This window comes from Streptomyces krungchingensis, from assembly GCF_054729265.1.
In genome coordinates this window covers 1,588,395-1,702,780 of the sequence record NZ_JBPUKY010000001.1, presented here as the reverse complement: position 1 = coordinate 1,702,780, position 114,386 = coordinate 1,588,395, and the positions used below count along the sequence as shown (strand labels likewise).

The window sequence follows — 114,386 nt, the reverse complement described above, 5'->3', positions numbered from 1 at the left end:
CCATGCCTCGAACATCCCGCGTGCTCGGCCTGGTCTCCGCAGCGATACTCCTCGCTGGTGGCGGGTTCGGCGTAGGACGACTCACAGCCCCCGACCATGACTCCGTCGCCCGGGACTGCGCCGACTCCCGCGAGCTCTACCGGAAGAACGTGGATGCCATCACTCCAGATCAGGAAGTGGCCGAGAAGCGGACCTATGGCCGCATCCTCGCCAACACGATCTTGCAGAACCCTGGATGCTTCAGCACCGGCGACCGAGCAGCGGCACAGACCATGCTCGACACGATCGACCAAGGCGTGCGGGAAGAAGGACTCAACGACCTCAAGGAGTGCGTTGAAGACGCCACCGACGAGTACCCATGGAGCAACTGCTGACGGTTGAACGCCTTCCGCCGACTACGTGGACGACGTCCTGAAGCTCCAGCCGAGCGAGTAAATCGCGGTGACCGCCCTGATTGAGGACCGTCGAGCCACACTCAGCGTGGTACCCGCACCGACCGCCGAGGCCCAGCGGCGCTACCAGCGAGTCGGGCAGCCCACAACTGTGGGCGAGCCTGCCTGGGGCCGCGCCACTATGGCCATCGGCCCGTGCCTGGACGCCGTGGTCAACCTGATCATCAGCGTCCGGGCTATGACACACGGCCCAACGTCCTGACCTCTCGAACTGACCATGAGTGCGGGTAGGTAATCAGCGTGCGGCCGCCACCATCGACCAGCCCGGCATCGTCGAATACAACCTCCGAAACTCGGGGCCACCACCGAAAGCCCGCGCCGATGGCGTTGGCTGACACCGTCGGTGTGGCTAGTCAAGAATCCGGGGGCTGGCGCCGTAGCGCCGCGGGAACGCCACTACGGCGTTCAGAATGTTGAACAGACGACGGCTGGTTGTGGGCGTCAGCGTTTGATGCGGCTGCGCATGGCGAGGACGGCCAACGCGAGCAGGACGGGCTCGGTGAAGCGGCTGATCATCTCGGTATACGTGCCGACGGTGGTGAGGTCCTGGCCGCTGGAGCGGAACACGACACTGTTCAGCACCACCTGCACGGTCTTGTCGAAGCGTTCCTCGTTGAACCGGTCGCCGAAAGGGAGCGTGAGTTCGGGATCCGACTTGCCCACGATCAGCGACACGCGCCCCCCGCTAGCCGGGACCGTGCCGGTCGCGGTCTGCTTCGGCGCCGAGGTGGGCAGGCCCCAGCCCATCATCAGCACGATGGTGACCGCAATAGCCGCCAGCAGCCAACCCAGGGCGCGCGAGGCACGCAGCCCGTACCCGGACAGCAACCAGTACCCCCACAACAGGCCCCGCTCGCCGGGCGGGGTTCCTTCGTGGTCGTGGCGGCGCATTTCCATCTCGCCGTAGTAGAAATCGGCAGCGCCGGGCTCGTTCTTGCCATCCTCGAATGCCTTGCGCAACTGCCGGTACAGTGCCGCCACGTCTTCTGGGTCCGGCGTCCTGTTGGGGTCGGGATGATGTGGGCCAGCACGCCAATCCCGGGGCCAGAGCGAACGTGTGTCTGTCTGTCGGCGCCAGTGGTGCTCTTCGGCCAGCGTACGTCGTCGGCTGTACCGGAGGGGCCATCGGTGGTAGAGGCGGACGCCGTTGGGAGGTTGGCTGAAGGTAATGCGCCCCTCCAGACGAAGTTGGTCGAGGTGGAAGGCACCAGAGAATAGGCAGTCACTCAGGTCGGTGTCGGTCAGCATCAGATGTGCGGCGTCCACCCCACGAACCGAGACCACCCGCACCCCCTGCCTGTGGCCCGCCAGCAGGCTCTCCGGCACCGCCATTGCGGTAACGGTGTCAGTGGTGGTGAAAGGGGCGGGGTGGGCGGTCACCGCCACGGGGAACGACAGCACCGCGTGGCTGAGGTCCACGGTCGCGTAGCGTAGGCGAAGGGTCGTCGTAGATTCCCACCGAGTCCTCTCGCAGAGCACCTCTTGCGCAGCTATCTCCAGCGTGACAGGCGCCTCGAACACCGCACCGGACAGATCAACCGCCCTCGCACACACCATGGGCCCGAACTGCGGCATCGCCGCAAACCGTCCCCTGACGAACCTGGCGTTGCCGCAAAACTGCGCTCCCAAGAACTCGACATCACTCGAGAACCGAGCCCCGTCGAACCGGGCCTCGCTGGCGAACTGCACCCCACCGAACCCGGCGTCGTCGGCGAACTGCACTCCCAAGAACTCGGCATCACCGGAGAACTGCGCGTGGTCGAACTTGGCATCACCGGAGAACTTTGCCCGGCCGAACCGGGCGGTGCCAGCGAACTGCACGCCGCCGAATCCGGCACTGGAGAACGTCGCCCCGCCGAACCGGGCACCATCGAAGAACTGCGCGTGGTCGAACCTGGCGTGATAGGAGAACTGCGCCCCTTCGAACCAAGCGTCTCCGGAGAACTGCGCCCCGTCGAACCGGGCCTCGCCAGCGAACTGCGACAAGCCGAACCCGGCCTGTCTGGAGAACGTTGCCCCGCCAAACAGGGCGTCTCCGGAGAACTGCACCGCCACGAACCCGGCGCTGCCAGAGAACCGCGCTCCGCCAAAGCCGGCGTCTCCGGAGAACTGAGCCCGGTCGAAGTCGGCGTCGCTAGAGAACTGCGCCCCCAAGAACCCGGCATCGCCAGTGAACTGCGCTCCGCCAAACTTAGCGTCTTCGAAGAACTGCGCTCCGTCGAACTGGATCTCGCTGGCGAACTGCACCGCGCCGAAACCGGCCTGTCCGGAGAACCTTGCCCCGCCGAACCTGGCGTGACCGGAAAACTGGACCTCGTCGAACCGGGCCGCGCCGGCGAACTGCACCCCGCCGAACCAGGCGTCGTCGGCGAACTGAGCATGGCCGAAACTGGCGTCGCTGAGGAACTGCACTCCTCCGAACCGGGCGGTGCCGGAAAACTGCGCCCCGCCGAGTTGGGCGTCGCCAATGTGGGGCTTTCCGGTGGTGGGGTCACGGAGCGCGTTGAGGAGGTCGGTAAGGATGCCTTCGGTGATGGGCGTACCGCGGTGGTCGATGTCGGCGCCGGGGGCCAGGCCAGCGACGTAGGCGTTGCGGTCGGTTTCGCTCAGGTGGGCCAGGCATGCAGTGTGGCCGGGGACGTGGATGCCTTGGCAGCCGACGGGGTCGGTGGCGGGGTCGGCTCCGTGTCCGCAGTGCGGCCAGGAAGGCGCAGGTGGTGGGTGGGCCGGTGGCGTACTCATGGCCGGGGGACTCCGGGGACTGCCGTGCCAGAAGGGGGCGCTGCGCAGTAATGACTCATGGCTAGGTTCACGTAGTCCCCCCTCCCGCAGACGTGTTGGCTACACAAGTGTCCTGCAGTCTGCCCGACTTGGCGGACACGCACAGCGTGCATCGTGCCTCCGACCTCCGCACCAACGACAGCAGTTGACACCGCCGGTTCGGCGGACCCGTACGAACGCGGACCCGCCCCGGTACCGTTATGGCAGCACCACCCGTGAGTTCAGCTTCGCGCCCCCTTCGGAAAACTCGAACCCACAGCCTTTTGTACTCCCGGAGCGGGCGACTCACGCACCGGCCTCTTGCTCGTCGGGGCGTTCGACGTCCTCGTCGAGCGCGCGCGAGACTGCCCACCTAGTGATCGCCCAGGCAGTCCCTATTCCGCGAGCAGCTCGCCGTCTGTTCCTCTGTGCTCGGTGGCGGCATTGATGCCCGTCAGGACGTATTGGCCCTTGTCGGGGATGCGTGTGGTGTGGTCCTTGCCGTCCACACTCCAGTGCACGGTGAGACTCCAGTCGCACTGGTGCGAGGAGGCGTCGACAGTGATGCTGAAGTACTCCGGCTGCTCGGATCGTTTCACCGTGAACTGGGGGGCTTCGAGCCTGTTGCCGTTCTCGTCATGGAAGACAACCTCGGGGGATTCCGCATCGGCCTGCACGAATGCCTCCCTCACGGTGAGCATGTGCCCGGCCGACTCGTTATCGCGGACATGAACGCCCACGGTGCTGTGGCGACAGACCGTGTGGGCATTCAGCCGCTTGATGATCACGGTGTTGTCGGACTTGGCGCGAAGATCGAGGGCGAGGGTCTGGGACACCGGTGTACCCCCCGCCTGTCGCGCCCAACGGTTAAGCGTGTCGTCTCCGCCCTGCGCAGGCGGCGGTGCTAGGTCGGCGAACGTCTTTCCCTGGAAGACCCATCCACTCTCACTGCTCGCGGACGGCTCGTCATAGTCGATGATCAGCCCGTGTTCTTCTCGGCCGGCAAGGTTCTGAACCACGTGGACCAGGGACGGCCCAAGCCATTGGGTCACGGTGAACACCGTGACCCCGGCGACTACTGAGATGACCAGGCCTTTGATGCTGGCTGACTGACGCTGCCACCACAGTCTGGCCTTTGCGCGGAGACCGGTGCAGTGCGGAGAGTCCGAAGGCGTTTCCGCGGGATCCTCCTGAGTCATGAGGCCACGCTAGAGCGCGGACCCCGGGCGATCGACGCTCGACACAACAGCCCACCCACATGGCGGCCTCTCTCGCCCGTCCGTCCCTTTTGCCGCCGTAGCCGGGGCCAGCGCAGTGCGCGCGGCAGCGCTGAGCACTCTGCGAGCGGCTCAGGGTTCCCGGGCTGCCGTCAGCGATACGGCAGGCCTGGGGCTCGATGGCGTGGCGTTGGAGACGGAGTCGGACGGGGGCGTAGACGCCAGCGGTGATGCCGAAGTGGGCGTGTCCGAGGAGCTTCTCCCGTTCGGGGTCCTCCCTCGGGCGCTGCCCCCGCCGGCCTCCTGGTGGCTGAGGGTCGGGCTCATTGGACGGGCTGTGCACGACGACCGCCATCGGCAAGCCTGGGTGCACCCGAGTCGTCCTGTCTGCGGCGCAGCGGCCGAGGACGGCTCCGTGCATGCGCGGGGCCGGTTTCTCGATGGGCCTCGGTCGGATCTTCCGGGGGTTGTGCCCCTCCGGGACCTGTGGGTTGGGTTTTGCCGGTGGGGTTAGGGGGTGCGACCGATGTGGATGATGACGATGGTGATGGTGGTGTCGGTGATTTCGTACATCACGCGGTAGCGGCCTACGTGCATGCGGCGTAGATCGGGGGAGCCGTAGGCGGTGCTGCCGTCGGGGCGGGGGTTGTCGGCGAGCAGGTCGACGGCGTCCATAAGGTGGCGCAGTCCGTCGGGGTCGTCTTTGAGGAACCGGGCGGCCGTGTTGATGGCGGCCTCGTCCCAGGTGATCTTGTAGGTCAAGAAGTCGGCCCCAGCCCGAGGCGGGTACGTACGTCGTCATGTGGGGTGGTGGAGGTGTGGCCTTCGGCCTGCCGAATCCGGTATTGGGCCAGGGCGAGGGCGTCCTCCAGGTCGGCGAGCTCCTGGGGGTTGATCAGTACGGCAGCCGGCTCTCCGTGATCGGTGATGGTGATGCGTTCGCGGGCGTGTGAGGCCCGGCGTACCAGTGAACCGAAGCGGGCCCGCGCTTCCGTGATCGGTAGCGTTTCACTCATGTACAGAACTGTACACTTTCTGATGAGGGTCGGGAGGGGCTGTCCTCTGAGGGATCGGGCCTAGCTGGCCCAGCCGGGCAAGAATGGCTCGTGCCGTGCGTGAACGAAGAGGGTCAGTGTCATCTCGCTGCGCGCACGGGCGCCAAGCGAATTCTGCTCCAGCCAGCCAGCCAGCCAGCCAGCGCAGAAGCTCGAAGGATGCCGACTGAGCTGCACCAGATGCAGCTGGGTCGGTCCTGCCCTGAGGTGATCACGCCTGGCCGGACTCTGTAGGCATGCACGCATCGCCTTCAGCGCCGTCCCTCCTGCGCGACGAGATCCCATAGCTCGCGGAGACCGCCACCCAGATCGCCACCACCGCATGGGCCGACCGCGACCTGGTCAGCGTCGGCGACCACAACGCCGACGGCGAACCCGACCTGCTCTACCGCTCCACCTCCTCCGGAAACCTCTACCTGCGCTACGGCATCGCCGACAGCAACGGCGGATCCACCATCGCCTCACTCTCCACCGCAGCAGGCTCCCTCACCGGAACGGACAAGACCTACGCCACCGGCTGGACCCAGGCCAACATGCCGCTGCCCCTGCTGTATGGCACCCCCGACGTCAGCAACGACAACATCCCCGACATCTGGACCTCACCAGCAACGGCAGCATCAAGTTCTACGCAGGCGGAGCCAACACCCTCGGCGCCGGCATCGAAGTCATCAGCGCCCCCAGCGGATGGCAGAGCAAGCTTGCGTTCGGATAAGCCGCGCATCTCAAGCAATCAAGTTAACCAGCGACGGCCTTCGTCCAGTCCGCGGCACCGGCAGGCGAGCCGGTGCCGCGCTGGGCGGAGCTGATCAATTTCCCGGCATGGACGAGCAGGCACGGCGGGCCCCGGCTGCCGTCGCCGCAGGCGGGCGGCAGCCGGTCAAGTACGAGCCGGCACCGTAGCCGAACGTCTCCCGCGGCGAGGGGGCCGTCGTCCACGAGATGCCGAAGAAGAAGTGCGCCGTGAAGGCAGCGGTGACGAAGCAGCCCACGCAGACGGCAGCCGCCAGGAAGACGACGGCCAGGAAGCCGGCAAGACAGCGGTCGCGCGCGGCCTCGTCGAAGTGCGAAGTGGGGCACGGACTGGATGATGGGGCTGGTGGGCCTCCGTTCCGTGATTCCCCCGAGCGGGGACGGAGGCTCACTCTCGGCACAACCCCTGCGGGATGGCTGGCCATGGGGTATTGCGTCGTGCGGCGGCTGCGTCGGCTGCGGCGGCAGGTCCCCATCAGGCTGCTCATGCGGTCTCGGTGCGTTCATCGCGTTGGTGGCGGCGACGCTCTCTCCCCGGACCGGCGCTTTTATGCCTTTGCCGGCCCCGCGTCTGTGTCTGCCGTACGTGCGCTGTTCTGGTGGTTCTCGGCCCGGGCTTCGTCTGGTGTCGGCGCGGGGGTGCGAAGGGTGCGTACCTGTGGGGAGAGCAGGGCCGCTGCGGTGGCCAGGACGATGAGGGCAGCACAGCCTGCCAGGGTCTGGCTGGTGCCGGCGGCGGTGGCGATCGGGCCGGCGGTGAGCAGACCGAGGGGAGCGAAGGCCAGGGAGCCGAACCAGTCGTAGGAGCTGACGCGGGACAGAGCCTCCTCGGGGACCTCGCGCTGGATGGTGGTGGTCCACAGGACACCGAAGATGTCGCTGGCCACGCCGGCGCCGAACATGGCCACGGCGATCAGCCAGACGGGTGCTGCGGCGCTGAGCAGGGCGATTGGTGCGGCAGCCGGAAAGGTGCAGAGCACAGCCACCAGAAGGGGACGCTCTACCCGAACCCGAGCGGCGAGACCGGCACCGGCGATGGTGCCTACCGCTTGCGCAGCCACGATCACCGACCACGCCCGCGCTCCGCCCAGATGCTGCTCGGCCGTCAGCGGGCCCAGGACTCCCACGTTTGCGTTGAGCGCGGCCACCACCACCGCATACTGGGCCACCACAGCCCACAGCCATTGCCGGGAGGCGAACTCCCGCCACCCTTCACGCAGATCGTCCCAGCCCGACGCCTTCTTACGCGGCCGCCCGACAACCTTCAACCGGGCCGTCAAGGCCGCACTGACAAGGAACGAACCTGCGTTGAGTGCGAGGGCCCAGCCGGCACCGATCCATGCCACGGTCACTCCGGACAAGGCGAGCCCCAGCAGCATGGAACTGTTGGTGCCCACCCGCAACAGGCCGTTGGCCCGCTGCAAACGGTCCCTCGCCACGACGAGCGGCACCAGGCCGTCCATCGCCGGCGCGAACAACGCTGTGGCCGTTCCGGCCGCCACCGCCAGCAGGCACATGGCCACCAGCGGCGCGTGAGCAGTCAGCACCATCGCAGCCAGCCCCGCATACGCGAGGGTTCCCAGCACATCAGCCACGACCATCAACCGCGCACGCGACAGACGATCCGCGATCACCCCACCCACCAGGATGAACACCAACTGCGGCAACGCCTGACACGCCACTACCAGCGACAGCCGGCCCGCACCGGCCCCCGGCAGCGCCAGCACCGCGAACGCCAACGCCACCCGAGCAAACCCGTTACCCAGAACCGAGATGATCCGAGCCCCTGCAAGCAACGCGAACTGCTGGTCACGCCACAACGATGCCCCACCCGAAACAGTTGTCACGGCCACGCACCCTAGGGCACCCACGTCCGTCCACAGCCCGAACCAGCCAACCCAAGCGCTCCATACACGGCAGGATCGCCGGCCGTGCTTCGAGTTGGAGTGTCCTTCCCCGCGGGGTCGGTGACCCTGGTGGCGCTGACATCTTGTCTGGCGTTCCCGTGGCGCCTTCCTCGGGGCCGCAGCGTGTGGTCCGGGTTTTGCAGGGATTGACATTGACGGTGGCCCAGACGTCGCTGCCCACCGAGTGTTTGCGGTTGCAAGAGCTTCGCTTCCGCTGATCGCCAGTGGGAACCGGCCAGTTCTTGTGGAGGGCCATTGCCCTTTGCCTGACTCGCTGATCGGATCAAGCGCGCTTGTCCCCGAGGCAGGCAGCGTAACCGGAGAAAGTCTTGTGGCAGATATGCCTCCAGAAGACTCCGATCAGAGGAGATGGATTGAGGCCCAGACATGTGTTCACCACCCTGGCAGCACTGACGCTCCTGACCGCCCTGAGCGGTGAGATGACCGCCACGGCTGAAACAGGCAAGTCCACAGCATCCACTGCAGCGTTAGACGCCAGAATGCATGGTGTTGATGCCGCACAGCGCGTCGGTGCTGTGGACCCCTCTGGGCGGCTCATGCCGAATGAAACAGCCGGATCCGACCGACCTGACAGCAGACCGGACCCAGATGCAGTGCGGCCCGAGCAGCGCTGTTCCGTCCCCAGTGGCGACGGCAAATACGCATGCATTGAACCAGCCCCCGGACGCAAACTGCCCGCAGCGACTCTGACGTCGGCGCGATCCGCGAATGCCGGCGTCACTCCGCCAGAGTGGTGTCCAGTAGGAGGGGGTGAACGTGAAGCAACACGTACTCAGGTGTGCCAGACGTTCACCTTCGTCTATTCGACCTACGTCACCGTGGACGGCGTACGGACGAAGAACGGTGAAGCTAACGTTGCCTTCATCAGCTACAGCTACGGCGACACGGGCCTGGGCACCATAGGGCACCAGCTTGAGACGTATGTGTCGGACGGCTGGGGTGAAGCGCTCAAGGCCAAGCTTTCGGCTGCTGCCACCGCGTCCGATGCCTGCACACTGGAAAGCTCCACCTATCCAGCGGGCACCTTGACCTTGCGGACCTGGGTGACTGGCGAGGCGTTCTTCGACACCACTGCCACCAACCCCGGAGACAAAGGCACCTGTTCCACATACTGGACCCCGACGTTCACCAACCGCCCTTACAACATCGTCAGGACCCGGTACGGATTCGAGGACTTCCGCTGCGACAACGCGACGGTCGGCAGGAGCGGAGTCGGCTGTGTCATCCCCTGGTACGCCTCGGAACTCCTCTACAGCAAGACGTCCTACCCAGACCTGGCCTCCCACGTGGCACGCGCCCAGGCGTCCGGACTGCCCGGCGCGTCTTTCGCGAGCCCGCTGACCAGGACAGAGGATGCCACCGTCATTGACACCAATCGCCGCCTGGCGTGCGGAGATGCTCCCAGCATCTCGGGTATGAGCTGTGACGAGTACCCGATCGCACGTTCCAGGGAAGGGCTGAGCTCCGGTGGAACGCGACGGACCTTCGACGGCTGCCAGATGACAGGCGTGCCCTCGGGGACCGGCCCGAAGGGCGTCAGCGCCTGCATGATCACAGCTACCGAGAACAACGCACAGGGAGGCTTGAACACTCAGTTCTTCCGCGCCGAGCGTGTCCTTGACGGAGACCCATTCCGAGTCACTGTGTCCTGACCGCCCCTCGCGGGTGCCGCAGGAGACTGCCGGCACCCGCACACGGCACGGCCGAGGTCCACTGGCCAGCTCATCCCGCACTCCGGGCTTGCGGCCATGAAACTCTGGCCCCGGAGCAAGAACATAAGGAGCCAGGAGGATCCGATGACGACCCAGCACAACGTGTATGTCCCCGAGGGCACGTTCGGTGTCCTCGACTCCGGCGAGATCCCCGTCCAAACGGCCGACTGGGCAAACGGGCTTGCAGCGCCCATGTCCGAGGGAGCGCTCATCGTCACCGGCATCCACACGGGACACATCCGCCTCGCAGCCCAAGCTCTCACGTGCCCACCCGCCCCCCTGTCGGACGACACCTGGGAAGAGGTCGTGGAAGTGAGCGTGCACGCCTCCACGGACCGGCTGCAGATCGAGTCACTGGAACAGGGCCCGGTCCAGGGACTGCCCTCCCTCAGCCCCGCTGGCCCAGGCTGGTACCGCCTGCGCGTACACGCTAAAGGACGCAATGTGCTCTCAGACCAGGTGAGCACCGAACCTGTCGAGGACTATCTGGTCATCACCTGGCCCGCACCCGCGACCGACGCGGTTGTACTGCGCTCGAGTGCACGCATCGAGCAAGCCCTCACCCAGGCACACGGCACGCCCAAGACGTCAGCACCAATGCCGGCCAGGACTGAGGAGCAGGAAGCCCTGCGCCAGCGCCTGCAGAGGAAGTAGGACCGCGTACGGTCAAGTCTGTCCTTCGGACAGCCCGCGGTGCTGGCACCGGAGATCGGGGGATGGTTCCTCGCCTCAGTGTCCTGATGCCGGAGCCCATCAATCGGCGGTGACGGGTGGCCTCCTGAGGGCGGAGCAGGCACCCAAGGCACGCGAACGCCTCTGGCCGGGTGGTCCGGCCCGAGCCGACCGGCGATCCCGGCGCCCGGTCCCTGACTTTCGCTGCGGTCGCCCGCGTCCGGGGCCGCTTCGGCATCCCTGTGGAGGTCATCGCACCGCGACCGTCTGAGCGACAGCTCGCGAGCGGGTCGCCCCACCCTCACCCGTAGTCATCCGGTCTTCGTTGCTCCCGGTGCCCGCGTTCTCTCGCGCCGGAAGCGGGCGGGTGTCGTGCCGAGATGGGCCCGGAAGGCCCGTGAGAACGCGGACTCGGAGGAGTAGCCGATCTGGCCGGCGACGGTCGCGACGGTTGCGTCGGTGGTGGTGAGCAGTTCCGCTGCTGTCATCAGCCGTGCCCGGGTAAGGAAGGCGCCCACGGTTGTCCCCGTGTCCCGGGTGAAGTGGCGCAGGAAGGTGGCACGGGACATGGCGGCTGCGCGGCTGAGCCGTTCGATCGTCCAGTCGGCCCCTGGGTCGTTCAGCATGCCCTCGACGGCCGACGCGATGCGGCCGTCGGCCGCCGCGGTCCACAGGGTGGTCCGCGTGGTGTCGCCCCGCGAGGTGCGCAGCACCATCGCCAACAGCACGGTGCACAGAGCAGAGAGGATCGCCGCGGTGCCCTCGCCCTCGCGTCGTGCCTCCCCGCGCATCAGGGCGCTCAGCATGCGCAGCACCTCGTCGCTCTCGGCCGACTGCCCGAAGGAGACATGCACCGGGTCGGGCAGGCTTGCGAACAGCAGCGAGCCCGTACCGGCGTCAAAGGTGTAGTGCCCGCAGAACAGGTCGATGACGGGCTTGCCGCCGTGTTCGCTGCGCGTGGTCACGAACACGTCGCCGGCGGTCTCCGTCGTCCCCGTCGGGCCGGCTTCGCCGTCAGTGATCACCCGGTGCGGAGCGCCGCTCGGGATCATCACCACGTCTCCGGGGTGCAGGTCGAGCAGGACCGTGCCCACCTGCAGTCGGCATGCACCGTCCAGCAGCACGTGGAAGGGTGCCTCCAGCTCGCCGTATGCCGGCACGTCCATCCTGGTACCGGCTCCGAGAAGGCAGCGCTTGTCGAGGCCGGCCTCGAGGCGGGCCATGCGCAGCAGTCGGCTGACGGAGTCCATGATGAGACTTTCGGGCAGGAAAGCGAGACGATCAAGTCTAGTTGTGTCAGTGGCCGCGCCACACACTGGAGACATGGAGATCACCACAGCGCTCACCGCGGATATTCTGGTCATCGGCTTCGGCAAGGGCGGCAAGACTGCCGCTCGCGTTCTCGCCGACGCCGGCCGCCGAGTGGTCTTGATCGAGCAGTCCGAGAACATGTACGGCGGGACCTGCCCGAACGTCGGCTGTGTACCGACCAAAATGCTCGTCCACTACGCGAACACCAAGCGCCTCAAGGACGACGCGCAGGAGTTCTTCGCCCACTCAATCGCCGGCGTCCGCGCGCTGACCAGTGCCTTCCGCGCCGGCAACTTCGATGCGCTGAACGGCAAGGACACCGCGACGGTCATCACCGGCACAGCCCGGTTCGTCGATCCGCACACCGTCGCCGTCGGGGAGGGACCGGACCTCATCACCGTCACCGCCCCCACGATCCTGGTCAACACCGGGTCCGAGCCGGTGATCCCCCCGATTCCCGGCCTCGCGAGCAGCTCCCACCTTGTCTCCAGCACGGAGCTCACCCGCACACAGAACCTTCCCGAGCGGCTCGTCGTCCTGGGAGGCGGATACCTCGGCCTGGAGTTCGCGGGCATCTACCGGCACTTCGGTACCGAAGTCACGGTCCTCGAAGCCGCCGACCGGCTCCTGCCGCGGGAGGACGAGGACATCGCCCAGTCCGTCGAAGAGATCCTCACCGGCGATGGCATCCGCGTCATAACCGGTGCAAAGGTCACCGAGGTGCGCCACAGCGGTGCCGTCTCGAGGGTCGTGTACGAGAAGGACGGGCGGGCACACACCGTCGAGGCTTCCGCGCTGCTGCCCGCCACCGGGCGGCGACCGGTTACGGACCGCCTGCGGCTCGACGCCGCCGGCGTCCGGACCGCGCCGAACGGTGCGATCGAGGTGGACGAGTACTTGCGCAGCAGCCAACCGCACGTCTACGCACTCGGCGACGTTAACGGCGGCGAGCAGTTCACCTACATCTCCCTGGACGACGCGCGCATCGTCCTGGACCAGCTCCTGGGGGAGGGCAAGCGCACCACGGGCGACCGCAGGGCAGTGCCCCACACCCTGTTCATCACACCCCCGCTCGCCACCGTGGGACTGACCGAGAGTCAGGCGCGGGCGCAAGGGCTCAGCATCAAGGTCTCGCGGGAGAAGGTCGCAGACATCGTGGCCATGCCCCGCGCCTACACCGTCGAGGAGACCCGCGGCGTTATGAAGTTCATCGTGGACGCGGACACCGACCTGATTCTCGGGGCCGCTCTGCTCAGCATCGACGCGCAAGAGATCATCAATACCGTCGCGCTGGCCATGCGGCACAACATCACGGCCACGCAACTCCGCGACTCGATCTACACCCACCCGAGCTCGACCGAAGCCCTCAACGAGGTCTTCGACAAGGTCCTTTCCTGAACCTGGCCAGCAGCGCACACGATGGGCATCTACCCAGGCACGGCGTGCAACTAGGCCCAGGTCGCATGCCTCAACGCCCTTGACGTGGCATCGACGGAAGCCCGCGTCGGAGCGGGATGCAACTGCCGTCCAGCCATGAGACAAATAGGACGGGCCCAAAGAACGACGGGAACCCGTGGGTACGTCGAGGAAAGGCCCAAGCCGATGAGAGAGGGTTCAGAACGAGGGGGAAAGCCATCGCCCTCACTCTGTGGCCGGGGCCAGTCGCCGTTCGCGATCTACGACGTGGACGCCGACGACGCCGAATGCCAGGCGCAGCCCGCACCATCTCAATCACCCACCTACTCGCACACCGGGCACCTGGGCGCTCCTGACCGTTGTCCGGCTAAGCCCCCCGTGCGAACGAAGGCGTGCCTCAAGCCGCGGGCGCTGAACGAGGTCGACCAGCCGTCCCGCCTTCCAGAAGAGAAAAGAACCATGCAGCAGAAGAACAGACCTTTCGAACTTGCCGGTGTCCAGATGCGCGCGCGTGAACTTGCTGACGGCGTATACGCAGTCATGGCGACAGACGTCGACGACACCGACCACACCGCGACCAACGCCGGCTTCATCGTGGGTGATTCGGGAGTGCTGGTCGTCGAATCGCTGAGCAACGGCCGTTTGGCATCCCAGGTCATCGGTGAGGTGCGCAAAGTGACCGCGCTGCCCATTCGGTTCTTGGTCAACACCAGTTTCCACGGCGATCATTGCTTCGGAAATTTCGCCTTTCCGTCGCAGACGGTGATCATTCACCATGAGGCGACCAAGCGTGTGATCGACGAGCGCTTCGAGCAGGACCGCGCCTTCATGATCGACTTGCTCGGCGCGGACGCTGGCATCGAGGAGGCGGTAGCCCGCTCAGCGGACGTTACGGTCTCCGGGTCGTGCTCCCTGGATCTGAGGGGCAAGCATGTAGACATCGAGCACATCGGCTACGCCCAGACCGACGGCGACCTGGTCGTCCGCGTGCGCGAAGACAACATCGTCTTCGTCGGGAACATGCTGCAGGCGCCGCCCCCGGCATTCCCGTGGCTGTTGGAGGGGCGGGCCGACGAGGCGCTCGTCACCTACCGGCGCCTGCACGACATCCTTGACGATGACACCCTGATCGTGCCGGGCCACGGCCGGACCATGCGCCGTGCAGACATCCTGCACTCGATCATCTACCTCGAGAAGCTGACCAGCCTGGCACGGGACGCCCGGGACAAGGGACTGTCAGCCGCTCAGGTCCGCGAAGCGCTCGCGATGAAGGAATACGGCGACTACAGCATGTACGAATTCATCCACTTCCAGGTCAACATCCCCGCAGTGCTGAACGCGGAATGAGCAGCGTGCGCACAACCGCGGCACTGAGGCTTCTCCAACCCGCCGGCGGGGCACGGAGGTCGGCGTGACATAGCAACGAAGCTCTCGGTAGAGAATGGGGTGCTGGCGGAGCTCGCAAGCGGGAGCCATAGCGGGTGTAGGCACGGTCCTGTTCAGTGCGAGACTCACGACCCGGCTGTGCAGCCTGCAGACCCTTGTGCGCACCTGCGTTGACGAACTCGGCAGCGCGCCGGAATGCCGGGTTCCAGAAGCGTGTCCGCCAGCTCACCACGGACAACCGCACCCTCGACGAACGACTCAAGGCCGCCCGCTCGGACCTGCGTTTCCAGGATCGGCGCGTTGCTGACCTCGAAGCCCGCATCAAATGCACCGGCCCCGAGCTCCTGACTCCCTGCTTCCTCTCACTTCGCAGCCCACCAGGGGGAGTCTCGAGTCTGGCCCGGCGGATCCGCATCGAGAGCGGTCCCGCTACCCCCGGCGCGAAGGCCGGGTAGCGGCCAGCAGATTCCGGATGTTGGTGACGTCCTGGCCAGTGCGCTCGGCGATACGGGCCGCAGGCTCCGCAGCCCGAGGCGCGGCAACAATTGCCGCGGTCAGGCCACGGCGGGCCGCATGCACTGCCTCTTGCACGGTGTGCAGTGCCGCGACCGCCGCCTCCAGCGTGTTCTCCTCGCTCGTCATACCGGTCATCGTGCCAACGGGTGCTGCAGGCCGGTACGGTGGGAGAGATCCAGTAACGGCTGGGGGGCGGCGGCATGGCAGACGAGACGCTGGTGACGGTGGTGGGCAGCCTGACCGCCGATCCGGAACTGCGGCACACAGCGGCCGGTTTGCCCGTCGGTGGGTTCACGATCGCGTCCCCCCTAGTCTTCTGAGTCAGGAATTCTGTTCAGATGTGTAGGCTGGCGGGGTGGCGCGTACTGGGCGGCCGAAGGCCGAGTTAGTTCTGTCGGATGAGGAACGGGCTGCGCTGGAGGGCTGGGTGCGGCGCCGTTCTACGCCGCAGGCGTGGGCTCTGCGGTGCCGCATCATCCTTGCGTGCGCGAGTGGGGTGTCCAACAAGGACGTGGCCGCCCAACTCGGCTCAACACCACACGCGGTGGGCCGCTGGCGGGCACGGTTCGTCGAGCACCGGATTGCCGGCCTGGGCGACATGCCGCGTTCGGGCGGTCCCAGAACGGTCACCGACGAACAGGTCGCCGCGGTGGTCACCAAGACGCTGGAGAGCACGCCCAAGAACGCAACTCACTGGTCGACGAGGGCCATGGCCAAGGATATGGGCCTGTCACAGTCGACCGTGTCGCGGATCTGGCGGGCGTTCGGCCTCCAACCGCACCGCTCGCAGACGTTCAAGTTGTCGACGGACCCGTACTTCGTCGACAAGGTGCACGACGTGGTAGGCCTCTATATGGATCCGCCCGAGCGGGCGCTGGTGTTCTGCGTGGACGAGAAATCGCAGATCCAGGCACTGGACCGGTCGCAGCCGGTGCTGCCGATGATGCCCGGGATTCCCCAGCGTGTGACCCATGACTACGTGCGGGCAGGCACCACCACGTTGTTTGCGGCACTCGAGGTAGCCAGCGGCAAAGTGATCGGTTCCCTGCACCGCCGGCACCGGGCCGAGGAATTCAAGAAGTTCCTCATCAGGCTCGACCAGGAGGTCCCGCCAGGTCTGGATATCCATCTGGTGCTGGACAACTACGCCACCCACAAGACCCCGGCAATCAAGACCTGGCTGCTGGCCCACCCTCGCTTCCACCTGCACTTCACACCCACCGGGTCGTCCTGGCTGAACCTGGTGGAGCGGTGGTTCGCCGAGCTGACGAACAAACAGATACGACGAGGCGTCCACAAGACCGTCCAAGCCCTGGAGAAGGACATCCGTACCTGGATCGCCACATGGAACACCGACCCGAAGCCCTACATCTGGACCAAGAGCGCAGACGAGATCCTCGAACGCCTCGCCAGTTATCTGAACAGAATTCCTGACTCAGGAGACTAGGGTGTTCGACCCCGACCGCAACGAATTCATCGACGGCGATCCGCTCTTCTTCCGCTGCTCGCTATGGCGACAAGCGGGTGAAAATGCCGCGCAGTCGCTCACTCGTGGCCTGAGGATCATCATCACCGGAAAGCTGCGGCAGCGCACTTTAGACGACAAGGACGGCCAGCGTCGCACCATGATGGAGATCGACGCCGAAGACGTCGCTGTCTTCCTCACCTACGCGCGAGCGCAATTCACCAAGACCTGCCGGCAAGGCATGCCGTCCCAGGGCGGGCCCGCGCCGACACCTGATCTGACACAACCGTCGTCCCCGGCGCCTGCTGAGTCGCATCCGTTCTGACCAGCCCGGGGGATGGTTCAGCCCCAGAACGCGTGACGCGGATCGTCCAGCACGGCTAGGGCCTCGTCCTGTGACGGGACTCCCGGCAGGTGATCACACGGATACCAACGGCCGTGATGGTCCGCCCCGCCCAGGAGCCACCCCTCATCGGCGCCTTCCGTCGTCGTCGACCCACTCGACACCATGGCGGCCGCCACCGTCGGCACCATGATCCGAGACGGCTACGGCGGCCCGGACACCTGCCACGCCCTGTACTGCGCCTTGCCGCGCGCCGAGTTCACCGGCATGTCGATCCTCCTCACCGAGTTTGAAGACCGGTACCCGCCTGGCGTGATCACCGTCGACATCAACTCTCCCGGCATGCTCGGTTTCCACTAAGAGTCATCACGTAGTTCTGGTGTGATGTCCGTCCGGTTCCCGTGTGGGGATGGCGCGTCTGGGTGGCGCGTTCTCCGCGTGGCGGCTGTTCCGACGTGGGACTTGTGCCGCTTGGTTGCGGGTCGGGTCTCATTCGGGGTGGGCCGGTACCGGGGTGGTGTGTTTCGTCGAGCAGAAGCCCTGGGCCCAGGCGTGTCCTGGGGGCGGGCACCGCGCTGCGGTTGACTCGACAGGGCTTCTTGCAGCCCTGCGTCGAAGAGGATCTGGGTGTTGCGTGCCCGGACGGTGTCCACGCGCAGCAAGCAACGCCGAAGCTACGTGCCGCCACCGACAACGCCCGGCGACCGCCGACGTACTGCGCGGCTCTGCGCTCGTCGGCACGCGCCTGCGTCTCGTCCACTGCACCTCCACCGACCTTCGATCGTGGACGGGGTTGACCGGCCCGCAAATGCAGCATCTATAGGCATCAGGCGGATTTGTGGCGGGCGCCGCCCTCGACGTGGATCGTTTCGCCGGAGACAAAACCCGCACGGAGGAGCCACATCACCGTGTCGACGACGTCGTCGGTCTCGCCGTGGCGTCCGACGAAGGTCTTGGCCGCGCTCTTGCTCAACAGGCCGGCCTTGTTGTCACCGAGGCGATCCCATGCGCCCGAGTCCACGACACCGGGCGAGACGGCGTTGACCCGTACCGGCGCAAGATCCGCCGCCAGGTGGCGCGCGGCGTACTCGACCGCACCGTTCGTGACCCCCTTGACGAGTGATCCCGGCCCAGGGCGCCAGCCGACGACACCAGAGAACAGCACCATCGACCCCGTCGGCCGCAGTACCGACGCGAAGTGCTTGGCGACCAGCATCGGGCCGACCACCTTTGCCGTGAACGCGGCCAGCAGCTTGTCGCGATCCAGCTCGGTCGCGCGAACATCGTGCGGCGCCGAACCGGTCGTCACGATGTGGTCGATTCCGTCCTTCAGTTGCTCCGCCGCTGCCGCGAGCGTCGACTCGTCCTGCAGATCAACCCGCACCGCGGTGGCACCGATCTCGCGCGCCAGGACGTCGGCCGCAGCCAGATCGCGGGCACCGACAACAACGTCGTAACCGTCCTTCACCGCACGCCTCGCGACGGCCGCGCCGAGCGCCCGTGCACCGCCGATGACCAGGACCCGCTCCATGTGTCTCACTCCCTCTCGTAGGATCGGAAGCAACGGTATGAATTTGATACCGGTATCTTCAACGGAACTGGGAGCAGCGATGGGCAAGGCGTACAACGTGATGGCCGCGACCTGCCCGAGCCGTACGGTGCTGCACCGTATTGGCGCCCGCTGGACGGTGTTCGTCGTCAACGCCCTCGACGACGGACCTCGCCGCTTCACCGAACTGAAGCGGCACATCCAGGGCATCACCCCGAAGGTCCTGACCGAAACCCTGCGCTCCCTGGAAGCCGACGGCTTGATCAGCCGCCACGAGTACGACGAGAACCCGCTCCGAGTCGAGTACGCCCTGACATCGCTGGGCCGCTCTCTGCTCATCCCACTGCGCGCTGTACGACTCTGGGCCGAAGAGCATGTCCCGGACATCGAGGCGGCCGGAGCCCGCCAGCCGATCTGCTGACCCATGAGTTGACTGCCACCGTCCAGGTTGTGGTCCTCCTCACCCACGGGCTGCCGGCAATGCCGCACCGCCTCACGAAGCTGCGGCCACAGGTCGTGCCGATGAGCGCGCAAAGGCTCACTTGACGACCACAGCGTTGATCGGTTGCATCCCCGTCTCGACCTTCCGTACGGTCTGATGGCGCCCGCCACCCTCACTTGAGGCTGCACCATGACCGTGCAACTGGATGGGGTGCGCGCTCAGATCAGTGGCAGGATGCACGATCTCGATCCGCCCGTCCGGCGCAGCGTCCGCAGCCGGCTCGACCAAAACGGGCGCGGTCGACCTCCGAGCCGGAGGCGGGGGCGTGAGTCTGCTGCGGCTGGTGTGGCGGCTCTCCAGGGAAGCGCACTGCCCGGTGCTGCAGATCGCTTCCTACCGCAGCCGGTTACTCGCCTCCATATCGCGTGACCACCCAACTCATCCTGCGTGCGGTCTGATAGGGCAGAGAACCTGCACGGTGAGCTGGAGCGTCGTGGCCCGTCAATGAGTCTACGGGTGCACCGTGTCGGCAAAGAGTCCCGCGGTCGTGCCTGCGAATGTGAGACGGCCATCCGAGCTGTAGGCGCGGGAGCACACGAGGCTGTTCGTCCGCATCATCGTTACTGGCATGCCGGTGGTTGGGTCCCAGACCCGTACGGTCTTGTGGTAGCCGCCTGCGGCGAGACGGGTGCCGTCGGGACTGAAGGCCACCGCGGACACGGACCGCTGTGGCCGGTCGAACATGCGGGCCTACCAGTTCGGCCGGCACAGAGCCCAGTCAACAGCGCGTAGCCCGTCAGACCGGGAACGGAACTGGCCGAGCAACGCGAGATCCTGCAGTTGGCCCCGGCGTGGGCAAGCCTGCGCTGCCAGATCGTCACATATACCGCGCCTCTTCCAAGTTCGCCCGCACCAGTGCGATGGTCGGATGGCCCGGACTGAGTACCCGCTCGCAGTCCTGCAGGGTGCGTTCGAGCAGGGGGATCGCACGGAACAGATCCCCCGACGCCGCATACGCGGTGGCGAGGTTGTTTCGTGAGGTCAGAGTGTCCGGGTGGTCCCTGCCCAGCACCCGTTCCCGCTCCCGCAGGGTGTACTCGTGCAAGGGGATCGCCCGGCCCAGATCGCCCGCAGCCTCGTACACACCAGCCAGGTTGCTGCACGAGGTCAGCGTGTCGGGGTGGTCCCTGCCCAGCACCCGCTGGCTGTCCTGCAGGGTGCGCTCGTACAGCGGGATTGCCCGGCCCATATCGCCCGCAGCCTCGTACGCGTACGCGAGGTTGTTGCGCGATGCCCGTACGTCGGGGTGGTCTCCGCCTAGCACTCGCTCCCGCTCCCGCAGGGTGTACTCGTGCAAGGGGATCGCCCGCCTCAGATCCCCCGCCGCCTCGTACGCGCTGGCGAGGTTATAGCTCGAGGCCAGCGTGGCAGGGTGGTTAGCACCCAGTACGCGCTCCCGCTCCCGTAGGCTCAGCTCGTACAGCGGGATCGCCCGGCCCAGGTCCCCCAATGTCTCGTACGCATAGGCGAGGTTGCTGCGGGAAGTCGGTGTGTCGGGGTGATCCCTGCCCAGCACCCGTTCCCGCTCCCGCAAGTTGTACTCGTGCAACGAGATCGACCGCCTCAGATCCCCGGCCGCCTCGTACGTACTGGCGAGGTTGTTGCGCGAGGTCAGCGTGTCGGGGTGGTCCCTGCCCAGTACGCGCTCTCTGTCTTGCAGGATGTCTTCGAGCAGAGGAATCGCCCGGCCCAGGTCCCCCGCCGCCTGGTACGCGGTGGCGAGGTTGTTTCGGGAAGTCAGCGTGTCGGGGTGGTCTCTGCCCAGCACCCGTTCCCGCTCCTGCAGGGTGTACTCGTGCAAGGGGATCGCCCGCCTCAGATCCCCCGCCGCGTCGTACGCGCCAGCCAGGTTGTTGCGCAAGGTCAGCGTGTCGGGGTGGTCCCTGCCCAGTACACGCTCGCAGTCTTGCAGGATGCCTTCGAGCAGAGGAATCGCCCGGCCCAGGTCCCCCGCCGCCTGGTACGCGGTGGCGAGGTTGTTTCGGGAAGTCAGCGTGTCGGGGTGGTCCCTGCCCAGCACCCGTTCCTGCTCCCGCAGGGTGTACTCGTGCAACGGGATCGCCCGCCTCAGGTCCCCCGCCTCCTTATACGCAACGGCCAGGTTGTTGCGCGAGGTCAGCGTGTTGGGGTGGTCCCTGCCCAGCACCCGCTCGCTGTCCTGCAGGGTGCGTTCGTACAGCGGGATCGCCCGGCCCAGATCGCCCGCCGCCTCATATGCATATGCGAGGTTGCTGAGCCAGGTCAGCGTGTCGGGGTGATCTGCGCCCAGCACCCGCGTTTGGGTATTTAGGGCGCGTTGAAGGGCATGGATGGCGGGGGCGAGTGCTCCTTGACCCGTTCGGTAGGCGGCGGCGCGGTAGAGGATGCGGGCGGTTTGGATGGTGTCGCGGTCAGGGATGTGGTGGTGAGCGATGGCGTCGGCGTGCGGGAGAAGTGCAGCGCAACGGGGCCAAGTCTCGGGTTGGTCGATGCCTCCGGCGGGGAAGGAGTCCGAGAGGCAGGCTGTGGCCTGGTCTCGGGCGTGATCGACGGCTATGGGCTGGCGGTGGGGATCGTTTGGGTCCGGGGTGCGAGCGAGGGCCTGGACAAGGCGGTGGACGGTTAGCGTCGCGTCGTGGTTGTCGGTGATCATGTTGTAGGCAGTGAGCTTGCCGATCGCGGTGGCGAGCTGGGGTGGTTGGGCGAGGCTGTGGAGCAGGTCTCGGGGAATGTTGTCGGGGGCGTACCAGGCCAGAATCCGCAAGAGGTCGCCGGCGAGGGGGGTCTCGTCCAGGCGGTTCAGGGTGAGGTGCCAGATCCGGGCGATGGTGCGTTCGGAGTCGCTGCCCGTGGCGCTGGCGGCGAACATCGTGGCGGGCCACTGGGCCAGCATGTCCAGGTAGTCGAGAGGGTCTGTGCCAGTCTCGGCGCAGTACGCGGCGGCCTGTTCAATCGCCAGGGCCAGGTGCCCGAGTTCCTCGCATACGGCATCGGTGCCGGCGGTGTTCCGCGGGCCGTGGTGGCTGAGGATGCGAGTAAATAGGTCGACTGCTTCGGCCGGGTTGAATACGCCGAGGCGTGTGGCGGTGGCTTCGTGGTGCCAGCCGGTCGCGCGGCGGGTGGTGATCAGGAGTCGGCCGCCCGGCACCCGATCCAAGAGCGGGCGGATGTGCCGAGGGTCCTCGACGTTATCCAGCACGAGCAGCCAATCGTGATGGCCGGCGAGCCAGGCCACCGCGCGTTCGGTCTGCAATTCAGCGGGCAATCCGACCAGGCCGGGCTGCAGGGCCTGCGCCAAGGCAGCTAGTCCCGCGTCGATTGCGGCCGTGTCGTCGGCGGTGACCCACCACCGAATCTTCTCGTGCCGTCGGGCCGCCCAGTGCGCGGCGAGTGCCGACTTACCGACCCCGCCCAGCCCGTGCACGGCGTGCACGATGGCCTCCGCAGGGCGGGCGAACACCTTCTCCAGTGCGAGGAGTTCGTTGCTGCGGCCAACGAATGTTCCGGTCCCGATGTTCGACACCCCACGCGTCGCAGCGGCGTCCGGAATCGGTGCGTACGCCTCCGGCGGGAGCACGAATGCCTGCTCCGCCCTGACGTATTGCGTCGACGAGGCGATCACGCTGCCGCCAGCGACGATCGCGCCGTCGGTCCCGTGAAGTCCGACAGGTGTCGTCGGCCGCGCCGGCACCAGTTCCCCGGTCATGGCCGGTATTCGGTGTGAGAGTCGGTGACATCCTCACCTGCGACAATGGCCCCGTCGCTGCCCGCCATCCCAGACGTGCCGCCTGGCGCTGGCGCTGCGGGGGCAGGGGGTGGTGTCGACCCGGTGTATTGGGTTGAGGAGCCGGTCACGTTTCCCCGTGCCACGATCGCTCCCCGCACGCCGATCACCGGCTCCGCCGGCCCGGGCGGCGGAACGGGGACGGGGCCAGGGGTCGGCGTGCGCAACTGCCACAGAGACACGCCCAACGCGGCGACCCCGGCCACCGACCCAGCGACGCCCCAGCTCTGATCCGATCCTTCTGGATGCGCGACCGTGACCCACGCCAACAGCCCCACCGCCGTACTGACTCCTAGCAGGGCAAGCCCCCACCACCACACCCGCCGCCAGCTCGTCATGCTCCATGGTCGCCCCGAAGGCATGGTCAAGTCTGCCCATCCGCAAACCGGGCCCTTCGCTCGACGACACTGAGTGCGCGTCGACCACCCGGCCACTAGACCAGGTCACGTCCGCACCAGCCGCCAGCCGATCCAGTCGTGCTGATCCGACCTTCTCAACTTCGGCAGCAGGTTGGACCCGAGTGTGGAGGCCAGTCCTTCTTCGCCATGGCGACAAGGTACTTGGTGGACCGCTGCGTCTCTCACCTGCTCTGACGGTCTGCAGGCCTCTGAGCTTGTCCGCCAGTCTCGGAGATCTCTCCCCCCAGCGGCGACGTCTCAGTGACCTCCGGTCACATGACGTATCTGCCGCTTTGACCGCAGGGCCTGCCCTTCGGCCCGTCACTCGGACTGGTGCTCCGGTCCGCCGAAGTCCGGGCTGGTGAAGTCTGGACTGGAGAACCTCGGGCGGGGTCCTGTCGACGGTCCGCTGTCGGGGCTGGTGAACCCCGGCCGGTTGTACCCGAGGTGCGGGATGCGGCTCGGCGTCGGGGTCTGGCGGCCTAGCGCGGCGGAGCCGGGATCGGCGAGGGCCTCCCGGAGGAACGGCAGGACGCCCCGTTCTAGAAGTGCATCACGCCAGACTTCCCTGGCCCGGTCCACTTGTTCGTGCAGTTCGCCGCGGGCCTCGTCCGGTGGTGCGGACGAACTGCTGTGCAGTGCCGTCAGCACCAGGCCGCCCGCGGCGACCAGAAGCGCGGCCGCCGTGACCGCAGCGAAGACCCACCCCGCGGTCAGCAGCGTCCTGGCGAACGCACGCTCGGGATCGAGCATCTTCAGGACGTACCCGACAAGCAGGAAGATCGCAGCGACGGTGCCGGAGAGGATGGGGGCGAGCACGGCGAAGACAGCGAACGCTCCGGCACCGGCTACGGACGACTCTGTCACTTCCGGCGTACCCGGTGTGCGCGCCCCAACCACCCGCGGTACCTCTGGGCGTACATGCAGGCCGAGTAGCGTCGCCAGCAACCGGCGGCCGTAGGACATCTTGGCCCAACGCTGCGGAGCGACTCCGTGGCTGATCCGGCGGCCACCCGGTTGACCGGCACCGAGGACGGCGGCGCCGAACCGATGACCCAGACCAGCCGGGGCATGCTCACCGGTCGCTGCCGGGCGGGTACCAGAGCCGGGCAATGGGGACCGGGCGGACCCCGAGCTCGAAGACGAGTACACCGCCTCTGAAGCCTCGTACCTGCGCGCCGGGTTGCGCAGTTCCTCACGGGCCTTTACATAGTTCTGGTACTCGGTCGCCGCGGCCGCCGTGATGAGCGCGGTGGCGTTGAGTGCCATGGTGCGCAGTTGTTCGGGGTTGAGCCGCTGGCCGACAGCGGCGAGTTCCGGGCGGTGTGGTGCGGAGCGCAGCGCCTCATCGAGGATCCGCTCGTATTCCTGGCGGTCCTCGCTCAGCAGGTGCTGCGGAACGCTGTTCACAGCCCCTCCTCCCCGAACGCCGGTCCTTGCCGCCATCGTGGCGCGTCGCGGCCATCGGAGCTAGATCCCGTTCCATCGGGAGGGTCTGCAGGGAAGGGAACGTTCTCGGAACGCGGGGGATCGGGCTGCCGTGTTCGGTCCGCGGGGAACTCGGCGGGGGCGGGTTCCGGGATGCGAGTGTCCGCAGCGGCAGCGGCAGCAGCAGCGGCGGCAGCGGGCGGCCCCGAAGGTGTCGGCCGTGCGGGGGGCAGCGTGTTATCGGCAGGGGCGGAATGCTGGACCGAGGTCACGGAGGACGAGTCCGGCGCCGGTTGCGGTTCCGTTCGAGGCATCGGAGTGGACGGAGCTACGGCAACTGCTGCACCCGGTGCTTCCACGGTGCCGGAGACGTCTGCACCACGCTGAGCACCGGCTGTCGAAGGCACCTCGACCTCCGCCACCCCAGCCGGCTGCTGTCCGTCCGTCACTGCCTCGTTCACCGACTGGATGCGGCCCAGTGCGGCGAGCAGCATGGGCGCCGACATTCCAACGACGACAGCGGCGTATTCACCTTCGATCTGTCCCGTTGAACCGAACAGCACCGCAGCCCCGGCACCCATCACGCCGTGCACGACGGCCGCGGCGATATCAACGGCGGGGTCGATGTACGCCGGGAACCTTGGGGCATCGCCCCGCGCCAGGCCTACCGCGGTCAACTGCCGATGGGCTCGGCGATCGGTCTGCCAGGACACGAACCGGGCGTACATGTCCAGGGCACCACGCAGCAGACCACCCGCTGCCCCCAACAGGATCAACGTCGCGACGGCCACGGTCTCCCCCGAGTGACGACGCTGACGCCTGGCTGCGAGTTTCCGGACACCCGACGAGCGTAGGGCCGCGCGTACGCTACTGGGAAGGGCACAGGGTGGCGCAGAGATCGGTCAACTGCCCATCCCGCACACTTATTTGCCCTCAATGTCAGCGCGAGGCGCATCCCGAATGCAGCCCGCGAAGCGCTCCGCCGACAGCACGTCAAGCGTGCTCAGAGGAGACACGAGGAGCTGGACCACGCCCGGCCAGTCGCCATGGCGAGACACGCGTACGTTCAGCCGGATGTCGGGCTGACGGTGGGTGCATGCCTGCAGCCCAGCGGTAAGCACGTCGCGGGCCTCGCTGCGGGAGATGGGGCGTCGCCGGGCGCCGGGCATGTGGCAGTCGCCGGCGTGGAGCTGGACCGGAGGCTTGCCGGACCCGATGCCGAGCTCGACGATCCACTCGGGGGGCGGCGGCCGGTGCTGGCGGCCGCGTTCTTCTTCGGCCTCCCGCGTGCGCAGCGCCGTGATCTTGGCGTCGATGCGCTGTACCTAGAGCAGATGCCAGGTGCACAAGGTGGCCAGGTGTTCCAGGTCCGGCGGCAAATCATCGAACATATTTTTGATTTTATGCCCGCGGTCACTCGCCTCGCTCTCGCGTGTTCGATTTTATGTTCGATATCGTGGGGGTGGAGGTGAGCGTGGCATGAGTACGTGGTCGACGAGGAACCGGCAGGGCGTAGTGATGCATGTGCGCTGCCCGGACCGGCTGCCGGAGCACATGTACCGGCAGGTGCTGGAGCAGCTGGCGGAGCTCTCGCCGGTGGTGCAGGCGCTGCCGCCCACGGCGGCCCTGGTGGACCTGCGCGGTTCGCTGCGCTACCACGGCGTCGACGGCCGGCGCCTGGGGGAGGTGCTGCGGGTGCGGACGATCGCCCGGCTCGGTGTCGACGTCCGGGTCGGCATCGGCCCGAGCATCACGGTCGCCGCGACCGCCTCCGCCCAGGTGACACGACCCGGAGGCGTGCTCGCGATCGACGCCGACCAGGCCACCGGTTGGCTCGCCTCTCTGCCGGTGGAGGCCCTGCACGGCATCGGCCCCCGCCAGGCAGCCGTCCTGACCGACTACGGCATCCACTCGGTCGGCCTGCTCGCCACGATCCCGCCCGCCACCACACAACGCCTGCTCGGCGGGAAAGCCGGACGGCTCGCCACCGACCGGGCCCGCGGCATCGACCCCCGCGCCGTCGTCCCGCGCGCCCTGCCCTCGAGCGCGACCGTGCGCTGCTCGTTCGACCGCCACACTCTGGACGGCGCCATGGTGCGATCAGCCCTGCTGGACCTGGTGATGCAACTCGGCACACAGCTGCGCGGCCGCGCCCAGGCCGCCCGCGCGCTCACCTTGACCCTCAAGTTCGCCGGGGGAAGCAGCTGGGAGAAGACCCGCCGCCTGCGCGAGCCGTCCGCACACGACGACGACCTGCGCCACCTCGCCTACCAGCTGATCGACGCCGCTGGCCTGCAGCGCGGCCGCCTGACCGGACTCGCCCTGAAAGCCGAGGACCTGGCCGACGCCGACCAGGTCGCCGAACAGATCAGCCTCGACACCGCCCGCGAAGCCCGCCTCGTCGCCGAGACCGCCATCGACCGGGTCCGCGACAAGTTCGGCCCCCGTGTCATCGGACCCGCCGCCGTCTACCGGCGCGCCTCCTGAACGTGAGCGATCCCCAACCCTCTGGCAGAGAGGCGTGGCCCATGCTGCTCGAACCGCCCGGGCTCATCCCCGCCCACCAGCTGCCGCACTGGCACTATGTGCAAGCCGTCGACGAGGCCCTCACCGCTCGCGGCATCCCGCCCGGAGCGTGCGCGCCGACCGCACCCGCCGCGAGCTGGGGGAGACCATGTACATGGTCTTCAGCTGGGACGTCAGCCGGACGGCCGGTCACGCCGGTGTACGCCTGCACTGGGGCGAGGAAACCGGCTGGTCCTGTGCCCACACCGGCGCCAACCCGCGTATCCGCACGCCCCGTCGCCCTGTCGCTGCTCTGCGCCGCGTCTTTGCGCAGCCCGATGACGTCGCCACCGTGGCAGAGCAGCTGGTGTGACACGGTGGCGCTGCTACGGGTGACTTCAGCGCAGAGTGGGAGCAGGCCAGCTCGATGTGGGGCGTGGTCGACGCCTGGCGCCGCCGCGCAGCCCCCCCGTAGAGCGAGTGAGGCCGAACGGGGCATGTCCTCATGGGCAGGCGATTGACCCGCAAGAACCCCAGGGCCGGCGGGTGGTCGAAGAAGCCCCAGGCCACTCAGACTTGATGCCATACGAGCGTATAGCGCCAGAACAACCGCCGCCGCAGCCGTGCGCCGGGGAGGAGGGGCCCGGTTTCACGGACGATGTCGTCAAAGGTCATGTCTGCTGCGCGAGTAGGGGCCGTCATGGATGCGGGCCGCGGTGAGGAGCGGCCTTTGTTCTTCAGCCAGCCCATAGCGGCGTTGGCTGGAATGGCGAGGGCTCCGAGCAGATGGTCCGCAGATGTCTGGGGGCGGGACAGGCCGACGATCACCAAGGTCCCTCCCGGCGCCAGATGACTGCGGAAACAGGCGAGTGCCTGGGCGAACGGGAGATGATGGACCGTGGCGACACACGTGATGACGTCGTAGGAGCCGGCAGGGAACTCGGCTACCGCATCCGCGACGGTGAAGGTCACAGGAAGCGATGCAGGAGTCAGCTTCTGAGCCTGGACCGTGATCACCGGATCGGCATCGACTGCCGTCACGGCAACGGCACGTCGGGCCAAGAGCCTTGCAAGGTCACCGCTGCCGGAGCCGATGTCCACAGCGCGATCGATGCGTTTCGGCAGCTGCCGCAAGATCCAACGATGGTAGTGGGCGTTGTGATCCCAGGGATAGGCGGCATTGAACCGCTCAAGAGCCCGCAGGATACGCGGCGAAAGGATCTTCATCCCCTCAGCCCATCAAGTCCTGGCAGCACGCACACACCGTTCCGGAACAGATCAACCGCCGCACCCGAGCCCGTGCCGAACACGCAGAAGCGGGCTGACCAACCGCTCCACCGCCTGGCCGGCAACCGCTGAAGGCCGGCCAGGCCGACGTCATCCGAGCGGGACAGGCCCTCCACCCCGGGGACCAGCGTCCAGATGAGCTGCGATGCGCGCAATCGTCTGGGCGTTGTCCTCGAACAGATGCGCCTGCATGCCCGCCGCCTGAGCAGCCTCAACATTTACTGCGAGATCGTCGATGAACAGACAGCTCTCCGGCCGCACCTCCAGGCTGGCGCATACGGTCTCGAAGGCACGCGGGTCCGGCTTCTCGATGCCGATCTCGTGCGAGTACACGATTTGCTCGACCAGTTCGTCGAAGTGATACAGCGCGGTCTCCCGTTCCCGGGCGCCGACGAAGCTGTTGCTCAGGATGCCCAGCCTGCAGCTTCCTCGCAGCCCACGCACGTAAGCGATGAGTTCCTCGTTCGGCTTTCCCAGGTATTCCGCCCAGAGATCAGCCATGAAGGCTTCAATCTGGGGCGCGTCGAGCCTCAAGCGTGCTGCCACCTGCTCGTGAACCTCTCGTTCACTGATGCTCCCGAGGCTCCCGGCTTGCCACACGTCGCGCAGCCGCTCATGCACAGTGCCGAGCGGCAACTCCAGCCGCTCTTCCCATCGCTGCACGCAGCCGGTTTCCGGCGTGATCTCCAGCACGCCACCGATATCGAGAATGACGCAGGTCGCCGTCACTCGAACTCCCCCTCTTCGTCCAGCCCGGCTGGCGAGCGCACACCGCTCGCTCGTGTGATCTACGGAGACACTGTCGCCCTTCCCTCTGGGGCAAGGTCAAGCGATCTTGAAACCTTGTAGGAGCCCTGTTGCGAGCCGCCGACACAGCTCGGCTGCATCGGCAGGTGCCTTCGAAACTCGTGACGAACCGCGGAGTCCTCGGCCGGACGATGACGTCAGAACTCGGGCTCTGGCTCAAGTTCTGTGGTCCGTGACTGTGGGTTACCTGTTAGATCTCGAAAAGAACTTCTTCTTGTGGTGGGTTCGGAGGATCGAGAACATCGCGGAGGCGCGTGATGTCCTGGCGCCATTTCGGCCCCTTCGTGGCCTCGCCCCACAGCTCGGCGAGTTCAGACAGCTCAGCAACCGCTTGGTCCAGGGCGTCGATGGCGAGTGCTCGAAGGTCTTCGGACAACTGCGGCAGCGGCTCCGATGGGCCGTAGTTCGAGCACGCGGGCTCGCCGTCAGGGTGCTGGGCGACCACCAGGGCTGCTGCGGCAACCGCTCGCTCGGCATCGGAAGTGTTCAGGTAGTCGGCGGTGTCGGCGGCACGTTTGAGGACTCTCCGGATCATGGGCTCGCGTTCTCCCATGGTCGCGTCATCCAAGTCGGCGGCGGTGTCGTTGTCGAAGGGGCCGATGTCCCAGGTGCCCATATCTCTCCTCGCGCGGTCGTCTGGAGATCGTCGCACTGGCCACCGACAATGAGGTCAGGAGGCAAGCAGCACCCGCTTGCGCAGGAGCTGGAATCCCGCGCGGCCGAACATCTGGCGCTTCAGCATCTTGATCCGGTTGACATGGCCTTCGACCGCGCCTGAGTTCCAGGGCAGGGTGAGTCCGGCGATGACGGCATCAAGATCGCGGTCGATGCCTGCGGCGAGGGTGTGGAGGCTCGGGAGGTCGTCCTGCCGGACGGCGTCGAGCCAGTCGGGGAGGCGCTGGCCCTGGCGTTCGGTGAGCATGGCCGCGAAGGACCGGACATGGCGGGTGAGGGCGTTCAGTTCCGGACAGTTGCTCCGGACCGTCTTGAGCTGGAGCTGTTCGGATTCGGCGAGGGTATCGGGGTGCCGAAGGACCCATCCGGCAACAGTGCGTGGTGAGGGCGGCCGGGCGGTCACCTGCCGTGGTGAGGTGCGCTTTTTTCTCAGATGGGCACGGACGCGCTGGTAGCTGCCCTTGTAGCCGAGTGGCAAGATCTCCTCCCACAGCTTCCACGCGTTGGTGAAGCCTTCGTTCCAGCGGTCGTCCAGGTAAGGCTTGTAGTCGTCGAGGACCGAGGGCCGGTTCTGCCACTGGCCGGTGAACAGATCCTCCGGCTTCGGGGCATCGGAGAACCGTTTGACGGTGTGCCAGGCGGCTACGCGACGGCAGCCGAACAGGGACACATGCCGCCTGCGCGAATGGACGGAACAAGTCCGGCCGCGGATAACCAACCTGTAAGCCGGCGTAGCAGAGACGGACATCGGTCGGGTCCTGAGCGGCCAACTACCGCTGAGTGAACTGATCAACCGGCCTAGCAGGTGCGGGGTGCAGGTACCTGGTGCCGTTCTGTGGCTTGGGTAAGTGCGCGGCGATGGATGCCCAGAACAGGGATGCACCAAGACTCAACCACTGCTTGCTTTCCCGTGTCGCAATGAGGGCACATTCCGAGACCGAGGGCACGCTCCACCGGTGCGATGAGCATCGGCGCGGCCCGGCCGGTCTGCCAACGAGCGAGTGGTCATATTTCGGTCCTGGATCGCCAGGTGACGGCTGCACAGCATCACGAGTCCCTGCACCGCGGCGCCATAGGCAAGCTCGGGCCGACCTTGCCTCAGGCGCCCGGGCGGGCGGACGGCATTTGATGCGTTCGCGGACGACAGGGACGGTCCGCTGCACCCGTCTGCGGCCATGAAGCGTCGGACGGATCGCTGACGTGGACCGCGTGTCCGTCGGGTCGGACCATGCCCTGCACGGTTCGCCCCGACGGGGTGGTGTTATGAGGTGAGGTGGTCCAGGAGCCAGGTGGTGATGGCCCGGAGGGTGCCGGAGGCGACACCGCGGAGGGCGGCGCCGGCCAGGGGAGCAGCCAGCCGGACGGATCGTCGCCGTCGCCCACGCGATCCCACCGGTGGACTGGCTGAGAGCGATGGAGTCGGGCTTGGGCCGGCAGACGTGCCTCATGCTGTCGAGGGCGCTCGTCGAACTGGAGGCGGTCTCCGTCGCCGACAGCGCCCGGGGCCAGGGGCTGGGGCACCACCTCGTCGACGAACTGGTCCGCTCGTACACCCGCCAGGGCTATGAGGCGATGCTGGGTGGTATTCATACCCACAAGCCCTATCTGGCGCCGTACTACGAGGCTGACGGCTTCAGCGTCCTGTCTCCAGGGGCTCCGCTCGACCTGCAGATCCCCATCGGCCGGATCCGGTTCCCGGCTGAGCCGTCGATGCGGCACCTGGTGCGCCCGCTCGCACCGGGCGTGTTGTATCGGGCTGGGGTTGTCGGGGGCCTGCTGGCTGGCCGGTGAGGCACCGCGTCCGTCAGTTCGCTCCTGTCCAAGGGGCCATTGTCAGTCGGCCCCGGTAGCGTCCGCCACATGATCGAAGTGGAAAGCGTACTTGCTCAACTGGACATATGTGCGGGCGAGTTCAGGTTCCCCGACCTCGGCCATGGTTACTTCTCCGCTGTGGATGCGCGGATGCACCTCTTCCGCGACCCGGAGCGCTGGGCTCTGATCGTCGAGACCGTCGGCTACAACCCGCGCATGGGAAACCTCGTTGACGTGCTCCATGTCTTCGGAAATTGCCTGACGGCTGGTGGGCCGGGCTTTGCGAACGAGGGTTTCCTCGACCGCGTCGAAAACATGGAGGAGATCGACGACGAGGAGGAGTACGCGGGGGAGGCTCCTGTAGTCGTCAGGGGCTGGCCGCTCGTCGTGGACATGGAGCCCGGCAAGCCGCTCGAAGATGTGTTCCGCGCACTCGTGCCGGAGCACCGGGACCTGCTCCTCGCGGACGAGGCCGAACTGCGGTCGCGAATCCCCGCCGACCTGCCGAAAGTGCTGCAGCTGGAGGAATGGCACCAGCCGGAGGATCTCGTTGAATGGCCTCCCGGCACGAGTGAGACCTACCAGCAGATCGCGGAAGTCCTTGCCTCCGGTGACATCAGCCGCTACCGACCGAGCCTTTCACCCAATTCCCACTGGTCCAACTGGCCGGACTCCGGGCAGCTGTGACCGGTCGCCAAGGCTGGGACAGGTAGAGGGCCGCGCCCTCAGCGACGTGCTGGCCTGGCTGTCCACCGCCCCACTGGAGTGGCGCAAACAGATCTGCTTCGGGGCCGGCACGTGTACTTCGCCGTGCAGCAAGGGTGCAGCATCTCCGGGGGCCGGATGGCTCTCGGTCCTGGCATCGACGTGTGCGGCCCATGGCTGCTAGCGGTGGCTACCTCATCGGCCCAGGCTCTGTCGTAGGCGGCGCGCGCTACGCCAGCGAACTCGATGTGCAGGTGGCGGCACTGTCCGGATGGATCGGCTCACGCCTCAGCAGCGAGTCGGCCAACACCTGCCACTCTGGTGGGGACGATCAGTAGCTCTGGAGTTCGTCACCATCCGCAGGCCATGCCGTTCAATCAGCCCAGCCCTCGGTGTTCGAAAAGGACTCGTAGGAGTAGCGCGTGTCTCGGTTCCACTCCTCCCCGGTGATCCGTTTGTACGCCTGATCCGGCGTGTACAGCAGGCTCTCGGCCCAGATCAGGTCGCTCGCGTAAGGAGTGAAGGCCGTAGGGTCATGGAGGACTCTGTTGAATTCGGTGCGCCCGGCGGCGACGACGGCGGCACGGGTGTAGAGGAAGGCATCTTCTCCCAGATTGTGTCCGTACTCCTTACGGTCCAGCCGGTAGAGCGCCCAGGACAGTTGTTCGGCAAAGCCGATGACCAGCGAGAGCGGGGAGCGGGCAAGCCCGCTCGGTCAGGGTGGCTGCAAGGAGGTCGGCGTCCGGGTCAGGTCCCGTGGGCGTGCAGTCCTCGATGAGCTGCCAAAAGGCGTCCTCGTTCATGCTGGCGATCATGCCGCAGGGGACTGACAGTCCGGTCTGCCGGGTCGTCTGCTTGCTGCTGTGAGACGTGCACGCGGAGCAGGGTGAGCTTGGCATCGGAAGCTGCGAACTCCGGGGAGCAGGGGACTCGGCGCTTCCTGAAGTGATCCAGAGGAAACGGCATCGCCCACACCTGTGGACCATCAGCCCCGGACTGATCCAACCACCTCGAAGCTTTCCGGGAGGAGTTCTCGGAGCAGCGGTGCAACCGCTGGCGGGGGCGTGAGAGAGTTGCGGCCCGACTGACACGGTTGGGGTGTTCTTGCCTGTGGGGGGCGTTCATGTCCACGCGTATTCATCCTGCGTGGCCTGGTGATCCGGGCCGGATCGGCCCGTACCGGATCATCGGGCGTCTGGGTTCGGGCGGCATGGGCACGGTCCATGCGGCCCTGGATTCCGGCGGCCATCGGGTGGCGGTCAAGGTCGTCCACCCGGCGCAGGCCGGCGATGAGGAGTTCCGGGCCCGGTTCACGCGGGAAGTAGCGTTGTCCCAGCGGGTCACGGGGCCCTGTCTGGTGCCGCTGCTCGCCGCAGACCCCAGCGCGATGGTCCCCTGGCTGGCCACCCCGTACGTCCCCGGCCCCACACTCGGCGAGTACGTCTCCGCGCAGGGCCCGCTGTCCGGGGCGCGGCTGTACGCGCTGGCGGCCGGGACCGCGGCCGCGTTGGCGGCTGTCCATGCAGCCGGGGTGGTGCACCGTGATGTGAAGCCGGGCAACGTCATCCTGGCGCCGGATGGGCCGCGGGTGCTGGACTTCGGCATCGCCCACGCCCTGGACGGCACCTCGGTGACGCGGACCGGCGTGATGACCGGCACCGCGGGGTGGATCAGCCCCGAGGGCTACCGCACCGGTGCGACGGGGCCGGCCGGGGACATCTTTGCCTGGGGAGCACTGGTCGCCTACGCCGCCACCGGACGGCTGCCCTTCGGTACCGGCGCACCGGACGCGGTCGCGGCTCGGGTGATGTCCGCCGCCCCCGACCTTGCCGGGATCCCTGACGACCTCCTGGCCCTGGTGACCTCCGCGCTGGCCAAAAACCCGGAGGAGCGACCCACGGCCGACGCCCTGGCCGGGCAGTGCACGGCGCTGCTCGCCGCTCAGACCACCCAGGTCCTGCAGCCGGGGGGCGAGGCACCGACTCTGGCGGCTGGCCTGGTAACGGCCCGATGGGAGGGCCTGTCGGCGGCCGAGGACGACCCCGCCTGGACCGTGGCGCGACGCCGGGTCGCCCGCCGCCGCGCCTGGCTCATTGGCGCGGCCGCTGCCACCGCGTTCGCCGTGGCCGCCGCCAGCACCTACCTGATCGCGGAACAGGACCGGGACGGGCAGCGAGGCGGCACACGAGCCGCGGGCACGACGGCCTCAGCCACGGCCTCACCTGGCAGACGTTCCGAGGCGGCGACCGCCTCCCCGGCAGCAGGCACCCCGAAAGCCGCTCCAGAGAAGAAGACCCCGGCGGCGACCGTGTCCGCAACCTGCCTGCCGGTCACCTACAAGACCCCCACGGGTCCGGCGACCTGCGAGTCCAAGAAGGACATCTGCACCGTCCGATCCCCGTACTACGTCAAGGACATCGACAGACTGTGCGGCGGCCCGCCCGTCCTGCAGAAGGTCAGCATCATCTCCGAGCCGCCTACCGGCGGGGACCCAAGCGTCTTCTACTGCGTCGCCTGGACCGGCAGCGGCAGCGACACATCCCGTGACGCCGTGCTGCCGATGAACGCCCCCGGCTACCAGTGCGGCGCCGATCTACTGAACCCCGCCGGCACCCAAGATGCACCGGGGGACAACATCGTCTTCTTCGACACCGAGCAGGACTGTACACCCCTGTATCCCGGAACGCGCCTGACCTACCCCGCCGTTCTGGATTACAGCAGCCTCGACGACCAGCAACTCCCGCAGTACGTCTGCCTCACTGAACACGTCGGGGCTTGACCCACCGGCGCTAAATCTCGGCGTCCCCCCAGTCGCACACGATGTGGTCGTGCTGCGAGGAAGCCCGCCTCCCGGTGCCTGGAGGCCCGGATGAGATCTGGTGTGGATGGAGCGAAGCCCGCCGTCGTAGGGCCGTGGGCTTCGCCAGCCGACCGGGATGCATTCCGCGGTCGTCGGTGCCAGATGCTGGACGGCTTCGCACAGGGCGCGTGGCCCTCACGCGAGGAGCAGACGCGCATCTGGGGCGGTGCAGCCGTTTCGGGACCGGTTACGGAGCGTACGCACGGGCCGCCAGCGGCTGGATGGAGCCGCTAGGGTCGCTGACCAACACGGTCAGGGACGTCCAGGTCCTTCGCGCCCTCGAGGCGGACAGACGGTCGTGATCACGCTGTCGCGCAGCGAGAGGCCGTGATGATTGCCCGTCTCATGCGGCCCAAGTCGTGGGCGACACGCGATGGTTGGTGCTTCTTGGCGTGTCGCGATCCTTGTCCTGCGAGGTCATCGGCTTCCTGCCGTTCCGGGGTCGTCATAGGGCCAGAGGTTCCGGGTTTGATCTTCATCTGAGGGCTAGGGTGAGGGCTTCCCAGGACCGCCTTCGGAGGTGCCCGCCCGGTGGCTGACAGCTTTGTTCACCTGCACAATCACACCGAGTACTCGATGCTCGACGGCGCGCAGAAGCTGAAGCCGATGTTCGCTGAAGTCGAGCGGCAGGGCATGCCGGCTGTGGCGATGTCCGATCACGGCAACATGTTCGGTGCGTACGAGTTCCATCAGGTGTCCAAGGGCTTCGGCAGTGTGAAGCCGATCGTCGGGATCGAGGCGTACGTTGCCCCGTCCTCGCGCCGCAACCGCCGTCAGGAGTTCTGGGGGCCGGGCGGGCAGCGGGCCATGTCGGACGACGGCGAAGGATCGAAGGACGTCTCCGGCGGAGGCCGCTTCACCCACATGACCATGTGGGCGCGGAACGTCCAGGGCCTCAAGAACCTCTTCTACATGTCCACCGAGGCCAGTTACACCGGGCAGTTCCCTTCCGGTAAGCCGCGCATGGACATGGAGCTGATCAGTGAGCACGCCGAGGGCATCATCGCGACGACCGGGTGCCCCTCGGGGGCGATCCAGACGCGTCTGCGGCTGAACCAGTACGACGAGGCCCGCGAGGTTGCTTCCGCCTACCAGGACATCTTCGGCCGGGAGAACTACTTCCTGGAGCTGATGGACCATGGCCTGTCCATCGAGCGGGAGGTGCGGGACGGGCTGCTGCGTCTGGCCAAGGATCTGAGCATTCCGCTTCTGGCGACGAACGATGCGCATTACGTTCACGAGGACCAGGCGGACGCGCACGACAACCTGCTGTGTATCGGCGTCGGTAAGAACAAGGCCGACGAGAAGCGGTTCCGGTTCCAGGGCAGCGGCTACTACCTGAAGAGCGCGCAGGAGATGCGGGCGTTGTTCTCCGAACTGCCGGGGGCGTGTGACAACACGCTGCTGATCGCGGAGCGGATCGAGTCGTACGACTCGGTGTTCGAGAACGTCGATGAGATGCCGCGGTTCCCGGACGTGCCGGAGGGTGAGAGTCAGGAGTCCTGGCTGCGCACGGAGTGCCTGAAGGGCCTCGCCATGCGCTATGGCGACCCGATCCCCGCCGAGGTCATCGAACGCTTCGAGACCGAGATGTCGGTCATCGGCCCGATGGGCTTCTCCAGCTACTTCCTTGTGGTCGCGGACATCTGCAAGTACGCGCGGGACAACGGTGTGCCGGTCGGTCCTGGCCGTGGTTCGGCGACCGGCTCGATCGTTGCCTACGCGACCCGCATCACGGAGCTGTGCCCGCTGGAGCACGGCCTGCTGTTCGAGCGCTTCTTGAACCCGGAGCGCATCAACCCGCCGGATGTCGACCTGGACTTCGACGACCGTCAGCGGGACAAGATGGTGCGCTACGTCACCGAGAAGTACGGCGACGAGTACACCGCCATGGTGAACACGTTCGGCAAGATCAAGGCGAAGAATGCGATCAAGGACAGCTCGCGCATTCTCGGCTACCCCTTCAGTCACGGTGAGCGGATCACCAAGGCGCTGCCGCCGGACATCATGGGCAAGTCCATCCCGCTGGACGGCATCTTCGACCCCTCGCATCCCCGCTACGGCGAGGCTGGCGAGATCCGGGCGATGTATGAGAACGAGCCGGACGTCAAGAAGGTCATCGACACCGCCAAGGGTGTCGAGGGCCTGACCCGGGGCACCGGCGTGCACGCGGCCGCGGTCATCTTGTCCAAGACCCGGCTGACCGACCGTATCCCGCTGCACATGCGCGCCTCCGACGGCGTGAAGATCACCGGCTTCGACTACCCCAGTTGCGAAAACATGGGGCTGGTCAAGATGGACTTCCTGGGCCTGCGGAACCTGGGCGTCATCGACCACGCCATCCACAACATCCGGGAGAACCGGGGCGTCAAACTCGCCTGCGTCGACCCGATCGACGGTGACACGGACACGGTCGTCATCCCCCTCGACGACAAGACGACGTTCGAACTCCTGGGCCGGGGCGACACCTTCGGGGTGTTCCAGCTCGACGGCGGCGGCATGCGCGCCCTGCTCAAGCTCATGGAACCGAGCCGGTTCGAAGACATCGCGGCCGCCCTCGCCCTGTACCGGCCCGGCCCGATGGCCGCCAACGCGCACACCAACTACGCGCTGCGCCAGAACGGCAAGCAAGACCCCGACCCGATCCACCCCGAGCTCAAGGACGTCCTCGACCCGATCCTCGGCTCCACCCACCACCTGCTCATCTTCCAAGAGCAGATCATGGCCATCGCCCGGACCCTCGCCGGATACACCCTCGGCGGCGCCGACATGCTGCGCCGCGCGATGGGCAAGAAGAAGCCCGAGGTACTGGCCGCAGAGTGGGAGAAGTTCCACGGCGGCATGAAAGCCAACGACTACTCGGAAGAGGCCATCAAGGCCATCTGGGACGTCATGCTCCCCTTCTCCGGGTACGCCTTCAACAAGTCCCACACCGCCGGCTACGGCCTGGTCTCCTACTGGACCGCCTACCTCAAGGCCAACTACCCGGCCGAGTACATGGCCGCACTGCTCACCTCGGTCGGAGACGACAAGGACAAGGCCGGCATCTACCTCGCTGATGCCCGCAAGCTCGGCGTGACCGTCCTTCAGCCCGACGTCAACGCGTCCGTCGCCGAGTTCGCGGCCATCGACGACGACGTCCGCTTCGGCCTGCGCTCCGTGCGCAACGTCGGCGACAACGTCATCGAAGCGATCATCCAGGCCCGTAAGTCGAAGGGGCAGTTCACCTCGTTCAGCGACTTCCTGGACAAGGTCGACCTGCCGGCACTAAACAAGCGGGCGGTCGAATCACTCATCAAGGCCGGCGCCTTCGACTCTCTCGGCCATTCCCGCAAGGGCCTGACCGCCGCTCACGACATGGCCATTGATGCGGTCGTGCCGCTGAAGAAGGCCGCCGCATACGGGCAGGACGACCTGTTCGCCGGGCTCGGCGATGCTGGTGACGGCGGCGCAGCGGGAGTCGGCCTCGACATCCGGATCGACGAAGGCGAATGGCCGCGCAAGCAGCTCCTGTCCACCGAGCGGGAGATGCTCGGAATGTACGTCTCCGCACACCCCCTGGACGGCACCGAGCACATCCTCTCCGCCAACCGCGACACCACCATCCCCGACCTGGTGGCCTCCGGCCGCACCGAAGGCATCGTCCGCCTGTCCGGCCTGATCACCAGCGTCCAGCCGAAGATGACCAAGCAGGGCAACGCGTGGGCCATCGTCAACCTCGCAGACCGTGACGGCACCATCGAGGTCCTCTTCTTCCCCGCCTCCTACCAGCTCGTCGTGGGCGCACTCGTCGAAGACAGCGTGGTATCCATCCAGGGCCGCCTCAACGACCGCGACGGCACGCTCAGCATCTTCGGGCAGGAACTGCAGGTACTCGACGTCACCGCAGCCGAACGCAACGGTGCCGCACCGGTACAGCTCACCCTGCCCTACCACCGCATCAACGAGCCAGCGATCAACGAGCTCAAGCGCATCGTGGGAGCCCACCCAGGCCACAACCCGGTCCACCTCGCGGTCCGAGGGGTGCAGAAGACCATCGTGTATCAGCTCCACTCCACCGTGAACGCCGCCACGATCGCCTCCGACATCAAAGGCTCCTTCGGACAGGACGCATGGCACGGCGTGGCGTGAACTGCGGCAGACTCGACCAGGACACCTACCTCGTCAAGGTCGCAGACACCCCGCCCTGCCCGCAGTGCGCCGGCGCCACCCTGCTCCTCGCCCAGTTCCAGCACACCGTTGAGAACCACCGAGGAGAGGAGGTCTCAGGCCGGTTTCGTTCGGACCGCGTGATGCGCCGGTCGACACCGCCGCGGGTCTACGAAACCCAAGGGGGTCCGGCCGGCCAAGCACGGCGGCGAGTTCGTCTTCGGCGACCCCGGAACCTGGGGCGTCGAGCTCGCCGTGACGACCACGGACACCCGCCTCTATGGGAAGGCGGCCGCGTGGGCGTGGGACCGGCTGCATCCGCGGCTCACCCGCCGGGCGGCCTGGCTTGACTAGGAAGGTCCGCTGCCGATCATCGAAGGCACCGTCGTCCGCCTGGTTGTGGAGAGGCTGCCCAGTGGCGGGGTGGACAAGCCCGTCTGGCTGTGGTGGTCGGGCACCGGCGCCACTGAGAGGGACGTCGACCGCTGCTGGCAGTCCTTCCTTCGCCGCTTCGACATCGAGCACACGTTTCGCCTGTTCCAGTAGACGCTCGGGTGGACCAAACCCCGGCTTCGCAGCTCGGAAGCGGCCGACCGGTGGACATGGCTGGTGATCGCGCCTATGCCCAGTTCCGACTGGCCCGCCCGCTGGCCACCGGCCTGCGGCCGCCCTGGGAGAAGCCGACCGAGCCGAACCAGATGACACCAGCGCGCGTCCGCAGGGGGTTCAGGAATCTGTATGAAGTCGGCGCGACTGCTGCGGCACGGCCCCCGCGACGTGGCAGGACCCAGCGTTTCCCGGGCACAGGGACTGGTCGATGCTCGGTGCCGGCGGCTGCGGCGCCGCGGCGGTGCACGTGGACGCGACGCCTGTGCGCTTCGACCTACCGATCCCCGGCGATCTTCTGACGAGGCTTACCTGGCGTAACCGCCGAGGCCAGACCCGCGGTCTGAAGTACGTGGTGGACGGCCGTCTCGTGCGCTCGATCAGCCTCCAGGGGTTCTACCGTCTGACCTCCGAGTCGGCTGAGGAGTTGACGGACGTAGTCGGCAACGCCGTCCCTTGATGCCGACAGACGAACGGGCAACCCCGCGTCGTGGTACTTCACGCACCGGTGGGCTGGCCGGTGAGGTCTGTTCCCGGGTGCAGGTCTTCGTAAAACAAGGCCGGAAGGAACGCGTCGTGCTGGACGATGTTCGTCCTCTCGTCAATCGCGGCGATGACCCGCATGGAGCTCCGGCCGTTCATCAACGACCGGGTAGACCTCAAGCTCTTCCGGCGGGCTGGTGCCGAGCTCGCCGTGTCCCGCGACCTCGGGCACACCACGCCGAAGAGCCTCCTCTCCGGCCGCTCACCGTCAACTGGAGTCGTGCAGTACGCTCCTTCGACCTACCCACGCAGGGTCCAGTCTTCCTCCCGGACCGGCAAGGTCAAGAGCCGCGTGATGATCAGGGCCGGGGGCTTCGGCACAGGACGTTCTTTCAAGAGCGATACGCATATCGCTCAGGGAACTTCTCAAAGACTGCGTCGTCTACGGCAGAAGCTGGGTCCATCTCGCCGAAGTCGAACCACTCTCCCTGCATGCGCTTTGCTGCGAAGCGCTCGTGCAGATACTGCTCGAGGGACCAACCACCTTGATGCGTGCCCAGCACCTCAAGAGCCAGTGGATAGCCGGTCTGAAGACTCGCGACTCGTTGCTTCAAGTTCGCAGTCGTTCCGATCTTCACGACACCGCTGCCACGTTGCCCGATCACGTATACGACGGCGTCTGAGTCTGTCTCGACGGGAGGCACGGCGTCCGCGGCTTGCGCGGGAGAATGAAATATCTCTATGCGTAGATGTCCCGCCACGCCTCCGCCGGCCTTTCTGCGGAGCAGATAGCTGGCAGCCTCCAGTTCAACTAGGGCGTCTCGCATCACCTTGACTCCATCACCACCGGGGCCCCTGAGGACCCGCTGGCGCTCGACCAACGACTTGGCCAGTCGATCCATGCTTTGACCGTCCCAGGTCTCGCCGGCGTGACTCAGAAAGAATCCGAGAAGGCCTCGAGCTCGGAGAGAGAGCCGTTCGTCCTGCATCGCGGTGACGATGGCGTGAGCTGTTTCCTCGACGTTTGAGGGTCGGTGAACTATTAGCATCGGTCGCGTACTTTCAACTTGGCTACTGATCAAGCGGTCAGGAAGCGGATTCATCTGCCTGATCTGACTTCCTGGGCAGACAGCGCCAGAGACTATCGCGGCCCCCTGACACGCACAGAGCTCGTTCACCTTGCGCTGCGGCGTGTCATCCCTGCACGCCGTGCCGGCGCATGTCAGTAGAGGTCGCCCGGCGTTTGCGGTGCGGCACCGCCATCACACGGTTGAAGTAGGCGCCGTCGCCGCGATCAGCCGTGTGTTCGTGCTCAGGATGACCTGCACGTTCGCGGAACTGCGGCAGTTCCGGCTGGAGGCGGCTACCTGCCGGTCACAGACCGAGATGAGGGTGCCGTCCACGATCCATATCCGGTCCGGGGCATCCGATGGAGGGGAGACGGGTGAGCCATGGGTGAGCGATCTGTCCCCCTTGTTCATCGTGGCACGGATTGCTCGAGGTACGACCACGGACAACCAGGACCGCCGGAACCAGTGGCATCGGCATGAACGTCCTTGCTATACCTGCGGAAAAAGCTGGCCAGGCGGAAGGCGGGACGGCGTGACACGGCCGTGGAAGATCGTGCTGATTGTGGTCGGGGCGGCCTGCATCGCGGCGACGCCGATGGTGTGGTTGCTGAACGGCCCGGGGACCGGGGAGCTCGTCGGGGCGTCGTTGCAGGCCGGCACCGGGGTCGCAGCGCTGGTGTGGGCGTGGTTGCAGCCTCGGCAGGGGGACTCGGCCACGGATACCGGCCAGGCCAAGGCGTCCGGTGGTGGGTCGGCGCACACTGGGCTCCGCAGGCCCGGTGGGGCGGGCACGGGATCGGCGCGGGTGGATCGCACTGGTGACGCGACGGCTGACGGGTCCGGCAGCAGTGCCGGTACCGGGATCGACTACAGCTAGTCTCGGAGAGCGGGTTGATGGAGGACGAGAACAGGTCCGGCGACGCACGGCCGGGCGCCGAGGTACGGGATAGCGGGGACGCCTGCGCGACGGACGGCGGCACCGCGATCACTGGAGTCAGTTCAGCTACGGCGGTCGGCGCGCCCGGCTCCGTTTCGGTCAGGGCGACGGGGGCGGCGTACGCCTCGCACGGTGGGGTGGCAATCACTGGGTACGTGGCGGGCAACGTCCGTGTGACGCTGCCGTCCCTACAGTCCCGCTCGGTGCAGGACTCCGTCCTGCCCGGCGAACGGCGCCCGCGCCTGTTCGGGCGTGAGGCGGATGTCTCCGCCGGCCTCGACGTCCTGCGACGCGGGGACGGCGGGGGCCGGGCGGCGGTTGTGGTGACCGGGGCTCCTGGCATCGGGAAGAGCGACGTCGCCCTGCGCATGTCCCGGCTGGCCGCGGAGCAGTATCCGGACGGCCAGTTCCATATCAATCTCGCGCTGTCGACTGGCCCCACGGACCTCGTGTCGTCGATACTCCACGCGCTCTTGCCGCCCGAGCCTCCCCTGCCGGACCGTCGTGACCAGCAGCTGGCGCTGCTACGGACGACGCTCGCCGACAAGCGCGTCCTGCTGCTTGTCGACGACATCGTCTCGGAAGAGGCGCTCCTTGAGATCCTCTCCGTCGACGGCCCGTTCGCGCTGGTGGGAACCAGCCGCGTCAAGCTCAGCGGGCTCAGCGGGCTGGTCCGCCTGATCGATCTTGGTCCACTGCCGGCCGCGCCCAGCGAGGAGCTCGTAGGGTCGGTCGCCGGCCCCGGCCGGCTGACCGGCGAGCAGACGGCCGCGCTGGCCGCGGCGTGCGCCGGTCACCCGCTCGCCCTGCACATCGCCGCGGCGCACCTGGCCCGCCGGCCCCGCGTGAACGCCGACCGCTACTTGTCCGAGATCACTAACCCTGACCGCAGCGTCAAGGCCCTCGTCGCCGGCCAGACCGCGCTGCAGCCCGTGTTCCAGCAGAGCTTCGATGCGCTCGAATGCGACCAGGCACAGGTCTTCTCCGCGCTCGGCGTCCTGCCGCACATGTCATTCACTGTCGATGTCGTCGCAGCGTGCATCGCACAGCCTCCGCTGGACGAGGTCGTCGACGACAACCTCACGGACACGGCCGCGCTCCTCGACTCGCTGGTCGAGCTCAGCCTCATCGAGCAGCTCGACGATGACCGATTTGTGATGCACGAAATTCAGCACCGCTTCGCCCGGCTGACGTCCGCGCAGTGGTCGGGGACGCAACGGGCAAGTGTCGTTCGTCATGCCTGTCTTGTCACATCCGTCCGCGTACGGTCGTCTACCGATGCGATCGGCTTCCTGGACGAGGAGGCGACCGTACCCGCCGAGAGCAGCACCGAAGCGCTGCGGTCGCTGGACGCGGACCGTCCCGGCGCGGTCGCTCTCGTCGAGACGGCCCGGCACTACGAGGCCTGGTACCACCTACTGCTTCTCGCCTTCGCGCTCACCGAACACCTGCGGGTTGCCAGCCACTGGAAGGAGCTGGACCGCGTCTACCAGTGCGTACAGGAGGCCGGGGAGCTGGCGGGACACGCCAGCTGGACGGCCACCGCGCTGTACAACCGGGCTGTGGTTGCCGGGCACCTTGGCGAGAGCCAGGATGCGGTGGATCTATACCACCGTTGCGCCGAAACGGCGCACGCGGCCAACGATGCCGAGCATCTGTTCATGGCGGAACTCGGCCTGGGGACGCTGCTGGTCAACCTGGGCCGGCCCCGCGACGCCATAGAGTACCTGCGAAGCGGACTGCACTACTGGCGAACCGTCGGGCATCATCAGGCACTCGCGCTCGCCCTAGGAAACCTGGGCCAGGCGTACCTGGCGGTCGGACAGACCCGCCGCGCCGAGAATTACCTGCGCAACAGCCGGGACCTGAGCCGTACCAGCGGCTTTGGCGAGATGCTCGCCACTCGGTCGATCGCCAGACTGCTGAGCAGCACGGGCCGAGCGGCGGAGGCAGCGGAGGAATCCGTCCGGGACATCGAACGGGCACGGACCATCGGCAGCCGGGAGTGGGAGGCGCGGGCGCTGATGGACCTCGCGGCGGTCCCGGCCAGTGCCCGGCCGGAGTCGGCTCCGGCTGAGCCACTCAAGGCCGCCCTGTCCATCCATCAGGAGACGGGTGACGTACAGGGCCAGGTCCGTGCGTTGTTCCGGCTCGGTGAGGATGCCGCGCACCGCGCTGACCTCGACCGAGCCGCGACGTACCTCGCGCAGTGCGCCGAGCTCGCCATCGGAATCGGCGACCATCAGCATGCGACGCGTTCCCTGACCTATCTCGCCTCGTATAGCGGCGGCATCGGGCACCACGACACGGCGGAGTCGCAGTTCAAGGTCGCCTCGGACATGGCACAAGAGTCCGGCAACCCAGTTCTGCAGGCAGATGTGCTGCGGAAGCGAGCCCAGTTGCTGTGGCACCGGGGGAGGATCGGAGACGCCGTCCGCCTGCTGACCGAAGCGGAGCAGTCTCTCACCGCCACTGACGAGAGTCGGGCACTCGCCCAGGTGCGGGCGGCTCTGGGCGAAGCCCTGGTCGTCGCGGGGCAGTGGCAGGACGGCGCCCGCATGCTGCGGTCCGTAGTCTCCGACTTCAGTGACGCCGCCTCCCCCGGCACGCGGGCCCGGGCGACGCGCGCCTTGGCCGTCCTCCACTCGCGACGCGGCCTGCACACCGAAGCCCTGTCCGCGATCACCAGTGCCCTCAACGACTGCGAGCGGCGCGACGACGTCGAAGGCGTCCTGCACTCCCGGATGACACTGGGCAACATCCACGCACGGGCTGGGCGGTGGACCGAAGCAGCCGACCAGTATGAACAGACCGCGCGAGCCGCTGCCGAGCACAAAGATCTCCATGTCCTCCTTACCGCCCGCGCGCAGGCCACGACCTGCATGCTGCATACCGGCAACCGGGACGAAGCCGTCGCTCTGATCACCAAGAACATCCCGCTCGCCGAAAAGCTCGGCCTTGACACCGTGCTGACATCCCTGCACACCAACCTCGGCGCCTGCCACGCCAAGGCTGGCGACCACCCTGCCGCGGCCGGGTCCTTCCGCATGGCCCTGCAGATCAGCGAACGTCTTGACGACGGCCCTCTGCGCGCCGCCTGTCTGTTCAACCTGGCCCGCGCCGAGAAGGCCCTCCATGCATCGGATGCCGCGCGTTCCCGCGCCCGGCAGGCCTTCGCCCTCCACCAGGCGCTCGGCAACTGGCCGGAGGCCGGCGAGACCCTGGTATTCCTGGGTGCACTCCACCATGAAACGGACCCGAACGGCACCGTGCCCAGCCCCGTGGAGCTCGTAGGAGGCGGCCCGGTCGACCTGCGCGTCCTCGAATCACTGCGCGCTCGCGCCCTCCGGGACGGTCGCGACGACGCCAAGGTGGCTTCCCCTGCCTCGCCCCGGCTGCGCAACGTGCGGATCTCCGACACCGTGCAGCAGGCGCTGGCCGCATTCGACCTGGAGTCGCTCACACTTCGGTTCGCCACCTCCAGGCAGTACTGCACTATGTGCAATCTGATCATCGACGAGTCCGGCGAGGCCGAACTCCTCTACCTCCGCCACCCGGACGTCCACCACCCGATGCTCCGGCTCGCGCACTCCCACTGCCACCTCTCCGACCTGATCGAACTGACCGGCCCGGCCCCCGATCGCTCCCCGGATCGCTTCGACGCCGAATGCATCCTCTTCGGCGGCGACTGCGCCGGAATCGTCCTCGACTGCCACGGCGGCTGGGGAACGATCAACGGCAGCCGCCGCATTGAGGACGTCATCCTCCGGCTCTTCCTGGAGTCGGGCTTCACCAACCTGCGCACCCTGTACACCAATAACGGTGGCAAGCCTCTCGACCTTCGAGACCTGCCGCCCGTCCCTGGCCGGGACCTTCAAGCCCGCCTGGTCGACAACAAAATCACCCTCAGCAGCCCCCACGGCGACCTCCTGTCGGGGCTGCCGCTCAACTTCTTACCTCACTGGTACGAGCGGGCCCACCAGGGCTCGCTGATCGTCATCGCCGGCCGGAACCTTCCAGGCATGGTGGCGGACGACCCCACGCACCTCGCGCGCGCCATCCTCCTCGGGCAGGCTGTTGGCGCAGCCGTGCCGTTCGCGGTGGTGCGGCCACGCAGGAATGCGCCGTGTCCATGCATGATGCGGCGGGGACGGAAGTTTAAGCACTGCTGCAGTGGGCGGGAGGGGAGAGCGGTGTCGGCGAGCGGGGGGTGATGTGACCACCCGGCCATGACTAACTTCGTTGTCCATTGCGATCGGCGGCTGCGGCGAGTTTGATAGGGACGTTCGCTGTGCCCGGATAGTCCTTGTCCCGCACCCGCTAGCTGTTCCGCAGCCCGCGCCAGATCACGAACCAACAGATAGGCGTAGGTAAGGGTGTTGCGCGAGGACAACATGTAGCGATGGTCCTCGCCCATGACTTTCCCGAACACTCCAAAGGCTCGACGGATGTATGCCATAGCCGACAAGGACAGTCCTTGGTACCCAAGGAAGAGGCCGGGAGCAAGAAGAATTCCGGCGACACCGACTTCGGTGCTGCCTTCGGTGTGATCGGCCAACGCGCCTATGTGGGCCCGAAGATCTCGCTACACAGGCCACGTTTCAGAGGTACGCGGTGCGCGAGGCAGCACGTTTCTCAAATTGCTGATTGCCAGTTCACGGGGCTCGGTGATGAGTTCCGGCGTGCGATGTCGATCGTCGGCGTCTGCGGTGCGTGCAATGCTGTGCACGAGGCGCCGGGCTGTCCCGAGACCGGCCTATTCGTTGACGATTCCGGTGACGGCGCTGGAGCCGGGGCCGGCGGCCTCCGCGTTTCCGGTGTGCGCGACCTTCGACGGGCCGGGACGGCTACCACCCGCGTTCCGGATTCCGGTGATCGCGCTGCTGCCGTCGCGGGCCGTCGCGTTGCCGGTGTCGATGGCCGTGTCACCGACGGAGGGGGCGAAGGACTCAAGGAGCGCGCGCAGCTCCGCTGCCACAGCGGATTGTTCGGCCCCCTCGAGGCGGTCCAGCAGGGCCTCGAACCGTCCGGACCACAGCCCTTCCTGCCGCGCCTGCTCCGCGCCAGCATCGCCTGACGGCGGGGGTTTCAGTGCTTGCGCGGTGCGATCGAGCCGCACGAGCTCCGCCCTTACGCGCTCGGCGTCACCGCGGCCGACCAACTCCGCGGCACGACGCTGCGTCGCTGGCCAGAACGTGGTACCCACGGCTCGGACCACTGCCCGTCCACCTTCTGTCGCCAGTGCCGTTAGCTCTTCAAACAGCATGCTCGCCCCCATTCGCGGCCGCACGCCGCAGGACAACCTCTCACGACTCACCCGGGTACACGTTCGGAATTGTCGAGAAGTTTCCGCGGTGACAGCGGCGAGGAGCGCGTTCTGCATCTCCGAACGGTCCCGGGGTCCACGGCTGACTCGCCCGCTGATCGTCCACAGCATCGGATCCGGAGCCCTCGGAGGGGGCAGGGGAAACGCGGCGAGCTGCCGAGTACATGAGGACGGGTTGTCGGGCGGCATGAGAAGCAGGTCCCGGCCGCCGATGTGCACGCTGCGTACGACGGGATCGTCGACGGGGGTCCGTCGTGCAGCGGCTCGGGGGAGTACCGCTGCACGACGGGGCTTGAGGGCAGGTGGACAGGACATGGGTATCCGGCCGTTGGGCGGGGCTGAGGGCTGTCCCGTAATCCCTGGCGGGCGCACGACGACAGCTACGGCACCTCGCCGCGTTGGAGGGTCGCCCGAATACGCCCAGTATGAGGACGGCCCTCCAGAGCACAACAGTCGGATGTCGTACTCGGTCCAGCAATCGGAGATCTCGATGCCAACCTCGCTGCCGCAGCGGGCGCACAGCAAGTTCGCTCCGCTAAAGACCGTCAGCCTCAACGGAACCGTTCGGCAGTCAGGCCGTGTCGCGGACCTGATCTATGACGTGCAGCGGCTGAGTCACGTCCGCGACCGGCTGACGTTTGGTTCCGAGCGGCACAAACACGGCTGCCGCTCGCACCGCGCGACTCGAGATCGCGCGATGCGGAAGGAGACTGCCTCTGAGGTTCCCGGACCCGCAGGTCTGGGGTGGTGTACCTCGTCGAGGGGTACACCACCCCGGGCAAAACGGGAAGCTTTCAGCTGAGCGTGGGGTAGTCGGTGTAGCCGCGCTCATCCCCGCCGTAGAACGTGGAGTTGTCCACCGTGTTGAACGGGCCACCTTGACGCAGGCGGTTCGGTAGGTCGGGGTTGGCCAGGAACAGCGCGCCGTAGGCAACCATGTCGGCCGTGCCGTCCTCGACCAGCTCCAGCGCCTCCGGGCCGGTGACCTCGGGGTGGGTCCACGGGTTCAGGATGAAGGTCCCTGCCCACTGCTTGCGCAGCCGCAGGGTCAGGTCCCGGTGAGGCCCTTCGAGAATGTGCAGGTAGGCCAGTTTCAGCGGTGCGAGAGCCGTCAGCAGTTCACCGTAGGTACCCTCCAGGTCCTCCTCGGCCGTGTCGTTGTTCGGGTTTCCGGGGGAGATGCGGAAGCCGGTCTTGTCCGGGCCGATGGCCTCGGCGACGGCCTTGGCGATCTCCACGCCGAAGCGGATCCGCCCCTGGATCGATCCGCCCCAGGCGTCGGTACGACGGTTGGCGTTGGTGGAGAGGAACTGGTGGACCAGGTAGCCGTTGGCGCCGTGGATCTCCACCCCGTCGAAGCCGGCGGCCACCGCGTTGCGGGCAGCGGCGGCGAAGTCGGCGATCGTCTGCTCGATCTCGACAGGCGTGAGCTCCCGCGGCGCGACGTAGTCCTGCAGCCCTTCGCCGGTGAAGACCTGCCCCTTGGCTTGTACCGCCGAGGGGCCAACCGGCATCAGCCCGTCAGGCAGCAGCTTGGGGTGCCCGACCCGGCCAGCGTGCCACAGCTGAGCGAAGATCACGCCTCCGCGCTCGTGGACGGCGTCGGTCACCTGCCGCCACCCCTCCACCTGGGCGGCGCTGTGCAGGCCGGGGGTGTCCACGTAGCCACCACCCACGACGTTGACCTGGGTGCTCTCGGTGATGATCAGGCCGGCCGTGGCGCGCTGCGCGTAATACGCGGCCATCGCCTCGGTCGGGCTCCCGCCCGGCCCATACGCGCGGCTACGTGTCATGGGTGCCATCGCGATGCGGTTTACCAGGGGCGCGCCCGCGAGGTCGAACTGGTCGAATGCCGTGGTCATGAAAGAAACTCCAAAAAATTGGCTAGCCAACTATCTGCAGCAAGTTCACCGTACCATGCAATTGGTCGGCCAATTACATGGAAGGCTCCGCTGGAGGTGGGTCGATATTCACCTACTTGAACCATTTAGTCGCGCATCTCAGTGACCCTTGGCTGTCTGCTGATCACAGTCCGCCCTCGGAGGATCCCGATGACGCGGGAGACGATGCTGGCCTGGCGTTCCGCGCGTGACCTCCTCAGACCGCGACATGGACGGCAAGACCGGCGTGACCATCCGCTGCCAGGACAACCCGTCCGTCGGTGTGAAGTTCTGTGATCGGTTCAGCTTCGACGAAGCCCGGGGGTGCGCGAGGAACGGTCCTTCCGGGCGCGGAAGTTGTCCAGGACGTAGTCTTCGGGATGGATCCCCGCGGCCCGGCCAGTCGGCGCAGGATCCCCTCGGCCGGGCAGGTGCAGCCGGACCAGCCCGGGCGTGGATTCCACGGGGCCCTCCGGCACCGGTTCTGTCTGCAACCCATGCCGCAGCACCTCGTGCCGCGGATCCGGCGGCAGAGGCCGGATGTTGGCATCGGTGGCCGTCATCCGCCTGGCCGGTCCCACCGAGGCGGCGAGCCAGGCGGCGCCGTCTGAAGAAGCGTCTTCGTCCGGCTGGCTCCCCTGGCAGTGCGCAGTCCGCAGTAGGTCGTTCCCAGAACCGTCGGCAAGGTGAATGCGCACGGCCGTCCCGTACCCGGCCGGGCGCGGGACGGCGTCAGGTGGCCACGTTCAAGGGAAGTCTTCGGGCCGGCGTGATGCCTATGCGTCCTGCTGGTGCTTGGCGACGAAGTCGGTGATGAGCTTCTGCCACTCGTCGGGCCGTTCCACCATGGGCAGGTGGCCGGTGCGGATCTCCACGAGCTGGGCGCCGGGGATGGTGTCGGCGAGCTGATGGTGCAGGCGGCTGGAGGTGAACCAGTCCTGGAGGGTGGAGATGACCAGGGTGGGCGCCTTGATGCGTGCCAGGTCGTCGCGGACGTCGATCCGGGGGGCGAGCTCGGCGTGCTCGAGGGTGCCGTCGGCGATGCTGGCGGCGGTGAATCCGATAGCTTGCTGGAGCTGCTCGTCCGGCATCGCCTCCAGGGCGTCGGCGCCGAGAGCCATCATCGTGAGGTACTCGGCGAGCAGTTCGCGATTGCCGGATTCAGCCAGTTTGCGCCAGATCGAGGTGGCGAGCAGGAGGCGGCTGTCGCGGTGGGGGAAGGTGGCAGTCAGGACGAGCGCGGTAACGCGTTCGGGGTGGCGGGCGGCGGCGCGGATGGCGACGGGGCCGCCGAGGGAGAAGCCGGACAGGGCGAAAGTGTCCAGGCCCTCGGCGACGGCGGCGGCGACGAGTTGGTCGGCCAGGTCGTCCAGCTGCAGCGGTGTGGTAGAGCGCGGGGTGTCGCCGCTGCCGGGGTAGTCGACGCCGACGACGGTGTGGTGGGCGGCCAGGTCCTGAAGGATCGGGCCGTAGGTGCCGGCGATGCTGCTGCCGGCGCCATGAGCGAGGGCAAGGCCGGGGCCGGAGCCGAGGACGGTGCGGGCGAAGGTCGCTTCGGGAAGGGTGCGTGCGGGCATGGGAGTTCCCATCATTCGAGAAGTGGTGACTTGTCAGGGGCGGTGCTGCCACCAGGAACGGATCTGCTCCAGGGCGGGCAGCAGGGCTCGGCTGTCGGCGGTGAGTGTGTAGGTGGCGGGCCCGGGCGGGAGCTGGTCGTGGGTGACGAGCCCGGCCTGGACGAGTTCGCGCAGCCGGTCGCTGAGCATCTTGGTGCTGATGGAGCCGATGGCTGCGAGCAGTTCGCCGTACCGGGCCGGGCGGGCGGCCAGGGTGTGCAGGATGATCCCGTTCCACTTCTGGCCTAGCACCGCGAACGCGGCAGCCAGGTCCGCATCCGCCGTCAGCGCGGGGATGGTGGCGCGTGTCATTGGCTTCGGCTTTGCCTCTCGTGGCGTGCCGGTACGGGGCGTGCGTGGTTGCGGGCTGCCGGTCAGGGCCGCAGCCGACCGGGGTGGTCCGGCTGTGAGCTGCGGGGTCAGGGCGTGAGGATGACCTTGCCCCGGGCGCGGCGGGCCTCGATGTCGGCGTGGGCCTGGGCGGCCTCGGCGAGCGGGTAGGTGTGCCAGATGGGGACGTCGAGGCTGCCGGCGGCAATGAGGTCTGCCAGTTGCGGCAGGGCCTGCCAGAACCGGTCGGCCGGATCCTGGCCGGTGAAACGCACCCCGTGCTGCGCGGCGGACATGTCGGCGATGGTGACCACCCGGGCGGCGTCGCCGGCCAGGGCTACCGAGTCCGGGAGCACACCGGCGCCGGAGGCGTCGAAGACAAAATCCACACCCTGCGGGGCTGCGGCCTGGACCCGCTCCACCCAGCCCTCGCCATACGCCAAAGCGGTGGCGCCGAGCTTGGTGACGCGCTCGGTGTCGTACTCGCCGGTGGTGCCGAACACGGAAATGCCCCGGGAGACGGCGAGTTGGACGACGATGGTTCCGACGCTGCCGCCCGCGCCATGGATCAGCAGGGTGTCGCCTTCCTTGGCGCCGAGGTGGTGCAGGCCGCGGTAGGCGGTCTCGCCCACGGTCACCAGGGCGGCGGCGGTGTCGAAAGAGACCTCCTTCGGCTTGGCGACCGGCTGGTCCAGCAGCGCGTACTCGCTGTAGCCGCCGACGGAGGCGGCGCCGAAGACTTCGTCGCCCACCGCAGCGGTGGCGCCCTCGCCGGCCTTGTCGACGACGCCGGCCACGTCCCAGCCCGGCAACACCGGGAACTCGGCCGGGAAGATGCCGTCCATCATCCCGGAGCGGATCTTCAGGTCGATCGGGTTGACGGCTGTTGCCCGGACCTTGATCCGGACCTGGCCCGGACCCGGCTCAGGGGTGTCGACCTCGGTCAGGGTGAGCACGTTCGGGCCGCCGTAGCGGGAGTAGGTGATCGCGGTGGACATCGAGAACTCCGGTGAGGGTGGCGGGGCACGCGCTGAATCACTCAGCTCGTGTGATTGCCCTCCCGGTGTATCACACAGATCGTGTGAAACGCGAAGCCGACGTGAGGTTACCTGCGTCACACGCCATGTGTGATTTATTGGTAGGATGGGCTCCATGCCGTCCAAGCCACCCGTCCATCGCCGCCAGCCGGATCCGGGCAACCCGCGCGTCCAGCGCACTCGCGCCTGCATCCTGGCTGTCGCCCGCGAGCTGCTCCCCGAGGTCGGGCTGACCGGGCTGACGACCGCCCTCCTGGCCGAGCGGGCCGGCGTCACCCGCCAGACGCTGTATCGGCACTGGCCCCACCGTGCGGCCCTGCTCTCCGACGTCGCCCTGCAAGGACCCGACCTCGGCTACCCCGAACCTGGCGCGGACGTACGCGCCGTCGCCACTGCCTGGATGGTCAGCCTGCGTGCCGGCATGACCGTCCCTGCCACCCGCACCGCCGCGCTGGCCATCGCCGCCGAAGCCGACCATGACCCCGACAGTGCCCAAGCCATGGCCCGGATCTTGGAGGATCGCCTCGCCGCGCTGAACAAGCTTCTGGAGCCGTCCGGCCTGCAGATCACCGCCGAGCAGTTCAGCTTGCTCTACGGCCCGCTCTTCGCCCGCCTCTTCTTCGACCGGGCCGAAGCCACCGACGAGTTCATCGACTCCGCCGTCACTCAGTGGCTCACGACCATCGACCACGGCCCGGCGCGAACCTGAGTCGCTAAGACCACCTCGCTGCGGCATGCTGCAGGTCTCTCGGCGTACAAGCGACGTGTCCGGGGCGGCTGCGGCGGCTGCTTCCAGGTTTCGGACGAGATCAGCACAGCCCTGCTATGCGGCCGGTGAGACAGCAGTGGCAGCAGTTATTTCGCCTACGCCCTGCAGAACGCCCCCGACTGGGCGGGCCGGGCGACGTCCTTACCGACTCGGCGACCCTGATCTCCTCACCCGTGCTCCGGACCCGGACCACGACGAACGTTCGGTGGTGGCGGTGGCTGGCTGCCGCCCGGCGTTCTGCCGCTCGACATGTACATCACCGGATTCCGGAGCACTGGTGGGTCTGGCCAGCGCCATCTCTGGGGTAATCGTCCTGGCTAGACTGGCCCTCACCGTCGCCCTCGTTCGGTTCTCCGGCTTCAGCCGGATGCGCAGCCAGCAGGCAGGCATGGGATGTCTGTGCTCTCCTACGCGCATTCCACCGACCCGCCTGCGGCACCCGCCGTACGATCTCCGGCCCGCAGCCGCCTGTGGCGGCTGCGCCGCCGCCAACGCACTCGGCGCCCCGGGCGGCTTCGTGTGCCCGAGTACTGGTTCATCGTCACCAGCCTGCGCACACGCAAGGGCTACTCAGGCGGTGGCCGAGGGATCGTCCGAGACCCCGGTGAGATTCGCCTCGATCCTGCTCAGCGCTCGCATCGTCTGCTTGTATTCCTCGCCGGAGAACCCGGCGGTGGTGATCGTCTCCAGCTCATGCCAGGCCTTCAGGACCCGGTCGCGCAGAGCCAGGCCAGCGCGGGTGGTGTTCACCACGACGGCTCGGCCGTCTTGAGGTGAGGGGCTACGGGTGACGAAACCGGACTGCTCAAGGCGCTGCAGCATCTTCGTCACGGTGGACGGATCCAGGCCCAACGTCTTGATCAGATCCGCCTGACGAAGTTCGCCCTGTTCCCAGAGCTGCATCATCAACAGCTCCTGCCCCGGATACAGGCCGGTCTCGCGCAGCAGGGTGCCCGCCGTGATCCGGTGCACACGGGCGGCGCGAAAGATGGCCTCGCTCATCGGAGCGCCGGCGACGGTCGGTACCGCGTCGTCTTTGCCCTGGACCGATTCGGACGCTGGCGGCATGGTCAGTGTTCCTCCTTGGAAGAGTGAATCGCTTGTCGTGGAATCATCTCACCCATACCAAATTGGTCGGCCAATACAATGATGGGCGGCGGTAATCCCTGGCCTGCGGAGTGAACTATGACCCTGCCCTTGCTTTCGGTGTGAACGTCGATCCGGTGTGTGTGGGAGGGTGATCAGCCCCTGCGATACGCCCTGCAGGCGGACCGTGAGGGTCTGGACCTCGTCGCCGTTTAGGATCATCCCTACCAGCAGGCGTTCTATGACACATGGACTCTGATGGCGTTCATGGCGGCCCGTACAGAACGCGTGACCTTTGTCCCCACCGTGGCCAACCTGCCGCTGCGGCCGCCGGTGATGCTCGCCAAAGCCGCGGCCAGCTACGACCTGCTGCCGGGCGGCCGTCTGCAGCTGGGCCTGGGCGCGAGGGCTTTCTGGGAGCCGATTGCGGCCATGGGCGCCCCGCGTCGGGGCAAGAAGGAGTCCGTCGATGCGCTGGTTGACGCCATCGACGTGATCCGGGCCATGTGGAGCGGTGCGCGGACGGCACGGGCGGGCGGTGAGTACTACCGCGTCGATGGCATCCACCCGGGACCCACACCCTCCGGTTCCCTGGATATCTGGCTGGGTGCATATGGGCCCCGCATGCTGGAGCTCACCGGCGCCAAGGCCGACGGGTGGATGCCCTCGCTGTTCTACCTCGGCCTGGACCGCCGTGGTGATGCGGTCGCCCGCGTCGACGACGCCGCCGCACGCGCCGGCCGGGATCCCGGCTCGATCCGCAAGGTTTACAACCTCAACGGCATCATCGAGCCGGCCTCAGGCGGCGACTTCCGTGGCCCGGTCGGGCAGTGGGTCGAGCAGATCACGCGGTGTGTCGTGATCACGGCATGAACGGGTTCGCTTAGGAACGGGCGGCGGGGTCGATCAAGTTCACCGGCCCGGAAGCCCAGGAGGAGCCGCGCAACCTGCGCGGATCAAGGCCGAGGTGGGACGCCGCTGGACCGCGGTGCCGCTCATCGACATGCTCAAGGAAGCGGTCCTGCGGACCGGCTGCCTGAGGTCGGTCACCTCGGTGGCGGGCAGCGGGAACCTGCCGGAGGAGGTGCTGGCCGAGCGGTTGATGCTCGAGATCCACGCGTACGGGACGAACACCGGGGTCCGGTCGGTGGCTGGCGGCGCGCACGGCCACAGCGAGGAGGAGATCCGCTACACCCGGCGTCGCTACCTCACCCTGGAGGCCGCCCGGCAGATCGCCGTCGAGATCGCCAACGCCACCTTCGCCGCCCGCGACACCGAGCTGTGGGGCGCCGGTTCGACCGCGGTCGCCTCGGACTCCACGCACTTCCGTTCCTGGGACCAGAACCTGTTCACCGAGTGGCACTCCCGCTACGGCGGCCGGGGTGTCCTGGTGTATTGGCACGTTGAGCGGGGTTCAGTGGTGGTTCACTCCCAGACACTGCGGGCGTCCGCGTCGGAGGTCGCGGCGATGGTCGAGGGCGCGATCCGGCACGGCACCACGATGAGCGTGGAGGGCAACTACGTTGACAGCCATGGCCAGTCGGAGATCGGGTTCGCAGTGACCAGGTTGCTGAACCTTGACCTGCTGCCGCGTATCAAGCAGATCAACCGGGTGAAGCTCTACCGGCCCATCGCCGGGGAGCCGGACGCGTACCCGAACCTGACCGCGGCTCTCACCCGGCCGATCCGCTGGGACTTCATCGACGCCAACTACGACCAGGTCATCAAGTACGCCACCGCTATCCGCACCGGTACCGCCTCCACCGAGGCGATCCTGTCCCGCTTCACTCGGTCCGCCTCCCACCCCGCCTGCCAGGCGATGCTGGAGATCGGCCGCGCTACGCGCTACCAAGACCATCTTCGGCGCCCGCTACCTGCGCGATCGCGCTCTTCAGCGGGAGATCGAGGAGGGCCTGAACGTGGTGGAGGCGTGGAACCGGGCGAACGCGGTGATCTACTACGGCAAGGGCGGGGAGATCTCCACCAACCGGCGCGAAGAGGTCGAGATGGCCGCACTGTGCCTGCGCATCCTCCAGGCGTCCCTCGAAGTCAGACTCGACCTCGGCTCCCGCTTGCAGATCGGCGGCACCGACCTGGGCAGCCTGGGCTGATCAGGCACGGTCAGGAGGTCTTGATGGTGCCGCCGTCGATCACGATGTCGGCACCAAGGATGTTGGTCGCGGCGTCGGAGACGAGGAAGGTGACGAGTGCGGCGACTTCCTCAGGTTCGGTGATCCGGGGAGAGGCCATCTGGAACTGCTGTGGGATCGCCGAGAGGAATTCGTCGTGCCCGAGTCCGTGGGCGGCGGCGACCTGGGCGCCGAAGCTGTTCGGGCCGCGCCACAGGGAGCTGCCGACCACTCCGGGGGAGACGGTGTTGACACGTACCCCTTGGGGGCCGAACTCCTCGCTCAGCCGCTTGGTCAGAGTGGTCAGGGCCGCCTTGGCCTCGCTGTAGCCGACCGGGCCGGTTGCGGGTACGCGAGAGTTGATCGAGGAGATGTTCACGATGGCGCCGCCGCGCTCGACCAGGCTTGGCAGTGCGGCACGGGTTGTCCAGACCGCGCTGAAGAGGTTGAGGTCCAACAGTCGGCGCCACTGGTCATCGTCGGCATCAAGGAAGCCGCCGAGACTGAGGTGCTCGACATCGCCGGCGCCGACGTTGTTCACCAGAATGTCGATGCCTCCCAATTTCGACATTGCCGCCGCGACGACCTTCTCGGCGCCCTCGCGAGTAGACAGGTCGGCAGACACCGACACCGCCGCGACCTTGTCCAGCTCCGGCGTCACGGTGCGGGCCGCGCCGAGCACGCACACCCCCTCCGCGGCGAGCGCTTCGGCGACCGCCAGGCCGATGCCGCGGCTGGCACCGGTGACGACGGCGGTCTTGTCGGAAAGCTGGAGATCCATGAGACACCTTTCTTGAACTACGGGTCCAAAACTGGAGCATGGCTTAGCCGCCCTTGGAATGCCCCTCGGGCAACGGGATCGGCGTTGATCAGGCTGAGTCGAGCACCGCCAGCGCGGTGTCGGCGATGCGGCACAGCGTCGCCGCGTCGTAGGCGCGGGCCATCACCCGCAGCCCGGCAAGCGTGTTCATCACGTACTCGGCGGTGGCGCGCGGGTCGAGGCCGGCGCGCACGTCGCCGTCCAGCACACCTTGCGCGATCCGCGCTTCCAGCGCGGCCATGGTCCGCTCCACGGCGCGGCGCACCGCGCGAGCGATTTCCGGGTCGTGGCCGGCCAGCTCGACAGCCGTGTTCACCGCCAGACAGCCGCGTCGAATCGGCTGGGCCAGGTCGGACTTCACGCTGTCGTAAAGGAATGCCTGGAGGCATTCGCGGGTGGTTCCGGGCCGCGCCAACAACTCGGCGGTGAACTCCGCACCGAGCCGGTTGTACCGCTCGAGTGCCCGCTCGAACAACTCGCGCTTGCTCCCAAACGCGTTGTACAGGCTCCCCTTTGCCACGCCGGTTGCCTCGGCTAGCGCCGCCGGCGAGGTGTTGGCGTACCCGAGCGTCCAGAACGCCTGCATCGCGCGCTCCACCACCACATCGGCGTCGAAGTTACGGGGGCGGGCCATGCGAGGACAGTAGCAGGTTCTCGACCTAGCGGTCTAAAACCCGCCAGGCGACGGTCAGGCCATCAACGGGGCAAGCAATAGTTGCGCCGTTGATGTTCATCTATCGACCGACTGATCAGCGCGAGCGGTCCCGTTTGGGGCTGATGACACGTTCGTTAACGGCACCCCGAAGGGGACGATGGGATAGATGCCCGCGTTGTGGACCAGGATGTCGACGTGTCCGAAGCGCTCGGTCACGGCCGCGGCGAACCCGGCCACACTGTCGGCTTCGGACACATCGCAGCGGGCGGAGAAGACCTCGCCGCCAACCCCGCGGATCAGCTTCTCGGTCTCGTCGGTCGGCCCGAGGCCGGCCACGGCGACGGTGTGTCCGTCGCACGCGAGCCAGAGAGCGTAACCCTGGCTTGCCTGCGGCGCCGCCCGTGACGACGGCGACTCTCCTGCGCTGAGTCTCGGTGGTGTCGGATGCCATGCCGATCTCCTTTGTATGGAGGTCTGTTGGGTGTCGACGAGTAGGACACCGTTGGTCGGCCTCGTCATGTGGCAGGTGCTCGTAGCGCGCCGTCTTGCCTGTCGGTCCCTCTGCGAGGCGGGTCACGATCAGACTGGAGATCAATGTCTGCTGGATCGCGTGGTGTTTGGCGTGGCCGGCGAGTAGCCGGAGCGGCTGCGGGAGTAGGGCCCGCGCCTCCGAACCAGAAGGAGTCGGCTGTGGATGCCCCTTGCAGGTGTCCTGCCTTCTACCTTGCTGGATGGTTGCGTCGCGGTCGGCCATCGAGGGGGATCGGTCGGTGGGCCAGATAGCCGCCGTCGACGTTGAGGACCGCTCCGGTGACCAGCCACGCCTCGTCGCTGCACAGCCAGGCCGCCGCGGCCGCGACCTCTTCCGGCTGCCCCGCCCGGCCGATGGGCTGCCGGGGCAGAACGGCGGCCACCGCGTCCGGCGGATTGGCCGCGGTCTTGGTCAGTCCGGCCACGCCGTGCTCGCTGGCTACATATGCCGCCTGGGTCGGCATACCGGTGTGGGCCCAGATCGAGGCGGTGTTGACGATCGCGCCGCCGCCAGCCTCGAGCACCGGGGGAATCTGGTCATGCGTGCACAGGAACACGCCGAGGAGGTTCACGTTCACCACCCGGGTGAAGTCCGCCTCCGGCAGCTCCCCGGCGAGTGCCACGGCGAACGTGCCGGCGTTGTTGTGCGCGAAGTGCAATCTGTCGTACGTCGCGTCGATCGCGTCCACTGCCTTCCGGACCTCGCGCCGGCTGCCACGTCGGTATGCAGGAAGAGGGCCTTTCCGCCGGAGACTTCGATGAGCGACACGGTCTCCTCACCGCCCTTGGCGTTGGCGTCACACACACCCACCGCTGCCCCGCGGGCCGCGAACGCAAGAGCCGAGCCCCTCCCGATCCCCGATCCGGCGCCGGTGACCATCACGACGAGCCCGGCGAACTGCTCGGATCGGTCGATCGCCCAGCGGTTGCACCACTCGTGCCACATGCCAGAGAGCGCCGCGCGCAGGTTCTCCAGCACTTCACACATCGCAGTGTGGCCGATCGTGGGCGGGTTGTTGCCGAAGATCAGTTCCCCGTCGGGGGCGAAGCGATCGAGGACGCGCTCGGTGAGCTGGGCGTCGGCGTAGAAGGAATCGGTCCATTCCTTTCGTTCGCACTCAGCGAGGGGGAACCTCAGGAGGGAATGACCGGATAGGTCAGGCGGCGTCCGTGGCGATGTGGCGCATGGCATCGAGGGTGGCGTTCAAGGCCTGGGCGTAGGGACCTGTCATGTCAAGTGAAACAGTGCCTAAACACGCGCTCCCGCGGGCCGTCGATGGCCCCCTTGGTCACACCGTGAGGCCTCGCCTCTTCCATGACGTGCCGGTGATTGCCGTCGCAGGTGTCACGTTCCCGGACAACTGATCCACGCCTCCACCGGATCACCAGTAACTGTATACAGATCATTACGGTCGAGCGGATTCCACCACGCGGGCGTGATCCGGTGAGGCTTGGAGCGGCTCTTAAATGCACTGCTAGACGCGGTCAATGGCCAGGGTGGGCCGAAGGTTCGGATCTGCAGCGATTGACCTAGAGTGCCAATCTTGCATACAGTTGCACGAGATAGTTGGCCAACCAATGGAGGCGAGCCGGCCGTGGCAAGTGATACCGAACGTGATGCCCTGAGTGCGAGCGATGTCGTCGATACCGCCGAGGTGGCGTTCGACGAGCTCTGCGGGGCGCTGGCCGCTCGAGACCTCAAGGGTCTGTGGAGCAGGCCGCCGCTGCAGCCTGAGCCGAGGCCGATGACACGGGCCCACCTGTGGCGCTGGGACACGGTCGCACCGCTGGCGAAACAGGCGGGTCAGGTGCTGGACCTCCAGGGCGGCGACGGTCAGCGGCGGGCGCTGCAGTTCTGCAACCCGGGCCTGAAGGCGGGCACCACCGAGGCGCTGTTCGGGGCGTACCAGTACCTGGAGGCGGGCGAGACGGCACCGGCCCACCGGCATTCACCGGCGGCGATCCGCTTCATGATGACCGGCTCGAGTGTCTACACCACGGTCGACGGGGACGCCTGCTGGATGGAGCCCGGTGACCTCGTGCTCACGCCGAACTGGGCCTGGCACGACCACACCAACAAGAGCGACCAGCCCGCGGTCTGGCTGGACGTGATCGACGTGGTGCTGGTCGCGACCCTGGAGTCGGTGTTCTTCGAGGACCACCCGGTCGGCATGCAGGAGCTGATCGGTCACGGCGTCTCGGAGCAGATGTTCGTAGGCCCGGGCCTGCAGGACGCCTCGGCGCTCGCCAGCACCAAGCCGTACTCACCGCTGCTGCGCTACCCCTATGTCCAGGCCGACGCCGCGCTTGAGGCATTGCACGACCTGAACGGCGGCCAGAGCGTGACACTGGAGTACAAGAATCCCGTCACCGGCGGCCCCGCCATCCCGACGATCACCTGTCAGATGACCCGCATCTACCCCGGCGGGCCGACTCCGCCGCGCCGCCAGACCGGCGGCCGGATCCACACGGTGTTCCGCGGCCGCGGACGCTCGGTGATTGGCGGGATGGAGTTCGAGTGGGGTCCCGGGGACGTCTTCGTCGTCCCGTCCTGGGTCCCTGTGGAACACGAGGTGACCGAGACGGCGGATGTGTTCATCGGCAGCGACCAGGCCGTGCTGGAGGCCCTGCACCTCTACCGCGAGGAGGAGCTGTCCGAGCGGCAGGAGGTGACGGGCGTGTTCACGCCGAACACGGGAGCAAACGCTCCTGGCACAGGCCCCTCCGACGGCGAACCGCCACTACGGGTCGGCGCCTTGGCCGAGCGGCGCCTGGAAGGAACCAAGCGATGAAGGTGGCGATCGCCGGCTGCGGGATCGGCGGACTGACCACCGCGCTGATGCACCACGGAGCTGGCATCCACGTGACCGTCTACGAGGCGGTGCCCGATCCGTGGCCGTTCGGCGTCGGCATCACCCTGCTGCCGCACGCCGTCAGCGACTGCGACGACTCGGCAACCTCGAGGACCTGCTCCTCCTCGGAGTCGCGACGCAGGAACTCGTTTACGCCAACCGGCACGGTCAGTTCGTGTGGCGCGAGCGCCGGGGGCTCTCGGCTGGCTACACCGTGCCGCAGATCTCGATCCACCACGACAAGCTGCAGATGGCCCTACTGGAGATCACGCGACAGCGCCTGGGCGAGGACGCCGTGAGGACGGGCCGCAAGGTCACCGGGTTCGTGCCCGACAACGGAGGCCCGGTCCGGTTCCATCTGGAATCCGCACAGGGGCTGCCGGGCGCCCCGGACACCTGGAGGACTTCCTCCCCGAGTTCGCCTCGTGGTCCTTCCTCTGGCTTGACGTGGTGGAGCTGATGCGCGGCGCGGAGGGCACCTACGTGTTCCCCATGATCGACCGGGGGTTCGCTGCCCTTCTGGACGTCGGGTCGCACGACCCTGGCCATGTACCCGGTTGGGTCGAACGGCGTCCCCCAGGGCGAGCCGGAAGGCGACGCTGCGGCCGTAGGCCGGCATCGGCCACGACCACCGGCACCGTCAGCCCCTGCCCGACCAGCCGGGGTCGAAGGCAAGGCAGAGTCCGCCCTGGTTCGGCCGTAGACTCGGCAACTGCCTCTGGCGTGGGGCGCCAATTAGGAAGGACGCGTTGTTCGTGTTCCAGGAAGCCCCGATATACCGACAGCTCATCACGGAGCGTGGTGACATTCCGGCGCAGGTGCGTGATGAGGCCGACCGGATTCGTAGGGATCTTCTGCGGGTCTTGCCGCCACTGCAGGGTCCTGCTTCCCCTGTGGCCGAGGCGTCTGGCCGGACGAACTGGTAAGTCTAAGAGGTCGTTTTCAGCTAGTTTGCGTTGCATCACGCGTCACAGGTAGGTACTCGCGCCTCTCACGCATCGAGTTCCTTGCGCAGGGCGGTGGAGGTAGCCGCCGATATCGACTCCCTTTGGAATGAGACAGGCTTAATGAGATGAGACGGGCGGTATGGGCTTCCCTCGCAACCCGTCCGTCGCGTCAACCTCTGAAGCCCACCAAGACCTGCTCCGCCACAAGGACTTGTCGGGATGAAACAGGCTCTGCCGATGAAAACGACCTCTAAGAGAGCGTTTTGTTCAGGCGAGGTTGTTTGGTGGCACTTCATCGGGACGGGTTGAGAAGGCTGCTGGGGCAGGGGTGTTCCATGTGGCGGATGGGGCACATGTCACCCTTCGGTCGCCCGTTTCCGGGGGTTCGCTCCTGTCTGATCCCAGGGCGCCCCCGCTTGGCCCCGTTTGCGCCCTGCAGGGACGGGCTGCCCGACGGTACTACCGAAACATGACGCGACAACGCCCGTATCCCAGCGACCTCTCCGAAGCACGCTGGGAACTGATAGGGCCCACACTCACCGCCTGGCGAGCCGAGCGCAGGAGCAAGGGGCTCGACATCGGCCGACAACCCGAGCACGACCTGCGCCGCATCATGGACGCCATCCTCTACGCCGACCGCACCGGCATTGCCTGGCGCTACCTGCCACATGACTTGCCGCCGTGGGGGACGGTCTACGGCTACTTCGCCGCCTGGCAGAAAGAGGGCGTCTTTGACCAACTCAACGGTCTGCTGCGCCGACTGGTACGAGAGGCCGAAGGCCGCGACGGCGAGCCAAGTGCCTGCGTACTGGACGCGCAGAGCGTGAAGACCTCCGCCAATGTGCCCGCGGCCGGACAAGGCATCGACGCCGGCAAGAAAATTGCAGGCCGCAAACGCCACATCGGGGTCGATACTCTCGGCCTGCTGCTGGCGGCCTGGGTCACCGCGGCGAGCGTTTCCGACAACGTCGGCGGCATGCACCTGATGTCCCACATCGCCGCCACTCATCCCCGCGTGACCAAGGCATGGGCCGACACCGGCTACCGCACCAAAGCCATCGACCACGGCGCCCGCCTCGGCATCGACGTCGAAGTCGTCCAACGCGACCAATGATCGACCTCATAAAGCCGCCGACTTACCCGAGAATCCACCCCCCAACTGGCGCGACACCTGAACCTCGAACCAAACAACCTCGCCGGGACAAAACGCTCTTTTAGAGGTCGTTTTCATCGACAGAGCCTGTTTCATCCCGACAAGTCCTTGTGGCGGAGCAGGTCTTGGTGGGCTTCAGGGGTTGACGCGACGGACGGGTTGCGAGGGAAGCCCATACCGCCCGTCTCATCTCATTAAGCCTGTCTCATTCCAAAGGGAGTCGATATCGGCGGCTACCTCCACCGCCCTGCGCAAGGAACTCGATGCGTGAGAGGCGCGAGTACCTACCTGTGACGCGTGATGCAACGCAAACTAGCTGAAAACGACCTCTAAGAGCAGGAGCGTCTGTCGGCCACCGCCGCCGTCGTCGCGGCCAATCGCAACCAGAGAGCGGCTGCTTCGGCAGGCCGTTCGCTGATCATCACCATGGGGTGGGAGAAGCACGGCTGACGCTTGGCGGCGTGGCGGTGCGGGCGGCGCATGACACGGCCGGTTTGCAGGGCGCGGGTCAGTTCGCGACGCAGTTCACCGCGGCCTTGGACATAGAGAGCCTGATAGACGGTCTCGTGGGTCACGTGCATCTCCGGCCGGACGGCAAGGCGTCTGCGCAGAGCTTGACAGACCTGCTCCGGGCTCCATCTCAGAGCAAGGTGGTCCTGGATGAAGTCCCGCAGTTCCGGGTTCTGGCCGATCTTGCCGTGCTTGGGGCGCGGCCGGCGGGCGTCCGCGCGGGCCTGGGCGGCATAAGGCCGGTAGTGGCCGTTGGCGGGATGCCGGTTGCGGCGTATCTCCCGGCTGATCGTCGACGGGCTGCGGCCGAGTTCGGCCGCGATGGCCCGGATGGTGGCCTTCTCTCGCAGCCGGTCGGCGATGTGGATGCGGTCGGCCTCGCCCAGGTAGAGCGAGGCAGTCGGAGTTGCTTCGACGAGCGGCGGCACCACCGCATTGATTGGTGGTGCCGCCTTGTTCCTGCCCGCGGCGCCGCGCCCGTTCCGCCATCGTTTGCCCGTCCGGACGTTGATGCCGATGCCCGCGGCGGCCTCTAAGTAGCCCATTCCTTGATCCACGAGGCGGAAGTATGCCTCCCGCTCCTGGACCAGCTTTCTGGGTCCCTGTGGCCTCCGGTCCTCCCGGATCTTGAAGTCCATTGCCACCCCTGAACTGGGGTGTTGCAACGACCACTAGAACCTAGGCCTCAGGCGGGGCCCTCCGGACGGACCGCGCGGTCCACGAGTCGCTGGGTGCGGGCCGAGGCCGCCGCCGTGGAGATGGTTCACGGACTGTTGCGCGGATGCGTGTAGAGGTGCAGCGGGCCGCGGGGCCAGCCTGGCAGATTGCCACTGGGCTGGCCCCGCGGCCCGTCGTCGAAGACCGGTGAGTTGCCTGACGTGCTTCGGGAGCCGGTCGTCGTCAGCTGGCCGCCGACGTGACCGGGATGGTCAGCGTGGGAAGGTCCGAGACCGTCAGCGAGAGTTCGTCGCCCGCCGTCACCGGGCCCACCCCGTCCGGCGTGCCGCTGGCGATGATGTCGCCGGGCTCCAGGGTCATCGCGGCGGAGTACACCTCGATCAGGCGCGGCACGTCGTAGATCAGGTCGGCGACCCGCCCTGACTGCCGGACGTTCCCGTTGAGGCGGAGCTCGATCTCCAGCATCGACGGGTCCGGGATCTCGTCCGCGGTGACGATCGCCGGCCCCAGCGGCGTGAACGTGTCGAAGCTCTTCCGGTACGGCCGGTCCTCCTGGCCGCGCAGGGTGACGTCCAACAGGGGCACGTAGCCGAAGACGTAGGACAGCGCGTCCGCGCGCGAGACGCGCCGCGCGCGCCGGCCGATGACCACGCCCAGTTCGCCCTCGTAGTCGACGCGGCGTCCCGGGGCCGGGTGCTCGATTGCACCGTCCGGGCCGACGATGGAGGAGGGAGCCTTCAGGAAGCCGATGTACGTCTCGATCGTCCCCGCCACACCGCCGGTGAACGCCCCGGTCGCGATCATCTCGTCCCGATGGGGGCCGTGGTTGACCGGAGCGGCCACGATCTTGGTCGGGCGCGGTTGCGGTGCCCGGAAGACGGCGCGGGAGCGCGGGATGCCTGTGGTGGCGCAGGCGGCCCGGAGTTCGGGCGCCAGCTTCTCCCAGTTCTCGATCAGCGCGTTCATGCGGTCGGTGGGGCGGATCGAGCTGTCGAGGACGCTCGTCACGTCCACGATCGTGCCTTCACGGCCCCAGACGCCCAGCCGGTAGTCGTCGAACAGACTCAGCTTCATCGTGCTCCGCTCACCCATGTCGGTCCGGATCGCATCCACGGTTGCATACAGTTCACGGCAACTATCGTGGAGTTTCCAGTTAAGTTCCTGTCAGAGTGGCGTTACTGTATACTCTTCAGAGTGACTGAGGAAACCCCTAATGATGGTGCGGCCGTGGGTACATGGCTCGACGGTCTCGTTCCTCTCCCGCGTGAGGCGGGGGATCATGCCGCCAACGCCGCGCACGCTTATTTGCGCTCGCTGGTGCTGAACGGGGCCATTCCGCCGTGTGCCGAGCTCAATCAGGTGGAGCTGGCGGAGCGGCTGGGGATCAGCCGCACTCCGGTGCGTGAGGCAGTGCGTATGCTCCAGGAGGAGGGGCTGGTTGAGGCCGAGCCGTACAAGCGGGCGCGGGTTATCGGCTTTGAGGCGGCCCAATTCGAGTACGTCTATGTGCAGCGGATCATGCTGGAGGGGCTGGCTGTCCGGCTGACGGTGCGGTCGATGAGCGGCGAGGACCGGGGGGTCGTGCACCATTTGGCCGCCGAACTGGCCCGTAGGTCCCACGAGGCGGGGCAGACGCCGGAGTGGAACGAGATCCACAACCGCTTCCATCTGGCCCTGGTGGCCGGCGCCGGGCCGCAGTTGCTGCGCAGCATTGAGACCAACATGCAGCGCTCCGAGCGCTACCGCCTGCAGTACCACTACCGCGGCCCGCGCGCGTCGCTCCGCCACCTCGGCGAGCACGAGCGCATCGCGAAGCTCTGTCAGGCGGGCGACGCGGCGGGTGCGGCAGACGAGTTCGCCGCCCATCTGGCGCGGACCGCGCTGTCGATGATCGGTGAGCTGGCCCCGCACTATGACCCGGCCGCGGTGCGCGAGGCGCTGGCGCTGTTCCACACGCCGGGTCTCACCTGACCACGAACGCGTACGCGGCGTGCTCACCCGACGGCATGGGGACGGCCGGCTGGTGGGCCCGCAGCGGCATGGTCTGAGTGTGTGGACCATTATGGATGCCGTTGAGCGATTGGATCTGAGCCGCATGGTCAACCGAACATCCCTTGGCGGCGTGGGTAACCTGCCCGCCGGGGTCACCAGCTTTGTCGGCCGGGGCCAGGAGATCGGCGAGGTCCGCAGACTCCTCGGCGCCGCCCGACTGGTGACATTGACCGGGGTGGGCGGGGTCGGCAAGACACGGCTGGCCATCGAGACCGGCACCGAGGTGCACACGGCGTTCGCGGACGGGGTCTGGTTGGCCGACCTCGCCCCGGTGCGGCAGCCGGAGCTGGTCGCGCAGGCCGTGGTGAGCGCGCTGGGGATTCCCGACCAGTCCACCAAACCGCCGGTCGAGCAGCTCATCGACCACCTGGCCCGGCGCCAGGCCCTGATCGTGCTGGACAACTGCGAGCATCTGGCCGAGGCCTGCGGCGTCCTCGCCGACCAGCTGCTGCGCGGCTGCGCCCGGGTGCGGGTGCTGGCCACCAGCCGGCAGGTGCTGGGCATCGCCGGAGAACACGTCTACCAGGTGCCGCCGCTGTCGGTTCCCGACCCGGACGCCCCGCCCCCGGCGGACGTGCTCGACCGGTACGAGTCGGTGCACCTGTTGGTGGACCGGGCGACAGCCATCAAGCCCGGCTTCGCTGTGTCCGACGCCAACCGGGCGGAAGTGGCCCGGCTGTGCGCCCGCCTGGACGGCATCCCGCTGGCCATCGAGCTGGCCGCGTCCCGGCTGCGCTCGCTGCCGCTGGGCGAGGTCGTCGACCGGCTGGAGGACCGCTTCGCGCTGCTGACCGGAGGCAGCCCAGCCGCACTGCCCCGCCAGCGCACCCTGCGCGCGCTGATCGACTGGAGTCATGAGCTGTGCTCGGCGGAGGAACGGCTGCTGTGGGCGCGGCTTTCGGTGTTCGCGGGCGGCTTCGACCTCGCGGCCGCCGAAGGGGTGTGCGCCGACGACCGGCTGCCGCGCACGCGGATCGTGGACCTGGTCGACCACCTGGTCGCGCAGTCGGTTGTGCACACCGTGGAGCGCGAGGGACGGGTGCGCTACCGGATGCTCGAGACGATCCGCGAGTACGGCTGGGAACGGCTGGCGGCCTCCGACGAGCACACCGCGCTGCGCACCCGTCACCAGGAGTTCTTCGGCGAGATGGCCGAGCGAATCGCGGCCACCTGGTACGGGCCCGGCCAGGAGGAGGCGCTGGCCCGGTTCCGCGCCGACCACGGCAACCTGGCGGCCGCACTGGACTGGTCCATCAGCACCGGCCAGGCACAACAAGCCCTGAGCCTGGTCGCGGCGCTGCGCTATCACTGGTGCGCCGACGGGTTCCTGAGCGAAGGCCGCCGCTGGCTCGACCGCGCCCTCGACCTACCCGGACCACCACCACCCGAACGGCCCACGGCCCTGTGGGCGGTCGGCTGGGTCATGCTGCAGCAGGGCGACTGCGACGGCGCCGAGGCCCGGCTGGCAGAGTGCGAGAAACTCGCCACGGAACTCGGCGACGAGGTGGCGCTGTATATGACGTTGAGCCTGCGGGGTACGGCCGCGCTATTCCGCGGCCAGCTGCCCGAGGCGCTCGACCACTTCGAGGCCGCGTTGGCCGGCCTCACTGCGACAGGGCACACCGGCGGCATCGTTTTCACGGATTTCCAGGCTGCTATCGCGCACGCCCACGCCAGCGACGATCGGGCGGCGGAAACGGGCGAGCGGGCGATCGCGATCAGTGAGCAGCTCGGCGAGCGGTGGAGCCGCTCGTACGCACTGTACGCCCTGGGACTGTACGCCTGGGCGCACGAAGAGCTCGACTCGGCGACCGCCCTCGCCCGTGCGGGACTGGAGATTCAGCGCGGCTTCAACGACCATGTCGGCACCGCAGTGATGATCGAACTGCTGGCGTGGATCGCCGCCTCCAAGAAGGAGTACGTCCATGCCGCCCGGCTGCTCGGCGCGATCCGTTCGATGTGGCGCGCGACCGGCACGTCGCTGTCCGCCTTCGGACCGCATCTGAGCGACCATCACACCCGCTGCGAGCGCCAGGTGCTGCGGGCGCTGCGTGCCGACCGCTGGGAGGCCGCGCTTGGTGAGGGCGGCCGGATGGATCACGACCGGGCCATCGCCTACGCGCTCGACGGTCCCACCGCTGTGCGGCCCGCCGTGGCACCTGCTGCCGCGGACAACGTGCTCACGCGGCGCGAGCGCGAGGTGGCCGCGCTCGTGACGGAGGGCCTGAGCAACCGCCAGATCGCCGAGTCGCTCGTGCTGTCGCCGCGCACCGTCGAGGGGCATGTCGAGCGCATCCTGGCCAAGCTCGGGTTCAGCTCGCGCGCCCAGGTGGCCGCCTGGATGGCCACTTCCGGCGGCAGATAGGACCTACGGGTATCGGAAAGGGGGTGGCTCTACCCGTGTCCCGGCCCTCGTCCCGGGGTGAGGCTCAGCGCACACCAGGACGAGGAGGTCTCTGTGGCAACGATGAAGCAGGCGCGGCCGAGCGTCGAGGTGGCTCCGGACGGCCTGTTCATCGGCGGGCAGTGGGAACCGGCGGCCGCCGAGGCAACCAGGGATCTGCTGGAACCAGCGACCGGCGAGGCCCCACGATGGCGGACGAGGCCGACGCCGCACGGGCGGCCGACGCTGCGCACCGGCCCTTCGAGCAGGGGCCCTGGCCGCGGATGAACCCGCGCGAGCGCGGCCAGGTCCTGATGCGCGCGGCCGAGCTGCTGCGCGAGTGGGTGGAGGAGTTCGCCGAGCTGGAGGCATTCAACGTCGGCAAGCCCCCTGCGGCAGCCCTCGCCACCTGCATTGCTTCGCGCACCGGTCGACGTGCTCGCCGTGATCGCCCCGTTCCGTCTTCCGCTCGTCCTGCCCAGCAAAAAGATCGCCCCCGCGTCGGCCGTCAACACAATCATGCACACGCCGGCCGCACGATCGCCCCCAACACGAACGCACGCACCGTCCGGCGACGAGCTGACGTCGTGAGGTTGCTCGAGGAGTCTGTCACTGCGCCGCCCCGGCGGCCGGGCGCGGCATGTTCACCCTTCATCCCCCTGAAACCTCGCACGAACAAGGGAATCGAATGAGCAAGGAACCCTCGCCCCTCGACGGTCTTGGTTTCGATCCGGTCGCGATCCGTCGCAAGTATTGGGAGGAGGCCGATGAACGGCGGCCCGCAGAGCGGGCGCCCCCGTCAGCTCGTCGCGTCGAGCGACGCCGTATCCGCCGCAGATCCCTACGCCGAGCCGCTCGACCGTGCGCCGCTGGTCGACGAGGTCGACATCGTCGTCGGCGGCTTCACCGGACCGATCGCCGGCGCAGAACTGCGCAAGGCGGGCGTGCCGCAGGTGCGTGTGATCGAGAAGGCGGGTGGGTTCGGCGGCGTCTGGTAATGGAACCGCTATCCGGGATCCGCTGCGACGTCGACGCCACCATCTACATGCCTCTGCTTGAGGACCATGGCTAGGTCCTTACTCGCAATTGATTGGCCGGGCTGGCACAGCAACATCCAACTGCGCCGCCGCGTGGAGCCGTCGCTGGCTCACTTCCAGGAGCCAGAGCCGCGACGCTTCTCCCGCGAGCGGCCGATCCTTGGCAGACGTTGTGAGCCTCGCGGCAAGAACTCCCGGGAGACTGCCAGTCAGCAGAGCGCCAACGCGGTGGCGCCGACCGCAGTACTGACACTGGACATCAGTTCGTGGCCGCTTCTATGCAGCCAAGATGCTGCGCATGCCGCGGAAATAACGGCGATCAGGCACAGCGAACAGGTTGCGGCGTTCCGCCATCGCAAGCGCACAGCGTCACCTTCCGTCGTCTTCAGCGCAGTCGCCGTGAGGTTCAAGCTCCGCAATCACTGATTGCGCAAGGCGTATGAGGCAGCCTCGCATCCGCTCTTCGCCGAGATCCGGCAGGAGTGCGGCGACGTGCTCGGCCGCCAGGGCGGCGAGCAGGGTGTGGGCGGTGCTCTCCGGGTCGGGGAGCGTGGCGAGCAGGATCGTGAGGTGGCGGTGCCAGAACCGGTAGGCGCCGATCCGGTAGCGGGCTCCTGGTGCAGTGGTTTCGGAGATCCGCAGGAGGGCCAGGTGCTCCAGCAGGTAGCTGAAGTAGGCGTCGACGAATGCCGTAAGACGGTCGACGGCCGGGGCTCCCGGCCCCAACGGCGGCGGCCCGTACAGCACAGCCTTCTGCAGGACACCGGTACGGGCGTCGAGCAGCGCAGCGGCCAGCCCGGATTTGTCGCCGAATCGGCGGAACACCGTGCCTTTACCGACGCCTGCGGTCGCAGCCACGTCATCCATGGTGATGGCTTCGACGCCCCGTTCGGCGAACAGCCGCGCAGCGGCCTCCAGCACGGCGCCGCGGTTGCGTGCTGCGTCCGCTCGCTCCTTGGGTGGCGGGGTGCGCAGGGCCTCCAGCACCGCGGTGGAGCTGGTTGCCGTTTCGCCGTCGTGTTGAGTTGCAACTGGCAGAGAGTGCCGCACCGTAACCTTCCCGGCAGGTCGTCGCATGGTGAGTCGTTTCAGGCAGTTGTCTCTCGCGGCGCGCAGGGGGGACCTGTCTCGGCGACGGTGGGTCTCGGGCCGGATCCAGATCCCCCTGCGGGCCATGCGATTGCGGTCCCAGCCCCATGCCGCCATCGCACCCAGTGGCACAGCGGATGTCAGGCACCGATGCCGGGCAGCCTGCGCTGCAGGTCGCTAGAGGTCTCGATGAGGATGTGTTCGTCCGTGATGGCACGGGAGGTGGCGACGGTGACCGCGGCTTCGCCGACCTGGTCGGCGGTGAGCCAGTCGTGGGCACCGGAGGGGCGGCTGCGGTTGATGATCGGACCCAGGACGAGGTCGTTGACCCGACGCTGGCCTTGCAGCTCGGCGCTCAGGGCCTCGCGCATCATCAGCAGGGCGGCGCCGTGCATGCTGACGATGCCAGCACCCGGGTAGGGCCTCTGCGCGGAGAATCCGGAGATCACCGTGTAGCTGCCCTCCGGCGAGAGGCGAGGCACGAAGGCGCGTGCCACGGCCATGTGGGCGGTGGTGGTGTCGATGAAGAACTCCTGCCACTCGGCCTCGCCGGTGTCCCACAGGGTCTTGCCCATCCACCAACCGCCAATGGAGGCGACGACGTGGTCGATGCGGCCGTGCTCGGAGGCGATGCTTTCGGCCAGGGCACGGGCCGAGGCGAAGCTTCCGTAGGCACCTGTTGCCGCCTTGAGTTGGCTGGACAGCTCGGGGCCGATCAGCTTGGTCAGTGCCGTGAAGCGGTCCTTGCTGCGGGTGGGGACGACGACGGTCGCTCCCGCCTTGAGGAAGGCACGGACGATGCCCTCGCCGACGTTTCCGGTGCCGCCGGGGATGACGGCGACCTTTCCGTGCAGCGGGAGGGTGGCGGAAGAGGCGGTCATGTCTGAGCTCCTTGCAGGGGTTGGCGGATGCGAAGCCCGGGCGGGCACGCGTCGTTGCGAACGGCGCGTAGCAGGTGCCGGCGGGCCTTCGCGACGAACGCGGCAGCGAGCCTGCTGGTGACCTTGGGGTGCGGCCACCGCACCCGCACCGGAGTGCGCTGATGTAATCAGGTTACTTCTTAGCACCAGGTATCGCAAACGATGCGAGTTCCGTATCCTGGACGGCATGACCGTGACCCGCCTGCCGCTGCACACCTGCTCGTACACCGAGGACGTCTTTCATCTGCTGGGCAAGCGTTGGACGGGCCTGCTGATCGATCTGCTGCTGCAGCGTCCCGCCCGCTTCGGCGAACTTCACGCAGCTGTGCCCTCCCTGTCCAAGCGCGTACTGAGTGACCGCCTCTCGGAGCTTCAGGACATGGGCCTGGTCGAGCGTGAAGTGGAGGCGGGACCGCCGGTCGCAGTGACCTACCGGCTCACCGGGCGCGGCATGGGCTTGGGGCCTGCCATGGACGCCCTGCGGGTGTGGGCCGGCGCCCCCGTGGACGACGAGGGCAGGATGCTGCCGTACTCGGCGGTTGCGCACCAGGAATCCGAGACGGCCTGAACCCGCTCGGCGCACCCTCAGAGCATCGGCACGGCCCAGAAAACAGATGACTGAGGCGCGCATACCCAATAGCGTTCCCGCCGTCGCCCACAACGGCGCCCTGACCTCCCGTGACCAGGCATGTGACTCAGCGATACCCCGCGGTCAAGCCGCCGTCGATGCAGATTTTCTGACCGGTCACCCAGCTCGATTCGTCGGAGGCCAGGTACAGCACGTAGGCGGCGACGTCCTGCCCGGTTCCGGGCTGCTGGATCAGGTGCATGCCGAGTATGTAATTTCGCGCGTCGTCGTCCATGGCCACATCGGTGGCCGTCGACGAGACGAAGCCGGGCGATATCGCGTTGGCACGGATGCCGCCGGGGGCGCCCTCGGCCGCGAGGGTGAAGTCGGCGAAGGGTGCGACCCCGAAGCCGGCCGCGTTGTTGTGGAGCATGTCGATGCTACCGAGACTGGCTGCGGCGCCTTCCACCCAGGCGTGGGCTGCCTCGGGGTCGGTCAGGTCGATCGTGTGGCCGTTGGTGTCGTAGCCGTCTGCCGCCAGCTTGTGAGCCGCGCTCTCGGCGGCGCCGGACACCGCGTCACACCCGACGACGCGTGCGCCCTCCCGCGCGCAGAGGGCTTGGGCGGCTTCTCCTTGCCCGCCCCCTGAGCCAGTGATCAAAACTCTCTTGCCGGAGAGCCGTCCTGCGTGTGAGCTCATGCCGCGTGTCCTCATTCCTGTCGGGAACCGTGCCGGATGGGCCGTCTGATCAGCGTCACGGAGAGAAATAGGTTGGGGGCAGCACGATGCTGCTCCCTTGGTGTCGGAGTGAGATCAGCCGCGCGTGGGCAAGCCGACCATCGCCCGGTACTCGTCGGCGGTGGCGGGGGTGCGGCCGAGCAGGGCGGCGATGTCGCGCGCCCGGGTGAAGAGCTCCAGGTTGCTCTTGTTCAGCTCATCGCTGTTGGGGTTCTTCCACATGCTGTCCTCAAGACCCACGCGGATGTTGAGCCCCATCATGGCGGCCAGCGTGGGGATGTACAGGCCGGCCCGGCCGGCGTTGCAGACCGTGATGGCGGCGTTGGGGTCGATCTGGCGGATCTGGTCGGCCATGAGGAACAGGTGGGTGGCCATGGACTTGGTGTCGCTGGCCCAGGCCCCGGAGATAAGGGTGCGGCCGATGTCGACGGGGAGGGCGTAGAGGACGATCCAGTTGGTCTGGGTGCCGGGGGCGATGACGCCGGTGTCGAAGAACCGACGCTTGGCGAACTCGACCTCGCCCGAGCTGTGCACGACGATCTCCGGGCTGATCCCGTGCTCCTGCACGGCCTTGACCGCAGGAACGGCGAACGCCTCGGGGTGGCCGGCCGCACAGGGGGCCACTTCGGCCTGCCCCGTGCGGATGGGGCCAAGGCACTCGTCGAAGGTCTTGCCGTTGAGGATGTTCAGGTTGGGCACGAAGTCGTTGCCGAAGCGCTTGCGCAGCGGCTCCAGCACGAGGCCGTAGGCCTCGGTGGAGGGGAGGTCCTTGTCCAGACGGCGCCCCTTGGAGTCGGTCACCCAGGTGAAGTCGATGTGCACGCCGCACGCACCGGCCTCGATGACGCTGGAGGCGGCGTCGATGTACTCCTCGACGTCCACGGGGTAGTCGGCCGAGTCGACGTCCCCGGACCGGCCGGCCACGGCCACGTTGATCGCGATCTTCCGGGGGACGTCCCACTGCGGCTGGAGTCGAGGATCCGCGGTGAACGCGTACTCCTCCATCTCTGCACGGGCGGCTTCCCACAGGGCGGGGGGCGTGGTCACAATTGGCTCCCTAGTAGTGCTATTGATGGTGCGTCAGCTTGCTCGCCGGGCAGGCCGGAGGAGTGTGCCGTTACGGGGCGAAGACCGGTGCCAGGTCGGCGTAGACCCGGTACTCGGCGATCCGCTCGTCGCTCATGCGGAAGACCGCACCCGCGGCGAGCTTGACCTGGCGGCTGTCGAGCCGGGTGTACGTGGTCAGGAATTCCACGACCACGACATCGGAGACGGGCTGCCAGCAGGACTGCACGGTGTGGTGGAGGCTGGCGACGCTCCGGAAGAAGGCGCCAATGCTCGTGCGGATGTCGGCGTGGCCCGACATGGGAGGGTTGTTGCCGAAGGTGAAGACTGCGTCGGACGCGAAGAAGGGCAGCATCTTTTCGACGTCCATGCTGTCGATGGCGGCGGTGAAGTCGTCCAGCCAAGGCGGCCGGCTGACGCCGGGTGCGGTTTCGACGGCGCTCATGCTGATTCCTCTCTCTCAGGGTCCGACTGGAGGCCGAAGAGGCCGGTTTCCATCGGAGCGGCTGCTGACAGGCCCTCGGGGCTGAGCCGGAAGGTTCCGATGCTCTCCAGCAGCCATGCCAGATATCCCTCGGGCACGTCTTCGACGGGGCCCCAGTGCGTGACGGACTTGGGCGTCCAGGCAAGGCTGCCGGGCTTGGTCAGGTCCCCGTAGGCGCCGGGCCCGCGGAAGTAGAAGATGAGCTCGTCGAAGTCCGCGTTGTGGTGCATCGGCGGACGCCTCCCGGGACGGGCGCTCAGTGTGTACAGCAGTACGTCGCCGCTCGGCGTCTCGGCGAACGACGTCGGCGGCCCCCCGTGCGGCAAATACGTGAGTGGCTGGATCGCGGCCAGGTTGAGCTTCCAGACGGGAATCTCGCCGCCGATCACGCCGAGGAGCGCCAGCGGGTCGCGGGGCAGGGTGTAGCGGGTCACGCCGTCGAACGCCTTGACCAGCAGCTGGACCTCCCCCTCTTCGTGGGAGCTGCGGGCGGGGTCAGGACGCCTCACATCCCGGCTGGTGTTGATCATCCCGAAAGGCGCCGGGGGTTTGAGGGTCAGCTGCTCGGGCGTCTCCATGATGATGCGCAGCGTTGGCGTGCTGACCGGGACGACACGGTAGGTGACCGCCCTAGGCAGGCACACGAAATCGCCCGGCTCGGCGCGTAGCGTGCCGAAGTCGGTGACGTAGTCGAGCGTGCCGTCCTGCACGAAGTGCAGCTCGTCGTTCTCCGCATTGCGCCAGGCGAAGGGGGTGGGCGCCGAACGGGCCGAGGCGGACAGGGTCACGTCATTGCGGCTGGAGGCGAAGACGACCGGCAAGGCGCTGGCATCGCGCGCATCGGGCAGGTCTAGGTCGTGGATGTCGAGACGATGCGGGGCATGCGCCCCCTCGACCGAGGTGTAGGCGAAGATCGGATAAGGCCTCGCGGTGACGCAGATGTCACCGTTGAAGCCGTCCCGGCTCCACAGATGCACGTTCGGTGGCGGTCCGGCGGTCTGCCCGTCGGGGTTGTGCTGGGACATCACTTTCTCCAGATTCTCGGATCAGGCGGTTGCGACGGCGGGCAGCTGCCATGAGGCAGGGGGCCGGGCGAGCCGGTGAACGATGTCGGGCAGGTCGTACACGATTGATCGTCTCTCTCGTCGGCTGCCCTACGTAGGCCTGGCCGGTCGGGCCAGGTGCGGCACGACGTGCTCGGCCACCAGACGGGCATCACGTTCCAGCTGGTTGGAGAACAGCGCGACATTGACGTGCTGCGCTCCGGCGTCGTGCCACTCGGCGAGGCGCTCCAGCCACTGCTCGGGCGTTCCCCAGACACAGCTGTCGGCCACGGCAGTGAGCGGAAGATTCAAGAAGCCCTGCAGGGTTCGGTCGAGCAACTGCCGAGAGGCGTCTCCGTCGGTGCCGATCGCCCCGAACAGATAGGTTCCGGGAACGATGGCCGCCGGGGCGCGGCTACTGGCCTCGGCCGCGGCCTGCACCTCGGCCCACTGGCTGGCATGCTGCTTCGGTGAACTGAAGACGGACAGCCACCCATCGCCGATACGGCCCGCGCGTCTGCGTGAGGCAGGCGAGGAGCCGCCGATCCACACGGGGACCTGCCGCGCAGGTCTAGGCAGCAAGCCGATCTTCGAGCAGCGCCAGCCGTCCCCGACGTGGTCGACCTCTTCCTCGCTCCACAGCCGGCGCAGCAGCCCCACGTACTCGTCGGTCAGGCGGCCGCGCTGTGCGGGGTCGACCCCGGCGATCTCGAATTCCGGAAGCGACACATGGGTATTGCCGACACCGATGCCAGCGATGAGCCGACCGCCCGACAGGTACTCGACCGTGGCCAGCGCATGCGCTACGTGAACGGGGTTGCGGCGCGAGAGCACCAGCACCGAGGTGCCGATCTCGACGCGGCGCGTGGTGGCGGCGAGAGCTCCCAGGAGGGTCAGGCCGTCGAGCCACGGCATGCCAGCGACGGTCCGATCAGTGACCCACAGCGAGTGCAGGCCGCTCTCGTCGGCACAGGCCACCGTCGCCGAGAGTTCCTCCGGGTTGGGGCAGGGGGGCAGGACCAGACCCAGCCGAAGACCGGAAGCGGAGTCAGTCATGAGTACCTCCATTGGCACAACCGATGCGGTAAGTTTTATCAGGCAGAATCAAGGTGTCAATGAATAGAACAATGATGGGCTATGCGGCCGGGCGGGTGACCGCTGGGAGCCTCCTCGATCTCTGCTGTGCTGGCTGAACGCCGAGAGGGGCCATGGGTGCGTGAGCGGCCCAGCTCGGACGGTTGTGCAACCGGGGCGCTGAGGGCGGCCTGGGGTTCTGGCAGTGAGAATTTGATGGGGAACGCACCTGGAGCCTGCTCGCAGAATCCCGCCTGCAGCCTGCCCGGCAGGCGCGTGCCATCCGTGTTGTGCGGTGTGTCGTTGTGAGGGTCACCCGTGCGGCAGAATGTTCTGTCATGGAGAACATTGCCGAGGATCGCCCGGCGCCGCAGTATCCGATCGAGGCGGTCGACAAGGCATTGAGTCTGTTGCTGCTGTTTCGCGACCGGAGCGAGCTGCGGCTGAGCGACGTGCCGACGGCGCTGGACATCGGCAAGTCCAGGGCGCACCGGCTGCTGGCGATGTTGGTCTATCACGGGTTCGTGGTGCAGGATCCGGCGAGCCGGACCTACCGGACGGGGCCTGCCCTGGTGGAGATCGGGCTGGCGACGGTGGCGCGGATGGACGTGCGTGTGGTGGCCCGGCCGGTCCTGGAGGAACTGGCCGCCGCGACCGGCGAGACGGCACACCTCGGTGTTCTCGAGGACGGGCAGGTGCGTTTCGTCGACGGCATCGAGAGCGAGTTGGCCCTGCGGGTAGCGGGGCGGGTCGGTCGGGCGCTTCCGGCGTACGCGACCAGCCTCGGGAAGGCGATGCTCGCGGAACTGTCCGTCGAGGCGGTGCAGGGCCTCTATCGCGGTGAGGCGCTGGCACCGGTCACGATGCACACGATCCGCCGGCGCTCGGACCTGCTTGCCGAGCTGGAGCGGGTACGCCAGCGCGGGTATGCCGTCAACCACGGCGAGAGCGAGGAAGGGGTCGGCTCCCTGGCCGTCGCCATCCCCGCGCACGGGGCCTGGCCGCTCGTCGCGATCAGCGTGGCCGCCCCCGCGGCACGCATGGACGAAGCGAAGTGTGCACGCACCGCCGACCTGTTGCGCGAGGCGGCGAAACGACTCACCACCCTCCTCGTCTGAGGCCCCAGAATCCTTCGGTTAGTGCCGGGGATGTGGGCGCCCGCCTCGTCGAGCGAATCACAGTTCTAGAGAACAGAAGCGAGATCTGTACAGCGGTCCGTGGTGGAGTTACAGTCTGACCCGTCCGCAGATCCCGCACGGAGGGCGCTGTGCTCTCTCCGACCTCGATGAACGACACGCACACGGCACACTCGCTAGTGCGTTTGAGCCTGTGCAGCGAGTCGCCGGAGGGCCCGGCGAACAGATTCACTGCCCACGCCGAACGATTGCTCTTGCTCACCCAGTACACCGCTTAGGCCTCAAGGGTTCAACGCCCCTCGTGGCCATCACTACGGCCGGTCTGGCGGATCCCGCCGGGAACGCCTCGAGCGCTTGGCCGACTCTACAGGCCGGGGCACGTTGCGATCCGGAAGCAGCAGGCGACTGCGCTCAAACTCGCCCACCCAGCCAACCGCGTTCCGGACCACCCATCCCCATCAAGTGCTTGCTGAAGCGCTGGGGGCCTACACATTACGATCCTCTCCCCACGGCACCGGCAGAACTCGAACGTGCGAAAAGCCTCGAGGAGCTGACACAAAAAACTGGTCCGACGGGGAGCTGAAGGAGGTACACCATGTCCGACGCCTGGCTTCGTGAACTCTACGACCGCGCTGACGCCCTCGACGCCGCGGGCTTCGCGGCTTCCTTCCACGAAGACGCCTCGTTCACCTTCGCCAACAACCCTCCTATGTATGGCCCCGAGGAGATTTCTTTCCGACTCGGGGAATTCTTTGCCGCCCTCGACGGAATGCGGCACGAGCTCTTCGGCGTCTATCAGGCGGGCGACACCCAGATCCTCGAGGCCCTCGTGACCTACACCCGCAAGGACGGCAGCGAGGTCACGTTGCCAGGCATGACTCTGTACCGGCGCGACGGTGACCGGATCCGCGAAGGCCGCGTGTACATCGACCTCCAGCCCCTGTTCGCCTGAGGACACTTTGCTGCGACACATGTCCTCGGCCTGAGGAGTGCCACAACTGCCGTCGCTGCCCGGCCAGCCCACGCTGTTGGCGAGAACTCCCTCCTCTGCTTGGCGCAGACCCAGCGGTTGCTAGATCGCACGGCACTGCGCGAGATCAGTGGTGCCGGTGTGACGGCCATGCAGTGGGACGAACGGGGACGCCTTCGAGATGGGCGCGGACGCGCGGCGCGGCAGGTTCTGGAGGGCGTGGAACCCGGTCGGTCGTCGTCATGCACTGCACCGGCAGTGCGGATCCGGCGGCCTGTGCCCGAGCTACGGAGGCGTGGGTACCGGTTCGTGAAGCTGATCGGGACAGCGGGCGCGCTGCGGTGAGGTTCGTACAGTGAAGACATGAGCGATGACGCGCGGCAGCGGCAATGAGTACTGCCTGATCGACGCGACGAGACCGCCTGGGGCGGACGGCCTCGCCGTACGCGGAGTGCGTGCTATGCCGGAAGCTGACCGGGCATCGGTCCAGGGGGACTCTCTGCCCCGCCTGCGAGTGGCAGGAGGCCCAGCACACCGACTGATCGAGGTGATCGCGCTGCGGGTTGCAAACTGGAAGCGTGACCCATGATGCGACGCACATGAGCGACAGCCCCTTTCAGTTCGGGACCAGCCCCCGCGATCAAGCCCCGCAGTTCGTTCTGCCGCTCGTCGTCCGAATCGAGCGCGGTGCGCCGCCCGCACGTACCGACGCCCTCGAAACCGCGGCTCGGGCCGTCCTGGTCATGTTGAGTGACGAGCGATCGCTGGGTGACGGCGAGTGGGCGCAGGCGGTGCGGGACTGGCAGGACGCGCGGATCCGGAAGGTGGTGCGGCGGGCGCGTGGGGCCGAGTGGCAGCGGGCCAGGGCGTTGCCCGGGATCACGATCACGGGCCAGTCGGCGAAGATACGGGTGTTTCCGCCCGTTCCGCTGGACGGCTGGCCCAAGGACCTGGCCCGGCTCCAGGTCTCCGGCACCGACCTGGAGGATCCGGAGCCGCCAACCGAGGCGGACCCGGGTACGCCGGTGCTCTGGATGAGCCCGGACGTCGAGATGTCGGCGGGCAAGGCGATGGCGCAGGCTGGGCACGGCGCCCAACTCGCCTGGTGGGAGCTTTCGGACGAGAAACGTGCAGCCTGGCGCGACGCGGGTTTCCTGCTCGCCGTGCGCACCGCGCGACCGGAGCAGTGGCCGCAACTCGCCACGAGCGGGCTGCCATTGGTGCGGGACCCCGGCTTCACTGAGATTGCTCCGGGGAGTTGCACGGTGATCGCGGATCATCCGGCCCTGCGGTAGTAGTGCTTCTACCCTCGCCACAGGCCTTCTCGCTGGCCGACTCCCGGTGCGGCCTCATTCGCTGGCGTTCGCCGGTGATCTGCTCGATGGCCTTGGTGCGGCGGTGGCATCCCGTTCGGCCTCGCTGGGGCCGTGGCGGATGATCCGGCGTTTGCCGGGGTGGAGACGAGTCTGCCCCCTTGCACCGAAGGCTGTCGCGTACCGTACATGCTGGTAGTGGCTCGGAACGCCTCGATGCGTGCGGGTAGCGGGCAGGCATCCGCGCGCCAGCGCCCCGACGCCTACCCGCTACGGGCAGACGAGGCCGGACTTGCTGGAGAAGCCGCGGTCGACGCCGGAGATGACCCGGCAGAGCGGTCAGGCCCGCATGCCGTTCTTGTCCTCACCGATTACGGCCTGCTCGGTGGTTGCCGGCCAGACCCTGCAGCGGGTATCTGCGACATCGTTCTGACGCGCCCAGGAGGCTGCGCAATGGTGCTGGCGAGTCTGTCCGTTCTCCTGCCTGAGCTTCCGAAGCGTGACTATTAGTCACGGAGCGTGTGTCCGCACAGCCGCCGCGTCGTCGATGGTCTTATCGGGCGACACTGAGGGGAACGTGTTCTTATGACCTCGAGTACCCAGGGCAAGTGGTTGCGGCTTTTCCGGAAGAGATGATCGGCCATGGAACGACCTGGCGCTGTATCTGAAAGTCCTGGCGCCCCTCCGAAGATGTCGTTGATCGCCACGGCGACCACCGATGACGCGGGAGTCGTGACGGGATGGAGCGAGGGTGCACGGCGTTTGCTCGGCTACGAGCGCGACGAGGTCGTGGGGCGGCCAGTGACAGAGCTACTCACCGAAGACGACGGCAATGCGGTCTGGTCATCACTGGCCGACCGGCAGAGTTGGAAATGCAAGGCGGTCTTGCGGCATCGGGACGGCCGCCACGTCGCGGTTGTGCTGCTGGCACAACATCGCGTTGCCGAATGGTGGTTCATGCAGTGTTCTGCGGAGCTGGAGGAAAAGCCCCGCTACGGCGACGAAATGTTGCACTGGGGATACGAAAAGTCACCCTGCGTTCTCGCGATCTACGACACCGACCTGAGATTGGTGTCTGCAAACGCAGACATGCGGCGCGCCGTTGCTCTGCCTGAGGAGCAAATGTGTGGGCTGCGCATGTCGGAGACCGTGCCGCACCCGGAGAGCGAGAAGACCGAGCGGGCGATGCGCCGCGTCATGGAGAGCGGCCAGCGGGAGCATCTAGTGAACTTCCTGCGTGTCCCGGGTGAGCGGCGGGAACACGCATGGTCCGTTTCTCTCTCGCCGCTGACCGACCCAGATGGTCGGCTGCGTGGAGTGTGCTTCGCGGCATATGACATCACCGAACAGCATGAGGCTCGTCAACGGCTCTCGCTGCTCAACAAGGCCAGCACGGTCATCGGCAGCACTCTGGACATGGCGCGCACCGCGCAAGAGTTGGTCGACATGGCCGTTCCCCAGTTCGCCGACTATGCAGCCGTCGACCTGCTCGCCGCCATCGACAGCGGCGATGACCCTCCCGCCAGCTCCCTCAGCGGCCCGGTTGTCTTGCGCCGCGTTGCCCAACAGTCCGTACTCGACGGCGTACCCGAATCAACAGTCGAGCCGGGCGGCCTCTCCAGCCACCCGCAGTCTTCTCCTACGGTGGAGTGCCTCGTCACAGGGCGCGCTAGAAGGCACGAGATCACTGATCCCGCCCTGACCCAGTGGCTGGGACAGGACCCTTCCCGTGCCGCAAAGATCCGTGACTACGGGTTCGAGTCGATGATGGAAGTGCCCATCGCTGCCCGCGGCACCCCCCTTGGCGTGGCCCACTTCTTCCGCCACCGGCGCCCGGAGCCCTTCCAGCATGACGACCTGCTGTTGGCCGAGGAGATCAGCGCCACAGCGGCCGTGGCCATCGACAACGCACGTCGCTACACCCGCGAGCGCACCACCGCCGTGGCCCTGCAACGGAACCTGCTGCCGCAGAAGCTGCCCGAGCAGACCGCGCTGGACATCGCCTCACGCTACTCTCCCGCAGGGAGCGAGGCGGGAGTGGGCGGCGACTGGTTCGACGTCGTACCGCTCTCAGGCGCACGCATCGCCCTGGTCATCGGCGATGTCGTCGGCCACGGGCTTCAGGCATCCGCCACCATGGGCCGACTGCGCACAGCAGTACGCACCCTGGCGGACATCGATCTGGCTCCCGATGAGTTGCTCACCCACCTTGACGACCTCGTCATTCGTACGGAAGCCGCCACTGACTCCGACAGCGAAACCGCCGGAGCGGGTACCACCTGCCTGTATGCCGTGTACGACCCGGTCTCGCGCCGCTGTGTTCTTGCCCGGGCCGGCCACCTCCCGCCGGTCGTCGTCAGCCCCGACGGCACCAGCAGAGTCCTCGACCTCCCCGCAGGTCCGCCACTCGGCCTGGGTGGTCTGCCCTTCGAGTCCGCTGAGGTGGACCTACCGGAAGGAAGCCTGCTCGCCCTCTACACCGACGGCCTCATCAAGGCGCACGGAACCGACGTCGACAAGGCGCTCACCACCCTGCGCCATGCGCTCGCTCGACCGGCCCCGTCTCTGGAGGTCACCTGCGACACCGCACTCAGAGAGCTGATTCCTACCCACCCTGACGACGACATCGCTCTGCTTGTCGCGCGCACCCACGGCTTGGGATCCGCACAAGTCGCAGCCTGGGAGCTCCCCTCCGACGACCCCGCGATCGTCGCGCAGACCCGCCAGAGCACCCGCAACCAGCTGACAGTGTGGGGCCTTGAGGAGGCTACGTTCACCACCGAACTCGTGGTCAGCGAACTGGTCACGAACGCTATCCGCTACGGTCAGCTTCCCATCCGGCTGCGGCTGATCCTCGACCGCGGCAATCTCATCTGCGAGGTCTCGGACGGCAGCAGTACCGCGCCGCACCTGCGGCGAGCCCGCACATTCGACGAGGGCGGGCGTGGCCTACTCCTGGTGGCCCAGCTTGCCCAGCGCTGGGGAACCCGGCATGCCCGGGAGGGCAAAACCATCTGGGCTGAACAACACCTCGCCAACAGATGAGCAGCGGCGCATGCCAGGAAACCAGGCCAGGGCGCTTCTGCAGCCCATGGAGTACTTGGGAACCGGCGCGTGCGGAGTGACCTGAAGAACACGCGCCTCACCACAGGATCGGCGCGTTGTTCATTCGGCTGCGCGCTGCAAGGTACATACCTGCGGGAACAGCCTCAACACACGCCCGTGCCCGCGGCCCACCCGCTGTTCGTCCTCCGGAGTTGCCGACGCGACTGTCCTTGATCGGCGTACCCACGTCATGGGACGCCCGCGGTGTGCAGGCCAACGATGGTGTACCGATCGCCGGTCATCTCTGGTGACTGACGGGAGGTCACGCCTTCTTGGTCTCTCAGAAGATCTTCTCGATCTCGGCGATGTAGTCCAGAGCCTTCTGGCCGGTGGCCGGGTCGGTGGACGCCTTGGCGGCCGAGAGGGCCTTCAGAGGCCGTTATGAGGATCAATGCCCGTTACGGGATTGGTTAACGGGGAGGCTCGCTGATCATGTTCCGCCGTACCCAGCACACGGCCACCTGCATCTGCCGATGGCGTACCTGGCACGAACAAGACCAACTGTCGCTCCGGGACATCGCGGACGGCGAAGGAACGAGCCTCGCCACGGTGCGCCTAGGTCCTGTCGTCAAACTCCCGCCGGCCCCGCCCCGCTGTGCCCCCACCGGGCCGCCCGAGAAGAAGGACCCACGGCGAAAGGACAGATGGCGCACAGCAATGACTGCTGCCTGAGTCCGTGCGCAGGGCGCTGGCCCGATGCCGTGCCCCTTGCCCGGATGCCTAACGCTGGCGTGCTGTAACCCCAGGGACGCCAATCCCCCCCAGGAGGCTGTCGACGATCAGGGCCGGGACGTCGGGGGTAAGGGTGTCGGGCGCGGTGAAGGCGCGGGCGTGCAGGGGGCCGAGCAGCAGTTCCAGAACCAGCTGGGGGTCAAGGCCGGGGCGCAGTTCGCCGCGATGCGCGCCGCGCTCGACGATCGCGGCGAGGCGGATTCGGCGCTCGGCCCAGTAGGCGTCGCGGATCGCGATCGCGGTGGGGGAACGGGAGCTGACCAGGATCTCGGTCAGGCTCCGGCCCAGCGGGGAGCGCATCATGTCGCGGACCTCGGAGAGCAGGACGATCAGGTCCTCGCGCAGCGAACCGGTATCGGGCAGGGTAAGGGCCCCCTGGACCGAGTCGGCGAGCGCGTCGAGCAGCAGCTCGTCCAGTGCGCCCCATCGCCGGTACAGGGAGGTGCGGTGCACTCCCGCCTTGTCGGCGATCGCGGGGAAGGTGACGGCTTCCAGGCCGCCGGAGTTCAGCAGGTCGATGGTCGCGTCTAGGACCGCTTGGCGGACCCGGGTCGACCGGCCACCTGGGCGTTTGTGGACAGGGGTACTCATAACCGCGACTTTATCGCACTCGATGTTGCTTTAAGGCTCCTCGCGCTCGTAGGCTCATAAACGCACTCCATGATGCGTTTGCATGAGCCGCAAGGAGAACCGACTGTGAAGATCGCTGCTTACGAGGACCCTGCCAGGGGCGGGGACTGGCTTCGCCATGGCGTGGTTGTCGACGAGATGCTGCACCCGCTGCCCGCCGGCACGTCGCTGCTGGAGCTGCTGGCCGCATCGCCGGATCAGGACGAGTTGCTGGGCCGCTGCGAGCAGCCGGTGCGCTGGGAGGAGGTGCGGCTGGGCCCGCCGCTGCAGCCGGCCTCGATCCGGGACTTCATCACCTTCGAGCGCCACTACGAGGGCACCGCTCTGCTCACGGGCGGTGGGGTTCCGGACGCCTGGTACGAGGCGCCCGCGTTCTACTTCACCAACCCCTACGCGGTGCTCGGCGCGGGCGACGAGGTGCCGGTGCCGCCCGGGTGCGGACTGTTCGACTTCGAGCTGGAGGTGGCCGCGGTCATCGGGCGGGACGGGTTCAACCTGACCGTCGAGGAGGCCGTCGATCACATTGTCGGCTATACCATCCTCAACGACTGGTCGGCCCGGGATCTGCAGGGCCGGGAGATGCAGGTGGGGCTGGGCCCGGCCAAGGGCAAGGACACCGCCACCACGCTCGGGCCGTGGCTGGTCACCCCGGACGAGCTGGATCCCTACCGGCGCGGTGACCGCTACGAGCTCGCCATGACGGCCCAGGTGAACGGCGAGGTCATCGGGAGTGATGTCCTGTCGAGCGCGGCCTGGTCGTTTCCCGAGCTGGTCGCCTACGCCAGCCGCGGCACCGTGGTGAAGGCCGGTGACGTGCTCGGCTCGGGCACGTGCCAGGGCGGCTGCCTGGCCGAACTGTGGGGCCGCAATGGTGCGTTGACCCCGCCGCCGCTGGCCGTGGGGGACGTCGTGACGCTGACCGTCGAGGGCATCGGCACGATCAGCAACACCGTCGTGGAGGGCCCGCCGGTGCACCCGGTGCCGGCCGCGCGCCGCCTCACCGAGCAGGCCGCGGACGCCACGACCGGCAAGGGGGCGTGATGTTCGAGCATCGGGACGGCATGCGGATCGGGTGGGACGTCGAGATTCCCATGGCCGACGGCATCAGCCTGCGGGCCGATGTGTACTTGCCCGAGAGCGAGGACCAGGTGCCGGTCATCATGACGATGGGCCCCTACGGCAAGGGTCGCCGTTTTCAGGACGACCCCTACGCCTCGCGCTGGCAGACGTTGATCGAGGAGCATCCCGAAATCCTGGAACACTCGCCGTGCACCTACCTGACGTACGAGACGGTCGACCCGCAGCTGTGGACCGCCGACGGGTACGCGGTCGTCCGGGTCGACTCGCGAGGCAGCGGTGCCTCGCCGGGGCACCTGGAGATCTTCTCCGAGCAGGAGAGTCTCGACTACTACGAGGTGATCGAGTGGGCCGGGGTGCAGCCGTGGTCGACCGGGAAGGTCGGGCTGTGCGGGATCTCCTATTACGCGATCAACCAGTGGCGGGTCGCCGCGCTCCAACCGCCGCACCTGGCAGCGATCTGCCCGTGGGAAGGGGCGCTGGACAGCTACCGGGACATGACCCGGCACGGCGGCATCCTGTCCAACATCTTCTACGAGCTGTGGTATCCGACCCAGGTCCTGTCCAATCAGCACGGCCTCGGCACCAACGGCCCCGCCCACGCGTGGACCGGGAAGCCGGGCACCGGCCCGCACACCCTGACCGAGCAGGAGCTTGGCGAGCGGCGCACCGATCTGCTGCCGATGTTTCGCGAGCATCCGCTGGACGACGACTGGCACCAGGCCCGCACGCCCGACCTGTCTAAGGTCACGGTGCCGGTGCTGTCCGCAGCCAACTGGTTCGGGCAGGGCCTGCACAACCGGGGCAACTTCGAGGGGTTCACCGCGGTGGCCTCGGCCCACAAATGGCTGGAGGTCCATCCCGGCCGCCACGAGGAGTGGTTCTACCTGCCGCAGAGCGTGGTCCTGCAGCAGCGATTCTTCGACCGCTTCCTCAAGGGCGAGGACAACGCCTTCCACGACCGGCCCCCCGTCCAGATGCACCTGCCCGATCCCGACGGCCAGCTCCATGAGCGCAGTGCAGACCAGTGGCCGCCCGCCGAGACGACCTGGACCGAACTGCACCTCCACCCGACCGGCGCCCTGTCCGAACACCCCGCCCCTGCGGGCGCCGTGGCCTTCAGTCCGGACGGCAAGGGTGTCACCTTCACCACCGCGCCGCTGGAGCACGACACCGACCTGATCGGCCCCCTCGCAGCGGTGCTGCAGGTGTCCACCACCGCTGCCGACGCGGATCTGTTCCTCACCCTGCGGGCGTTTCGGCCAGACGGCAGCGAGGTCACCGTGACCGGTTCCGTCGCCCCCGCGCAGCCGTTGTCGAGCGGGTGGCTGCGTCTGTCGCAGCGCAAGCTGGATGCCCAGCGGTCGCTGCCCTGGCGGCCCTGGCATCCCCACGACGAGGTGCTGCCCGTCGAGCCCGGCGAGGTGTACCAGGTGGACGTGGAGATCTGGCCGACCGGCATGCACCTGCCTGCCGGACATCGCCTCGCCCTCACCGTCGGCGGCAGCGACTTCACCCGCCCCCCACAGCCCGGCATAGAGGTCTCGCTCTTCTTCCACACCGACCCGGCCGACCGGCCCGCCGAGCACTTCGCCGGGACCACCACCTTGCACTTCGGCCCCGGCCGCACCAACTGTCTGCTCACTCCCAGGACATCCGCATGAACGAACAGCACATGGCAGGGCGCACCACCCAGGTCGCCGACGGCGTCTACGCCTACATCCAGCCCGACGGAACCTGGCAGATCAACAACACCGCCTTCCTCGTCGGCAGCCAGGGCGTCGTGTCCATCGACACCTGCTCCACCCAGCGCCGCACCCTTGAGTACCTGACCGCCATCCGCAAGATCACCGACCGGCCGGTACGCACCCTCATCAACACCCACCACCATGGTGACCACACCAACGGCAACTACCTGCTGCCGGGCGCCACCGTCATCGCCCACCACCAAACCCGCAGCGAAATGCTGCGCCACGGCCTGCAGTTGGCCGAGCAGAACCTGGTCTGGGGCGAGGTCGACTGGGGCGATGTGCGCCAGGAACCGCCGTTCGTCACGTTCTCCGACCGGCTCACCGTGCACGTCGACGACACCGAAGGCCAGGTCGTCCACGCCGGGGCCCCCGCCCACACCACCAACGACTCCTACCTCTGGCTGCCACAGCAGAAGGTCCTGATCTGCGGGGACCTGATCTTCAACGGCGGCATGCCGTTCGTGCTGTTCGGCTCCGTCCAGGGCGCCATCGACGTCCTGGAGCAGCGCCTCCTGCCCCTGGGCGCCGAGACGATCATCCCGGGCCACGGGCCGGTGTGCGGGCCCGAGGTCATCACCGACGTGCTCGACTACCTGTATTACGTCCAGCACGTCGCGGAGCAGGGCCGGAGCGCCGGGCTCACCCCGCTGCAGGCCGCCCAGCGGATCGGCTCCGGATCGTTCGCCGGGCTGTCGGACCCCGAACGCCTGGTCGGCAATCTGCACCGCGCCTACGCCGAACTCGACGGCCACCCGCTGGGCAGCCCCATCGACATCCCCGCGGCGATGATCGACATGGTCGTCTACAACGACGGCAAGCCCCTGCGTTGCATCGCCTGATTCCCGGCCTCGGATGAGGAACCCCGTGCTGGAACGTCGCAACATCCTGATCACCGGCGCCAGCACGGGGCTGGGCGCGGGCATGGCCGGGCAGCTTGCCTCCCGTGGTCGCAACCTCGCCCTGTGCGCACGCCGCACCGATCGCTTCACGAACTGCGCGACAAACTGCTGCGAGCCCATCCCGGCATCAAGGTCGCCGTGGCTGGGCTCGACGTGAACGACCACGCCGAGGTCTTCACCGTCTTCCGTCGCCTCGCGGCGGAGCTGGGCGATCTGGACCGGGTCATCGTCAACGCAGGGACCAGCCAGGGCCACCGCATCGGGACCGGCGAGTTCGCCGCCAACCTGGAGATCGCCCGCACCGACTTCGTTGCCGCGCTAGCGCAATGCGAGGCCGCCATGGAGATCTTCTTAGACGGCGTTTCCTTTGGCGGCGGGAGTCGTTGTGTTGGTATGACGAGTCTTGCTGAGCATCTGGTCTCGGATGAGTTGTGGGAGTTGTTTCGGCGGGTGGTGCCGGACACGGTGGTGGTGCGTCCGCAGGGCGGGGGCCGTCGGCGGGCCGGGGACCGCGAGTGTCTGACCGCGATCGTGTTCGTGGCCACGTCAGGGTGTTCCTGGCGGCAGTTGCCACCGGTGTTCGGGCCGGCCTGGCCCACCGTCTACCGGCGTTTCGCACGGTGGAGTCAGCAGCGTGTCTGGGCCCGTCTACATCGCGTCATCCTCGACGAACTCGGTGCTCAGGGGGCCTTGGACTGGTCGCGGTTCGCTGTTGACTCCGTCAGTGTCCGTGCCCTCAAAGGGGGAAGTTGACCGGACCGAATCCGACCGATCGCGGCAAGCTGGGATCGAAAATCCGCCTTGTCGTCGATCGCGTCGGCCTGCCCGTCTCCGTCGGCATCTCGGCCGCCAACACTCACGACAGCCTGGCCCTGCAGCCACTGGAGTTGGGGATCCCGCCGGTCCGCAGCCCCGCGGACTGGCGGCGCCGGCGGCCGGAAGAGCTCCACGGCGACAAGGGCTACGACTATCCATACCTGCGTCGATGGCTCCGCGAACAGAGCATCACTCCTCGCATCGCGCGCCGCGGCGTCGAGAACTCACAGCGACTTGGCCGACACCCCTGGGTGGTCGAGCGGACCATGCCCTGGCTCGGCGGATGCCGTCACCTGCACCGTCGCTACGAACGCAAGCCCGAGCACTTACTGGCCTTCCCTGCCATCGCCACCAGCCTCATCAATCACCGCCGATTCACCAAGTGAAACGACGTCTCAAGGCGCGGCGCCGGGCACCTGGTAGTGATCTCCTCCATCGCGGGCCCGCGGGGGATGCCCGCCCACCAGACCTACTCAGCCGCCAAGGCCGGCGTCGCCACCCTCGCCGAGGCGATCCGCGCCGACACCCTGGTCCAAACGCTTGGAGCGAGCGGATAACTAGTCGACCGACGCCGACACGCCGGTGGGCTGTCCCTGAGGCGCCGTGCCCTCAGGCGTGCCGCGAGGGTTACCACTGTCAGCGGCCACGACAACCCGAGTTCAGGCTCGGCGACCAGCGGCTGTGCCAGGACCGACCAGTGAACCGACTGAGCTGTTTTCGAGACGACCAGCCTCACTGGTCGGGTGCGTCGGCCTGCTCCCGTGCCCCGGAGGAACTGCGCAGATACACCAGGAGTCCCATGAACCCACCCATGAAACCGCTAAAGAGTCCCGTTATGGCGTGATTGAAGGCGTTGGCCGTTGTGCTGTACGGCAGGCTGCCGACCGCGTAGTTGACGAGGAAGCTCATCACCCCTCCGATCAGTCCGCTGACCAGGCCGTACATCAGGGCGGGGCGCGAGGCGGACTGTGGTCTGGCCGTGGATGCGGGCGTCTTTTCCGTGGTCATGGTCGGGATACTCCTTCGGGTAGGGGTGTGATGAGGTCGGTCGGTATGTGAGCCGGACGACGCCCACACGCTGGTTGGCGAAATCGCGTGTCCGGAATGGTTTCGGAGGGTCAGTGGCACCGGAACGCCGCGTTCCGCGGGCTGTCATGAGGGAAGGCACCCAGCGGCGATTGCCTTGACCAGCGGGGCGAGGGCAGGATTCTGTGCGGCCGCGCCGAGCGCCTCGCGCAGGACGGCGTCGCTGGTCGGACGAGCCTCATCGAGGAGCTTGTGGCCCGCGTCCGTGATGTCGGTGCAGATGCCGCGGCGGTCAGCGGGGTGAAGGAAGCGCTGGAGCAGGCCTTGGTCCTCCAAACGGGTGACCAGCCGGCTTGCGGCGCTGGCGCTGAGGACGACCGCGTCGGCCACCTGCTTGATCTGCATGTGACCGCCGACGCGCTGTCGACTGAGCATGTAGAGCAGGCAGAACTCGCGCATGCTCAGACCGTGCCGGGCCTGTAGAACACGCTCGATCTGGGCCTCGATTCTGCCGTGTAGCAGGGCCAGGGTGCACCATTCGTGGGCCAGAGCGGTGAGCGCGGAATCCTTTGTGGTCATCGTCGACTTCTCCTCCATCGCGCTGCGCTCCGCACAGCCTGGTCGTATGCGGCATCACCGGCGAGCACGGTCATGCCGCGGGCCCCACTCATCGCCTGAGATGCCTGCCCGCGGGCCAGGGTGTGCCAGCGCCCCTCGGTACGGTCCCCTGGGCCTTTGTCCCTGCGGGTCGGGTGACCCGGGGCCGGGATTGCAGGGTGCGACGAATTGCTGGGAACGGCTCCACGGAGCGGCCCTTGCCGTTGAGCAGTCGGTGGTTCCGGCTGGAGCCTGGGACAGTTCCCGGCTGCCACCGGTAAGCCTGCCCCTCAGCCGCATTGCCGGCGGAGCGACGGTCGGGCTACTCGGCACCCCGACGACGGGGCGGGCACGCTCGCCAGTGAGATCAGACGTCACGGGGCGCCTTGTTGGGCAACGCCGGGCAGGTCCACGACGATACTGCCGGGGCCAGCCAGCTCGGATGCCGCAGCCTTGCTCTCCGCCAGGTAGACGGTGACGACGTTGCCCAGGTCTAGGGACAACTGCGCCACAAGTCCATCCAGTTGGTCCTGCCAGTCGTGCGGCGCATGGGTGGGCGATACCACGATCAGCTCCAAGAGGTCAGCGGGATTGACCGCCGTTCCGTCGGCAACGCTCCCAGACAGGGCGAGGTAGACGGGGAGGACTTCCAGGGCGACGACGCGCCTACGGACCTCCTCCAGGACACGCCACCGGAGGTCGGCGACGCCGGTCAGTGCTTTCCAGACGATGTGACCGGGGACGAGCTCGATGTCTTCACCGCGCCGACGCGGCATCAGGATGCCGAGCAGCCCGAGCCGGAAGAGGACGGCCTCCAGCTGGGTGGCTGCCACCGAGCTGTCCCGGGCAAGCTGACTGACCGTCAGCGGTGTACCGCACCCGCCCACGTGGTGTGCGGTGAGGGCAGTGATGATGCGCCCGGAAGCACCGGGAAACAGGGAAGAAAGAGGCTGACGGAAATTCACAAGGACCCCGCCCCCGATCCGAAAGGCGCCGACATACCTTTTGCGCGCGTGTATGACCGCCCAGTGCCACGGTGCAGCTCGTGCTCGTGCGCACCTCCGGTCTGCGCAGTCTCCTCCGCGGGACGGCGCCGCGCCACTGCCGAGAGATGCGGCCCGGCGTCGCGGCCGACGGAGAAGAGAAAGGACGGCCTGGGCTTGATCTGTCCCTCCTCGCTGCTGATAAATGTGCAGTCGTCGAGGGCGATACCACCGCGCAGCAGGTCTTCCCTGCGCTCGGTCTCCAGCAGCACAAGCGGGACCCGGTCCACCAAATCAGAGCACAGGGCGGCATGGCTTTTCATATCATTCCTCCTCAGCTCTCTGGTTCTATGCGGTTGCTCCATCCCGCACCGTCGAACTGGTCGAGACTGACACTTTTCTGGGGCATTTAGGGTTCTCGCCGGCTTCATGGAGGGGCATCGACCGTGAAGCCGGCGAGAGTCAGGGGGCGCGACCCCAGAACACCTGTCCGGGCGCCGTCGGACGGCCAAGTCAGAATATGAATGGCGTCGTATATGCAGGCCGAAGGAAATAGTTTGATCACGTTCGGCCGAAACTCTCAAATATTTATGTAATCGCCAAACCCGCCCGCAGGAAGGCGTTGAGGATTCTCCCTGGCAGCAAGTCTGAGCACGAGCACAACAGTAACGCTTTCGAGAGCGGAAGCAATGCGTCGCAAGTACCAGGAGACTGGGAAAAAAGTCGTAGGACCATAGGGCAATTCCGGGGTTCCTGGGTTGGCGGTTACAGTCGCCCTGCTCCAGGACAGGCATTTCGATGGCCTGTGCTGCCCGTCATTGTTACCGGAAGGAAAGTGTCCCATGTCACGCCCAATCCGTATAGCCGTCGTCGGAGCCGGTCCTGCCGGAATCTACGCGGCGGACGCGCTGCTGAAATCCGAAGCCGCACAGGACCCGGGTGTGTCGATCGACCTATTCGAGCGCATGCCGGCGCCGTTCGGCCTGATCCGCTACGGCGTGGCCCCGGACCACCCGCGCATCAAGGCCATCATGCAGGCGCTGCACCAGGTCCTTGACAAGCCGCAACTGCGGTTGTTCGGAAACGTCAACTACCCCACCGACATCGACCTGGACGACCTACGGTCCTTCTACGACGCGGTGATCTTCTCCACCGGCGCCACCAACGACCGGGCGCTGACCATTCCCGGGATCGATCTTGAGGGCTCTCACGGCGCGGCGGACTTCGTGTCCTGGTACGACGGGCACCCTGATGTGCCGCGCACCTGGCCGCTTGAGGCAGAGAAGGTCGCTGTCCTGGGCGTGGGCAACGTCGCCCTGGACGTGGCCCGCATGCTCGCCAAGACGGCGGATGAGCTGCACCCGACCGAGATACCCGCGAATGTCTACGAGGGGCTGAAGGCCAACCAGGCCCTGGAAGTTCACGTTTTCGGGCGCCGCGGCCCGGCGCAGGCCAAGTTCAGCCCGATGGAGCTGCGAGAGCTGGACCACTCGCCGAACATCGAGGTCATCGTCAACCCCGAGGACATCGACTATGACGAGGGTTCGATCGAGACCCGGCGCGGCAGCAAGCAGGCCGACATGGTCGCCTCCACACTCGAGAACTGGGCCATCCGTGATGTAGGGGACCGGCCGCACAAGCTATTCCTGCACTTCTTCGAATCCCCGGTGGAGGTCCTCGGTGACGACGGCCGCGTGGTCGGACTGCGGACCGAGCGAACGGAACTCGACGGTACCGGCAACGTCTGCGGTACCGGCCACTTCACGGACTGGCAGGTGCAGAGCGTCTATCGGGCGGTCGGCTACTACTCGGACGAGCTGCCGAAGCTCCCGTTCGATGTGGTCTCGGGCACGATCCCCCACGCGGCCGGACGCGTCCTCGACGGTGGTGAGCCCCTGACATCGGTCTACGTCACGGGGTGGATCAAGCGCGGCCCGGTAGGGCTGATCGGCCACACCAAGGGCGATGCCAACGAGACGGTCGCCTCCCTGCTCCACGACCACGCCGCGGACCGGCTGCCGGCTCCGTCCGCGCCGGAACCCGAGGCTGTCGTGGCCTTCCTCGAAGGACGCGGCATCCGTTACACGACTCGCGACGGCTGGTACCAGCTGGACACTCATGAGCGGGCCTTGGGTGCCGAGCAGGGACGCGAGCGGGTCAAGGTCGTTGAGCGGGACGCCATGCTGGATGCCTCCAACGTCTGAACCGGGTCGGCAGTCGTCACGGAAGTGCGGTTGCAACCCGCTACCTGACCGCTCTGAACATCGCAGTTGGCCACAAAACAGCGCCGCTTCCGGCGGATGCCAATATCGGTGTTCGGTGCGTCAGCAGGCTCCTGTGCCGACAACCGTGACGGCGCCGGTACTGCGATTCGCGTGGCAGCGGGCCGATAGACGCGCTGTTGTTGTTGGCACTCAGGCAGCCGGGGCTATGGAGGGCCTGCGCAGGCACCCGGCAGGTCAAAGCGCTGTCACTGGGCGGACGTCGGCAGGAATTATGGTGGCACCGGACGCCGTGGTGGAACGCGTACACGAGGGGACTGTCGTCTCCTCGGCGGGTGGCCATGAGGATTCGACTCACGTGCGCAGGCCCGCCGAGTTCGAGCCTCCGGGCGCTGTGGGGAGCGACGGTCACGCCGAGGCCAGCGGCGACGAGCATGATGCTGGTGTGCCAGTGCGAGCACTCCAGCGCGACTGGGACGTCGATACCGGCGTCCCGCAACGGCTGGGTGTTCACGTCGAACGGTGAGGTCCCGCTGACCGTGGGAACAGGATCAGCGGGTCGGCGGCCAGCGCCGTCGCCACCACATGATCACCGCGTGCGGCGGGGTGCGAGGCCGGGACGATGGCGACGAGCCGTTCCGTCGTCAGCGGGGACAGAGTGATGCCGTCCCGCTCCTCGGCGTCCCGGACGATCCCCGCGTGCTGAACGAGGAGTGGATCTCGCGCTTGTTCATCCTGGAAGAAGAGGACCGTGTCGTCCTCGCGGATCCGTTAGGCCGCATCGTCGGCCCGGGCGGCGTTGTTCTCCTCGCACGCGCCCCGGGCACCGGCGCCGTTGTCGGGTGCGTGGCGCTCCTGGCGTACCCGGAAGCGGTGTTCGAGCTGGCGAAGATGGCGGTAACCCCCGGCGCGCAGGGGCGCGGCATCGGCCGCCGACTCATTGCCGCAGCGATCGACCGCGCTCGCGCACTCGGCGGGGCCCGGCTCTTTCTCGGCACGTACAGCAGGCTCAGCCCCGCCATCCCCTCTCCAAGAAGGCCGGATTCGCCAGGATCCCCCGCGACCGTCTCCCCGTGGCCGACTACTACGCACGCGCGGACGTCCTGATGGAACTGATCTGACAGCCAGGCTGGCATGGGTAACAGCTGGCGCGCCAGCAGTGCCGATCAAACCTCGATCGCGCGACTTTCTGATCATCGATCTTCGACGGCGAAGAACAACCTTTGATGGCTCAGGGCATCCGTGTTGTGCGGTGTGTCGTTGTGAGGGTCACCCGTGCGGCAGAATGTTCTGTCATGGAGAACATTGCCGAGGATCGCCCGGCGCCGCAGTATCCGATCGAGGCGGTCGACAAGGCATTGAGTCTGTTGCTGCTGTTTCGCGACCGGAGCGAGCTGCGGCTGAGCGACGTGCCGACGGCGCTGGACATCGGCAAGTCCAGGGCGCACCGGCTGCTGGCGATGTTGGTCTATCACGGGTTCGTGGTGCAGGATCCGGCGAGCCGGACCTACCGGACGGGGCCTGCCCTGGTGGAGATCGGGCTGGCGACGGTGGCGCGGATGGACGTGCGTGTGGTGGCCCGGCCGGTCCTGGAGGAACTGGCCGCCGCGACCGGCGAGACGGCACACCTCGGTGTTCTCGAGGACGGGCAGGTGCGTTTCGTCGACGGCATCGAGAGCGAGTTGGCCCTGCGGGTAGCGGGGCGGGTCGGTCGGGCGCTTCCGGCGTACGCGACCAGCCTCGGGAAGGCGATGCTCGCGGAACTGTCCGTCGAGGCGGTGCAGGGCCTCTATCGCGGTGAGGCGCTGGCACCGGTCACGATGCACACGATCCGCCGGCGCTCGGACCTGCTTGCCGAGCTGGAGCGGGTACGCCAGCGCGGGTATGCCGTCAACCACGGCGAGAGCGAGGAAGGGGTCGGCTCCCTGGCCGTCGCCATCCCCGCGCACGGGGCCTGGCCGCTCGTCGCGATCAGCGTGGCCGCCCCCGCGGCACGCATGGACGAAGCGAAGTGTGCACGCACCGCCGACCTGTTGCGCGAGGCGGCGAAACGACTCACCACCCTCCTCGTCTGAGTCTCGCAGAACGCCTCTACATCGGCTGCCACAATGAGACGGATCGATGCTTTAGCCATGTCCGGGCGGCGAGTTGTGCGTTGTCCGGGGGGATCACCGGCTTCCTCCAAGGTGGGATGCCGTGCCTGTCCGTGATCAAGTGGTGTTTGGCGTGGGGTCGACTCAGGTCGCGCGACGAGCGTGCCGAGGAAGTTGGAGCCGCCGTCGATCAGGCTGAGCCACGACAATGTGAGCCAGGACGAGCTTCGCCATCGGCGACCAGGACAGCGAGCCAAAGCCCCTGGTGGTGTTGTTCAGGCCGATGCCAACGGTGATCATCAGTGCGAGCGGCCCCGGCTGGCTCTGCGGCTTCACTGCTCGGTGGAGGGCGAACCAGCCGTTGTCGTGTACGCCCGGACAGCCCGACCGGCAGTCCTCACCGCCAACGGTTCCGTCGTTCCGGCTTCGCGTCGCGTCAATCGGATCCCAAGCATGGCTGAAACGTCCTGTATGAGAAGACCAGCATGCCGATGGCCGCGGTGCTCGGTGCGCGACAGCCCGGCGCACTCGTTTGAGCGCCTCTCCGGAGGACCCGGGTGCCGTCTCATAGGGGGTTCAGGGAAGCCCAGGCCCCCCGTCGCAGGCTGCGCAGAACTTAAGTCCTACGACTTTCTTCCCACATCCTTTGGGCCTATTAGAGGAAGCGCTCTGACCCAGAAAGAACTATCGTCGCTCCCATGATCGGCGCGACACCAATAGAACCCCCGCATGTGACCGTCATTGATTTCCTGTACGGTTATGCATTGAAGGATTCGTCGACTGTGGCACAGGTGAACGAATACTGCGATGAGAATATGGTCGCGGAAATGTGTGGCGCATTGCGCGGATTCATGGGATCCAGCTTGGCGGTTGCCGAGACTATGGGCCGTGACGTCAGCTTCGACATCTGCTTGGAATTGGCCGAGGACATTGCCACCGCAGCCCCATTGCACTACGAGTTTGCCGCGAGTGAGGCCTTGAGGGCTTGGGCGCGTGGGGAAGAATCCGATGCCAGCCTTTTGACGGATGCGCGCGCGGCGCTGCACACTCTATCTATATGCTTGGCCGCGGTGGGGATGACACTGTGGGGTGAAGATAAGTTCATTGCACTTCTCGCCGAACTTCAGCATATTGCGAAAAAGCCGGCCGCTGGATTCTAGACTCTCGCCGACTTCCCCCAGAGGGAAGCGGCGAGACCCCCTGCTGCGCCTTGTACTTGCGAGGACCTGGGGGAGCGGGTGCAGGGAAATTGCCTGAGGACGCCACTGATTTGACCGGTCTCAAGGCGCGACTGCGTTACTCGGTGCTGCCGTGCAGCATAGATCACGTGCACTAAATTGACGCGCTATAGGAGAGGAATGTCGGACACCGACTACAGGTATATCTGCTCGATCGACGGCCTGGAGGCCGGTGTAGCCCAACGCTTCGAAGTGGATGGCACTCCGATCTCGCTCGTTCACACCGACGGGCAGGTTTTCGCAATTCATGACGTTTGTTCGCACAGAGACATTTCCCTCTCCGAAGGGGAGGTGGACGGCTGCACTATTGAGTGCTGGTTGCATGCTTCCCGGTTTGATCTGCGCACAGGTAATCCTCTCAATCGTCCCGCGCGAACCCCGATTCCGGTGTATCCGGTCCTTATCAAGGAGGGAGACATATATGTGAGTGTCTCCTCGGCGAACGCAGCGTGATGCAGGGACTGACCTCGCGCGGGGCTGTCGGCAGGCGTGAAGGGGTAACCCGAGGCAGATCCCCGACCGCGACGTGATGATAGCTTCACTCGCTAAAGTACGGCGGCGAACTGCTCCGGTAACTGCCGCTGCCAGGCTCTGTTGCGGCCCACGCACGGTACGGCAGAGCCTTGCACGAAGGGCGGGCCCGCCAAATCAGAGACGAAAGCGACGTGCTGGGCCGGCATGGGAACGGTGCCTCGGGCATGCGGGGGCATCTGCCCGCTCTGAGGAGTCCCGCCGCGAGACCGGTCTGTCATTTCTCCCGTCAGCCTGTTTGGAGCTGAGGAACATCGTCACGCCCGGTCACCTGGGCGAACTGACGCAGCATCTGCTATGAGCTCACAACACGATCTTGGTGGTGTCGTCGACGCATGGTGTTCGTCGGGGTGACCCGCTCGGGCGAGCTGCCCAAGCTGCTGCGCTGCACGAGTTCTATGCGCGCGCGGGTGGCCGGCCCGACCTGGTTGCCAACCAGGACCCGCTGCTGCCGCCTCACCAGGTGTTCGTGCATGACGAGTGTGGCGGTGTCCTCGCCTTCCGCAGCGAGAACCAGGGCTGTGCCTTCTGGGGTGTGCGCCTTACCGACCTTGACCTGGACGATCCTCCGGTGCTCGTTCAGGCGCGGGACGGCTGGGTGCCGTTTGTGGACCGGGTGTCCTTGGCCTGTGTCGAACTCGTCTTGAGCGAGGCGCTGTTCGGCGGTGAGGGGCGGCTGTACAACGCGTGCGAGCTGCCCGCGGACCTGCTGGGTGCGGTACCCGAACACTTTCAGCGGGTCAAACTGCCGGACTACACAATGTGGACAGGCCGGAGGAGTTCCCGTGCGTTCGTTCTCTGCCCCGGGCAAGCTACTGCGCCAAGATAGCCTGGGCGTCCACAGCTGGCTTCACGTCCGGGGTCGGACCTGCGCCGATCTGGATGCGGTCTGCGCCGCCGTTCCTGGGCGGTGGTCCCTGGGATACACCGAGTCACTCAGCTCCGAACCGCTGTCCTTCTGATCTGCTGCGGACCTTCTTGAGGCGTCTCCAGCAGATAAGGCCGCAGGCGAGGGAGACGAGGGCTTCGTGCAGGTCGAGGCGTCTTTCCCAGCGGCCGGTCAGGCGCTCGAATCGGTGTAGGAGCGCGAAGGTCTGCTGAACGACGTAGCGGAGCTTGAGGTGGTGTTCACTGCCCGCTTTCCTGCGGTTGACCGGTGACTGGCCGGTGGCCTCGCCCCCTTTTTCGCGCGGATGTGGGAGGCATCCACGCGAGCCCGGGTCCAGTCCAGCGCGTCGGCCGCGTGCAGTTCGGCGAGCAGGAGGCAGTGCAGTTTCTCGAAGACACCAGCCTCGTGCCACCGACCCAGCCGGCGCCAGCAGGTCTGTCCGGACCCGAACCCGAGCTCCAGCGGAAGCAGTTGCCAGCTGATGTCGTTGTAGAGCACGCACAGGATGCCCTGCAGGCACAACCGGTCATCGATCGGCCTGAGACCGGGAGCCTTCCGCGGCCAGGGTGGAAGCAACGACTCGATCAGCGCCCGCAGTTCATCCCCGGCGATCCACGGCCGGTTCCCCACACAGCACGAACGGCGCAATCGTCGTACTGGTCTCGCCTATCAGCACATCTCCACAATCGTGTTCCGAGCTCTATGGGAGGACTGGCCACGTCGTCCTTGCCGAGAGAGGCCCGGGCAGCAGCGGCTACTCTCTCGCGACCGTGAAGAGGGTTCGGCGACATCGGCATCAAGCAAGTCTTGGGACTGCACATCAGCGGGCCTGGTGAGTCGATGCCCCCTTGCGGTCACCCGGCCCGGCGATAGGCCGGGAGGAGCAGCGCCGACACTGCTCCTCCCGGGGTCTTGGTGGGGTCAGTCGTGAGTGGGGCGTCAGGATCGCTCGGCCACCACACGGGCGGCTTTCCAGGGTGAGGCCGTGGTTTTTTCATGATCGGCTCCTGCGCCGCAACTGATTGCCGAAGAGCCCCCGGCTCGACTGCCGCCCATGGCTCGGCCGTGGCCTGCTGTGCCAGAAGAAGACTTCCGACGCCGTAGTGGAGTTCCTCGTCGCCTGCAGGCGGGAACCAGCGGATCTACCCAGAAATCCCCCCGTGGGGGTCAGGATGGTCTTCGAGCTGCGGCATGGCGGCTGCAGTTTGACCAATTCCTCGGCGCTGGGGCAGGGGGCAAAACGAGGCCCGGTCGAAGGCGGAGGCGCTACCACTCGTGGGTACCTCCGCAGCGACGTAACCGATGCTCCAAGTTTCACCAGAAAGAACGAAGGTGTCAACAGGTAGAACGAAAGGAGGGGGCTTGAATCGCCGAAATGAGCCGCCAGGGTTCGAATCAGGGCACCCCACCCGGTGGTAGTGGGGTGCAAGAGTGAGTCTTGAACCTGCTGTGGCACCTGAGGCATGCGTGGCAGTCCGGAGGCTGGACAGCGCTCTCCTCGGGGTGGTGTCGACCGCCTTGCGCAGGATCAGCGCCCTGCTGCGGGGGTAGAATAAGATTCTGTCATTAAGAACTCTGGCTAGGTCTGGGCGGAATGGCAGTACCTCGACAGGGCGGCCAGCGAGGCGCTGCGCTCTGCTTCTGCTGTTCTGCGACCGGGGCGAGCTTTGACACATCAGGGCGCACGAGGATCTGGCATCGGCAGGCCCGGGGCGTGCTGCCTCCGGGCGACGCTCGTCCATAGCGGAGCCGTCGTCCAGGATCCCGCTCACCGGTCTGCCGTGCTGACCCGGGCCCCTCGTCCCGGCCAGGTGGCTGCCGTCGGTGGGCACAAGTTCGAGGCTCCATCAACCGGGGATGCGAGTAGTCGGCGGCTTCCGAGGGCATCGCATTGGTCGGAGTTGGGACGCAGGGCTCGCGTCTGACCGGCCCGCGCGAGCCCCTTCCTGCTTCCTCCTCCGCCCGCCATCAAGGCGATGAACCGCTACGCCACGAGCCGCTGCGTCAGCTGCTTCGCCTTGATGGCGGCCTCTTCGAGGGCGCGTTCACGGGAGGCTTCGAAGAGCGGCACCAGGTGGGTCATCTCCGGGTTGGCCGGGGCCAATGTGAGCTCAGGGACGATGAAGTCGAGCTCCACACCGACAAAGCCGCCGAGGATCGCCTGCAGGTAGTTCTGCACGTACTCGTATGGCTCGCGCGGAGTGCCCGGCGCGTAGGAGCCGCCGCGGCTGGCGACGACGGTGACCGGCATGCCCTTGACGGACTGGGAGTGGCCCGCAGTGCGGCCGAACAGGATCACGTTGTCCAGCCAGGCTTTGAGGGTCGACGGGATCGTCAGGTTGTACATGGGGGCTCCGATCAGGACGGCGTCCGCCTGCTCTAGCTCCTCGATGAGCTTGACGCGCTCGGCGAAGGCCGCGGTCTGCTCGGGGGTGTGCGTGGCCGGGTCGGCGAAGCCGGCGGTGTGGGCGTCGGCGGTGATGTGCGGTGCCGGGTCCGTGCTCAGGTCGCGGTAGATCACTATGCCTTCTGGGTGTTGTTCCTCCCAGGCGCGGCGGAAGGCGCCGGTGACGGTGCGGGAGGCGGAGGCCTCGGTGGGGAATACGGATGAGTCGATGTGCAGAAGCGTTGACAAGGGGGTTCTCCGGTGATCGCGGGGGAGGGGGCCGGTGCCGGGTGGCGCTCGGTCCGGTTGCTGACAATGCGTACAGCGTCCGGCTGGGCCCGTCCGATGGGACGGTGGCTGAGGGGTTCGGCGGTGGAGCGCCGACTGTCAGGCGGCACCCGTCGGTGTGGGGGGCAGGTGCGGCACGATGTGCTCGCCGATCAGGCGGGTGTCGTGCTCCAGGCGGTCGGTGAACAGAGCAACGTTCACGTGGTGGGCGCCGGCGGCCTCCCATGCGGCCAGCCGCTCCATCCACTGCTCGGGAGTACCCCAGATGCAGGTGTCGGCGACGGCTTCCAGGGGTGCGCCGAGGAAACCGCGCAGAACGGTGTCGAGAGTGCGACGCGATGTTGTGCCGTCCTGGTCGATCGCGCCGAAGAGATAGGTGGCGGGGACCAGCGGCGCGCCGTCCCGTCCGTGGGTGCGTGCAGCCTCCCTCACCTCGGCCCACTCCGCGCGGAAGCGCTCGGGTGAGCTGGACACGGCGAGCCAGCCGTCGCCGGCGCGTCCGGCCCGGCGGCGGGAGGCGCTGGTGGAACCGCCGATCCACAGCGGCACGGGGCGGGCGGGTTTCGGGGCGAGGCTGACTCCGGCGCAATGCCAGCCGTCGCCCTGGTAGACGACGTTGTCGCTAGTCCACAGTCCGCGCAGCAGGTCCAGGTACTCGTCGGTGAGCCGGCCGCGCCGGGTCATGTCCACTCCGGCGATCTCGAACTCGGCAGCCGACACCGTGCTGTTGCCGACTCCGATCCCGGTGATGAGCCGGCCTTCGGCGAGGTGGTCGACGGTTGCCAGAGCGTGTGCGACGTGGACCGGGTTGCGGCGTGGCAGTACGAGCACGGACGTCCCGATGAGGACACGGCAGGTCGTGGCGGCCAGCGCGCCGAGCACGGTCAAGGAGTCGAGCCAGGGCATACCGGCCACGGTCCGGTCGGTGACCCACAGCGAGTGGATCCCGCTGTCGTCGGCGTACGAGGCGGTGGCATGCAGTTCCTGCGGGCCGGGGCAAGGCGGCAAGACGAGGCCGAGCCGAAGGCCCGACGTGGGGTTGCTCATGAGCACCTCCAACAGTTACTGATGCTCGCCGAGTTTTTCTCCAACAGAACTTTCATGTCAATAACAGAACAGAAACGGACTTCTAACCGAGCCAGGCGCTGTCGGGCCGAGCGGCGTGTGCTTAGTGTTCTGCTATGGAGAACCTTGAAGAGGTGCGACAGACCCCGCAGTACCCCATCGGGGCAGTCGACAAGGCCCTGGGCCTGCTGTTGTTGTTCCGTGACCGCAGCCAGGTGCGGCTCACCGAGGCCTACGAGGAACTCGGCATCGGCAGGTCCCGGGCGCACCGGCTGCTGGCGATGCTTGTGTACCACCGCTTCGTGGTGCAGGACCCTGAGACCCGGGTCTACCGGCCCGGCCCGGCGCTGATGGAGATCGGGCTGTCCGCCGCGACGCGGATGGACATCCGCGCCCAGGCCCGCCCGGTCCTCGAGGAGCTCGCCTCCGTCACCGGCGAGACCGTCCATCTCGGCGCCATCGAGGGAGGTGAGGTGCGCTTCCTGGACTGCGTGGAGAGCGAGCTCGCGCTGCGCGTGGCCGGGCGTGTCGGGCGGGCACTGCCGGCCTACGCGACCAGTTTGGGCAAGGTGATGCTCGCTCAGCTGCCGACCGACGCCGTGCTGCGGCTGTATCCGGGCGAGTCGCTCGCCCCTGTCACCCGGCACACGATCCGGCGCCGTTCCGAGCTGCTTGCGGAACTGGACCGGGTTCGCGAACGGGGATACGCCCTCAATCGCGACGAGAGTGAAGAGGGCGTCAGCTCGATCGGCGTGGCGGTGAGCCGCGGTGGCCACCAGCCGCTGGCCGCCCTCAGCGTTGCCGCACCCGCCGCGCGGCTCGGCGAGCAGCAAGCCTTGCGGGCGGCCCAGCTGATGCAGGAAATGGCCTCCAGGATCCACTGATTCCGCACCGCGGATCACGGACCTGGGCGCGCTCCGGAGCGCGCGTCGGCGTCTGATCCGCTTCGGTCTTTTGAACGGTGCATCGTTCTGCAGCGAGGCGTCACGCGGGCGAACCGAAACCTGACGTCGGGGCGCGCACCTGAATCCCGCGACATTGGCGCCTGTTGACGTCCTTCCATCCTGCTGGCCGCTCGGCTCGGGGCGCATGACGGCACCGAGCGAGGCGCGGCGACAGCGAAGGAGCCTATGCCGCCCCCATGCCTCCTAGCAGCCGACAGCGTGAGCGTGCCGCTACATCTGTCCGGGTTCGGTGATGGTGCTACGTATCCGGTGCGCTCCGAGATGCACCTTGCGCGGGTGCTCGCTCGGTTGCTCCTGTCGCGGCTGAGAGCCCCTCCCGGGAGGTCGGCTCATCTGCGTCCGCCTCGCCCCCATGCCCGGTCCGGAAGGTGTTCTATCTGGCAGACCAAATTGCCTACAGAGGTGGCGGTTCCCCCGAGGGGTGGGCCTCCATGGAAGCGTCATTGGTGCCGCAAATCCCGACATTTTCGGGCATTCGGCAGAGTGAGACAACGAATTGAGCCTGGTTCATTTACAGAATTCCGGTCTTCAGGGCAGAATCTTGTGGAGATTGCATCTCACGTATCTACCGGCCCTGAGCCGGCAATGTCATCAAAGGAGACCCATGGCAGACGACCTGCGCGCTCTTGTCGCCACCGCTTCCCGCATCCTGGCCGCCGACGGCCAGGGCGACCTCGTCTGGGGCCACGCCTCCGCCCGGGATCCGCAGGACAGGGGCGTCTGGATCAAGGCCGCTGGATGGGGCCTGGAAGAGGTGACGCCGGAGCGGGTGCATCTGGTGGACGAGTCCGGCAATGTCCTGGAGGGCGACGGGCACCGCCACAGCGAGTACCCGATCCACACCGAGGTCATGGCTGCCCGTCCGGACGTTGGCGGCGTGGTCCACGTCCACTCGCCGCACGCTATCGCTCTCGCTGCCACGGGCCAGTCGCTCAGGCCCGTCAGCCATGCGGCGAACTTCTTCGTGCCGCCGCAGGTGCCCGCCTACACGGGGACGGCCGACCTCATTCTCACCCCGGCACTCGGCAAGGAGGTCGCGGCCACGCTTGTGGACGCCAAGGCGGTGTTCCTGGTCAATCACGGCATCGTGGCCGTCGGCCCGGACCTGGAGACCGCCACGGTGACCGCCGTCCTGCTGGAGCGGGCCTGCAAGCAGCAGCTGCTGACGCACGGCTTCGGCGGGTGGCCGGTGTGGTCCGACCCGGCCGAGTCGCACTCCAAGCGCGGGAACATTTACTCCGAGGGTGCGCTGCGTCAGGTGTGGGAGTACCTGGTCCGGGGGCTCGACGGCTGAGCAGGCCACTTGCTGTGGAGCCATGGCTGCATCGAGGCCAGCGACCCCGTTTTCTCGCGCCGGGGCTTCACCGGGTGCCTCCTCATGCCCCCGAACCTCGATGCGGCTCTGCACCACGCAGGCCACTCGCTTTGCAACCTCGGCATGCCGCAGGCGGCGGCACAGGCCCTGCCGGAAGCCGGTCGAGCTCAGTCGAAGGCCTCTTGACCTGTGTGCTCTACCGGCCTGCCGCAACCATCCCGGCAGAGATCCTGTCCGCCGCCAAGGCCAGAGCTGGCACGATCTCCTTCACCCGGTCCGTCGAGTACCGCACGCTCGGCATGGACACGGACACGGCCGCGATCGTGGCGCCGCTCGCATCGGTCACTCCGCGCCCGATGGCGACCAGGCCTCGCTCGGAACGTTCGAGGTTGATGGCGAGACCACTGCTGCGGACGGCTCTGAGCTCGGCACGCAACTCTGTCAGGTCCGGGCGCTCCTCGGAGGTGTCGGTCGGGGCGTGCGTGTAGAGCGCGGTCAGTTCGTCGTCGGCAAGCGCGGAGAGCATGACCAGGCCTCCGCTTACCTGGTGCGCGGGGAAGGCCATGCCCTCGCGGTTTCCGACTCTGAGGGCCTGGGAGCACTCCACCGAGGCGATGAACCGCACGGTCCGGCCGGTGCGAATGGTCACGTTGGCGGTCTCGTCGAGTGAGTCGACGAGGGCGCGCAGGGGGCCGAGAGCTGCGGCGCGGAGGGCCGAGACGTTTGACTGCGCCTTGTCGGCGATCTCCAAAACCGGTCCGACGCCGTAGCTGCGGTCTTCGTTCTGCACCGCGAAGTCGCGGTACACGAGGGTGGAGAGCAGGCGGTGGGCGCTGGAGCGGGCCACCCCGATCCGGCGGGCGGCCTCGGCGACCGTGATGGGGCCTTCGACCTGCAGGATCACCGCCAGTTGCAGCGCGTGGTCCACGCTTGCCACGCCGTACGTCGGCGGGTTCTTCATCGATTTGGTCACGACAACGCCCTTCACCAATTGTTCCGCAAAGCAGAATCCACTGTTCCAATTGAAGCCTTGCGGAGCAAGGTATCGGCATGACTGACCAAGACAATGTCGTCTCCCCTGTCTCACTCACCGCCGAGGACGGGCCGGATCAGCCCCCACTGACGCCCGAGCTGGAGGACCTGTACCGCGGTTTCGAGAAGGCGCTGCTGGTGCCGCTGTGGACCCGGATCGGGGACCTGATGCCCGCGCACCCGAGGTCCAAGGCGCAGCCGCACCGCTGGGAGTGGAAGACGCTGCTCGACCTGGCCAGCCGCTCCGGCGACCTGGTGGCGGTCGGCCGGGGCGGGGAGCGGCGGGCGATCGCGCTGGCCAATCCGAGCCTGGGCGGCCGGCCGTATGCGACGCCGACCCTGTGGGCCGCCATTCAGTATCTGATGCCCGGCGAGGACGCTCCCGAGCACCGGCACACGCAGAACGCCTTCCGGTTCGTCGTGGAGGGCGAGGGCGTGTGGACGGTCGTGGAGCGTGACCCGGTACCCATGCGCCGCGGTGACTTCCTGCCGCAGGCCGGGATGAACTGGCACGCCCACCACAACTCGGCGAGCACGCCGATGGCGTGGATCGACGGCCTGGACATCCCCTTCCAGTACGACGTCGAGGCGCAGTTCTTCGACTTCGGCCGGGACGAGCTGTCCAAGGAGGAGCACGCGTCGCCGGAGCGGTCGCGTTCGGAGCGGCTGTGGGGGCATGCGGGTCTGGTGCCGGTCTCGCAGCTCGGGCGCCGGGAGGGCACTCCGCTGCTGCGCTACCGCTGGGAGGACACCGACGCCGCGCTGAACGGCCAGCTCGAGCTGGAGAGCACCGGCCATCCCGGCACGGTCGGGCCGGGCCACGCGCTGGTGCGCTACACCAACCCCACCACCGCCGGTGACGTTCTGCCGACCATCCGCGCCCAGTTCCACCGGCTTGTCCGCGGCGCGGAGACCGCCCCGCGACGGGAGACGGGTTCGTCGGTCTACCAGGTCTTCGACGGTTCCGGCCGGGTGAGCGTGGGCGACATCTCCTGGTCGGTCCGGCGCGGCGACCTCTTCGTCGTCCCGTCCTGGCAACCTCTGTCGATCCGGTCCGAGGCCTCGCCGTCCGACTCCGACTCCGGCGCGCTGGACCTGTTCCAGTTCAGCGACGCCCCTGTGCTTACCAAGCTCAACCTGTTCCGCACCCACACTGAGGAGAACACGTGAAGCTCGCCACTCTCCGTCTCGGCGACGGCACCACCACCGCGGTGCGTGTCGACGGCGACACCCTCGTCGATCTCGGCCTGCCGGACGTGGGCGCCGTACTGGCATCGCCCGACGGTCTGGAGACCGCGGCGTGGACTGATGGGCTGCGGCATGCCACAGCCGACGCGGTGTTCTCGCCCCTGGTGCCCCGCCCCACCAAGGTGGTGTGTGTCGGCCTCAACTACCAGAAGCACATCAAGGAGATGGGCCGGGACCTGCCCGAATACCCCACGCTCTTCTGCAAGTTCGCGGACACGCTCGTCGGCGCCCTCGACGACGTGCAGCGTCCGGTGGAGACCGAGCAGTTCGACTGGGAGGCCGAACTCGCCGTGGTCGTCGGCCGCCAAGTACGGCGTGCCGACGAGGCCGAAGCCGAGGCCGCCATCGCGGGGTTCAGCGTCCTCAACGATGTCACCTGCCGCGACTGGCAGTTCCGCACCCGTGAGTGGTTGCAGGGCAAGAACTGGGACTCCACCACGCCGCTCGGCCCGTTCCTGGTTACCGCCGACGAGGTCGGCGGCCCGCGCCCGGCGCTCGACATCCGCTGCGAGGTCAACGGGCAGGTCATGCAGCAGGACAACACCGGTGACCTGCTCTTCGACCCGGTCGACCTGGTCCGCTATGTGTCCACGATGATCCGGCTCAACCCGGGCGACGTCATCGCCACCGGCACGCCTGGAGGTGTCGGTCACGCCCGCAAGCCGCAGGTGTTCCTGCAGGAGGGTGACACGATCGTCACCGAGATCGAGGCTGTGGGCCGCCTGAAGAACCGCGTCGTCTCCGAGGGGGCGCGATGAGAAGCCTGCACACCACGCTGGCCTGGGTGGCCGAGGGCACCGAGCTGTGCCGCAAGGCCATCGCCAGCCTCGAGGAGGAGACCTACAGTGCACCGTCGCTGCTGCCCGGTTGGACCCGCAAGCACATCGTGGCTCACCTGGCGGGCAACGCCCAGGCACTGCGGAACCTCGTACGCTGGGCGCGCACCGGTGAGCCCACCCCGATGTACAGCTCGCCGGAGCAGCGGCAGGCGGACATCGACTCGGGTGCACAGCTGCCCGACGACCGGTTGACCGCCTGGTTCGAGGACTCCGCGCAGGCGCTGGCCTGCGAAATGGCCGAGCTGGCCGAGAAGCAGTGGCAGGCATGGGTACTGACCGCCCAGGGGCGGACCGTGCCGGCGAGCGAGGTGCCGTGGATGCGCACCAGGGAGGTCATGGTCCATGCCATTGACCTCGACACCGGCATCCGATTCGCCAACCTGCCGGGGGAGTTCCTCGTCGAACTCCGTGGCGACATCGTTGGCAAGCGCGGCAGCGGCACCGTCCCCGCCGTCCGGGGCAGCGACGCGGACGTCACCGCCTACCTGGCGGGCCGCCCGTACACCGGGGTGACGACCGCGGACGGCTCCCCCGCACAACCCCTGACCGCGTGGCTGTGACTATGCAGGAGCGAGACATGAACAGCACCAACACCGCCCGCCCGGACGTCCTCGTGATCGGCGGTGGCATCGGCGGGCTCTCGGCCGCACTGGGCCTCACCCGGCAGGGCCTGCGGGTCCGCCTCTACGAGCAGGCCCCCGAGTTCGGCGAGGTCGGCGCGGGCCTGCAGCTAGCCCCGAACTGCACCCGGATCCTGCACGACTACGGGCTCCTGGAGGAAGCCGTCGAACTCGGCGTGCTGCCCGAGCACATGGTCATGAAGGACGCCTTGGACGCCAGCGAGCTGACCCGGGTGGACCTCAAGGACATGGAACGCCGATACGGCTTCCCGTACTTGGTGATGCACCGCAGTGACCTGCACGGCGTCCTGTTGCGCGGCTGCGAGCGGGCCGGCGTGGAACTCGTGACCGGCGCGGTCTGTGTGGCATACGAGAACACTGCGCGCGGCGCGCGAGTCACCTTTGACGGCGGCCTCAGCGACGAGGCCGAGGTTGTCCTCGCCGCGGACGGACTGCACTCCGTGGCCCGCAGGCTCGTCGTCGACGACGAACCCGTCAACTCGGCGTACGTCGCCTACCGCGGCGCGGTGCCCTTCGAGCAGGTGCGCGCCAACGACGTGCACGAGAAGGACGTCGTGCTGTATGTCGGGCCGCGCTGCCACTTCGTGCAGTACCCGCTGCGCGGCGGCCAGATGTTCAACCAGGTCGCGGTGTTCCGGTCGCCGAAGGCCCTGGCCGGGGAAGACGACTGGGGCACTCCGGAGGAACTCGACCGGGCATTCGAGGGAACCTGTGAACCGGTCCAGAAGGGCCTGCCGTTGATGTGGCGCGACCGCTGGTGGCGCATGTTCGACCGCGAGCCGATCATGAGGTGGGTCACCGGGCGGATCGCCCTCCTCGGCGACGCGGCCCACCCGCCGCTGCAGTACATGGCCCAGGGCGCCGTGATGGCCGTCGAGGACGGCTGGGTCCTGGCCCAGCACGTGGGCGCGCAGCGCGCGTTGAGGTCCGAGCAGGGTTCCGGGGTCGACTGGGCGACGGCTCTCGCCGCCTACGAGGCCGTCCGTCCTGAGCACTGCCGCCGCGTGGTCCTCACCGCCCGCTCCTGGGGCGAACTCTGGCACCACGCCGGGCTCGAGAGGGAGCAGCGCAACGCGGTGATGCGGGCGCGTGACACGTACGACTACTCCTTCATGGACTGGGTCTACGGTCCCACGGCGTTGACGCCCGACCAGGAGCCGGAGATGTATCCGGCGATGCCACTGGACTCCGTCGACGTCTGAACGACCCGACCCACATGATGTGCTCCGCGGGCAACAGGTCCCGCGGCGCACGCACCTTGCTGGACACTTCACCGGCTTCCTCCGAGGATGCCCTGGCCCTTCAGGCCGGGAGGATTCGAACTCCTGCGGAGCAGGGCAGGAAAGTCGAATCGCCGTCAGAGTGATTCCTAATGCTGTCTGTCAAGCCGCGAGGGCGCCGGGCGGCGTGAGCTCGTAGCACCGCCCATCGCGTAGGAGTGCCCAGAGGACATTCACGCGGCGGCGGGCCAGGGCCAGGACGGCCTGAGTGTGGCGTTTGCCCTCGGTGCGTTTGCGGTCGTAGAACTGACGCGACTCATCGCAGTGTCGGATGCTGAACAACGCAGAGATGTAGAAGACGCGTTGGAGGCGGCGGTTGTAGCGCTGCGGGCGCCGCAGGTTGCCGCTGATCTTCCCGGAATCACGGGGCACCGGGGCGACGCCGCCGAAGCCGGCGAGACGGTCAGCGGTGCCGAAGATCGTCATGTCACCGCCGGTGGCTGCCAGGAACTCGGCGCCGAGGATCACGCCCAGACCAGGCATGCTGGTGATCACGTCGAAGGCGTGGTGGTCGCGAAATTTGGCCTCGATGTCCTTGTCGAGCTCGGCGACCTGCTGGTTGAGGCCCATTACGTCCCTCGCCAGCGTGTGCACCAGCTGGGCGGCCAGCTTCTCGCCGGGCAGGCTGGTGTGCTGCCGTTCGGCGGCCTGGACTGCGATCTCGGCGAGCCGGTCGGCGCGGACGACGTGACGGTTGCGCAGCCAGGTCTCCAGCCGCTTGGTGCCGATTCGGCGGATGGCCGCTGGGGTCTGGTAGCCGGTCAGCAATATGAGCGGGCCAGTGTTGGTCAGATCCAACGCCCGTTCCAGGCCGGGGAAGACGCCGGTGAGCTGGGCTCGCAAGCGGTTCACCGTGCGGGTGCGGTCGGCGACCAGGTCCATGCGTCGGCCTGTGAGGATCTTGAGGTCGGTGATGGTGTCGTCGGCGGCGCGTAAGGGGTGCAGGTCGCGGCGGACGCGGACCTGGTCGGCGATGACGGCGGCGTCCTTGGCGTCGGTTTTGCCTTCGCCACGGTAGCTCTCGGAGGCGCGGTGGATGGCCCGGCCGGAGATGTAGTGCACCGGCTGATCGTGGTTGAGAAGGATGGCGATGGCCAGGGCGGCTCCGCCGTCGGCCAGGTCGATGCCCCAGGTCACCTCGTCACCAAACGCCAGTACATCGGCAAGAAGTTCGAGCAGTTCGGGTTCGTCGTTGGCGACGCGTCGCGACAGCAGTCGGCGGCCGCTCTCGTCGATCGCGACGCAGTGGTGGTGGGTCTTGCCTGCGTCAATGCCGGCCCAGATCGCGGCCATGTGGTGCCTCCGTGCGGTGTGCGGCTGGTGCCTCCCACGGACGACCTCGCTGTCGATTCCCTACGGAGCGATCATTCGCAATTCCTAATTGGCAGCCGAGTCGTCGTGGGGCACCGAGCGGCCAATCACTGAGAGCCACAAGCGGCAGAGCCTTTTCAACCACACCCGGTGCCCCTGGGTGGGTGAACCATACGAAGGGCTCACCACCTCCCCGCAGAACAACGTAGGGAGCCTTTTCCAACCTCCGTAGAGGGTTTGCCCGTTGGCCTGACAGGACGGCGAAGCCCCTGGTAGATGGGCTTTCTGCCGAGAGAACCGTCTCCACCAGGGGCTTCATGTGCTTGTCTACCCGTCCGGCCTCGACGTCGCCTCCTCGACCTTGCGCCTGCTGTCCGCCCAGCTGCGCGCACTGCGCCACGAGCGCGGGACCCGATGGCGGCGTCTGAGCCCAGGACGTCAGGCCCTGCTCGCCCTCGCTCACCTGCGGTGCGGGCACACCTACGCCCAGCTTGCAGCCGGGTTCGGCGTCGGCACCACCACCGCCTACCGATACGTCGTCGAGGCTGTCGAGTTGCTCGCTGCCCTCGCGCCCACCCTGGCCGAGGCGGTCCGCGCCGCGACGACGAAGGCGTACGTCATCCTCGACGGCACCCTGCTGCCCATCGACCGGATCGCCGCGGACCGGCCCTTCTATAGCGGCAAGCACAAGAAGCACGGCATGAACATTCAAGTCCTCACCGATCCACTCGGCCGCCTGCTGTGGGCCTCCGCCGCGCTGCCTGGCGCCGTGCATGACATCAAGGCCGCTCGCACCCATGGAATCATCGACGCCCTGGCCGAGGCCGACCTGCCGTGCTGGGCGGACAAGGGCTACCAAGGCGCCGGCGCCACCGTGCGGGTTCCCTTCCGCGGCAAGCTCCGCAGCTTGCCCTCCGGTCAACAGGCCGTGAACATCGCCCACGCCCGCATCCGGGCCGTCGGCGAGCAGGCCATGGCCACCCTCAAGAGCTGGCGCCTCCTTCGCAAACTGCGCTGCAGCACCACCCGAATCACCAGCCTCGTCCAGGCGGTACTCGTACTTCACCTTGCATCATCTTGAGTGGGAATCTGCTCCTCTTCCTGGCTCTTCCCGGGCTCCATCCCTCCCCGTCATGCTCTTTGCAGAGGCAGAGGCAGAGGCAGAGGCAGAGGCAGAGGCAGAGGCAGAGGCAGAGGCAGAGGCAGAGGCAGAGGCAGAGGCAGAGGCAGAGGCAGAGGCAGAGGCAGAGGCAGAGGCAGAGGCAGAGGCAGCGGGGAGGGGACGCGCATGCCAGACGGGGGAGCACCGAGGCGGACGAGATTGCGCCTGGCTCGGTACCGGCCAGGCCCAAGCCGGGTACGGGCCCGAGAGCGAGCCGACGAGACCGAGGCCAGCACTCGGCTGGGTGGCCTGAACCTCCTCACCCTCGGCGCGGCCGTCACCATTGTGGCGAGCCTTGGCGGCCTAGTGACCACGGGCATCGGCACGATCTGGAGTGCCCGGGTGTCCGCTGACCAGTTGGCGCAATTCCGCGAGCAGGCAGAGGAGAAGCAGCGGGAGCAGGCTGCGCGCGTGTCCTTCTGGGCGGATGGAGGGCCGAAGGGTGAGAGCCTCCTCCACGTGATGAACAGGTCACCAGACCCCTTGTCGAACTTGCACATTGTGTTCCTGATCTCGCAAGATCCGCCTGGCGACGTGGCGTTCCAGGTGTTACTTCCTGCGCTGACCCCCTGCTCGGTCCTGACCATCGAGGCGAAGTCCCTGAGGTACGTGGAGGATGATCCGGCGGACGAGGACGGCTATTGGCCGCCCCTGTTAGAGGCTGATGCCAATGGCATCGACCTCGGGGATTTCGAGGACAGCGTGGGCTTCCTGGAGGCAAGCGTCGGGTTCCAGGACCGCAACGGTGCGCACTGGGCTCGCATCAACGGCGAACTGACCAGGGGTGATGTTTCCATCGACCGGACGCCGGCTCGTCACGGCCGGGTTGTCGGAGAGCCAAAGGTCAAGCTCGTCGACAACTGCGGAGACTACGGGGGGAACTGACACAGCTAGGAGGGCCGACGGCCGCGAACTTGTGCCGCACGTCGTCCGAGCCATCATCACCCTGCATCTGGCCTGGACGAACTGAAGTTGGAAAAGGCTCCCTACGTTGTTCTGCGGGGAGGTGGTGAGCCCTTCGTATGGTTCACCCACCCAGGGGCACCGGGTGTGGTTGAAAAGGCTCTGCCGCTTGTGGCTCTCAGTGATTGGCCGCTCGGTGCCCCACGACGACTCGGCTGCCAATTAGGAATTGCGAATGATCGCTCCGTAGGGAATCGACAGCGAGGTCGTCCGTGGGAGGCACCAGCCGCACACCGCACGGAGGCACCACATGGCCGCGATCTGGGCCGGCATTGACGCAGGCAAGACCCACCACCACTGCGTCGCGATCGACGAGAGCGGCCGCCGACTGCTGTCGCGACGCGTCGCCAACGACGAACCCGAACTGCTCGAACTTCTTGCCGATGTACTGGCGTTTGGTGACGAGGTGACCTGGGGCATCGACCTGGCCGACGGCGGAGCCGCCCTGGCCATCGCCATCCTTCTCAACCACGATCAGCCGGTGCACTACATCTCCGGCCGGGCCATCCACCGCGCCTCCGAGAGCTACCGTGGCGAAGGCAAAACCGACGCCAAGGACGCCGCCGTCATCGCCGACCAGGTCCGCGTCCG

The 114,386-nt window shown here is 67.4% G+C and carries 98 protein-coding genes and 9 pseudogenes (1 of these 107 only partly in view); 55 read left to right on the top strand and 52 right to left on the bottom strand.

Annotated features, from left to right (window positions below):
- The first annotated feature begins 149 nt into the window (after positions 1-149).
- Complete coding sequence (locus tag ACSYGO_RS07780) at positions 150-374, top strand: hypothetical protein (protein ID WP_460386299.1); 225 nt, start codon at positions 150-152, stop codon at positions 372-374.
- A 519-nt stretch (positions 375-893) separates the two neighbouring features.
- On the opposite strand, the gene ACSYGO_RS07775 is transcribed toward ACSYGO_RS07780, so the two are convergent.
- From ACSYGO_RS07775 to ACSYGO_RS07755, 5 genes are all read right to left on the bottom strand, one after another.
- Positions 894-3,194 (bottom strand): pentapeptide repeat-containing protein, encoded by a 2,301-nt coding sequence (locus ACSYGO_RS07775; protein ID WP_460386298.1) that lies wholly within the window; start codon positions 3,192-3,194, stop codon positions 894-896.
- A 413-nt stretch (positions 3,195-3,607) separates the two neighbouring features.
- The gene (locus ACSYGO_RS07770; protein WP_460386297.1) at positions 3,608-4,411 is read right to left on the bottom strand and encodes a hypothetical protein; all 804 of its coding nucleotides are present in this window, start codon (positions 4,409-4,411) and stop codon (positions 3,608-3,610) included.
- Between the two features lie 528 nt (positions 4,412-4,939).
- The gene (locus tag ACSYGO_RS07765; protein WP_460386296.1) at positions 4,940-5,191 is read right to left on the bottom strand and encodes a type II toxin-antitoxin system RelE family toxin; all 252 of its coding nucleotides are present in this window, start codon (positions 5,189-5,191) and stop codon (positions 4,940-4,942) included.
- Positions 5,188-5,445 carry a type II toxin-antitoxin system Phd/YefM family antitoxin gene (locus tag ACSYGO_RS07760; RefSeq protein ID WP_435227416.1) on the bottom strand — a complete coding sequence of 86 codons (258 nt, stop codon included), beginning with the start codon at positions 5,443-5,445 and terminating at the stop codon, positions 5,188-5,190. Before ACSYGO_RS07760 ends, ACSYGO_RS07765 begins: the two co-directional genes overlap by 4 nt.
- Before the next feature lie 1,337 nt (positions 5,446-6,782).
- Complete coding sequence (locus ACSYGO_RS07755) at positions 6,783-8,081, bottom strand: MFS transporter (RefSeq protein ID WP_460386295.1); 1,299 nt, start codon at positions 8,079-8,081, stop codon at positions 6,783-6,785.
- 857 nt (positions 8,082-8,938) lie between these two features.
- Here ACSYGO_RS07755 and ACSYGO_RS07750 point away from each other — a divergent pair.
- Complete coding sequence (locus ACSYGO_RS07750; protein ID WP_460386294.1) at positions 8,939-9,814, top strand: NucA/NucB deoxyribonuclease domain-containing protein; 876 nt, start codon at positions 8,939-8,941, stop codon at positions 9,812-9,814.
- Between the two features lie 144 nt (positions 9,815-9,958).
- Positions 9,959-10,528 carry a hypothetical protein gene (locus ACSYGO_RS07745; protein ID WP_460386293.1) on the top strand — a complete coding sequence of 190 codons (570 nt, stop codon included), beginning with the start codon at positions 9,959-9,961 and terminating at the stop codon, positions 10,526-10,528.
- Positions 10,529-10,857: 329 nt separating this feature from the next.
- On the opposite strand, the gene ACSYGO_RS07740 is transcribed toward ACSYGO_RS07745, so the two are convergent.
- Positions 10,858-11,796, bottom strand: coding sequence for an AraC family transcriptional regulator (locus ACSYGO_RS07740; RefSeq protein ID WP_460386292.1), 939 nt, complete (start codon positions 11,794-11,796; stop codon positions 10,858-10,860).
- A gap of 73 nt (positions 11,797-11,869) precedes the next feature.
- On the opposite strand from ACSYGO_RS07740, the gene ACSYGO_RS07735 reads away from it, so the two are divergent.
- Positions 11,870-13,255, top strand: a complete 1,386-nt coding sequence (locus tag ACSYGO_RS07735) for an FAD-dependent oxidoreductase (RefSeq protein WP_460386291.1) — start codon at positions 11,870-11,872, stop codon at positions 13,253-13,255.
- Between the two features lie 285 nt (positions 13,256-13,540).
- The gene (locus ACSYGO_RS07730; RefSeq protein WP_460386289.1) at positions 13,541-14,620 is read left to right on the top strand and encodes an MBL fold metallo-hydrolase; all 1,080 of its coding nucleotides are present in this window, start codon (positions 13,541-13,543) and stop codon (positions 14,618-14,620) included.
- A gap of 468 nt (positions 14,621-15,088) precedes the next feature.
- On the opposite strand, the gene ACSYGO_RS07725 is transcribed toward ACSYGO_RS07730, so the two are convergent.
- Complete coding sequence (locus ACSYGO_RS07725; RefSeq protein WP_460386288.1) at positions 15,089-15,301, bottom strand: hypothetical protein; 213 nt, start codon at positions 15,299-15,301, stop codon at positions 15,089-15,091.
- A gap of 229 nt (positions 15,302-15,530) precedes the next feature.
- Here ACSYGO_RS07725 and ACSYGO_RS07720 point away from each other — a divergent pair, with 229 nt between their 5' ends.
- From ACSYGO_RS07720 to ACSYGO_RS07710, 3 genes and pseudogenes are all read left to right on the top strand, one after another.
- On the top strand, positions 15,531-16,622 hold the full coding sequence (locus ACSYGO_RS07720; protein WP_460386287.1) for an IS630 family transposase: 1,092 nt from the start codon (positions 15,531-15,533) through the stop codon (positions 16,620-16,622).
- A 1-nt stretch (position 16,623) separates the two neighbouring features.
- Positions 16,624-16,965: a single-stranded DNA-binding protein gene (locus tag ACSYGO_RS07715; RefSeq protein ID WP_460386286.1), complete on the top strand. Its 342-nt coding sequence runs from the start codon at positions 16,624-16,626 to the stop codon at positions 16,963-16,965.
- Positions 16,966-17,121: 156 nt separating this feature from the next.
- Positions 17,122-17,343, top strand: a pseudogene (locus ACSYGO_RS07710) (hypothetical protein); the annotation flags it as partial.
- A gap of 466 nt (positions 17,344-17,809) precedes the next feature.
- On the opposite strand, the gene ACSYGO_RS07705 reads toward ACSYGO_RS07710, so the two are convergent.
- Complete coding sequence (locus tag ACSYGO_RS07705; RefSeq protein ID WP_460386285.1) at positions 17,810-18,514, bottom strand: SDR family NAD(P)-dependent oxidoreductase; 705 nt, start codon at positions 18,512-18,514, stop codon at positions 17,810-17,812.
- Positions 18,515-18,593: 79 nt separating this feature from the next.
- Between ACSYGO_RS07705 and ACSYGO_RS07700 the strand changes: the two genes are divergently transcribed.
- Positions 18,594-18,953 (top strand): winged helix-turn-helix transcriptional regulator, encoded by a 360-nt coding sequence (locus tag ACSYGO_RS07700; protein ID WP_460386284.1) that lies wholly within the window; start codon positions 18,594-18,596, stop codon positions 18,951-18,953.
- 531 nt (positions 18,954-19,484) lie between these two features.
- On the opposite strand, the gene ACSYGO_RS07695 is transcribed toward ACSYGO_RS07700, so the two are convergent.
- The 4 genes from ACSYGO_RS07695 to ACSYGO_RS07680 all read right to left on the bottom strand — a co-directional run bounded on the left by ACSYGO_RS07695 (position 19,485) and on the right by ACSYGO_RS07680 (position 25,840).
- Positions 19,485-19,718 (bottom strand): WD40 repeat domain-containing protein, encoded by a 234-nt coding sequence (locus ACSYGO_RS07695; RefSeq protein WP_460386283.1) that lies wholly within the window; start codon positions 19,716-19,718, stop codon positions 19,485-19,487.
- 133 nt (positions 19,719-19,851) lie between these two features.
- Positions 19,852-22,719, bottom strand: a complete 2,868-nt coding sequence (locus tag ACSYGO_RS07690; protein ID WP_460386282.1) for a tetratricopeptide repeat protein — start codon at positions 22,717-22,719, stop codon at positions 19,852-19,854.
- A gap of 797 nt (positions 22,720-23,516) precedes the next feature.
- Positions 23,517-24,605, bottom strand: a complete 1,089-nt coding sequence (locus ACSYGO_RS07685) for a hypothetical protein (protein ID WP_460386281.1) — start codon at positions 24,603-24,605, stop codon at positions 23,517-23,519.
- Positions 24,606-25,546: 941 nt separating this feature from the next.
- Complete coding sequence (locus tag ACSYGO_RS07680) at positions 25,547-25,840, bottom strand: DUF6233 domain-containing protein (protein WP_460389685.1); 294 nt, start codon at positions 25,838-25,840, stop codon at positions 25,547-25,549.
- Here ACSYGO_RS07680 and ACSYGO_RS07675 point away from each other — a divergent pair.
- The 3 genes from ACSYGO_RS07675 to ACSYGO_RS07665 all read left to right on the top strand — a co-directional run bounded on the left by ACSYGO_RS07675 (position 25,808) and on the right by ACSYGO_RS07665 (position 27,501).
- The gene (locus ACSYGO_RS07675) at positions 25,808-26,095 is read left to right on the top strand and encodes a hypothetical protein (protein WP_460386280.1); all 288 of its coding nucleotides are present in this window, start codon (positions 25,808-25,810) and stop codon (positions 26,093-26,095) included. The genes ACSYGO_RS07680 and ACSYGO_RS07675 overlap by 33 nt on opposite strands.
- Before the next feature lie 7 nt (positions 26,096-26,102).
- A complete protein-coding gene (locus ACSYGO_RS07670) occupies positions 26,103-27,110 on the top strand; it encodes a DNA polymerase Y family protein (RefSeq protein ID WP_460386279.1) in 1,008 nt (335 codons plus the stop codon).
- A 148-nt stretch (positions 27,111-27,258) separates the two neighbouring features.
- Positions 27,259-27,501, top strand: a complete 243-nt coding sequence (locus ACSYGO_RS07665) for a DUF6292 family protein (RefSeq protein ID WP_460386278.1) — start codon at positions 27,259-27,261, stop codon at positions 27,499-27,501.
- A 197-nt stretch (positions 27,502-27,698) separates the two neighbouring features.
- Here the strand turns inward: ACSYGO_RS07665 and ACSYGO_RS07660 are convergent, their stop codons facing one another.
- The 4 genes from ACSYGO_RS07660 to ACSYGO_RS07645 form a co-directional block, all read right to left on the bottom strand.
- A complete protein-coding gene (locus ACSYGO_RS07660; protein ID WP_460386276.1) occupies positions 27,699-28,355 on the bottom strand; it encodes a class I SAM-dependent methyltransferase in 657 nt (218 codons plus the stop codon).
- A gap of 150 nt (positions 28,356-28,505) precedes the next feature.
- Positions 28,506-29,144: an HAD family hydrolase gene (locus ACSYGO_RS07655; RefSeq protein WP_460386275.1), complete on the bottom strand. Its 639-nt coding sequence runs from the start codon at positions 29,142-29,144 to the stop codon at positions 28,506-28,508.
- 268 nt (positions 29,145-29,412) lie between these two features.
- Positions 29,413-29,838, bottom strand: a complete 426-nt coding sequence (locus tag ACSYGO_RS07650) for a DUF4259 domain-containing protein (protein WP_460386274.1) — start codon at positions 29,836-29,838, stop codon at positions 29,413-29,415.
- A 54-nt stretch (positions 29,839-29,892) separates the two neighbouring features.
- On the bottom strand, positions 29,893-30,567 hold the full coding sequence (locus ACSYGO_RS07645; protein ID WP_460386273.1) for an ISL3 family transposase: 675 nt from the start codon (positions 30,565-30,567) through the stop codon (positions 29,893-29,895).
- 755 nt (positions 30,568-31,322) lie between these two features.
- Between ACSYGO_RS07645 and ACSYGO_RS07640 the strand changes: the two genes are divergently transcribed.
- Both ACSYGO_RS07640 and ACSYGO_RS07635 read left to right on the top strand, forming a co-directional pair.
- Positions 31,323-31,688 carry a GNAT family N-acetyltransferase gene (locus ACSYGO_RS07640; protein WP_460386272.1) on the top strand — a complete coding sequence of 122 codons (366 nt, stop codon included), beginning with the start codon at positions 31,323-31,325 and terminating at the stop codon, positions 31,686-31,688.
- A 69-nt stretch (positions 31,689-31,757) separates the two neighbouring features.
- Positions 31,758-32,396, top strand: a complete 639-nt coding sequence (locus ACSYGO_RS07635) for a DUF7003 family protein (protein WP_460386271.1) — start codon at positions 31,758-31,760, stop codon at positions 32,394-32,396.
- A 391-nt stretch (positions 32,397-32,787) separates the two neighbouring features.
- On the opposite strand, the gene ACSYGO_RS07630 is transcribed toward ACSYGO_RS07635, so the two are convergent.
- The gene (locus tag ACSYGO_RS07630; protein ID WP_460389684.1) at positions 32,788-33,054 is read right to left on the bottom strand and encodes a DUF4240 domain-containing protein; all 267 of its coding nucleotides are present in this window, start codon (positions 33,052-33,054) and stop codon (positions 32,788-32,790) included.
- Between the two features lie 483 nt (positions 33,055-33,537).
- Here ACSYGO_RS07630 and ACSYGO_RS07625 point away from each other — a divergent pair, with 483 nt between their 5' ends.
- From ACSYGO_RS07625 to ACSYGO_RS07610, 4 genes and pseudogenes are all read left to right on the top strand, one after another.
- On the top strand, positions 33,538-35,193 hold the full coding sequence (locus ACSYGO_RS07625; protein ID WP_460386270.1) for a serine/threonine protein kinase: 1,656 nt from the start codon (positions 33,538-33,540) through the stop codon (positions 35,191-35,193).
- A 612-nt stretch (positions 35,194-35,805) separates the two neighbouring features.
- Complete coding sequence (gene dnaE / locus ACSYGO_RS07620) at positions 35,806-39,405, top strand: DNA polymerase III subunit alpha (RefSeq protein WP_460386269.1); 3,600 nt, start codon at positions 35,806-35,808, stop codon at positions 39,403-39,405.
- A 128-nt stretch (positions 39,406-39,533) separates the two neighbouring features.
- A pseudogene (locus ACSYGO_RS07615) lies at positions 39,534-40,331 on the top strand (NF041680 family putative transposase); the annotation flags it as partial.
- Entirely contained in the window at positions 40,241-40,489 is a 249-nt protein-coding gene (locus tag ACSYGO_RS07610) for a hypothetical protein (RefSeq protein ID WP_460389827.1), read from the top strand. The pseudogene ACSYGO_RS07615 and the gene ACSYGO_RS07610, both read left to right, overlap by 91 nt.
- 38 nt (positions 40,490-40,527) lie before the next feature.
- On the opposite strand, the gene ACSYGO_RS07605 is transcribed toward ACSYGO_RS07610, so the two are convergent.
- Together ACSYGO_RS07605 and ACSYGO_RS07600 are read right to left on the bottom strand one after the other, a co-directional pair.
- Positions 40,528-40,653, bottom strand: a complete 126-nt coding sequence (locus ACSYGO_RS07605; protein WP_460386268.1) for a hypothetical protein — start codon at positions 40,651-40,653, stop codon at positions 40,528-40,530.
- 251 nt (positions 40,654-40,904) lie between these two features.
- Positions 40,905-41,414, bottom strand: a complete 510-nt coding sequence (locus ACSYGO_RS07600) for a GIY-YIG nuclease family protein (protein WP_460386267.1) — start codon at positions 41,412-41,414, stop codon at positions 40,905-40,907.
- Between the two features lie 1,308 nt (positions 41,415-42,722).
- On the opposite strand from ACSYGO_RS07600, the gene ACSYGO_RS07595 reads away from it, so the two are divergent.
- Positions 42,723-46,733 (top strand): tetratricopeptide repeat protein, encoded by a 4,011-nt coding sequence (locus ACSYGO_RS07595; RefSeq protein WP_460386265.1) that lies wholly within the window; start codon positions 42,723-42,725, stop codon positions 46,731-46,733.
- Between the two features lie 542 nt (positions 46,734-47,275).
- Here the strand turns inward: ACSYGO_RS07595 and ACSYGO_RS07590 are convergent.
- The 5 genes from ACSYGO_RS07590 to ACSYGO_RS07570 form a co-directional block, all read right to left on the bottom strand.
- A complete protein-coding gene (locus tag ACSYGO_RS07590) occupies positions 47,276-47,785 on the bottom strand; it encodes a hypothetical protein (RefSeq protein WP_460386264.1) in 510 nt (169 codons plus the stop codon).
- 854 nt (positions 47,786-48,639) lie between these two features.
- Positions 48,640-49,707, bottom strand: a complete 1,068-nt coding sequence (locus ACSYGO_RS07585; RefSeq protein ID WP_460386263.1) for an alkene reductase — start codon at positions 49,705-49,707, stop codon at positions 48,640-48,642.
- Positions 49,708-50,501: 794 nt separating this feature from the next.
- Positions 50,502-51,302, bottom strand: coding sequence for an alpha/beta fold hydrolase (locus tag ACSYGO_RS07580; RefSeq protein ID WP_460386262.1), 801 nt, complete (start codon positions 51,300-51,302; stop codon positions 50,502-50,504).
- Between the two features lie 33 nt (positions 51,303-51,335).
- Entirely contained in the window at positions 51,336-51,653 is a 318-nt protein-coding gene (locus ACSYGO_RS07575; protein ID WP_460386260.1) for a winged helix-turn-helix transcriptional regulator, read from the bottom strand.
- Between the two features lie 107 nt (positions 51,654-51,760).
- Entirely contained in the window at positions 51,761-52,669 is a 909-nt protein-coding gene (locus ACSYGO_RS07570; protein ID WP_460386259.1) for an NADP-dependent oxidoreductase, read from the bottom strand.
- A 154-nt stretch (positions 52,670-52,823) separates the two neighbouring features.
- Here ACSYGO_RS07570 and ACSYGO_RS07565 point away from each other — a divergent pair, with 154 nt between their 5' ends.
- Positions 52,824-53,417, top strand: coding sequence for a TetR/AcrR family transcriptional regulator (locus ACSYGO_RS07565; protein WP_460386258.1), 594 nt, complete (start codon positions 52,824-52,826; stop codon positions 53,415-53,417).
- A gap of 630 nt (positions 53,418-54,047) precedes the next feature.
- On the opposite strand, the gene ACSYGO_RS07560 is transcribed toward ACSYGO_RS07565, so the two are convergent.
- Positions 54,048-54,545, bottom strand: a complete 498-nt coding sequence (locus ACSYGO_RS07560; RefSeq protein WP_460386256.1) for a MarR family winged helix-turn-helix transcriptional regulator — start codon at positions 54,543-54,545, stop codon at positions 54,048-54,050.
- A gap of 276 nt (positions 54,546-54,821) precedes the next feature.
- Here ACSYGO_RS07560 and ACSYGO_RS07555 point away from each other — a divergent pair, with 276 nt between their 5' ends.
- The 3 genes and pseudogenes from ACSYGO_RS07555 (at position 54,822) to ACSYGO_RS07545 (ending at position 56,674) form a co-directional block, all read left to right on the top strand.
- Positions 54,822-55,436, top strand: a complete 615-nt coding sequence (locus ACSYGO_RS07555) for an LLM class flavin-dependent oxidoreductase (RefSeq protein WP_460386254.1) — start codon at positions 54,822-54,824, stop codon at positions 55,434-55,436.
- Positions 55,437-55,566: 130 nt separating this feature from the next.
- A pseudogene (locus ACSYGO_RS07550) lies at positions 55,567-56,397 on the top strand (Tn3 family transposase); the annotation flags it as partial.
- 22 nt (positions 56,398-56,419) lie between these two features.
- A complete protein-coding gene (locus ACSYGO_RS07545; protein WP_460389683.1) occupies positions 56,420-56,674 on the top strand; it encodes a Tn3 family transposase in 255 nt (84 codons plus the stop codon).
- A gap of 10 nt (positions 56,675-56,684) precedes the next feature.
- On the opposite strand, the gene ACSYGO_RS07540 is transcribed toward ACSYGO_RS07545, so the two are convergent.
- The 4 genes and pseudogenes from ACSYGO_RS07540 to ACSYGO_RS07525 all read right to left on the bottom strand — a co-directional run bounded on the left by ACSYGO_RS07540 (position 56,685) and on the right by ACSYGO_RS07525 (position 59,578).
- The gene (locus tag ACSYGO_RS07540; RefSeq protein WP_460386252.1) at positions 56,685-57,473 is read right to left on the bottom strand and encodes an SDR family oxidoreductase; all 789 of its coding nucleotides are present in this window, start codon (positions 57,471-57,473) and stop codon (positions 56,685-56,687) included.
- Positions 57,474-57,561: 88 nt separating this feature from the next.
- Complete coding sequence (locus ACSYGO_RS07535) at positions 57,562-58,146, bottom strand: TetR/AcrR family transcriptional regulator (RefSeq protein WP_460386250.1); 585 nt, start codon at positions 58,144-58,146, stop codon at positions 57,562-57,564.
- 96 nt (positions 58,147-58,242) lie between these two features.
- On the bottom strand, positions 58,243-58,503 hold the full coding sequence (locus ACSYGO_RS07530) for an SDR family oxidoreductase (RefSeq protein WP_460386248.1): 261 nt from the start codon (positions 58,501-58,503) through the stop codon (positions 58,243-58,245).
- Positions 58,504-58,886: 383 nt separating this feature from the next.
- Positions 58,887-59,578, bottom strand: a pseudogene (locus ACSYGO_RS07525) (SDR family NAD(P)-dependent oxidoreductase).
- A 715-nt stretch (positions 59,579-60,293) separates the two neighbouring features.
- Between ACSYGO_RS07525 and ACSYGO_RS07520 the strand changes: the two are divergent.
- Positions 60,294-61,490, top strand: coding sequence for a cupin domain-containing protein (locus ACSYGO_RS07520; RefSeq protein ID WP_460386247.1), 1,197 nt, complete (start codon positions 60,294-60,296; stop codon positions 61,488-61,490).
- A 79-nt stretch (positions 61,491-61,569) separates the two neighbouring features.
- On the opposite strand, the gene ACSYGO_RS07515 is transcribed toward ACSYGO_RS07520, so the two are convergent.
- Positions 61,570-61,716, bottom strand: coding sequence for a hypothetical protein (locus tag ACSYGO_RS07515; protein ID WP_460386246.1), 147 nt, complete (start codon positions 61,714-61,716; stop codon positions 61,570-61,572).
- A 1,250-nt stretch (positions 61,717-62,966) separates the two neighbouring features.
- Here ACSYGO_RS07515 and ACSYGO_RS07510 point away from each other — a divergent pair.
- Positions 62,967-63,605 (top strand): annotated as a pseudogene (locus tag ACSYGO_RS07510) (IS5 family transposase); the annotation flags it as partial.
- Between the two features lie 440 nt (positions 63,606-64,045).
- Here ACSYGO_RS07510 and ACSYGO_RS07505 read toward each other — a convergent pair.
- Both ACSYGO_RS07505 and ACSYGO_RS07500 read right to left on the bottom strand, forming a co-directional pair.
- Positions 64,046-64,798: pseudogene (locus ACSYGO_RS07505) on the bottom strand (IS30 family transposase); the annotation flags it as partial.
- A gap of 262 nt (positions 64,799-65,060) precedes the next feature.
- Complete coding sequence (locus tag ACSYGO_RS07500; protein ID WP_460386245.1) at positions 65,061-65,912, bottom strand: fumarylacetoacetate hydrolase family protein; 852 nt, start codon at positions 65,910-65,912, stop codon at positions 65,061-65,063.
- A gap of 120 nt (positions 65,913-66,032) precedes the next feature.
- On the opposite strand from ACSYGO_RS07500, the gene ACSYGO_RS07495 reads away from it, so the two are divergent.
- The 4 genes from ACSYGO_RS07495 (at position 66,033) to ACSYGO_RS07480 (ending at position 70,271) form a co-directional block, all read left to right on the top strand.
- Positions 66,033-66,809 (top strand): GntR family transcriptional regulator, encoded by a 777-nt coding sequence (locus ACSYGO_RS07495; protein WP_460386244.1) that lies wholly within the window; start codon positions 66,033-66,035, stop codon positions 66,807-66,809.
- Between the two features lie 151 nt (positions 66,810-66,960).
- Positions 66,961-69,255, top strand: coding sequence for an ATP-binding protein (locus ACSYGO_RS07490; RefSeq protein ID WP_460386243.1), 2,295 nt, complete (start codon positions 66,961-66,963; stop codon positions 69,253-69,255).
- 227 nt (positions 69,256-69,482) lie between these two features.
- Positions 69,483-69,965, top strand: a complete 483-nt coding sequence (locus ACSYGO_RS07485) for an aldehyde dehydrogenase family protein (RefSeq protein ID WP_460386242.1) — start codon at positions 69,483-69,485, stop codon at positions 69,963-69,965.
- 75 nt (positions 69,966-70,040) lie between these two features.
- Complete coding sequence (locus ACSYGO_RS07480) at positions 70,041-70,271, top strand: hypothetical protein (RefSeq protein ID WP_460386241.1); 231 nt, start codon at positions 70,041-70,043, stop codon at positions 70,269-70,271.
- Positions 70,272-70,679: 408 nt separating this feature from the next.
- Here ACSYGO_RS07480 and ACSYGO_RS07475 read toward each other — a convergent pair whose 3' ends face one another.
- Together ACSYGO_RS07475 and ACSYGO_RS07470 are read right to left on the bottom strand one after the other, a co-directional pair.
- Positions 70,680-71,360, bottom strand: coding sequence for a TetR/AcrR family transcriptional regulator (locus ACSYGO_RS07475; RefSeq protein ID WP_460386240.1), 681 nt, complete (start codon positions 71,358-71,360; stop codon positions 70,680-70,682).
- 179 nt (positions 71,361-71,539) lie between these two features.
- On the bottom strand, positions 71,540-72,280 hold the full coding sequence (locus tag ACSYGO_RS07470; protein ID WP_460386239.1) for an SDR family NAD(P)-dependent oxidoreductase: 741 nt from the start codon (positions 72,278-72,280) through the stop codon (positions 71,540-71,542).
- A gap of 226 nt (positions 72,281-72,506) precedes the next feature.
- On the opposite strand from ACSYGO_RS07470, the gene ACSYGO_RS07465 reads away from it, so the two are divergent.
- Positions 72,507-72,887: a winged helix-turn-helix transcriptional regulator gene (locus ACSYGO_RS07465; RefSeq protein WP_460386238.1), complete on the top strand. Its 381-nt coding sequence runs from the start codon at positions 72,507-72,509 to the stop codon at positions 72,885-72,887.
- 127 nt (positions 72,888-73,014) lie between these two features.
- On the opposite strand, the gene ACSYGO_RS07460 is transcribed toward ACSYGO_RS07465, so the two are convergent.
- The 5 genes from ACSYGO_RS07460 to ACSYGO_RS07440 all read right to left on the bottom strand — a co-directional run bounded on the left by ACSYGO_RS07460 (position 73,015) and on the right by ACSYGO_RS07440 (position 77,274).
- Complete coding sequence (locus ACSYGO_RS07460) at positions 73,015-73,587, bottom strand: SDR family NAD(P)-dependent oxidoreductase (RefSeq protein WP_460386237.1); 573 nt, start codon at positions 73,585-73,587, stop codon at positions 73,015-73,017.
- 114 nt (positions 73,588-73,701) lie between these two features.
- Complete coding sequence (locus ACSYGO_RS07455; RefSeq protein WP_460386236.1) at positions 73,702-74,673, bottom strand: 3-keto-5-aminohexanoate cleavage protein; 972 nt, start codon at positions 74,671-74,673, stop codon at positions 73,702-73,704.
- Positions 74,674-74,743: 70 nt separating this feature from the next.
- Positions 74,744-75,136, bottom strand: coding sequence for a nuclear transport factor 2 family protein (locus tag ACSYGO_RS07450; protein WP_460386235.1), 393 nt, complete (start codon positions 75,134-75,136; stop codon positions 74,744-74,746).
- Positions 75,133-76,200 (bottom strand): homogentisate 1,2-dioxygenase, encoded by a 1,068-nt coding sequence (locus tag ACSYGO_RS07445; RefSeq protein ID WP_460386234.1) that lies wholly within the window; start codon positions 76,198-76,200, stop codon positions 75,133-75,135. Before ACSYGO_RS07445 ends, ACSYGO_RS07450 begins: the two co-directional genes overlap by 4 nt.
- A 129-nt stretch (positions 76,201-76,329) precedes the next feature.
- The gene (locus ACSYGO_RS07440; protein ID WP_460386233.1) at positions 76,330-77,274 is read right to left on the bottom strand and encodes an LLM class flavin-dependent oxidoreductase; all 945 of its coding nucleotides are present in this window, start codon (positions 77,272-77,274) and stop codon (positions 76,330-76,332) included.
- A 356-nt stretch (positions 77,275-77,630) separates the two neighbouring features.
- On the opposite strand from ACSYGO_RS07440, the gene ACSYGO_RS07435 reads away from it, so the two are divergent.
- The 4 genes from ACSYGO_RS07435 (at position 77,631) to ACSYGO_RS07420 (ending at position 83,756) form a co-directional block, all read left to right on the top strand.
- Entirely contained in the window at positions 77,631-78,410 is a 780-nt protein-coding gene (locus ACSYGO_RS07435) for an IclR family transcriptional regulator (protein ID WP_460386217.1), read from the top strand.
- A 613-nt stretch (positions 78,411-79,023) separates the two neighbouring features.
- Positions 79,024-79,380, top strand: coding sequence for a nuclear transport factor 2 family protein (locus tag ACSYGO_RS07430; protein WP_460386232.1), 357 nt, complete (start codon positions 79,024-79,026; stop codon positions 79,378-79,380).
- Positions 79,381-79,997: 617 nt separating this feature from the next.
- A complete protein-coding gene (locus ACSYGO_RS07425; RefSeq protein WP_460389682.1) occupies positions 79,998-80,693 on the top strand; it encodes a peptidyl-tRNA hydrolase in 696 nt (231 codons plus the stop codon).
- A gap of 708 nt (positions 80,694-81,401) precedes the next feature.
- On the top strand, positions 81,402-83,756 hold the full coding sequence (locus ACSYGO_RS07420; protein ID WP_460386231.1) for a SpoIIE family protein phosphatase: 2,355 nt from the start codon (positions 81,402-81,404) through the stop codon (positions 83,754-83,756).
- A gap of 340 nt (positions 83,757-84,096) precedes the next feature.
- Here the strand turns inward: ACSYGO_RS07420 and ACSYGO_RS07415 are convergent.
- A pseudogene (locus ACSYGO_RS07415) lies at positions 84,097-84,189 on the bottom strand (superoxide dismutase, Ni); the annotation flags it as partial.
- Between the two features lie 347 nt (positions 84,190-84,536).
- Positions 84,537-85,139 carry a TetR/AcrR family transcriptional regulator gene (locus tag ACSYGO_RS07410; protein WP_460386230.1) on the bottom strand — a complete coding sequence of 201 codons (603 nt, stop codon included), beginning with the start codon at positions 85,137-85,139 and terminating at the stop codon, positions 84,537-84,539.
- Positions 85,140-85,244: 105 nt separating this feature from the next.
- On the opposite strand from ACSYGO_RS07410, the gene ACSYGO_RS07405 reads away from it, so the two are divergent.
- The 6 genes and pseudogenes from ACSYGO_RS07405 to ACSYGO_RS07380 all read left to right on the top strand — a co-directional run.
- A complete protein-coding gene (locus ACSYGO_RS07405; RefSeq protein ID WP_460386229.1) occupies positions 85,245-86,219 on the top strand; it encodes a fumarylacetoacetate hydrolase family protein in 975 nt (324 codons plus the stop codon).
- The gene (locus ACSYGO_RS07400) at positions 86,219-87,919 is read left to right on the top strand and encodes a CocE/NonD family hydrolase (RefSeq protein ID WP_460386228.1); all 1,701 of its coding nucleotides are present in this window, start codon (positions 86,219-86,221) and stop codon (positions 87,917-87,919) included. Before ACSYGO_RS07405 ends, ACSYGO_RS07400 begins: the two co-directional genes overlap by 1 nt.
- Complete coding sequence (locus ACSYGO_RS07395) at positions 87,916-88,845, top strand: MBL fold metallo-hydrolase (RefSeq protein WP_460386227.1); 930 nt, start codon at positions 87,916-87,918, stop codon at positions 88,843-88,845. The genes ACSYGO_RS07400 and ACSYGO_RS07395 overlap by 4 nt, the downstream gene beginning before the upstream one ends.
- A 13-nt stretch (positions 88,846-88,858) precedes the next feature.
- On the top strand, positions 88,859-89,062 hold the full coding sequence (locus tag ACSYGO_RS07390; RefSeq protein WP_460386225.1) for an SDR family NAD(P)-dependent oxidoreductase: 204 nt from the start codon (positions 88,859-88,861) through the stop codon (positions 89,060-89,062).
- A 236-nt stretch (positions 89,063-89,298) separates the two neighbouring features.
- Positions 89,299-90,107, top strand: a protein-coding gene (locus tag ACSYGO_RS07385; RefSeq protein ID WP_460389681.1) for an IS5 family transposase whose coding sequence is annotated in 2 segments (ribosomal slippage) — positions 89,299-89,646 and positions 89,649-90,107 — 807 coding nt in all. Because the reading frame shifts where the segments join, the coding sequence is not laid out codon by codon here.
- Between the two features lie 24 nt (positions 90,108-90,131).
- Positions 90,132-90,278: pseudogene (locus tag ACSYGO_RS07380) on the top strand (SDR family NAD(P)-dependent oxidoreductase); the annotation flags it as partial.
- 175 nt (positions 90,279-90,453) lie between these two features.
- Here ACSYGO_RS07380 and ACSYGO_RS07375 read toward each other — a convergent pair.
- The 4 genes from ACSYGO_RS07375 to ACSYGO_RS07360 all read right to left on the bottom strand — a co-directional run bounded on the left by ACSYGO_RS07375 (position 90,454) and on the right by ACSYGO_RS07360 (position 92,650).
- On the bottom strand, positions 90,454-90,729 hold the full coding sequence (locus tag ACSYGO_RS07375) for a hypothetical protein (RefSeq protein WP_460386224.1): 276 nt from the start codon (positions 90,727-90,729) through the stop codon (positions 90,454-90,456).
- A gap of 144 nt (positions 90,730-90,873) precedes the next feature.
- Positions 90,874-91,326, bottom strand: coding sequence for a MarR family winged helix-turn-helix transcriptional regulator (locus ACSYGO_RS07370; protein ID WP_460389680.1), 453 nt, complete (start codon positions 91,324-91,326; stop codon positions 90,874-90,876).
- 392 nt (positions 91,327-91,718) lie between these two features.
- The gene (locus tag ACSYGO_RS07365) at positions 91,719-92,177 is read right to left on the bottom strand and encodes a hypothetical protein (protein WP_460386223.1); all 459 of its coding nucleotides are present in this window, start codon (positions 92,175-92,177) and stop codon (positions 91,719-91,721) included.
- A 128-nt stretch (positions 92,178-92,305) separates the two neighbouring features.
- A complete protein-coding gene (locus tag ACSYGO_RS07360; protein ID WP_460386221.1) occupies positions 92,306-92,650 on the bottom strand; it encodes a hypothetical protein in 345 nt (114 codons plus the stop codon).
- Between the two features lie 519 nt (positions 92,651-93,169).
- Here ACSYGO_RS07360 and ACSYGO_RS07355 point away from each other — a divergent pair.
- Positions 93,170-94,531: an FAD-dependent oxidoreductase gene (locus tag ACSYGO_RS07355; protein WP_460386220.1), complete on the top strand. Its 1,362-nt coding sequence runs from the start codon at positions 93,170-93,172 to the stop codon at positions 94,529-94,531.
- A 40-nt stretch (positions 94,532-94,571) separates the two neighbouring features.
- On the opposite strand, the gene ACSYGO_RS07350 is transcribed toward ACSYGO_RS07355, so the two are convergent.
- Entirely contained in the window at positions 94,572-95,063 is a 492-nt protein-coding gene (locus ACSYGO_RS07350) for a LysR substrate-binding domain-containing protein (RefSeq protein WP_460386219.1), read from the bottom strand.
- Entirely contained in the window at positions 95,060-95,197 is a 138-nt protein-coding gene (locus tag ACSYGO_RS07345) for a hypothetical protein (protein WP_460389679.1), read from the bottom strand. The genes ACSYGO_RS07350 and ACSYGO_RS07345 overlap by 4 nt, the downstream gene beginning before the upstream one ends.
- Before the next feature lie 51 nt (positions 95,198-95,248).
- On the opposite strand from ACSYGO_RS07345, the gene ACSYGO_RS07340 reads away from it, so the two are divergent.
- The 5 genes from ACSYGO_RS07340 to ACSYGO_RS07320 all read left to right on the top strand — a co-directional run bounded on the left by ACSYGO_RS07340 (position 95,249) and on the right by ACSYGO_RS07320 (position 99,240).
- Positions 95,249-95,656, top strand: coding sequence for a GNAT family N-acetyltransferase (locus ACSYGO_RS07340; protein ID WP_460386218.1), 408 nt, complete (start codon positions 95,249-95,251; stop codon positions 95,654-95,656).
- Between the two features lie 188 nt (positions 95,657-95,844).
- Entirely contained in the window at positions 95,845-96,624 is a 780-nt protein-coding gene (locus ACSYGO_RS07335) for an IclR family transcriptional regulator (RefSeq protein ID WP_460386217.1), read from the top strand.
- 716 nt (positions 96,625-97,340) lie between these two features.
- Positions 97,341-97,802, top strand: a complete 462-nt coding sequence (locus ACSYGO_RS07330) for a hypothetical protein (protein ID WP_460386215.1) — start codon at positions 97,341-97,343, stop codon at positions 97,800-97,802.
- Between the two features lie 198 nt (positions 97,803-98,000).
- Positions 98,001-98,333: a non-heme iron oxygenase ferredoxin subunit gene (locus ACSYGO_RS07325; RefSeq protein ID WP_460386214.1), complete on the top strand. Its 333-nt coding sequence runs from the start codon at positions 98,001-98,003 to the stop codon at positions 98,331-98,333.
- Positions 98,334-98,733: 400 nt separating this feature from the next.
- Positions 98,734-99,240 carry a hypothetical protein gene (locus ACSYGO_RS07320; RefSeq protein ID WP_460386213.1) on the top strand — a complete coding sequence of 169 codons (507 nt, stop codon included), beginning with the start codon at positions 98,734-98,736 and terminating at the stop codon, positions 99,238-99,240.
- Between the two features lie 103 nt (positions 99,241-99,343).
- On the opposite strand, the pseudogene ACSYGO_RS07315 reads toward ACSYGO_RS07320, so the two are convergent.
- From ACSYGO_RS07315 to ACSYGO_RS07305, 3 genes and pseudogenes are all read right to left on the bottom strand, one after another.
- A pseudogene (locus ACSYGO_RS07315) lies at positions 99,344-99,912 on the bottom strand (transposase).
- A 1,372-nt stretch (positions 99,913-101,284) separates the two neighbouring features.
- Positions 101,285-101,935 carry an FMN-dependent NADH-azoreductase gene (locus tag ACSYGO_RS07310; protein ID WP_460386212.1) on the bottom strand — a complete coding sequence of 217 codons (651 nt, stop codon included), beginning with the start codon at positions 101,933-101,935 and terminating at the stop codon, positions 101,285-101,287.
- A 138-nt stretch (positions 101,936-102,073) separates the two neighbouring features.
- Positions 102,074-103,021 (bottom strand): LLM class flavin-dependent oxidoreductase, encoded by a 948-nt coding sequence (locus ACSYGO_RS07305; protein WP_460386211.1) that lies wholly within the window; start codon positions 103,019-103,021, stop codon positions 102,074-102,076.
- 134 nt (positions 103,022-103,155) lie between these two features.
- On the opposite strand from ACSYGO_RS07305, the gene ACSYGO_RS07300 reads away from it, so the two are divergent.
- Together ACSYGO_RS07300 and ACSYGO_RS07295 are read left to right on the top strand one after the other, a co-directional pair.
- Positions 103,156-103,923, top strand: a complete 768-nt coding sequence (locus ACSYGO_RS07300) for an IclR family transcriptional regulator (RefSeq protein ID WP_460386210.1) — start codon at positions 103,156-103,158, stop codon at positions 103,921-103,923.
- 685 nt (positions 103,924-104,608) lie between these two features.
- Positions 104,609-105,298, top strand: coding sequence for a class II aldolase/adducin family protein (locus tag ACSYGO_RS07295; RefSeq protein WP_460386209.1), 690 nt, complete (start codon positions 104,609-104,611; stop codon positions 105,296-105,298).
- A gap of 217 nt (positions 105,299-105,515) precedes the next feature.
- Here ACSYGO_RS07295 and ACSYGO_RS07290 read toward each other — a convergent pair whose 3' ends face one another.
- Positions 105,516-106,292, bottom strand: coding sequence for an IclR family transcriptional regulator (locus ACSYGO_RS07290; RefSeq protein ID WP_460386208.1), 777 nt, complete (start codon positions 106,290-106,292; stop codon positions 105,516-105,518).
- 77 nt (positions 106,293-106,369) lie between these two features.
- On the opposite strand from ACSYGO_RS07290, the gene ACSYGO_RS07285 reads away from it, so the two are divergent.
- Genes ACSYGO_RS07285 through ACSYGO_RS07270 form a run of 4 tightly spaced genes read left to right on the top strand, consistent with a single transcriptional unit; the run spans position 106,370 to position 110,281 of the window.
- Positions 106,370-107,521 carry a cupin domain-containing protein gene (locus ACSYGO_RS07285; protein WP_460386207.1) on the top strand — a complete coding sequence of 384 codons (1,152 nt, stop codon included), beginning with the start codon at positions 106,370-106,372 and terminating at the stop codon, positions 107,519-107,521.
- Positions 107,518-108,357 carry a fumarylacetoacetate hydrolase family protein gene (locus ACSYGO_RS07280; protein WP_460386206.1) on the top strand — a complete coding sequence of 280 codons (840 nt, stop codon included), beginning with the start codon at positions 107,518-107,520 and terminating at the stop codon, positions 108,355-108,357. The genes ACSYGO_RS07285 and ACSYGO_RS07280 overlap by 4 nt, the downstream gene beginning before the upstream one ends.
- On the top strand, positions 108,354-108,998 hold the full coding sequence (locus ACSYGO_RS07275; RefSeq protein ID WP_460386205.1) for a maleylpyruvate isomerase N-terminal domain-containing protein: 645 nt from the start codon (positions 108,354-108,356) through the stop codon (positions 108,996-108,998). The genes ACSYGO_RS07280 and ACSYGO_RS07275 overlap by 4 nt, the downstream gene beginning before the upstream one ends.
- A gap of 17 nt (positions 108,999-109,015) precedes the next feature.
- The gene (locus ACSYGO_RS07270; RefSeq protein ID WP_460386204.1) at positions 109,016-110,281 is read left to right on the top strand and encodes an FAD-dependent oxidoreductase; all 1,266 of its coding nucleotides are present in this window, start codon (positions 109,016-109,018) and stop codon (positions 110,279-110,281) included.
- Positions 110,282-110,461: 180 nt separating this feature from the next.
- Here ACSYGO_RS07270 and ACSYGO_RS07265 read toward each other — a convergent pair whose 3' ends face one another.
- Positions 110,462-111,652 (bottom strand): IS110 family RNA-guided transposase, encoded by a 1,191-nt coding sequence (locus ACSYGO_RS07265; protein ID WP_460386199.1) that lies wholly within the window; start codon positions 111,650-111,652, stop codon positions 110,462-110,464.
- A gap of 337 nt (positions 111,653-111,989) precedes the next feature.
- Between ACSYGO_RS07265 and ACSYGO_RS07260 the strand changes: the two genes are divergently transcribed.
- From ACSYGO_RS07260 to ACSYGO_RS07250, 3 genes are all read left to right on the top strand, one after another.
- Positions 111,990-112,751, top strand: coding sequence for a transposase family protein (locus ACSYGO_RS07260; RefSeq protein WP_460386202.1), 762 nt, complete (start codon positions 111,990-111,992; stop codon positions 112,749-112,751).
- A gap of 387 nt (positions 112,752-113,138) precedes the next feature.
- Positions 113,139-113,717 carry a hypothetical protein gene (locus ACSYGO_RS07255; protein WP_460386200.1) on the top strand — a complete coding sequence of 193 codons (579 nt, stop codon included), beginning with the start codon at positions 113,139-113,141 and terminating at the stop codon, positions 113,715-113,717.
- 328 nt (positions 113,718-114,045) lie between these two features.
- On the top strand, positions 114,046-114,386 hold the start of the coding sequence (locus ACSYGO_RS07250) for an IS110 family RNA-guided transposase (protein WP_460386199.1). Its footprint extends 850 nt past the window's final position; only the first 341 of its 1,191 coding nucleotides appear in the window; the start codon lies at positions 114,046-114,048; its stop codon lies off the right edge, out of view.

What these genes read in the sequence shown, in the direction of transcription:
- ACSYGO_RS07650 (WP_460386274.1), bottom strand. Translation starts at nt 29,838, where the DNA reads ATGGGCACCTGGGACATCGGCCCCTTCGACAACGACACCGCCGCCGAC.
- ACSYGO_RS07555 (WP_460386254.1), top strand. Translation starts at nt 54,822, where the DNA reads ATGGCGTTCATGGCGGCCCGTACAGAACGCGTGACCTTTGTCCCCACC.
- ACSYGO_RS07400 (WP_460386228.1), top strand. Translation starts at nt 86,219, where the DNA reads ATGTTCGAGCATCGGGACGGCATGCGGATCGGGTGGGACGTCGAGATT.
- ACSYGO_RS07740 (WP_460386292.1), bottom strand. Translation starts at nt 11,796, where the DNA reads ATGGACTCCGTCAGCCGACTGCTGCGCATGGCCCGCCTCGAGGCCGGC.
- ACSYGO_RS07395 (WP_460386227.1), top strand. Translation starts at nt 87,916, where the DNA reads ATGAACGAACAGCACATGGCAGGGCGCACCACCCAGGTCGCCGACGGC.
- ACSYGO_RS07295 (WP_460386209.1), top strand. Translation starts at nt 104,609, where the DNA reads ATGGCAGACGACCTGCGCGCTCTTGTCGCCACCGCTTCCCGCATCCTG.
- ACSYGO_RS07305 (WP_460386211.1), bottom strand. Translation starts at nt 103,021, where the DNA reads ATGAGCAACCCCACGTCGGGCCTTCGGCTCGGCCTCGTCTTGCCGCCT.
- ACSYGO_RS07575 (WP_460386260.1), bottom strand. Translation starts at nt 51,653, where the DNA reads ATGACACGCGCCACCATCCCCGCGCTGACGGCGGATGCGGACCTGGCT.
- ACSYGO_RS07285 (WP_460386207.1), top strand. Translation starts at nt 106,370, where the DNA reads ATGACTGACCAAGACAATGTCGTCTCCCCTGTCTCACTCACCGCCGAG.
- ACSYGO_RS07325 (WP_460386214.1), top strand. Translation starts at nt 98,001, where the DNA reads ATGTCGGACACCGACTACAGGTATATCTGCTCGATCGACGGCCTGGAG.
- ACSYGO_RS07580 (WP_460386262.1), bottom strand. Translation starts at nt 51,302, where the DNA reads ATGCCCGCACGCACCCTTCCCGAAGCGACCTTCGCCCGCACCGTCCTC.
- ACSYGO_RS07370 (WP_460389680.1), bottom strand. Translation starts at nt 91,326, where the DNA reads ATGACCACAAAGGATTCCGCGCTCACCGCTCTGGCCCACGAATGGTGC.
- ACSYGO_RS07735 (WP_460386291.1), top strand. Translation starts at nt 11,870, where the DNA reads ATGGAGATCACCACAGCGCTCACCGCGGATATTCTGGTCATCGGCTTC.
- ACSYGO_RS07450 (WP_460386235.1), bottom strand. Translation starts at nt 75,136, where the DNA reads ATGAGCGCCGTCGAAACCGCACCCGGCGTCAGCCGGCCGCCTTGGCTG.
- ACSYGO_RS07775 (WP_460386298.1), bottom strand. Translation starts at nt 3,194, where the DNA reads ATGAGTACGCCACCGGCCCACCCACCACCTGCGCCTTCCTGGCCGCAC.
- ACSYGO_RS07440 (WP_460386233.1), bottom strand. Translation starts at nt 77,274, where the DNA reads ATGACTGACTCCGCTTCCGGTCTTCGGCTGGGTCTGGTCCTGCCCCCC.
- ACSYGO_RS07445 (WP_460386234.1), bottom strand. Translation starts at nt 76,200, where the DNA reads ATGTCCCAGCACAACCCCGACGGGCAGACCGCCGGACCGCCACCGAAC.
- ACSYGO_RS07390 (WP_460386225.1), top strand. Translation starts at nt 88,859, where the DNA reads ATGAGGAACCCCGTGCTGGAACGTCGCAACATCCTGATCACCGGCGCC.
- ACSYGO_RS07435 (WP_460386217.1), top strand. Translation starts at nt 77,631, where the DNA reads ATGGAGAACATTGCCGAGGATCGCCCGGCGCCGCAGTATCCGATCGAG.
- ACSYGO_RS07460 (WP_460386237.1), bottom strand. Translation starts at nt 73,587, where the DNA reads ATGAGCTCACACGCAGGACGGCTCTCCGGCAAGAGAGTTTTGATCACT.
- ACSYGO_RS07605 (WP_460386268.1), bottom strand. Translation starts at nt 40,653, where the DNA reads ATGCGGGTCATCGCCGCGATTGACGAGAGGACGAACATCGTCCAGCAC.
- ACSYGO_RS07335 (WP_460386217.1), top strand. Translation starts at nt 95,845, where the DNA reads ATGGAGAACATTGCCGAGGATCGCCCGGCGCCGCAGTATCCGATCGAG.
- ACSYGO_RS07330 (WP_460386215.1), top strand. Translation starts at nt 97,341, where the DNA reads ATGATCGGCGCGACACCAATAGAACCCCCGCATGTGACCGTCATTGAT.
- ACSYGO_RS07410 (WP_460386230.1), bottom strand. Translation starts at nt 85,139, where the DNA reads ATGAGTACCCCTGTCCACAAACGCCCAGGTGGCCGGTCGACCCGGGTC.
- ACSYGO_RS07500 (WP_460386245.1), bottom strand. Translation starts at nt 65,912, where the DNA reads ATGAAGCTGAGTCTGTTCGACGACTACCGGCTGGGCGTCTGGGGCCGT.
- ACSYGO_RS07300 (WP_460386210.1), top strand. Translation starts at nt 103,156, where the DNA reads ATGGAGAACCTTGAAGAGGTGCGACAGACCCCGCAGTACCCCATCGGG.
- ACSYGO_RS07570 (WP_460386259.1), bottom strand. Translation starts at nt 52,669, where the DNA reads ATGTCCACCGCGATCACCTACTCCCGCTACGGCGGCCCGAACGTGCTC.
- ACSYGO_RS07560 (WP_460386256.1), bottom strand. Translation starts at nt 54,545, where the DNA reads ATGCCGCCAGCGTCCGAATCGGTCCAGGGCAAAGACGACGCGGTACCG.
- ACSYGO_RS07565 (WP_460386258.1), top strand. Translation starts at nt 52,824, where the DNA reads ATGCCGTCCAAGCCACCCGTCCATCGCCGCCAGCCGGATCCGGGCAAC.
- ACSYGO_RS07610 (WP_460389827.1), top strand. Translation starts at nt 40,241, where the DNA reads ATGCTCGGTGCCGGCGGCTGCGGCGCCGCGGCGGTGCACGTGGACGCG.
- ACSYGO_RS07480 (WP_460386241.1), top strand. Translation starts at nt 70,041, where the DNA reads ATGAACGGCGGCCCGCAGAGCGGGCGCCCCCGTCAGCTCGTCGCGTCG.
- ACSYGO_RS07745 (WP_460386293.1), top strand. Translation starts at nt 9,959, where the DNA reads ATGACGACCCAGCACAACGTGTATGTCCCCGAGGGCACGTTCGGTGTC.
- ACSYGO_RS07265 (WP_460386199.1), bottom strand. Translation starts at nt 111,652, where the DNA reads ATGGCCGCGATCTGGGCCGGCATTGACGCAGGCAAGACCCACCACCAC.
- ACSYGO_RS07770 (WP_460386297.1), bottom strand. Translation starts at nt 4,411, where the DNA reads ATGACTCAGGAGGATCCCGCGGAAACGCCTTCGGACTCTCCGCACTGC.
- ACSYGO_RS07465 (WP_460386238.1), top strand. Translation starts at nt 72,507, where the DNA reads ATGACCGTGACCCGCCTGCCGCTGCACACCTGCTCGTACACCGAGGAC.
- ACSYGO_RS07690 (WP_460386282.1), bottom strand. Translation starts at nt 22,719, where the DNA reads ATGACCGGGGAACTGGTGCCGGCGCGGCCGACGACACCTGTCGGACTT.
- ACSYGO_RS07360 (WP_460386221.1), bottom strand. Translation starts at nt 92,650, where the DNA reads ATGAAAAGCCATGCCGCCCTGTGCTCTGATTTGGTGGACCGGGTCCCG.
- ACSYGO_RS07420 (WP_460386231.1), top strand. Translation starts at nt 81,402, where the DNA reads ATGTCGTTGATCGCCACGGCGACCACCGATGACGCGGGAGTCGTGACG.
- ACSYGO_RS07590 (WP_460386264.1), bottom strand. Translation starts at nt 47,785, where the DNA reads ATGCTGTTTGAAGAGCTAACGGCACTGGCGACAGAAGGTGGACGGGCA.
- ACSYGO_RS07635 (WP_460386271.1), top strand. Translation starts at nt 31,758, where the DNA reads ATGATCGAAGTGGAAAGCGTACTTGCTCAACTGGACATATGTGCGGGC.
- ACSYGO_RS07485 (WP_460386242.1), top strand. Translation starts at nt 69,483, where the DNA reads ATGGCGGACGAGGCCGACGCCGCACGGGCGGCCGACGCTGCGCACCGG.
- ACSYGO_RS07695 (WP_460386283.1), bottom strand. Translation starts at nt 19,718, where the DNA reads ATGTTCGACCGGCCACAGCGGTCCGTGTCCGCGGTGGCCTTCAGTCCC.
- ACSYGO_RS07660 (WP_460386276.1), bottom strand. Translation starts at nt 28,355, where the DNA reads ATGAAGATCCTTTCGCCGCGTATCCTGCGGGCTCTTGAGCGGTTCAAT.
- ACSYGO_RS07625 (WP_460386270.1), top strand. Translation starts at nt 33,538, where the DNA reads ATGTCCACGCGTATTCATCCTGCGTGGCCTGGTGATCCGGGCCGGATC.
- ACSYGO_RS07760 (WP_435227416.1), bottom strand. Translation starts at nt 5,445, where the DNA reads ATGAGTGAAACGCTACCGATCACGGAAGCGCGGGCCCGCTTCGGTTCA.
- ACSYGO_RS07705 (WP_460386285.1), bottom strand. Translation starts at nt 18,514, where the DNA reads ATGGAGCGGGTCCTGGTCATCGGCGGTGCACGGGCGCTCGGCGCGGCC.
- ACSYGO_RS07430 (WP_460386232.1), top strand. Translation starts at nt 79,024, where the DNA reads ATGTCCGACGCCTGGCTTCGTGAACTCTACGACCGCGCTGACGCCCTC.
- ACSYGO_RS07585 (WP_460386263.1), bottom strand. Translation starts at nt 49,707, where the DNA reads ATGACCACGGCATTCGACCAGTTCGACCTCGCGGGCGCGCCCCTGGTA.
- ACSYGO_RS07540 (WP_460386252.1), bottom strand. Translation starts at nt 57,473, where the DNA reads ATGGATCTCCAGCTTTCCGACAAGACCGCCGTCGTCACCGGTGCCAGC.
- ACSYGO_RS07670 (WP_460386279.1), top strand. Translation starts at nt 26,103, where the DNA reads ATGAGTACGTGGTCGACGAGGAACCGGCAGGGCGTAGTGATGCATGTG.
- ACSYGO_RS07270 (WP_460386204.1), top strand. Translation starts at nt 109,016, where the DNA reads ATGAACAGCACCAACACCGCCCGCCCGGACGTCCTCGTGATCGGCGGT.
- ACSYGO_RS07375 (WP_460386224.1), bottom strand. Translation starts at nt 90,729, where the DNA reads ATGACCACGGAAAAGACGCCCGCATCCACGGCCAGACCACAGTCCGCC.
- ACSYGO_RS07535 (WP_460386250.1), bottom strand. Translation starts at nt 58,146, where the DNA reads ATGGCCCGCCCCCGTAACTTCGACGCCGATGTGGTGGTGGAGCGCGCG.
- ACSYGO_RS07355 (WP_460386220.1), top strand. Translation starts at nt 93,170, where the DNA reads ATGTCACGCCCAATCCGTATAGCCGTCGTCGGAGCCGGTCCTGCCGGA.
- ACSYGO_RS07725 (WP_460386288.1), bottom strand. Translation starts at nt 15,301, where the DNA reads ATGACGAGCGAGGAGAACACGCTGGAGGCGGCGGTCGCGGCACTGCAC.
- ACSYGO_RS07600 (WP_460386267.1), bottom strand. Translation starts at nt 41,414, where the DNA reads ATGGATCGACTGGCCAAGTCGTTGGTCGAGCGCCAGCGGGTCCTCAGG.
- ACSYGO_RS07425 (WP_460389682.1), top strand. Translation starts at nt 79,998, where the DNA reads ATGAGCGACAGCCCCTTTCAGTTCGGGACCAGCCCCCGCGATCAAGCC.
- ACSYGO_RS07700 (WP_460386284.1), top strand. Translation starts at nt 18,594, where the DNA reads ATGGGCAAGGCGTACAACGTGATGGCCGCGACCTGCCCGAGCCGTACG.
- ACSYGO_RS07470 (WP_460386239.1), bottom strand. Translation starts at nt 72,280, where the DNA reads ATGACCGCCTCTTCCGCCACCCTCCCGCTGCACGGAAAGGTCGCCGTC.
- ACSYGO_RS07275 (WP_460386205.1), top strand. Translation starts at nt 108,354, where the DNA reads ATGAGAAGCCTGCACACCACGCTGGCCTGGGTGGCCGAGGGCACCGAG.